The sequence below is a fragment of the Niastella sp. sgz303648 genome, assembly GCF_059587045.1.
The window spans coordinates 230,687-346,029 of record NZ_JCAPSW010000004.1; the positions used below are offsets into that span (position 1 = coordinate 230,687).

Annotated in this window: 101 protein-coding genes, 2 tRNA genes, 1 pseudogene and 1 riboswitch (2 of these 105 running past the window's edge); of the genes and pseudogenes, 52 read left to right on the forward strand and 52 right to left on the reverse strand. The window is 41.9% G+C overall.

What is annotated here, in order from left to right:
• The 4 genes from mgtE to AC59IL_RS13645 form a co-directional block, all read left to right on the forward strand.
• A protein-coding gene (mgtE, locus tag AC59IL_RS13630; protein WP_496552697.1) for a magnesium transporter crosses the window boundary here: on the forward strand, nucleotides 1-1,257 show its 3' portion. Its footprint begins 126 nt before the window's first position; 1,257 of the gene's 1,383 nt are visible here — the last part of the coding sequence; the start codon falls outside the window, past its left edge; it ends in the stop codon at nucleotides 1,255-1,257.
• Between the two features lie 41 nt (nucleotides 1,258-1,298).
• A complete protein-coding gene (locus AC59IL_RS13635) occupies nucleotides 1,299-3,725 on the forward strand; it encodes a S9 family peptidase (RefSeq protein WP_496552698.1) in 2,427 nt (808 codons plus the stop codon).
• A 366-nt stretch (nucleotides 3,726-4,091) separates the two neighbouring features.
• On the forward strand, nucleotides 4,092-5,927 hold the full coding sequence (gene glmS / locus AC59IL_RS13640) for a glutamine--fructose-6-phosphate transaminase (isomerizing) (RefSeq protein WP_496552699.1): 1,836 nt from the start codon (nucleotides 4,092-4,094) through the stop codon (nucleotides 5,925-5,927).
• 111 nt (nucleotides 5,928-6,038) lie between these two features.
• Nucleotides 6,039-8,282, forward strand: a complete 2,244-nt coding sequence (locus AC59IL_RS13645) for a DUF4954 family protein (RefSeq protein WP_496552700.1) — start codon at nucleotides 6,039-6,041, stop codon at nucleotides 8,280-8,282.
• 7 nt (nucleotides 8,283-8,289) lie between these two features.
• Here AC59IL_RS13645 and AC59IL_RS13650 read toward each other — a convergent pair whose 3' ends face one another.
• From AC59IL_RS13650 to AC59IL_RS13670, 5 genes are all read right to left on the reverse strand, one after another.
• Nucleotides 8,290-10,161 carry a hypothetical protein gene (locus AC59IL_RS13650; RefSeq protein WP_496552701.1) on the reverse strand — a complete coding sequence of 624 codons (1,872 nt, stop codon included), beginning with the start codon at nucleotides 10,159-10,161 and terminating at the stop codon, nucleotides 8,290-8,292.
• Between the two features lie 208 nt (nucleotides 10,162-10,369).
• Complete coding sequence (der, locus tag AC59IL_RS13655; RefSeq protein WP_496552702.1) at nucleotides 10,370-11,686, reverse strand: ribosome biogenesis GTPase Der; 1,317 nt, start codon at nucleotides 11,684-11,686, stop codon at nucleotides 10,370-10,372.
• A gap of 18 nt (nucleotides 11,687-11,704) precedes the next feature.
• Nucleotides 11,705-12,574: a GTPase Era gene (gene era / locus AC59IL_RS13660; protein ID WP_496552703.1), complete on the reverse strand. Its 870-nt coding sequence runs from the start codon at nucleotides 12,572-12,574 to the stop codon at nucleotides 11,705-11,707.
• Between the two features lie 196 nt (nucleotides 12,575-12,770).
• Nucleotides 12,771-12,842, reverse strand: a tRNA-Met gene (locus AC59IL_RS13665).
• A 164-nt stretch (nucleotides 12,843-13,006) separates the two neighbouring features.
• Nucleotides 13,007-13,723: a head GIN domain-containing protein gene (locus AC59IL_RS13670; protein WP_496552704.1), complete on the reverse strand. Its 717-nt coding sequence runs from the start codon at nucleotides 13,721-13,723 to the stop codon at nucleotides 13,007-13,009.
• Between the two features lie 101 nt (nucleotides 13,724-13,824).
• Nucleotides 13,825-13,929: riboswitch (TPP riboswitch) on the forward strand.
• Nucleotides 13,930-13,989: 60 nt separating this feature from the next.
• On the opposite strand from AC59IL_RS13670, the gene AC59IL_RS13675 reads away from it, so the two are divergent.
• A complete protein-coding gene (locus AC59IL_RS13675) occupies nucleotides 13,990-16,416 on the forward strand; it encodes a TonB-dependent receptor (protein ID WP_496552705.1) in 2,427 nt (808 codons plus the stop codon).
• Between the two features lie 80 nt (nucleotides 16,417-16,496).
• On the opposite strand, the gene AC59IL_RS13680 is transcribed toward AC59IL_RS13675, so the two are convergent.
• From AC59IL_RS13680 to AC59IL_RS13700, 5 genes are all read right to left on the reverse strand, one after another.
• Nucleotides 16,497-17,288: a PASTA domain-containing protein gene (locus tag AC59IL_RS13680; protein WP_496552706.1), complete on the reverse strand. Its 792-nt coding sequence runs from the start codon at nucleotides 17,286-17,288 to the stop codon at nucleotides 16,497-16,499.
• A gap of 190 nt (nucleotides 17,289-17,478) precedes the next feature.
• The gene (locus AC59IL_RS13685; protein WP_496552707.1) at nucleotides 17,479-17,787 is read right to left on the reverse strand and encodes a rhodanese-like domain-containing protein; all 309 of its coding nucleotides are present in this window, start codon (nucleotides 17,785-17,787) and stop codon (nucleotides 17,479-17,481) included.
• Between the two features lie 11 nt (nucleotides 17,788-17,798).
• On the reverse strand, nucleotides 17,799-18,587 hold the full coding sequence (locus AC59IL_RS13690; protein ID WP_496552708.1) for a PASTA domain-containing protein: 789 nt from the start codon (nucleotides 18,585-18,587) through the stop codon (nucleotides 17,799-17,801).
• A gap of 123 nt (nucleotides 18,588-18,710) precedes the next feature.
• Nucleotides 18,711-19,700: a D-alanine--D-alanine ligase gene (locus AC59IL_RS13695; protein WP_496552709.1), complete on the reverse strand. Its 990-nt coding sequence runs from the start codon at nucleotides 19,698-19,700 to the stop codon at nucleotides 18,711-18,713.
• Nucleotides 19,701-20,213: 513 nt separating this feature from the next.
• On the reverse strand, nucleotides 20,214-20,561 hold the full coding sequence (locus tag AC59IL_RS13700; protein WP_496552710.1) for a 4Fe-4S dicluster domain-containing protein: 348 nt from the start codon (nucleotides 20,559-20,561) through the stop codon (nucleotides 20,214-20,216).
• A gap of 128 nt (nucleotides 20,562-20,689) precedes the next feature.
• On the opposite strand from AC59IL_RS13700, the gene AC59IL_RS13705 reads away from it, so the two are divergent.
• Both AC59IL_RS13705 and AC59IL_RS13710 read left to right on the forward strand, forming a co-directional pair.
• The gene (locus AC59IL_RS13705) at nucleotides 20,690-21,682 is read left to right on the forward strand and encodes an acyl-CoA reductase (RefSeq protein ID WP_496552711.1); all 993 of its coding nucleotides are present in this window, start codon (nucleotides 20,690-20,692) and stop codon (nucleotides 21,680-21,682) included.
• A 269-nt stretch (nucleotides 21,683-21,951) separates the two neighbouring features.
• Complete coding sequence (locus AC59IL_RS13710) at nucleotides 21,952-23,445, forward strand: trypsin-like peptidase domain-containing protein (RefSeq protein WP_496552712.1); 1,494 nt, start codon at nucleotides 21,952-21,954, stop codon at nucleotides 23,443-23,445.
• Nucleotides 23,446-23,579: 134 nt separating this feature from the next.
• Here AC59IL_RS13710 and AC59IL_RS13715 read toward each other — a convergent pair whose 3' ends face one another.
• A complete protein-coding gene (locus AC59IL_RS13715; RefSeq protein ID WP_496552713.1) occupies nucleotides 23,580-24,854 on the reverse strand; it encodes an alpha-amylase family glycosyl hydrolase in 1,275 nt (424 codons plus the stop codon).
• Nucleotides 24,855-25,115: 261 nt separating this feature from the next.
• Between AC59IL_RS13715 and AC59IL_RS13720 the strand changes: the two genes are divergently transcribed.
• Both AC59IL_RS13720 and AC59IL_RS13725 read left to right on the forward strand, forming a co-directional pair.
• On the forward strand, nucleotides 25,116-26,345 hold the full coding sequence (locus AC59IL_RS13720; protein ID WP_496552714.1) for a 4-hydroxy-3-methylbut-2-enyl diphosphate reductase: 1,230 nt from the start codon (nucleotides 25,116-25,118) through the stop codon (nucleotides 26,343-26,345).
• A 188-nt stretch (nucleotides 26,346-26,533) separates the two neighbouring features.
• Entirely contained in the window at nucleotides 26,534-26,833 is a 300-nt protein-coding gene (locus AC59IL_RS13725) for a hypothetical protein (protein WP_496552715.1), read from the forward strand.
• A gap of 100 nt (nucleotides 26,834-26,933) precedes the next feature.
• Here the strand turns inward: AC59IL_RS13725 and accC are convergent, their stop codons facing one another.
• The 5 genes from accC to AC59IL_RS13750 all read right to left on the reverse strand — a co-directional run bounded on the left by accC (nucleotide 26,934) and on the right by AC59IL_RS13750 (nucleotide 32,253).
• On the reverse strand, nucleotides 26,934-28,271 hold the full coding sequence (accC, locus tag AC59IL_RS13730; protein WP_496552716.1) for an acetyl-CoA carboxylase biotin carboxylase subunit: 1,338 nt from the start codon (nucleotides 28,269-28,271) through the stop codon (nucleotides 26,934-26,936).
• Nucleotides 28,272-28,387: 116 nt separating this feature from the next.
• Complete coding sequence (gene accB, locus AC59IL_RS13735) at nucleotides 28,388-28,876, reverse strand: acetyl-CoA carboxylase biotin carboxyl carrier protein (RefSeq protein WP_496552717.1); 489 nt, start codon at nucleotides 28,874-28,876, stop codon at nucleotides 28,388-28,390.
• Between the two features lie 195 nt (nucleotides 28,877-29,071).
• Nucleotides 29,072-29,638 carry an elongation factor P gene (efp, locus tag AC59IL_RS13740; protein WP_496552718.1) on the reverse strand — a complete coding sequence of 189 codons (567 nt, stop codon included), beginning with the start codon at nucleotides 29,636-29,638 and terminating at the stop codon, nucleotides 29,072-29,074.
• Nucleotides 29,639-29,773: 135 nt separating this feature from the next.
• Nucleotides 29,774-31,744 (reverse strand): M56 family metallopeptidase, encoded by a 1,971-nt coding sequence (locus AC59IL_RS13745; RefSeq protein ID WP_496552719.1) that lies wholly within the window; start codon nucleotides 31,742-31,744, stop codon nucleotides 29,774-29,776.
• A gap of 143 nt (nucleotides 31,745-31,887) precedes the next feature.
• Nucleotides 31,888-32,253, reverse strand: coding sequence for a BlaI/MecI/CopY family transcriptional regulator (locus tag AC59IL_RS13750; RefSeq protein ID WP_496552720.1), 366 nt, complete (start codon nucleotides 32,251-32,253; stop codon nucleotides 31,888-31,890).
• Nucleotides 32,254-32,522: 269 nt separating this feature from the next.
• Between AC59IL_RS13750 and AC59IL_RS13755 the strand changes: the two genes are divergently transcribed.
• The 6 genes from AC59IL_RS13755 (at nucleotide 32,523) to AC59IL_RS13780 (ending at nucleotide 37,959) form a co-directional block, all read left to right on the forward strand.
• Nucleotides 32,523-33,020 carry a TlpA family protein disulfide reductase gene (locus AC59IL_RS13755; RefSeq protein WP_496552721.1) on the forward strand — a complete coding sequence of 166 codons (498 nt, stop codon included), beginning with the start codon at nucleotides 32,523-32,525 and terminating at the stop codon, nucleotides 33,018-33,020.
• A gap of 107 nt (nucleotides 33,021-33,127) precedes the next feature.
• On the forward strand, nucleotides 33,128-34,057 hold the full coding sequence (gene mdh / locus AC59IL_RS13760; protein WP_496552722.1) for a malate dehydrogenase: 930 nt from the start codon (nucleotides 33,128-33,130) through the stop codon (nucleotides 34,055-34,057).
• Between the two features lie 327 nt (nucleotides 34,058-34,384).
• Nucleotides 34,385-35,161, forward strand: coding sequence for a T9SS type A sorting domain-containing protein (locus AC59IL_RS13765; protein ID WP_496552723.1), 777 nt, complete (start codon nucleotides 34,385-34,387; stop codon nucleotides 35,159-35,161).
• A 337-nt stretch (nucleotides 35,162-35,498) separates the two neighbouring features.
• Nucleotides 35,499-35,840: a YciI family protein gene (locus tag AC59IL_RS13770; RefSeq protein ID WP_496552724.1), complete on the forward strand. Its 342-nt coding sequence runs from the start codon at nucleotides 35,499-35,501 to the stop codon at nucleotides 35,838-35,840.
• 221 nt (nucleotides 35,841-36,061) lie between these two features.
• Nucleotides 36,062-37,345 carry an RNA polymerase sigma factor gene (locus AC59IL_RS13775; protein ID WP_496552725.1) on the forward strand — a complete coding sequence of 428 codons (1,284 nt, stop codon included), beginning with the start codon at nucleotides 36,062-36,064 and terminating at the stop codon, nucleotides 37,343-37,345.
• 107 nt (nucleotides 37,346-37,452) lie between these two features.
• Nucleotides 37,453-37,959: a PEGA domain-containing protein gene (locus AC59IL_RS13780; protein WP_496552726.1), complete on the forward strand. Its 507-nt coding sequence runs from the start codon at nucleotides 37,453-37,455 to the stop codon at nucleotides 37,957-37,959.
• 181 nt (nucleotides 37,960-38,140) lie between these two features.
• Here AC59IL_RS13780 and AC59IL_RS13785 read toward each other — a convergent pair whose 3' ends face one another.
• From AC59IL_RS13785 to AC59IL_RS13800, 4 genes are all read right to left on the reverse strand, one after another.
• Nucleotides 38,141-39,145: a glycosyltransferase family 9 protein gene (locus AC59IL_RS13785; protein ID WP_496552727.1), complete on the reverse strand. Its 1,005-nt coding sequence runs from the start codon at nucleotides 39,143-39,145 to the stop codon at nucleotides 38,141-38,143.
• A gap of 38 nt (nucleotides 39,146-39,183) precedes the next feature.
• A complete protein-coding gene (locus AC59IL_RS13790) occupies nucleotides 39,184-40,413 on the reverse strand; it encodes an MFS transporter (protein WP_496552728.1) in 1,230 nt (409 codons plus the stop codon).
• A gap of 1 nt (nucleotide 40,414) precedes the next feature.
• Nucleotides 40,415-41,404: a DedA family protein gene (locus AC59IL_RS13795; RefSeq protein WP_496552729.1), complete on the reverse strand. Its 990-nt coding sequence runs from the start codon at nucleotides 41,402-41,404 to the stop codon at nucleotides 40,415-40,417.
• 85 nt (nucleotides 41,405-41,489) lie between these two features.
• Nucleotides 41,490-42,998 carry a dicarboxylate/amino acid:cation symporter gene (locus AC59IL_RS13800; RefSeq protein ID WP_496552730.1) on the reverse strand — a complete coding sequence of 503 codons (1,509 nt, stop codon included), beginning with the start codon at nucleotides 42,996-42,998 and terminating at the stop codon, nucleotides 41,490-41,492.
• A gap of 198 nt (nucleotides 42,999-43,196) precedes the next feature.
• Here AC59IL_RS13800 and AC59IL_RS13805 point away from each other — a divergent pair, with 198 nt between their 5' ends.
• Nucleotides 43,197-44,837 carry an amino acid permease gene (locus AC59IL_RS13805; RefSeq protein ID WP_496552731.1) on the forward strand — a complete coding sequence of 547 codons (1,641 nt, stop codon included), beginning with the start codon at nucleotides 43,197-43,199 and terminating at the stop codon, nucleotides 44,835-44,837.
• 199 nt (nucleotides 44,838-45,036) lie between these two features.
• Nucleotides 45,037-45,759: a YebC/PmpR family DNA-binding transcriptional regulator gene (locus AC59IL_RS13810; protein ID WP_496552732.1), complete on the forward strand. Its 723-nt coding sequence runs from the start codon at nucleotides 45,037-45,039 to the stop codon at nucleotides 45,757-45,759.
• Between the two features lie 143 nt (nucleotides 45,760-45,902).
• On the opposite strand, the gene AC59IL_RS13815 is transcribed toward AC59IL_RS13810, so the two are convergent.
• A complete protein-coding gene (locus AC59IL_RS13815; protein ID WP_496552733.1) occupies nucleotides 45,903-46,601 on the reverse strand; it encodes a hypothetical protein in 699 nt (232 codons plus the stop codon).
• Between the two features lie 132 nt (nucleotides 46,602-46,733).
• Here AC59IL_RS13815 and AC59IL_RS13820 point away from each other — a divergent pair, with 132 nt between their 5' ends.
• Nucleotides 46,734-47,144: a thiol-disulfide oxidoreductase DCC family protein gene (locus tag AC59IL_RS13820; protein WP_496552734.1), complete on the forward strand. Its 411-nt coding sequence runs from the start codon at nucleotides 46,734-46,736 to the stop codon at nucleotides 47,142-47,144.
• Nucleotides 47,145-47,203: 59 nt separating this feature from the next.
• On the opposite strand, the gene AC59IL_RS13825 is transcribed toward AC59IL_RS13820, so the two are convergent.
• The 4 genes from AC59IL_RS13825 to AC59IL_RS13840 form a co-directional block, all read right to left on the reverse strand.
• Nucleotides 47,204-47,506 (reverse strand): hypothetical protein, encoded by a 303-nt coding sequence (locus AC59IL_RS13825; RefSeq protein ID WP_496552735.1) that lies wholly within the window; start codon nucleotides 47,504-47,506, stop codon nucleotides 47,204-47,206.
• A gap of 98 nt (nucleotides 47,507-47,604) precedes the next feature.
• Nucleotides 47,605-48,396, reverse strand: a complete 792-nt coding sequence (locus AC59IL_RS13830; protein WP_496552736.1) for a PhzF family phenazine biosynthesis protein — start codon at nucleotides 48,394-48,396, stop codon at nucleotides 47,605-47,607.
• A gap of 50 nt (nucleotides 48,397-48,446) precedes the next feature.
• Nucleotides 48,447-48,812: a four helix bundle protein gene (locus AC59IL_RS13835; RefSeq protein ID WP_496552737.1), complete on the reverse strand. Its 366-nt coding sequence runs from the start codon at nucleotides 48,810-48,812 to the stop codon at nucleotides 48,447-48,449.
• A gap of 97 nt (nucleotides 48,813-48,909) precedes the next feature.
• A complete protein-coding gene (locus AC59IL_RS13840) occupies nucleotides 48,910-51,303 on the reverse strand; it encodes an alpha-ketoacid dehydrogenase subunit alpha/beta (protein WP_496552738.1) in 2,394 nt (797 codons plus the stop codon).
• Between the two features lie 207 nt (nucleotides 51,304-51,510).
• Between AC59IL_RS13840 and AC59IL_RS13845 the strand changes: the two genes are divergently transcribed.
• The 4 genes from AC59IL_RS13845 (at nucleotide 51,511) to AC59IL_RS13860 (ending at nucleotide 55,508) form a co-directional block, all read left to right on the forward strand.
• Nucleotides 51,511-51,951: a DUF1573 domain-containing protein gene (locus AC59IL_RS13845; RefSeq protein ID WP_496552739.1), complete on the forward strand. Its 441-nt coding sequence runs from the start codon at nucleotides 51,511-51,513 to the stop codon at nucleotides 51,949-51,951.
• 15 nt (nucleotides 51,952-51,966) lie between these two features.
• Nucleotides 51,967-52,443 (forward strand): DUF1573 domain-containing protein, encoded by a 477-nt coding sequence (locus tag AC59IL_RS13850; protein ID WP_496552740.1) that lies wholly within the window; start codon nucleotides 51,967-51,969, stop codon nucleotides 52,441-52,443.
• Between the two features lie 370 nt (nucleotides 52,444-52,813).
• On the forward strand, nucleotides 52,814-54,010 hold the full coding sequence (locus tag AC59IL_RS13855) for a pyridoxal phosphate-dependent aminotransferase (RefSeq protein ID WP_496552741.1): 1,197 nt from the start codon (nucleotides 52,814-52,816) through the stop codon (nucleotides 54,008-54,010).
• Between the two features lie 766 nt (nucleotides 54,011-54,776).
• Nucleotides 54,777-55,508, forward strand: a complete 732-nt coding sequence (locus AC59IL_RS13860) for a hypothetical protein (RefSeq protein WP_496552742.1) — start codon at nucleotides 54,777-54,779, stop codon at nucleotides 55,506-55,508.
• A gap of 130 nt (nucleotides 55,509-55,638) precedes the next feature.
• Here AC59IL_RS13860 and AC59IL_RS13865 read toward each other — a convergent pair whose 3' ends face one another.
• On the reverse strand, nucleotides 55,639-55,869 hold the full coding sequence (locus AC59IL_RS13865; protein ID WP_496552743.1) for a hypothetical protein: 231 nt from the start codon (nucleotides 55,867-55,869) through the stop codon (nucleotides 55,639-55,641).
• A 728-nt stretch (nucleotides 55,870-56,597) separates the two neighbouring features.
• Here AC59IL_RS13865 and AC59IL_RS13870 point away from each other — a divergent pair.
• A complete protein-coding gene (locus tag AC59IL_RS13870; RefSeq protein ID WP_496552744.1) occupies nucleotides 56,598-58,235 on the forward strand; it encodes an NADP-dependent glyceraldehyde-3-phosphate dehydrogenase in 1,638 nt (545 codons plus the stop codon).
• 79 nt (nucleotides 58,236-58,314) lie between these two features.
• Here AC59IL_RS13870 and AC59IL_RS13875 read toward each other — a convergent pair whose 3' ends face one another.
• Nucleotides 58,315-59,850: a S41 family peptidase gene (locus AC59IL_RS13875; RefSeq protein WP_496552745.1), complete on the reverse strand. Its 1,536-nt coding sequence runs from the start codon at nucleotides 59,848-59,850 to the stop codon at nucleotides 58,315-58,317.
• 133 nt (nucleotides 59,851-59,983) lie between these two features.
• On the opposite strand from AC59IL_RS13875, the gene AC59IL_RS13880 reads away from it, so the two are divergent.
• Nucleotides 59,984-60,196 (forward strand): YwbE family protein, encoded by a 213-nt coding sequence (locus AC59IL_RS13880; protein ID WP_496552746.1) that lies wholly within the window; start codon nucleotides 59,984-59,986, stop codon nucleotides 60,194-60,196.
• 277 nt (nucleotides 60,197-60,473) lie between these two features.
• Entirely contained in the window at nucleotides 60,474-62,846 is a 2,373-nt protein-coding gene (locus tag AC59IL_RS13885) for an ABC transporter permease (protein WP_496552747.1), read from the forward strand.
• A gap of 2 nt (nucleotides 62,847-62,848) precedes the next feature.
• Here AC59IL_RS13885 and AC59IL_RS13890 read toward each other — a convergent pair whose 3' ends face one another.
• A complete protein-coding gene (locus tag AC59IL_RS13890) occupies nucleotides 62,849-63,076 on the reverse strand; it encodes an SDR family NAD(P)-dependent oxidoreductase (protein WP_496552748.1) in 228 nt (75 codons plus the stop codon).
• A 145-nt stretch (nucleotides 63,077-63,221) separates the two neighbouring features.
• On the opposite strand from AC59IL_RS13890, the gene AC59IL_RS13895 reads away from it, so the two are divergent.
• Nucleotides 63,222-63,779: a hypothetical protein gene (locus AC59IL_RS13895; RefSeq protein ID WP_496552749.1), complete on the forward strand. Its 558-nt coding sequence runs from the start codon at nucleotides 63,222-63,224 to the stop codon at nucleotides 63,777-63,779.
• Nucleotides 63,780-63,836: 57 nt separating this feature from the next.
• On the opposite strand, the gene AC59IL_RS13900 is transcribed toward AC59IL_RS13895, so the two are convergent.
• The 5 genes from AC59IL_RS13900 to AC59IL_RS13920 form a co-directional block, all read right to left on the reverse strand.
• The gene (locus tag AC59IL_RS13900; RefSeq protein WP_496552750.1) at nucleotides 63,837-65,360 is read right to left on the reverse strand and encodes a hypothetical protein; all 1,524 of its coding nucleotides are present in this window, start codon (nucleotides 65,358-65,360) and stop codon (nucleotides 63,837-63,839) included.
• 207 nt (nucleotides 65,361-65,567) lie between these two features.
• On the reverse strand, nucleotides 65,568-67,415 hold the full coding sequence (locus AC59IL_RS13905; protein WP_496552751.1) for a UvrD-helicase domain-containing protein: 1,848 nt from the start codon (nucleotides 67,413-67,415) through the stop codon (nucleotides 65,568-65,570).
• Between the two features lie 82 nt (nucleotides 67,416-67,497).
• Nucleotides 67,498-68,295, reverse strand: coding sequence for a helix-turn-helix domain-containing protein (locus AC59IL_RS13910; RefSeq protein ID WP_496552752.1), 798 nt, complete (start codon nucleotides 68,293-68,295; stop codon nucleotides 67,498-67,500).
• Nucleotides 68,296-68,304: 9 nt separating this feature from the next.
• Nucleotides 68,305-69,189, reverse strand: a complete 885-nt coding sequence (locus tag AC59IL_RS13915) for an oxidoreductase (RefSeq protein WP_496552753.1) — start codon at nucleotides 69,187-69,189, stop codon at nucleotides 68,305-68,307.
• 161 nt (nucleotides 69,190-69,350) lie between these two features.
• Entirely contained in the window at nucleotides 69,351-70,172 is an 822-nt protein-coding gene (locus AC59IL_RS13920; protein WP_496552754.1) for an alpha/beta fold hydrolase, read from the reverse strand.
• Nucleotides 70,173-70,404: 232 nt separating this feature from the next.
• Between AC59IL_RS13920 and AC59IL_RS13925 the strand changes: the two genes are divergently transcribed.
• The 3 genes from AC59IL_RS13925 (at nucleotide 70,405) to AC59IL_RS13935 (ending at nucleotide 74,416) form a co-directional block, all read left to right on the forward strand.
• Nucleotides 70,405-71,064 carry a hypothetical protein gene (locus AC59IL_RS13925; RefSeq protein WP_496552755.1) on the forward strand — a complete coding sequence of 220 codons (660 nt, stop codon included), beginning with the start codon at nucleotides 70,405-70,407 and terminating at the stop codon, nucleotides 71,062-71,064.
• 276 nt (nucleotides 71,065-71,340) lie between these two features.
• Nucleotides 71,341-73,770, forward strand: coding sequence for a hypothetical protein (locus AC59IL_RS13930; RefSeq protein ID WP_496552756.1), 2,430 nt, complete (start codon nucleotides 71,341-71,343; stop codon nucleotides 73,768-73,770).
• A 406-nt stretch (nucleotides 73,771-74,176) separates the two neighbouring features.
• Entirely contained in the window at nucleotides 74,177-74,416 is a 240-nt protein-coding gene (locus AC59IL_RS13935) for a hypothetical protein (RefSeq protein ID WP_496552757.1), read from the forward strand.
• Between the two features lie 652 nt (nucleotides 74,417-75,068).
• Here AC59IL_RS13935 and AC59IL_RS13940 read toward each other — a convergent pair.
• The 7 genes from AC59IL_RS13940 to AC59IL_RS13970 form a co-directional block, all read right to left on the reverse strand.
• The gene (locus AC59IL_RS13940; protein ID WP_496552758.1) at nucleotides 75,069-76,445 is read right to left on the reverse strand and encodes a polysaccharide lyase 6 family protein; all 1,377 of its coding nucleotides are present in this window, start codon (nucleotides 76,443-76,445) and stop codon (nucleotides 75,069-75,071) included.
• A gap of 314 nt (nucleotides 76,446-76,759) precedes the next feature.
• A complete protein-coding gene (locus AC59IL_RS13945; protein ID WP_496552759.1) occupies nucleotides 76,760-77,647 on the reverse strand; it encodes a hypothetical protein in 888 nt (295 codons plus the stop codon).
• A gap of 67 nt (nucleotides 77,648-77,714) precedes the next feature.
• A complete protein-coding gene (locus AC59IL_RS13950; RefSeq protein WP_496552760.1) occupies nucleotides 77,715-77,966 on the reverse strand; it encodes a hypothetical protein in 252 nt (83 codons plus the stop codon).
• Nucleotides 77,967-78,242: 276 nt separating this feature from the next.
• Nucleotides 78,243-78,710, reverse strand: a complete 468-nt coding sequence (locus tag AC59IL_RS13955) for a hypothetical protein (RefSeq protein WP_496552761.1) — start codon at nucleotides 78,708-78,710, stop codon at nucleotides 78,243-78,245.
• A gap of 1,352 nt (nucleotides 78,711-80,062) precedes the next feature.
• Nucleotides 80,063-83,188, reverse strand: a complete 3,126-nt coding sequence (locus AC59IL_RS13960) for an SIR2 family protein (protein ID WP_496552762.1) — start codon at nucleotides 83,186-83,188, stop codon at nucleotides 80,063-80,065.
• A 209-nt stretch (nucleotides 83,189-83,397) separates the two neighbouring features.
• Nucleotides 83,398-84,063 carry a hypothetical protein gene (locus AC59IL_RS13965; protein WP_496552763.1) on the reverse strand — a complete coding sequence of 222 codons (666 nt, stop codon included), beginning with the start codon at nucleotides 84,061-84,063 and terminating at the stop codon, nucleotides 83,398-83,400.
• A 42-nt stretch (nucleotides 84,064-84,105) separates the two neighbouring features.
• Nucleotides 84,106-84,498, reverse strand: coding sequence for a hypothetical protein (locus tag AC59IL_RS13970; RefSeq protein ID WP_496552764.1), 393 nt, complete (start codon nucleotides 84,496-84,498; stop codon nucleotides 84,106-84,108).
• A gap of 146 nt (nucleotides 84,499-84,644) precedes the next feature.
• Here AC59IL_RS13970 and AC59IL_RS13975 point away from each other — a divergent pair, with 146 nt between their 5' ends.
• The gene (locus AC59IL_RS13975) at nucleotides 84,645-85,232 is read left to right on the forward strand and encodes a hypothetical protein (RefSeq protein ID WP_496552765.1); all 588 of its coding nucleotides are present in this window, start codon (nucleotides 84,645-84,647) and stop codon (nucleotides 85,230-85,232) included.
• Between the two features lie 402 nt (nucleotides 85,233-85,634).
• Here the strand turns inward: AC59IL_RS13975 and AC59IL_RS13980 are convergent, their stop codons facing one another.
• Genes AC59IL_RS13980 through AC59IL_RS13990 form a run of 3 tightly spaced genes read right to left on the reverse strand, consistent with a single transcriptional unit; the run spans nucleotide 85,635 to nucleotide 87,550 of the window.
• Entirely contained in the window at nucleotides 85,635-86,681 is a 1,047-nt protein-coding gene (locus AC59IL_RS13980) for a SymE family type I addiction module toxin (RefSeq protein WP_496552766.1), read from the reverse strand.
• Nucleotides 86,569-87,207: an RNA polymerase sigma factor gene (locus AC59IL_RS13985; RefSeq protein WP_496552767.1), complete on the reverse strand. Its 639-nt coding sequence runs from the start codon at nucleotides 87,205-87,207 to the stop codon at nucleotides 86,569-86,571. Before AC59IL_RS13985 ends, AC59IL_RS13980 begins: the two co-directional genes overlap by 113 nt.
• Complete coding sequence (locus tag AC59IL_RS13990) at nucleotides 87,185-87,550, reverse strand: hypothetical protein (protein ID WP_496552768.1); 366 nt, start codon at nucleotides 87,548-87,550, stop codon at nucleotides 87,185-87,187. Before AC59IL_RS13990 ends, AC59IL_RS13985 begins: the two co-directional genes overlap by 23 nt.
• Nucleotides 87,551-87,785: 235 nt before the next feature.
• On the opposite strand from AC59IL_RS13990, the gene AC59IL_RS13995 reads away from it, so the two are divergent.
• From AC59IL_RS13995 to AC59IL_RS14035, 9 genes and pseudogenes are all read left to right on the forward strand, one after another.
• Nucleotides 87,786-88,460, forward strand: coding sequence for a recombinase family protein (locus AC59IL_RS13995; RefSeq protein WP_496552769.1), 675 nt, complete (start codon nucleotides 87,786-87,788; stop codon nucleotides 88,458-88,460).
• A 7-nt stretch (nucleotides 88,461-88,467) separates the two neighbouring features.
• On the forward strand, nucleotides 88,468-88,902 hold the full coding sequence (locus tag AC59IL_RS14000) for a hypothetical protein (RefSeq protein WP_496552770.1): 435 nt from the start codon (nucleotides 88,468-88,470) through the stop codon (nucleotides 88,900-88,902).
• A gap of 18 nt (nucleotides 88,903-88,920) precedes the next feature.
• Nucleotides 88,921-89,571 carry a porin family protein gene (locus tag AC59IL_RS14005; protein ID WP_496552771.1) on the forward strand — a complete coding sequence of 217 codons (651 nt, stop codon included), beginning with the start codon at nucleotides 88,921-88,923 and terminating at the stop codon, nucleotides 89,569-89,571.
• A 360-nt stretch (nucleotides 89,572-89,931) separates the two neighbouring features.
• On the forward strand, nucleotides 89,932-90,942 hold the full coding sequence (locus tag AC59IL_RS14010) for an SMEK domain-containing protein (RefSeq protein ID WP_496552772.1): 1,011 nt from the start codon (nucleotides 89,932-89,934) through the stop codon (nucleotides 90,940-90,942).
• 232 nt (nucleotides 90,943-91,174) lie between these two features.
• Complete coding sequence (locus tag AC59IL_RS14015) at nucleotides 91,175-92,893, forward strand: DUF2326 domain-containing protein (RefSeq protein ID WP_496552773.1); 1,719 nt, start codon at nucleotides 91,175-91,177, stop codon at nucleotides 92,891-92,893.
• A 773-nt stretch (nucleotides 92,894-93,666) separates the two neighbouring features.
• Nucleotides 93,667-94,572, forward strand: coding sequence for a DUF8464 domain-containing protein (locus AC59IL_RS14020; RefSeq protein ID WP_496552774.1), 906 nt, complete (start codon nucleotides 93,667-93,669; stop codon nucleotides 94,570-94,572).
• 94 nt (nucleotides 94,573-94,666) lie between these two features.
• Nucleotides 94,667-95,122, forward strand: coding sequence for a DUF2958 domain-containing protein (locus tag AC59IL_RS14025; RefSeq protein ID WP_496552775.1), 456 nt, complete (start codon nucleotides 94,667-94,669; stop codon nucleotides 95,120-95,122).
• 386 nt (nucleotides 95,123-95,508) lie between these two features.
• Nucleotides 95,509-95,763, forward strand: a pseudogene (locus tag AC59IL_RS14030) (ArdC-like ssDNA-binding domain-containing protein); the annotation flags it as partial.
• A complete protein-coding gene (locus AC59IL_RS14035) occupies nucleotides 95,746-96,297 on the forward strand; it encodes an ArdC family protein (protein WP_496553088.1) in 552 nt (183 codons plus the stop codon). The pseudogene AC59IL_RS14030 and the gene AC59IL_RS14035, both read left to right, overlap by 18 nt.
• Before the next feature lie 46 nt (nucleotides 96,298-96,343).
• Here AC59IL_RS14035 and AC59IL_RS14040 read toward each other — a convergent pair whose 3' ends face one another.
• The 7 genes from AC59IL_RS14040 to AC59IL_RS14070 all read right to left on the reverse strand — a co-directional run bounded on the left by AC59IL_RS14040 (nucleotide 96,344) and on the right by AC59IL_RS14070 (nucleotide 103,610).
• Nucleotides 96,344-96,727 carry a hypothetical protein gene (locus tag AC59IL_RS14040; RefSeq protein ID WP_496552776.1) on the reverse strand — a complete coding sequence of 128 codons (384 nt, stop codon included), beginning with the start codon at nucleotides 96,725-96,727 and terminating at the stop codon, nucleotides 96,344-96,346.
• Nucleotides 96,705-99,431 carry a MobF family relaxase gene (gene mobF / locus AC59IL_RS14045; protein WP_496552777.1) on the reverse strand — a complete coding sequence of 909 codons (2,727 nt, stop codon included), beginning with the start codon at nucleotides 99,429-99,431 and terminating at the stop codon, nucleotides 96,705-96,707. The genes AC59IL_RS14040 and mobF overlap by 23 nt, the downstream gene beginning before the upstream one ends.
• Before the next feature lie 5 nt (nucleotides 99,432-99,436).
• A complete protein-coding gene (locus AC59IL_RS14050) occupies nucleotides 99,437-100,741 on the reverse strand; it encodes a DUF6538 domain-containing protein (protein ID WP_496552778.1) in 1,305 nt (434 codons plus the stop codon).
• Nucleotides 100,742-101,018: 277 nt separating this feature from the next.
• The gene (locus AC59IL_RS14055; RefSeq protein ID WP_496552779.1) at nucleotides 101,019-101,219 is read right to left on the reverse strand and encodes a hypothetical protein; all 201 of its coding nucleotides are present in this window, start codon (nucleotides 101,217-101,219) and stop codon (nucleotides 101,019-101,021) included.
• Nucleotides 101,220-101,429: 210 nt separating this feature from the next.
• Nucleotides 101,430-102,077, reverse strand: a complete 648-nt coding sequence (locus AC59IL_RS14060) for a SprT-like domain-containing protein (protein WP_496552780.1) — start codon at nucleotides 102,075-102,077, stop codon at nucleotides 101,430-101,432.
• 122 nt (nucleotides 102,078-102,199) lie between these two features.
• Entirely contained in the window at nucleotides 102,200-103,156 is a 957-nt protein-coding gene (locus AC59IL_RS14065; protein ID WP_496552781.1) for a hypothetical protein, read from the reverse strand.
• A gap of 157 nt (nucleotides 103,157-103,313) precedes the next feature.
• A complete protein-coding gene (locus AC59IL_RS14070) occupies nucleotides 103,314-103,610 on the reverse strand; it encodes a hypothetical protein (RefSeq protein WP_496552782.1) in 297 nt (98 codons plus the stop codon).
• A 151-nt stretch (nucleotides 103,611-103,761) separates the two neighbouring features.
• Here AC59IL_RS14070 and AC59IL_RS14075 point away from each other — a divergent pair, with 151 nt between their 5' ends.
• The 11 genes from AC59IL_RS14075 (at nucleotide 103,762) to AC59IL_RS14125 (ending at nucleotide 111,338) form a co-directional block, all read left to right on the forward strand.
• Complete coding sequence (locus AC59IL_RS14075) at nucleotides 103,762-104,202, forward strand: hypothetical protein (protein ID WP_496552783.1); 441 nt, start codon at nucleotides 103,762-103,764, stop codon at nucleotides 104,200-104,202.
• A 277-nt stretch (nucleotides 104,203-104,479) separates the two neighbouring features.
• Nucleotides 104,480-104,674 (forward strand): hypothetical protein, encoded by a 195-nt coding sequence (locus AC59IL_RS14080; RefSeq protein ID WP_496552784.1) that lies wholly within the window; start codon nucleotides 104,480-104,482, stop codon nucleotides 104,672-104,674.
• A gap of 115 nt (nucleotides 104,675-104,789) precedes the next feature.
• Nucleotides 104,790-106,577 (forward strand): type IV secretory system conjugative DNA transfer family protein, encoded by a 1,788-nt coding sequence (locus tag AC59IL_RS14085; protein ID WP_496552785.1) that lies wholly within the window; start codon nucleotides 104,790-104,792, stop codon nucleotides 106,575-106,577.
• 168 nt (nucleotides 106,578-106,745) lie between these two features.
• Nucleotides 106,746-107,126 carry a plasmid mobilization protein gene (locus AC59IL_RS14090; RefSeq protein WP_496552786.1) on the forward strand — a complete coding sequence of 127 codons (381 nt, stop codon included), beginning with the start codon at nucleotides 106,746-106,748 and terminating at the stop codon, nucleotides 107,124-107,126.
• On the forward strand, nucleotides 107,110-107,967 hold the full coding sequence (locus AC59IL_RS14095; protein WP_496552787.1) for a relaxase/mobilization nuclease domain-containing protein: 858 nt from the start codon (nucleotides 107,110-107,112) through the stop codon (nucleotides 107,965-107,967). The genes AC59IL_RS14090 and AC59IL_RS14095 overlap by 17 nt, the downstream gene beginning before the upstream one ends.
• Nucleotides 107,957-108,241: a hypothetical protein gene (locus tag AC59IL_RS14100; RefSeq protein WP_496552788.1), complete on the forward strand. Its 285-nt coding sequence runs from the start codon at nucleotides 107,957-107,959 to the stop codon at nucleotides 108,239-108,241. The genes AC59IL_RS14095 and AC59IL_RS14100 overlap by 11 nt, the downstream gene beginning before the upstream one ends.
• Nucleotides 108,207-108,551: a hypothetical protein gene (locus AC59IL_RS14105; RefSeq protein ID WP_496552789.1), complete on the forward strand. Its 345-nt coding sequence runs from the start codon at nucleotides 108,207-108,209 to the stop codon at nucleotides 108,549-108,551. Before AC59IL_RS14100 ends, AC59IL_RS14105 begins: the two co-directional genes overlap by 35 nt.
• Before the next feature lie 29 nt (nucleotides 108,552-108,580).
• The gene (locus AC59IL_RS14110) at nucleotides 108,581-108,850 is read left to right on the forward strand and encodes a hypothetical protein (protein WP_496552790.1); all 270 of its coding nucleotides are present in this window, start codon (nucleotides 108,581-108,583) and stop codon (nucleotides 108,848-108,850) included.
• A 14-nt stretch (nucleotides 108,851-108,864) separates the two neighbouring features.
• Nucleotides 108,865-109,200: a hypothetical protein gene (locus AC59IL_RS14115; protein ID WP_496552791.1), complete on the forward strand. Its 336-nt coding sequence runs from the start codon at nucleotides 108,865-108,867 to the stop codon at nucleotides 109,198-109,200.
• A 24-nt stretch (nucleotides 109,201-109,224) separates the two neighbouring features.
• Nucleotides 109,225-109,554: a hypothetical protein gene (locus AC59IL_RS14120; protein WP_496552792.1), complete on the forward strand. Its 330-nt coding sequence runs from the start codon at nucleotides 109,225-109,227 to the stop codon at nucleotides 109,552-109,554.
• A 134-nt stretch (nucleotides 109,555-109,688) separates the two neighbouring features.
• Nucleotides 109,689-111,338, forward strand: coding sequence for a recombinase family protein (locus AC59IL_RS14125; protein ID WP_496553089.1), 1,650 nt, complete (start codon nucleotides 109,689-109,691; stop codon nucleotides 111,336-111,338).
• Here the strand turns inward: AC59IL_RS14125 and AC59IL_RS14130 are convergent.
• Both AC59IL_RS14130 and AC59IL_RS14135 read right to left on the reverse strand, forming a co-directional pair.
• Nucleotides 111,298-111,371: transfer RNA gene (locus AC59IL_RS14130), tRNA-Met, on the reverse strand. The genes AC59IL_RS14125 and AC59IL_RS14130 overlap by 41 nt on opposite strands.
• Nucleotides 111,372-112,460: 1,089 nt before the next feature.
• Nucleotides 112,461-113,789 carry a vanadium-dependent haloperoxidase gene (locus AC59IL_RS14135; RefSeq protein ID WP_496552793.1) on the reverse strand — a complete coding sequence of 443 codons (1,329 nt, stop codon included), beginning with the start codon at nucleotides 113,787-113,789 and terminating at the stop codon, nucleotides 112,461-112,463.
• A 330-nt stretch (nucleotides 113,790-114,119) separates the two neighbouring features.
• On the opposite strand from AC59IL_RS14135, the gene AC59IL_RS14140 reads away from it, so the two are divergent.
• Together AC59IL_RS14140 and AC59IL_RS14145 are read left to right on the forward strand one after the other, a co-directional pair.
• On the forward strand, nucleotides 114,120-115,163 hold the full coding sequence (locus AC59IL_RS14140; protein WP_496552794.1) for a sensor histidine kinase: 1,044 nt from the start codon (nucleotides 114,120-114,122) through the stop codon (nucleotides 115,161-115,163).
• Nucleotides 115,156-115,343, forward strand: the beginning of a protein-coding gene (locus AC59IL_RS14145) for a LytR/AlgR family response regulator transcription factor (protein WP_496552795.1). 499 nt of this gene lie beyond the right edge of the window; the window shows 188 of its 687 coding nt (coding positions 1-188); its start codon is at nucleotides 115,156-115,158; the stop codon falls past the right edge of the window. The genes AC59IL_RS14140 and AC59IL_RS14145 overlap by 8 nt, the downstream gene beginning before the upstream one ends.

Below are 115,343 nucleotides of genomic sequence, written 5' to 3' on the forward strand. Positions count from 1 at the left end.
TTTCCCGAATATTCAAGCCAGATCATAGGCAATATGAGCATTCACCGGGCATCCAGTGTATTTAAAATACTCGACCTGGCGGCCCAGAAAGCCATTATACAGGAATTGCCGCCCTTTAAAACGGCCGAATTGCTGAACGAACTGCCGGCCGATGACCGTACCTCCTTTCTCGAAGAACTACACAGCGAAGTAGTAAAAGAGCTCATTAAATTACTCGATCCCGAAGAACGGAAAGTTACCCTTACGATGCTGGGCTACCCCGAAAGCAGCGTGGGCCGCCTGATGACCCCCGACTATATTGCCGTGCAGCTCGACTGGACGGTACAGGAAGTGCTTGACCATATACGGGAAGTGGGTAAAGACAGCGAAACCATTGACGTGATTTATGTAGTGAACGATCGCGGTGAATTTGTCGACGACGTTCGTATCAGGGAAATTATCCTGGCCAATCCGCAAAAAATGATCGAAGACATTATTGATAACCGTTATATAACCCTGCACGTTAACGACGATCAGGAAGTAGCCAACCAAACCTTTAAAATGAACAACCGCGTGGCCCTGCCGGTGGTTGATGATAAAAACATACTGCTCGGTATTGTAACCATCGACGACGTGTTGTGGGTAGCCAACGAAGAGTTCAGCGAAGACATTCAAAAAATCGGTGGTACCGAAGCGCTTGATGAACCCTACCTTGAAATGCCCATCATAAAATTGTTCAAAAAAAGGGTGGTATGGCTCATCGTATTGTTCCTGGGCGAAATGCTTACCGCAACAGCCATGGGTTATTTTGAAGATGAAATTGCCAAAGCAGTGGTGCTGGCCCTGTTTGTTCCCCTTATCATTTCAAGTGGTGGTAACAGTGGATCACAGGCTTCTACCCTTATTATTCAGGCCATGGCGGTGGGCGAAATTACCATCGCCGACTGGTGGCGGGTGATGCGGCGCGAAATCACCAGCGGTTTATTGCTGGGCACTATATTAGGGCTTATTGGCTTTATACGGGTGGTGCTCTGGAATAGTATATTTCACACTTATGGCGCTCATACCTTGCTTATTGGCAGTACCGTGGGTTTTTCATTGCTGGGCGTAGTACTATGGGGAACAGTTTCGGGATCTATGTTGCCTATCTTATTAAAAAAACTGGGCGCCGACCCGGCCACTTCTTCTGCCCCCTTTGTAGCCACGCTGGTAGACGTAACCGGGCTGGTGATTTACTTTTCAATGGCATACCTGTTTTTAAGTGGTATTTTGTTATAGCCGGGCGGCATATTTTCACCGTTTTCGCCTAATTTCCACCTATGAAAAAATTGCTATTCCCGGCTCTGTTTTTCCAGACCTTTCTATCCTACAGCCAGCTGAATTCTTTAACCGTAGAAAAGATCATGCGCGACCCGAAGTGGATCGGCACCTCGCCTTCGAATCCTTTCTGGTCGGCCGATGGCAAATACCTGCTGTTTAACTGGAACCCCGATAATGCAACTTCCGATTCGGTATACTATATTTCTGCCGTAACAACTACTCCCCAAAAAACAACCTGGCAATTTCGGCAGGCAGCCATTGCCGATAACCTGATACGTTACAACGCCCAACATAGCGCGTATGTGTATGCCTACGAGGGTGATATTTACCTGGTGAATGTAAAAACAGGCATCCCTAAACGGATAACACAAACCAACGAAACCGAAAGCGCACCCGCCTTTTCATTCAACGATAACAAAATAGTTTACATACGCGATCAAAATGCCTATGCCTGGGATATTACAACAGGCGCCACTACGCAGCTAACCGGTTTTCAAACAATAGCCGCACCGGCAGCCACTACAACAGCTGCCACCCAGCGAGGTAACCAACCGCCTGCAGTAAAAAACAACCGTAATGCAATAACCGGCAACACGCAGGAAAAATGGTTGCAGCAGGAAGCGCTTGAAAACTCCGCCGTTTTATTACGGCGGAAACAAAAAAAAGACCTGGCCGATTCAATGCTGAAGCAATTCATAAAAGAAAAAACGCTTCGTACCATTAACGTAGAGGGTAAAAATGTATCGGCGCTCAATGTCAGTTATGATGGCCGTTTTGTTTTGTATAGATTAACAACAACAACATCACCCAAAACCACCATCGTACCCAATTATGTAACCGAAAGCGGATTTACCGAAGATATTGCCGGGCGCACCAAAGTTGGCGTAACGCAAAGCAAACAGGAGCTGTATGTTTTCGACAGGGAAAAAGATACCGTGCTGCTGGTTAAAACCGATTCTGTTCCCGGCATCCACGATCTGCCTGATTATGTTAAAGATTATCCGGCAGTATATGCTGAAGCAGGCAAACACCCGCCGCTTCGCCCGGTAAACATCATAAATACCAAATGGGCGCCGGGTAAAAATTATGCAGTGGTTGAATTGCGGGCACAGGATAATAAAGACCGCTGGCTGTTATTGCTCGACGGCGAAACAACCCATTTAACATTGCTCGACCGCCAGCGCGACGAAGCCTGGATAGGCGGTCCGGGAACCTTTAACTTTTCAGGCAACAGTACCGGCTGGGTTAATGATCAAACTTTCTGGTTTCAGTCAGAAGCCACCGGTTATTCGCATATGTACACCATCAATGTAGTAACAAAAGAAAAGAAAGCGCTCACCGCTGGCAATTACGAAGTGATGAGCGCGCAGTTATCGAACAGCAAAAAGTATTTTTATATTACCACCAATGAAGTGCATCCCGGCGAACAGCAGTTTTATCGGTTGCCCGTAACAGGTGGCAAGGCCGAACGCATTACCACATTAACCGGCGCCAACACAGTAAGCATTTCACCCGATGAAAAGTGGATTGCCATTCTATATTCCTACAGCAATAAACCCTGGGAATTGTACCTGCAGGAAAACAAACCCGGCGGAAAATTAAAACAAATAACCACTCTTGCGCAAAGCAATGATTTCAGGTCATATGCATGGAAAGACCCTGAAGTAATTACGTTTACTGCACGTGATGGTGCACAGGTATATGCAAGAGTATTTCGCCCTGCAAAGGAGCATGCCGCCAAACCGGCGGTAATATTTGTACATGGCGCCGGCTATTTGCAAAACGCCCACAAATGGTGGAGCACTTATTTCAGGGAATATATGTTCAATAACCTGCTTGCCGATAATGGCTATACCGTGCTCGATATCGATTACCGGGGAAGTGCCGGTTATGGTAAAAACTGGCGTACCGGCATTTACCGTTATATGGGAGGTAAAGACCTGGACGATATTGAAGACGGCGCCCGTTATCTGGTGCAAAAATTGGGGGCAAACCCGCACCATATCGGCCTCTATGGCGGTTCATATGGTGGTTTTATAACTTTAATGGCATTATTCACAAAACCTCGTATATTTGAGGCTGGAGCCGCGTTAAGGCCCGTTACAGACTGGGCACACTACAATCATGGCTACACCTCCAATATTTTAAATGAACCTTTTAATGACAGCATTGCGTATCGTCGCAGTTCGCCCATTAACTTTGCAGCCGGTTTAGAAGATCATTTGCTCATATGCCACGGAATGGTTGATGTAAATGTTCATTTTCAGGATGTTGTTCGTCTCACGCAACGCCTTATTGAACTGGGCAAAGACAATTGGGAACTCTCCGTTTATCCGTTGGAAGATCATGGCTTTGTTGAGCCTGAAAGTTGGACAGACGAATACAAAAGAATCTTCCGGCTATTTGAAACCTGGCTGAAAAAATAATCCATTTTTCCTCAATTAAAACGCTGAACGCTCAAAGCAAAACGCTAAATGCGAAATGCGGAACGCAAAACGCTGAACGCGAAATGCGGAACGCGAAATGCAAAACGCTGAACGCGTAACGCAAAAAGCGGAAACGCAGAACGTCTGAAAGCCAAACGAGAAAGCAAGAGCCCAAAATGGCTGTCTTTCGCGTTAAGCCTTAAGCATTGGGCGTTAAGCATTAAGCGTACCACTTAAATGGTATGTTAACCTTGTAAGATTTACTTACAACATGGCCCTTTTTTTAATAATATTGCGCAACCGTTTGCGCGACTTTTTTATATTACCTGACACTTAGAAAATTTGTAAACTTAAACCCTTGTAAATATGTGCGGAATCGTTGCATATATAGGAAGCAAAGAAGCTTACCCGATTATTTTAAAAGGATTAAAACGGCTTGAATATCGCGGATACGACAGCGCCGGTGTTGCCTTACTGAATTCCGGTTTGAATGTGTATAAGAAAAAAGGCAAAGTAGCCGACCTCGAAGATTCACTGGTTGGTAAAGACCTGCATGCGAATATCGGAATCGGCCATACACGTTGGGCAACCCATGGCGAACCCTGCGACCGCAATGCCCACCCTCACCGATCCGAAAACGGCAAGCTGGCCATGATTCATAATGGCATTATAGAAAATTACAACCAGCTAAAAAGCGAATTACAGAAAAAAGGGTATTCATTTATAAGCGATACCGACACCGAAGTTTTGCTGAAGTTTATTGAAGATATTCAGCAAAACAATAAATGCGGTCTTGAAGAAGCCGTACGTATTGCACTCAAACGCGTAGTAGGCGCTTATGTAATTATTTTGATCGACCAGGATAATCCCGATACGCTCATTGCAGCACGCAAGGGAAGTCCGCTGGTAATTGGTATTGGTAAAGACGAACATTTTCTGGCCTCCGATGCATCTCCCATTATCGAATACACCAAAAAAGTAGTGTATGTAAACGATTATGAGCTCGCCATCATAAAGCCCAATGAACTGATATTAAAAAACCTCGGTAACGAAAAGATCACGCCGTTTGTTCAACAGCTCGATCTTGAACTGGCAGCCATTGAAAAAGGTGGTTATGATCATTTCATGCTGAAGGAAATTTTTGAACAGCCACATACTGTTTTTGATTGTTTACGCGGTCGCGTTGATGCTGCTAACGGCACCATTACCATGGCTGGTGTTGAAAATAATCTTGAACAGCTTAAAACGGCACAACGCATTATCATTATTGCCTGCGGCACCAGCTGGCATGCAGGATTACTGGCTGAATATATTTTTGAAGAATTATGCCGCATTCCTGTTGAAGTAGAATATGCATCGGAGTTCCGCTACCGCAACCCGGTAGTCAACAAAGGCGATGTGATCATTGCCATATCGCAAAGCGGCGAAACCGCCGATACGCTGGTGGCCATTGAAAAAGCCAAAGAACAGGGAGCCCTGATATTCGGTATTGTGAATGTTGTAGGTTCATCAATTGCGCGTGTATCGCAGGCGGGCGCTTATACCCATGCAGGTCCCGAAATTGGCGTGGCCAGTACCAAGGCCTTTACAGCCCAACTGGCAGTATTAACCATTATTGCGTTGAAACTGGCTCACGAAAAAGGAACCATCGATAACAAACGCTTCCTGCACCTGTTAAACGAGCTGCAGGATATACCCGAAAAAATTCCGGCAGCATTAAAACAAACAGAAGCAATTAAAGCACTGGCTGAAAAATATAAAGATGCCCGCGACTTCCTTTACCTTGGTCGTGGTTATAACTTCCCTATAGCCCTCGAAGGCGCCTTAAAGCTGAAAGAAATTTCTTATATACATGCAGAGGGGTATCCCGCTGCAGAGATGAAACACGGACCTATAGCCCTGGTAGATGAAAGCCTGCCTGTAGTATTCATAGCCACCAAAGATTCTTACCATGAAAAGATCATCAGCAATATTCAGGAAATAAAAGCCCGGAAAGGAAAAGTAATTGCTGTTATCACAGAAGGCGATGATACTATCACCAAAATGGCAGATGATGTAATTGTTGTTCCCCAGGCCGATGAACTGGTAGCCCCGATGTTGAGCGTAGTTCCTTTACAGTTACTGGCTTATTATATCGGCGTTGCCAAAGGATTGGATGTTGACAAACCAAGAAACCTGGCTAAATCAGTTACTGTGGAGTAAGAAAAACGATCGGCAATAGACAATACCCAATCAGCAATTGTAATTATCGATCGCCAATTGCCGATTGCAAATTGCCAATTGACTATTGACCATTCACCAACGAACACACCCATGAACGAAATCAATCGCAAACCGCTTAATAGTTTAGGCTATAATTTTATTCCATCGCTGTATCTTCCCAAGGGAAAAGATGAATATTACCTGCGCAATAAACAGGTAAAAAATGGCATTCATTACCGGCACCTCACCGCTTATGAAATTGAAGTGCTGGTACGCAACCGCAATACATCCGACGACTGGAATAAACTATTGGTATCTGATGCGTTTAATCCCGAACTGGTTCAAAACTGCAAGTTCTTCGGACTTGTACGCATTGGTAAACTGGAACCTTATTATCTCGAATACCATAACCTGCGCAGGCCTGTTGGATTTTACAACAGCACGGTGATCAGCTGCGATTTTGGCGACAACGTGGTAGTAGATAATGTGAACTATATTTCGCATTACATTATCGGTAATGATGTAATGCTGGTAAACTGTAACGAAATCGCAACCACCGATCATTCCAAATTCGGCAATGGCATCTTAAAAGAAGGCGAGCCTGAAAATATTCGCATATGGATGGAAATATGTAATGAAAACGCAGGTCGCAGTATTCTTGCTTTCGACGGTATATTGCCCGGCGATGCATTTTTGTGGACCTATTTCCGCGACGACGATCAGCTGCTCAACCGCTTTAAAGATTTTACCGAGAAAAAATTTGACGCACTGAGAGGTTATTACGGTACCATCGGCGACAGAACCGTTATAAAAAATTGCCGCATCCTGAAAGATGTAAAGATCGGCAGCGATGCATATCTGAAAGGCGCCAATAAAATAAAAAACGTAACCATTAATTCTTCCGCCGAAGCCAATACCCAGGTGGGTGAAGGATGTGAGCTGGTAAATGGTATTATTGGTTATGGATGCCGGTTGTTCTATGGCGTAAAGGCAGTACGTTTTGTACTGGCTTCGCACTCGCAGTTAAAATACGGCGCCCGGCTTATCAACTCATACCTGGGCGATAACTCAACCATATCATGCTGCGAAGTATTGAACTCGCTCATCTTCCCTTCGCACGAACAGCACCATAACAACTCGTTTTTGTGTGCTGCCCTTGTTCAGGGTTTAAGTAACATGGCAGCCGGCGCAACTGTTGGGTCGAACCACAATTCGCGCAGTCCGGATGGAGAAATAATTGCCGGCCGTGGCTTTTGGCCTGGCCTGTGTGTGAGCCTCAAACATAATTCAAAGTTTGCGTGCTTTACCATTATGGCCAAGGGCGATTATCCGGCCGAGTTAAATATTCCGATTCCGTTTTCGCTCGTAAGCAACGACGTAACCAATAATCAACTGGTGGTAATGCCCGGTTACTGGTTCTTATATAACATGTATGCGCTGGCCCGCAACTCATGGAAGTATACCGACCGCGATAAACGCATCGACAAAACACAAGCACTGGAGTTTGATTTTCTGGCGCCCGATTCGGTTAATGAACTGGTTCAGTCGATAACCTTATTGCAAAAGTTCACCGGCAAAGCCTGGCTGAAAAGAGAAGGCAACCATAAAAAGGTTTCTGAAGAAGAAGTGATTGCCATTGGCAAAGTGCTGCTCGATACCCAGGATCCCGTAGTGAACGAACTGGTTATACTGGCCGACAATTTCGAAAACAGTCGCCGCCCGGTTAAGATCATTAAAGTATTGCGTTCGTACAACCTGTTTAAAGAACTGGTGAATTATTACCTGGTTCAGCAGCTGTTACAACATATACGCAATAACAATATTAAAACGGCAGAACAACTGATCGAAAGCCTGCCTTCAAAAACGGCCTTATCGCCCTGGATGAACGTTGGCGGACAACTGATACTTCGTTCAGAGATCGACAAACTGATAAAGCAGATCAACGGCGGCAAGGTGAAAGACTGGGAAGCAGTGCACAATTTTTATATACAGCAGGGCAAAAATTATCAGAACGAAAAGCTGGCGCACGCTATGGCGGCCCTGAAAGAAGTGTTTGATATTAATATAAAGAAGGCAAGTCCTGCGATCATTAAAAGCCTGTTGCATCAAAGCATCGCTACCCGCGAGTGGATGGTAAAGGAAATTTATGAATCACGTGCGAAAGATTACCGCAATCCTTTCCGCAAAATGGTTTATGAAAACCAGGAGGCCATGAACAAAGTAGTAGGCAAGCTCGAAGACAACAGCTTTATTAAACAGGAACAGAAAGGGCTTGAAGAATACAAGAAGGAGATTCAGCAGTTGGTTACCAAATTAAAGTTAGAGAGTGCTAACAGAAAACTTAAAACAACCTGATATATCCCTAATTTATTCCTTTTACAAAACGTAACATATTCGAAGGCTGTCCTTTATCGGTAAAAGCCCGGATGCAATACACACCGGCAGGTAACGACAGCAGTGGCACCGGTAAACTGTTTATACCCCGCTCCATAGTGGCGGTTATTGTTTTCACAACCTGCCCGGTAATAGAAGTAATATAAAAAGTTACCCGGGCTTTTTCCATTGCCTGGCAGGCAAGCACAGGCAATGGCGCAGAGGTGATATACAACAATTGCAAATAAGACAACCGGCGATTGCCGCTTACATTTCGGTTAATTGGCACCGTATCATTTATCAATGCAAGCGGACTATTGGCTGCAACACTGCTGCCCAGCGTAAAAAATTCCGGTGCAGCGATCAGGTCGGTTATATTGTTGCTTACTACAGAACCACGGCTACCGGCCGTTCCGGTAACTGCCGTATTGCCTGCATTCACCCATTCATTGTTGGTCAAACGGGTTACTCTATAGGTTGAAAGATCAGTTCCAACTCCATTGTTGGGATCATTAAACGATAATTCGATGGCTGTTGAGGGTGAAGGGCTAACATCTGCCTGAACCGTCCAATATTCAATATTCGAAATATGATGGATACCCGAACCATACACAGCACTAATCTGTTGCGGATTGCTTTTAAAAAACTCGACTGTAAAATGGCCGGTGGCATTTTTCAATGCCAGCCAACCCATGGTGTTTTCTTTTCCAACCGGAAATAAAAAATGTGGGGCACCGGAAATATTTTCTTTACGTAATGGCCCGTTAACAAAACTGTTGTTCGACAAGCTGTCGGCCGTAATACTACATCCTGAAAGCAAGGTCAGCATATTAGCAGAAGAAGTAGTTATTGCTCCACGCACCAGGTTTAATGAATATGGTAACGACAAAGGCGATAATAGGGTAGCGCCAGCGGCATTATTCATTTTGATAGCAACCTTGTCTTTGATTATGCCTTTACAATCTATCTGCTGATTGATGGTTCCGTTAAAAATAATTTCAGAAGAAGCCGTGCCTGTTTCACCAATAATGCCGGCAGACGATTGCAGCATATGACGGTTAACAGCAGTTACCAATGAACGGGTAGAGTTGGCAAGATTAATGATTCCGCCCTGTTGAATTAAATCACGCCCAATAAAAAGAGTGTCGGATAAATTCAAACTAAGCGATACACCGGCCCCTGTTTCAAGATCGGTTCTAACGGTAACCGTGTTGGTACCGGAGGCGGTATAAGTTACTGTGCCATTCATGGCATTGGAAGAAAGCACCAGTTTTCCATATGTTCGACCGCTTAATGAAATGGTACTTGAGGCAGTTGGTATATCAAATTCAAATATTCCTTCTTCAGTTCCCGGTGATTTTGATAAAACTGTTATAATAGCAGCATGGCTGCGCTGGCTGTTTTGAACAAACCGGCCTCCATTATTGATCTTCAATGAATCAGAAATTTCAACCGGTTCGCCACCTGCAGCCCCGGATGAATTTTTAAAAACGCCCCCATTACCGATCACCATTCCATAAACACTACCGGCAACTTTAAAAGCAGGGATGGCTGTATTGGTAACGGGTAAAATCAATTGAATGCTATTGCCTGTAAGCGCCGCAATATTTATTGACTTTATCTGAACACCCACATTACCCGGGGGCAACGTTACCGTGTAAGATGCATTGATAAATGTATTGTCTAAAACTACCTCGTCAGTAACTGCAGGAAGTACATCGCCGGTCCAGTTTTGGGCTGTCATCCATTGGCCATCACCTGCATCACCGTCCCACCTGATTTGACTATAAGCGGAGAAATTAATGAAAAGGACAAAAAATAGCAGCGGCTGCAAAGTTCGCAACAGTTTTCTATTACGCATAACAGTTAAGTTTATGCCACTTTGAGAGCCTTTGTAAAACCGAAGTTAAAAAAATAATTATTTACACCAAATAAAAAATTAACTTTTTCGCATATATATTATGTGCAGACGTCAGAAAAAACCTGATTATTCCCATCGATATGGAATTCCAGGTTACTTAGTTTATTCAGAAACCTATAGCTATACAAAATACAGAAAGCGTTTCACATCACTTCTTTCTAAAGAAAAGGCGTACAGGCACACCGGTAAATTTAAAATGCTGACGCAATTGATTCTCGAGATAATTTTTATAAGGTTGTTTTACGTCGTCGGGGTAATTACAGAAAAACGCAAACGACGGAACATGCGTTGGTAACTGGGTTACATATTTAATACGTATGGGATTGCCACGAACCACCGGAGGCTGATAGGCAGCAATGGCCTTCAACATTACTTCGTTTAATTCTGAAGTGGGTATTTTACGTTGTTTGCTTTCGTATACATCAAGCGCCACTTCTATGGCCTTATGAATACGCAGCTTTTCAAGCGCAGAAATAAATAAGATAGGTACATCACTAAAAGGCGCAATTCTTTTCTTCAATTCATTTTCATAATCACGCGCAGTATTGGTTGCTTTTTCCATTGTATCCCATTTATTCACCAAAAGCACAATGCCCTTCCCTTTTTTCACAGCCAAACTAAATATGCTCAGGTCCTGGGCCGTAATGTTTTTTTCAGCATCCAGCACCAGCAAACATACATCGGCTTCATCCATGGCTTTAATGGCCCTGATCACCGAATAAAACTCCAGGTCTTCGTGCACTTTTGTTTTACGGCGAATACCGGCCGTATCAATAAGTACAAATTCTTTTTGAAAAAGATTATAGTGGGTATGAATGGTATCGCGGGTTGTACCGGCAATTTCACTAACAATAGTACGCTCCTGCCCTATTAATGCATTTAATAAAGATGACTTCCCTACATTCGGCTGACCAATAATGGAAAATTTAGGGAGTGCGCCTTCTGCCAGCACTTCGGCCGCCTGTTCATCGCTAATTAAAGCAGCCACGGCATCGAGCAGTTCACCTGTACCGCTGCCACTCATCGATGAAAGGAAAAAGATATTATCAAATCCGAGTCCGTAAAATTCAGTTGCTTCGAGCAGGCGTTCGTGATTATCTACTTTATTCACCACCAGAAACACCGGTTTGGCAGCACGGCGTAACACATCGGCCATCGACTCATCGAGGTTGGTAATACCGGTAGCGGCATCTACCATAAACAATAAGGCATTCGCTTCTTCAACGGCAATCATTACCTGTTTACCGATCTCTTTTTCAAAAATATCTTCGCTCTGCGGTACAAAACCACCTGTATCGATAATATTAAACGATTTACCATTCCAATCGGCTACACCATACTGGCGATCGCGGGTAACACCGCTGACATCATCCACTATTGCTTTGCGTTGCTCAAGCAAACGATTAAAAAAAGTACTTTTCCCTACATTGGGTCGTCCAACAATTGCTACTGTATAACCTGCCATAACGTTGCTCAAAAATTATTAGTGATAGCCGTATTCTTTTAACATGAACTCATTATCGCGCCACTTAGGCCGCACTTTAACAAACAGTTCCAGAAATACCTTTTGTTCGAGAAACTGTTCAATATCCTTTCTGGCATCTGTACCCAGTTGCCGGATCATTTTACCACCTTCACCCAGTAAAATCCCTTTCTGCGACTCGCGGTTTACTATAATGTCAGCAGCAATTTTAACCAGGGTCGATTTCTCTTTAAATTCATTAACTATAACCGTTGTATGATAGGGTATTTCTTCCTGGTACAAATAAAATATTTTCTCACGTATCATTTCTGCACAAAAAAAGCGGGTAGGCAGGTCGGTCATTTCATCTCCTTCAAAAAAAGGAGGATTCTCGGGTAAAAATTTCAGAATTGTATTGAGAAGATCGTTAATGCCCGATTTTTTCAGGGCCGAAATACCCACCAATTCTTTGCAATATGGCTTTGAACCGAAAAATGCAAATACCTCTTCTTTTTTCGCCGCCTTCGCTTCATCAAGCTTATTAATAACAATAACAGCGGGCACTTTCAAATGAAGCGATTCAAATATAGCGTTTACCTCCTCGTGGTTTTCATTAATATCAACCAATAGCAGGGCTACATCAGTATCTTCAAGGGCCTGCTTTACGGCCATCATCATTTTTTCCTGCAGTTTATATTTGGGCTCAATGATGCCGGGAGTGTCGGAAAAAATGATCTGATAATCAGGTTCTGTTACAATTCCCTTAATGCGATGCCGGGTTGTTTGCACTTTAGGCGACACAATAGCCAGCTTTTCGCCCATCAGGGCATTCAGCAAAGTGCTTTTACCCGCATTGGGCCTGCCAAATATGCTAACAAAACCTGCTTTCATAACTGTTTAAAAACTTTGCAAAGGTATAAAATTAAACAGCCCCGCCGTTGGCGAGGCCATACTGGTTGACGTAAAAAAAGGATTAACCTTTCATTCAGGTTTGGTGCCGGATAAAATCCTTAACCACCACTGCTTTACATCACAAATAAATAACATATTGAAAATGAAAAAAGGCTCCTAAGAGCCCTTTTGTCTGTTGCGAAGGGAGGGATCGAACCTCCGACCTTCGGGTTATGAGCCCGACGAGCTACCGCTGCTCTACTTCGCGATATAATATTTTTTAGTTTACTCTTTCTTATTTTCCACATCCATCTTCCAATCCTAATCCTCTGTTTCTGATGTGGGGTGCAAAGTTAAGGGTTTATATATTTCCACCCAAATACAATTGATCTTTTTGAAAATTATATTTTAATCCGTTATAACTTTTAAGTCCTATCCCCTCTTCGCCACACTTCCTCCCCCGCTTGCCGAACTATATTTAATTACAGGATTTCCTTTGTAGCGCACATCACTGCCGCCGCTTGCTTCTGCGGCTATTTCTTTGGTTACCGTTAACTCGGCATCGCTGCCGCCACTGGCCTGCAAAATGGCATAATCAGCCGTTAAATCGTATCCTTTAAAATCACTGCCGCCACTGGCCTGTACTTTTACATTTACCGCACTGCCTTTGATACGAACATCTGAACCGCCACTTTGATCTATTGTTAAATCAGTTACTTTAACATTACCATTAAAATCGCTGCCGCCCGAAAAATGCATCGATAACTGGGCACTGCTTAATACGCCCTGCACAATTACATCGGCCCCACCCGATGCCTTTATGCCTTTAAGCGATTTGATGGCAATATAGGCTTTTAATTTCCGGTTTTTCCAGTTCCAGCCCATCCAGCTTTGGTCAAAATATATCTTTAACTCACCATTTTCTACAACGGTTTTGATCTTATCGCGATGCGCGATTTCTGTTGCACTAACAACTACACCCTCGTCGTTTGACTGAACGATATATAAATCAATTCCATCAGACACTTTCACACTTTGAAATCCACCCACATTCCGCTTTTCGGCATTTGCGTCGTATATAACCTTCTCCTGGGTAACAGCGAGGTAACTGATTAAGAGCAGTATAGGCGTTATTAGGGTTTTACGCATACATCATTTTTGGGTGTGACGAATAAGAAGGCCTATATGTTACAATATTCTTAAAACTTTTTTGTACGTAACTTTGCGCTCTCTTTCTGAAAAAGAGAATTTCAGATTCCCCGGGGTGCTCTTCCGCCGATGGCGGGATGGCTGAGATAATACCCGTAGAACCTGATCAGGGTAATGCCTGCGCAGGGAAGGTAGTAACATATTGCCTACACTTCGCCATCGCGGCATTTCTCTCAAATCATTTTTTCAAAGAAAACAACATACAAATGAAAAAAGTGTTTTTGGGGATTTGCTTACTGTTACTTACTCAATGGCTGGCTGCTCAGATTAATGGCAAAGTAACAGATGCGTCTACCGCTGCCCCTGTTGCCTCGGCCACTGTTGAGTTAAGTAACGGACAAACTTCCCTTACCAATGAAGCAGGATTATTTGAATTTAAAAAAGTTAAACCGGGCAGCTATAAACTTCTCATTACATCTGTAGGTTATCAATCTGCCAGCCAAACGGTTTCACCGGGCAGCAATATCGATATCAAACTCACGCAATTGAATTTGTTTTTACAACCGGTTGAAATAAAAGCTACCCGCGCCGGTGAAAAAGCGCCTTTCACCAAAACCAATCTCAATAAAAAAGATATTGAAAAACAAAATCTGGGGCAGGATCTGCCATTTTTATTAAACCAAACGCCTTCGGTTGTGGTAAATTCCGATGCCGGGAACGGCGTTGGTTACACGGGTATCCGTATTCGCGGCAGCGATGCTACCCGCATAAACGTAACGCTTAACGGCATTCCCTATAATGATGCTGAATCGCAGGGCACTTATTTTGTTGATCTGCCCGATTTCAGTTCTTCGGTAAACAGCATTCAGGTACAGCGCGGCGTTGGCACTTCAACCAACGGGGCCGGTGCATTTGGCGCCACCATTAATTTAAGCACCAATGAAACGAATACCAATCCTTATGCAGAAGTGAATAATACCTACGGTTCTTTCAATACCTGGAAACACACCGTTAAAGCCGGCAGCGGTTTGATCAACGATCATTTTACCATCGATGCACGTCTTTCAAAAATATCAAGCGATGGATTTATTGATCGGGACCCTTGTAAACTGAAATCATTTTTTTTATCAGGCGCCTGGTTAAATAAAAACACGTCTGTTCGCGTAAATGTGTTTTCGGGCAATGAAAAAACCTATCAGGCATGGAATGGAATACCCGAGGCAAAATTGCGCAACGATAAAACAGCGCTGTTAAACCATTATTATAACAACCTGGGTACATTATATTTTACTCAGCAAGACAGTGTAAACCTCTTCAATTCAGATCCCAGGAAGTATAATTATTTTACTTATCCCAATCAAACCGATAACTACCAGCAGGACCACTACCAGCTATTCATCAACCACGATTTCAACGGAAAGTTCGCTGTTAACACAGCCTTCTTTTTAACGCGCGGCAGAGGATATTACGAAGAGTATAAACCGGTAAGATCATATAGCGAATACGGCCTGAATGATTTTGTTACCGGTTCAGATACGATCCATGCAACAGACCTGGTGCAGCAGCAATGGCTCGACAATTATTTTTACGGACAGATCTTTTCTCTTCACTATAACAATGATGGTCACCAACTGATCGTTGGCGGCGGATGGAATCGTTATGATGGCAAACATTATGGCAATGTGATATGGTCGGCCATGGGAGGAATACCCAACAATTACCAGTGGTATAATACCGACGCTTTTAAAACAGATGTGAATGCCTATGCCAAATACCAGGTGCAGCTTGTTGAAAATCTGCAGGGCTTTGCCGATCTGCAATTCAGGCGCGTGTTATATTATATAGGCGGCTTTAAAAATAACCCATCATTGCTGCTGCGTAATACATGGAACTTTTTTAATCCGAAAGTAGGTTTTGCCTATACAAAGAATGGCTACCAGGTATATGTATCTTATGCACAGGGTAAAAAAGAACCCAACCGCGACGATTTTGAAGCAGGCATCAGCCAGCAACCCAAACCTGAAAAACTGCACGATTTTGAACTGGGTGTAGAAGAGAAAACCAGGTATTACAATTGGGGAGTTACCGCTTATTACATGTTGTATAAAGATCAGCTGGTACTTACCGGTAAAATAAATGATGTAGGCAATTATACCCGCACAAACGTACCCGGCAGCTATCGCATGGGTATCGAGTTGCAGGGTGGTATACGGTTTGAACCCTGGGTAAGCGTATCGGCCAATGCAACCTTTAGCCGTAACCGCATTAAAAACTTTACCGAATACTATGATGATTACGACAACGGCGGTCAGAAAGCAGTGCCTCATGGCACAACAAGCATTGCACTATCGCCCGACGTAGTGGCATCAGGCAATGCAACAATCACCCCATTCTCTAATTTCGACATCAGCCTGTTAGCAAAATATGTAAGTCGTCAGTACCTCGATAACACATCCAACAGGCAGCGCAGTCTTGACCCATATTATGTACAGGATGCACGCATCAGTTATACACTTCGTAATACCGGTTTTAAAGAAACAGCGTTTATTGTGCAGGTAAACAACGTATTCAACAAAAAATATCAACCTAACGGGTACACTTACAGTTATCAATATGGCTCACTGATCACTGAAAATTTTTATTACCCAATGGCAGGAACAAATTTTATGGTGGCGTTGAATGTGAAATTGTGAGGTGAATGATCTATTTATTAAATGAAGAGAGGCCACGTTTATATTTGAACGTGGCCTCTTTATTATTTCTTTTTTATCGTTTAGTATCCCCTCGCACTACTATCAGCCTGTTGCCGAACCGGCTTTTGCGCCTGCACCCACAGATCCACAATCTGGCCCTGGCGTACTTTGTTTACTTTACCGGTTGGAGTAAAAGGCTCAGGAGATTGCCGGTATACATATGCATTGGGGTCGCCGTCACGGGGTTCGCCCAACGCTAATCCGTTTGATTCAAGAATTTGTTTTGCCTCACTTAACGTTTGACCAAATAAATCAGGTACATCAAATTCGTCTTTGCCCGAACCTCTTCCAAGCACCAGCACAATTTTGCTACCCATGGGCACTTTGGTGCCGGCATTAATGGGTTTGCCATTCATTTGCTGATCCAGCACCATGTCCTTCCATCCCTGTACATAAACAGTATCTTCCAGTTTCAACCCACGTTGTTCCAATGTAACTACAGCACTTCTAAAACTTAAATCTATCAGCTTAGGCATTTCAATATCAGGAGGTGCATTGCGGTTGATGGTAAGAAAAACCGTACGGTTCATCTTCACTTTTGATTCGGCATTGGGAAATTGCCTTACAACCGATAAAAGCGCTGCAGTATCGTTAAAGACTGTATCCTGTATCTCTACTTCAAATCCCTGCGCCTCTAAAATTTTCTTTGCTTCATCGAACGATTTGCCGGTTACAGAAGGAACAGCCAGCGTTTTATCGTGCCGGGTAATCCAGGATAATGATTGAAAGAAAATAAAAAACAATACAAGCAGAACGCCAATACCCAGCAGGATATTCGCCCAAAGTGGTCTTCCGGTAATGAATTTAAACACAGGTGATATTGATTAAATTTAAAAAATCAGGTACAGATCTCACTTGTGCAACGTGAATCGGCAATCGTGAAACGGCAAAGGCCCTGGTTTCTGTCAACCCGTTTACTATTTAACCTATTAATTTGCCAACTTCATACTTCCCTGCTTCCCACCTACTTCTTACTAATGCCTATTGCCCATTGCCACTCGCCTACTTTCCAAACTTCGATTGCCAGGCCAGCATGCCGCCCGCCAGGTTTTTGGTATTGCTAAAACCCATTGTTTCAAGGATCATCGCTGCCTGTCCGCTGCGGTTGCCGCTACGACAATATACAATCACTTCTTCATTTTTCAGATTTTCCAGCTCATCTACCTGCATCATTTGCACTTTGCCCAGGGGAACCAGGGTTCCGCCGATATTAAATTCGGCCCGCTCATGCGGTTCACGTACATCTACCAGGTTTAGTTGTTCGCCTTTATCAAGACGTTCTTTTACTTCTTCGGGAGTTATATTTTGCATAAAAAACTTATTTAATTGTTTTCATTTTGCCCTTCGCCGGTTTCGGGTTTAACCGGTTTATCGGGCTGTAGCCAAAGATCAACCGATTGCCCCTGACGAATGCGGTTCATACGTCCGTCGGGTGTTGTATGTTCGGGCCTTTGCCTTCCAACATATGCATTCGGATCAATATTAGGTATTACTGTTCCTACATTCAATCCGTTCGATTCTAACAAAACCTTTGCATCGTTATAAGTTAACCCAACCAGGTCGGGTACACTAAAATCTTCCATTCCCAATCCGCTGCCCAGTATCAATGAAATTTCGCTTCCCTGCGGAATTTTTGTACCGGCTTTTATACGCGTTCCATTGAATTGTTGCTCAAGCACCGAGTTCTTGGCAAAATCGGTACGGTACGAAGTGTCGCCTAATTTCAAACTGTATTGTGTTAATGCAATGGCAGCGCTTCTGAAACTAAGGCCTTCGAGGTTCGGCATTTCAATAACAGGTGCTATAGCTTTATTGATGGTAAGATATACTGTGCGGTTCACTTTCACCACAGCTTCAGCATCGGGAAACTGCCGTAATACCGACAAAGGCTTCGCAGTATCGTTATAAATCGAATCCTGAATTTCTACCTCAAACCCTCTGCTTTCGAGCAGTTGCTTTGCATCTGCATACGTTTTGCCGGTTACAGCAGGAATAATAAGGGTTTTGTCGTGCCTCGTAATCCAGTGAAGTGATTGTAAAAACAATACTATCACTAATAATACAATGCCAATTCCTGTTAGTATGTGTACCCAAAGGGGTTTCCCTGTCATGAATTTAAACACAGGTAATATCGGTTTGTTTTCGTGAATCGTCTTTGATCAATTTGCAACTGGCAATCAGCAATTGGCAATGTTGCCGCGTTGGTGTTTTGCTTATTGCCTGTTGTCTATTGCCTATTGTTTCCTTGATAAAGCATCTTCAATCAGTGCCGAATAAAATTCCTTTAACGTCCAACCCATAGCGCGTACCTGTTGCGGAACAATGCTTGCTTCACTTTGGCCAGGCACCGTATTTATTTCAAGCATATAGGGAGCCTGCAGTGCCTCATTATAAATGAAATCAATACGCACAACACCGCGACAGTTGAACAGTTCATATATCTTTTTAGCCGCGTTTCTAACCTTTTCTGCAATGGCCTCATCAACCTGCGCCGGTGTAATTTCTTCACTCATTCCCTGGTATTTCGCTTCGTAATCAAAGAAATCTTTTTTCGATTTCACCTCGGTTATCGGCAAGGCTATGATACCTTTTGTTGATTTAAAAACACCAATGGTAAATTCACGGCCCGAAATATATTCTTCTACCAGTATCTGGTCGTCTTCTTTAAATGCCTTTTCCAGAGCGCCGGGTAATTCTGCCGCCGCATTTACCTTGCTCATACCAATACTTGAACCACCATTATTGGGTTTAACAAATACAGGCAGGTTTAACTGGCTAAGGATTGCCTCGGGGCTAACCGGACTGTGTTTAAAAACATGTACTGATTTGGCAACATTTATGCCAGCAAAGGCCGCTACGGCCACGGTATATCTTTTATTAAATGTGAGCGCCGAAGTAGCTGAATCACAGGAGGTATAGGGCAAACCGGTAAGGTCAAAATACCCCTGCAGCTTACCATCTTCACCAGGTGTACCATGAATGCCAATCAAAACCGCATCAAATTTGATTTTTTTGCCATCTATAGTCAGTGAAAAATCTTCCCGGTCAACTGTTATTTTTTTACCATCGGCTGTATCGTAAAACCAGCCCTTGGGCGAAATATCTATTTTATAAACACTGTATTTGTCGGTATCAATATTCTTTTCGATCGTAATAGCACTTTTATAGGAGATAACGGCTTCTGTAGAGTACCCTCCGGTAACAAAGGCAATATTGGGCTTCATTAATGGTTGGAAAATTTTAGCAAATAAACGAATTTAACCGGGAAAGTGCGAATGCCTGGTACCTTTTCCCCTATTTTGAACGCAGGAAAGATTGTTAAATTATTTCGGCACTGTGTTTCAGCCTTTTAAAATAAGAAAGGTGAAGGCCGTTCTCCCTTCACCTTTTTACGGCGGGAAATATCACCCACCAGATTTAAGTAGTACAAAGACTACATTCACTATTATGCTATTCAAGGTAAGAAAACTATCGACCCAACGCATCATTTTAACTGATAATTTATGCACAGGTGGCTTTTACAGATGCAATACCCTACGCCTGTAAACAATAAAAAAGGTGAAGGTCGTTAACCCTTCACCTCGTTACGGCAGGAAATATCACCCGCCACTTACAAGTAGCACGGAGGCTACATTACAATTCTTGTATTAAGGTACACAATCTTTAAGCCAATTACAAATTTTCTTTAGGTCAGAAAGTCTTTCCGACTTCCGGTCTTTCCAGACTTTCCGACTATCTTAAATATGCAGCTTTTCTTTTTTAGCCAGCAGTTCTTCTACTGTTTCCTTATACATTTCATCGGGAACACAGCAGTCGACCGGGCAAACAGCTGCACATTGAGGCTCTTCGTGAAAACCCTGGCATTCGGTACACTTATTAGGAACAATATAGTATGTATCTACACTTACCGGCGCATGCGCTGTATCGGCATCCGTAATCGTTCCATCTATCAATACATAGGAACCTTTTACAGTAGTACCATCAGCAATCTTCCATTCTACCCCACCCTCGTAAATTGCATTATTGGGGCATTCGGGTTCACATGCTCCGCAGTTGATACATTCTTCAGTGATTTTTATTGCCATAACTTACTGAGTTTTTAAATGGGTTTGAATACAACTAAATTTGCACGCAAATATAAGGTGGATTAAATCGCAACTCACTGCACCTGACCACAATCAGGGCTATTTTTGCACAACAAATATAAGATGGAATGAATTTACAACAACGAATCGTTTTATTAAACCGGTTAGGCGAATATATTTTACAAAACAACGAACAATGGCAGGCAGCCAAAGACAAGGCCAATTTACAAAACAGCTGGTTCACGCCGGAGTTTATCGATATAGCGACTAATAATATAGCCCGGGTTTTTTTACAAAAAGAGGCACTCACGGCCTGGGCACAGCAGTACGGGATACCCGATCAAAATACCGATCCTAAAAATATTGGAGTTATAATGGCCGGAAATATACCGCTCGTTGGTTTTCACGACTTTTTATGCGTTTTTATAACCGGGCACCGGCAAACCATTAAACCCTCATCAAAAGATGAAGTGCTTATTAAACACCTGGTGCAGCAGTTAAATGAATGGGACGAAGCTACCCGGCCGCTGATCGCATTTGCCGATATGCTTAAAAACTGCGACGGCTATATCGCCACCGGCAGCAATAATTCGGCAAGGTATTTTGAATATTATTTCAGCAAATACCCCCATATTATCCGCCGCAACCGTACTTCTGTGGCCATTTTAACCGGCACCGAAACCACCCCAGAACTCGAAAAACTGGCAGATGACGTTTATCAGTATTTTGGCCTTGGCTGCCGTAATGTAACCAAGCTGTACGTTCCTGAAAACTATGATTTTCTGCCCCTGCTCAATGCCTTTAAAAAATACGATTACCTGATCGACCTGCACAAATACAAAAACAACTACGATTATATACTGACCGTGCTGATACTGAATAAACAGTATTACATGAGCAACGAAACCATCATTTTGCACGAAAACAAATCACTGTTTTCACCTATCGGGCAACTGAACTTTGAATATTTTAACCAGGACCCCTCAGCCTTGCTAAAAGACAACAATGATGTTCAATGTATCGTAGGAAAGAACCACCTGCCTTTTGGAAAAGCGCAGCAACCGTCGCTTACCGACTATGCCGATGGCGTTGATACCATGAAATTTTTGCTGGAAATATGAAAAACTGGCAATCAGCTCCCTGCAATTTTTTCATTTTAAAAGCCAATTGATTAAATATACTTTTTTTTAACTTTTGGCTTTATATACGTGCATATTTACCGAATCCTGTTTACTTTTAGTAAATTTGAGTAGCGAAGTACGAAGACTTTAGTAAATTAAATGTTAAAGCGGAAAAGCGGCACTGGTTTAGTATATTTCCTGACGTTAAATTTGTTGTTGTCAGGCATATATTTTGAAACAGTATTAATCTCAATAAAAATTTAATAACGATGAAGTGGAAACAAATACTGGCTATTGTTCTCATCAGTGCTTCTACCAGCGGACTCACTATGTGGGGATATAACCACCTGGGCCATGAAACGTATGTATATCAAAAAGAAGGTGATTCAGGTAAAATCCCGGCCAATTATGCTGGCTTTAATGGTGTGGAGGGAAGCGGCCCTGTTGATTTTTCACCAGCTGCCGAAGCAGCCATTCCTGCTACCGTACATATTAAAACAAAAGCAAGCCGAACAGTAAGTAACAACCTGCCAAGAAACAATCCGTTTGGCGATTTATTCCCCGATCTCGATGATTTCTTTGGCGACAGATATCGCTCTATTCCTCAAATGGCATCCGGTTCAGGAGCCATTATCAGTGAAGATGGATACATTGTTACCAATAATCACGTAATTGACGGAGCCGATGACATTACAGTTACCTTAACCAATAAAAAATCTTTTAAAGCTAAAATAGTTGCGGCTGACCCCAGCAGCGACCTGGCTGTTATTAAGATCGAAGCAAAAGGATTGCCCTTCCTTTTATATGGCAATTCTGATGACGTTAAAGTTGGTCAGTGGGTGCTCGCTGTAGGATATCCGTTAACGCTCGAAACCACCGTTACGGCTGGTATCGTAAGTGCTAAAGGCAGAACGCTTGAAATCAACCGCCGTCAAAGCACTACACCGGTTGAATCATTTATTCAAACCGATGCTGCCGTTAACCCCGGCAATAGTGGCGGCCCGCTAATTAATACCGAAGGCAAATTAATTGGTATTAACTCAGCCATCGCTTCTCCTACCGGCGCTTATGCAGGTTACTCATTTACGATTCCTGTAAATATTGTAAAGAAAATAGTTTCTGACCTCATGAAGTTCGGTACTGTTCAAAGAGCTTACCTCGGTATCGAATATCCGCGCGATAATTTAAGCGAAGAAGAAAAGAAACAAAACGGTATTAAAGACGATGGCGGTGTGTATGTAATGACCGTTCGCGAAGGTGGTGCAGCTTCAGCCGCAGGTGTTAAAAAAGGCGATGTAATTACAAAAATCAATGGAGTACCGGTTGCCAGCGGCGCCGATCTTATCGGACAAATTGCAACTTACCGTCCCGGCGATAAAATCAGTATTACTTATCAGCGTACCGGCAAAGAATATACTTCCAACATTACTTTAAAGAATGTTACAGGCACTACCGATGTGGTAAAGAATTCGGTGCTTGATAAATTAGGCGCCGACCTCGATAACCTGGGCAAGGATGATGCAAAAGAACTGAATGTTAAAGGGGGTGTGATTGTTAAATCGATCGGAACCCGCGGCTTACTGAGCAAAGTAAGAATACAGGAAGGTTATGTGATCATCAAAGCCAATAACAAAGAGGTTACCAGTGTAGATGAATTAAGAAAGATTCTTGAAAGTGCAACAGGCAGTGTAAAGCTCGAAGGTATTTATCCCGGTTACGAAGGTGTATATCCGATCATAATTAATCTCGATAGCGCCCAATAATTTAAGCGTTAAAAATTTAAAGAGCAAAGGAGAATATCTCTTTTGCTCTTTTTTTATGTTCTTTAACTCATTATGCGTTCTGCATTAAGCGTTCAGCGTTCAGCGTTCTGCGTTCAGCGTTCAGCGTTCTGCGTTCAGCCTTTAACCAGCACCAGATACTCCCATCCTTTAAGTTGGGGAGCAAAAGAGGCACCTACAGTTACCGGTTGCCTGGTAAACACATCGGTGAATTTTCCATGAACATGACTGCCTGTTAACTGAACGGTAAGTTCATTGGGTGAGAAATTCAATATTACCAGTAATTCCCTGCCATCGTGTTTGCGTTCAAAACCAAGTACATGCTCGCTTTCGGTGGTGGTAATGATCTGCGGTTTGGCTGTTTCGCCGGCCATAAGGGCAGGATGTAATTTGCGCAGCTGCAATAATGTTTTATAAAAATCGTGCAGTTCGGGCGTGCCGTTCCAGCTTATTTCATCTTTATCAAAAAACGGTAACCGTTTGTGCAGAGGCAGTTCCTGGCCGGTATAAATCAGGGGAACGGCATTCCAGGTACTGTTGAATACGGCTAAGGGTTTAGCCATATCGCCATACTTTTCGTATTCGGTGCCGTTCCAGGTGTTTTCGTCGTGATTACTGGTAAACAACATGGGAAAAGTACCCAACGGCAGGTCGAACTGGTAATGGTTCAACGTGTCGAGCAACTGCGACATAGTGATTTCCTTGCGATAATATTTTTGGGTAGCCGACATCCAGCGCCAGCCATATAAGCAGTCGAATACATTTAAATAGGGAACATCAAGGGTTTCGCCCAGCCAGAAAAGCGGTTTAACGGCATCCAGTTCAATACGCGCTTTGCACCAGAAGTCGAGCGGTACCAGGTGGCACATATCGCAGCGGAACCCATCGATATTGCATTGTTTTACCCAAAATTTCATAGCGTCGATCATGTCGGTGCACATGTTGTGATCGTAGTAATTCAGGTCAATTACGTCGTGCCAGTTATGGGTATCGTAAAATTTTCCTTCGGCGTCTCTTTTAAAATATTCGGGATGGGTATTGGTCCAAACATGGTCCCAGCCGGTATGGTTAGCCACCCAGTCGATGATTACTTTTAATCCCAGCGAATGGGCCTGCTTTACCAGCACCACAAAATCGGCCAGGGTACCAAATTCAGGATTTATCGCTTTGTAATCTGAACAGGCATAATAGCTGCCCAATGTTCCCTGCCGTTTTTCTTTACTGATAGGGGTAATGGGCATAAACCATAAAATGTCAACACCCATATCTTTCAACCGGGGCAAATGTTTGGCAAAGGCATTAAACGTGCCTTCGGGGGTATACTGCCGAACATTAACCTCATAAATATTGCTGTTTAAACTCCACGCTACCGGTGAAAATCGTCGCTCCATTATCATCTGACTCTTGATTGTTGAGACCAAAATTAAGGGTAAAATGAATGATGGCTCGATGGTTTTATGGTTTGATGGCTTGTACCAACGGTTCCAAATGGCCTTCTGATTGTTAACTACCTTAATTTCAGTCGCTTTTATGACTAAAAAAACGGGTCGCCGCCACAAAATATGCCTGTATATTATTCAACTGCCCAGCCATCAAACAATCAAACCATCTAACAATCAACTTCCTTAACTTCGCAGCTGTTATTTCATGGCATGAAAACATTTAATGTTCCTGTTACGTATCGCAGTCCGCTGATAACCGCTATTAAAAACAGCCGTAAACAGCAGGACAAAATGAAAAAAGATTTTACCCCTACCCTGCTGGCGCTGGACCCTCTGCATATTTATCTGGCCCGCCATTTTGGCTTTTGTTACGGGGTCGAAAATGCCATTGAGATTTCTTTCCGCACTATTGACTCAAATCCCGGCAAGCGTATTTTTTTATTGAGCGAAATGATACACAACCCGCAGGTAAATGCCGACCTGCAAAGCCGTGGCGTGCAATTTTTGCAGGATAATTACGGTCATCAGCTGATCCCATTCGAAAACATTACACCCGATGATGTGGTGATCATTCCTGCCTTTGGCACTACGCTCGAAATTGAAGCCCGGCTGAAAAAACTTGGTATACCGGTAGAAAAATATAATACCACCTGCCCTTTTGTAGAAAAAGTATGGAACCGCAGTGAGCAGATTGCCCAAAAAGGGTATACCATTGTTATTCACGGCAAACCGAAACATGAAGAAACAAGGGCTACTTTTTCGCATGCCGCCAGCAATGCCCCCTCAGTTATTGTGAACGACATGCACGAAGCAGAAAACCTTGCGAAATATATCACCGGCGAAAAACCCGCCGATGCCTTTTATACAGAGTTTGCAGGAAGATTTTCTGCCGGCTTTGACGTCACGCAACACCTGCAACGCATTGGTGTAGTAAATCAAACCACACAGCTGGCCACCGATACACAGGCTATTGCCGAGTTTCTGAAACAAACCATACAAAAGCATTTTGACCTAACGGCTTCAACTATTGAAGAACGTTTTGCCGATACACGCGATACGCTGTGTTATGCCACCAATGATAACCAAACTGCCGTTACCGGTATGCTGCAAACGCCGGCCGATATTGCCATTGTGGTAGGCGGTTATAATTCTTCCAACACAACACATCTGGCAGAGTTGTGCGAACAGCAATTGCCCACCTATTTTATTAATTCAGAAGAAAAACTGTTGTCTTCGAAAAATATCCTTCATTATAATTATCACACCAAAGAAGAGCTGGTTGCGGTTGATTATCTGCCTACAGGTAATCCGGCCCGCATTTTAATTACCAGCGGCGCCTCGTGCCCCGATGCCCTGGTTGAAGGCGTAATACGAAAAATAAGTTCGTTTTACGGAGTTGAACAGCAGCTCGATGCATTAACAAATCAATTGGCCGGTTAATCATTGTTATCGCTTCGTTTATCCTACCTGAATAGCAATACATAGAATTTAATAGCTATGAATTATGCTCATAGTTAAACTCCCCATAACCTGGCAGGTCAAATTCGTAATAGCAAGCCTGCAGGTTTTTATTCAGGCATTTTTAAATGCACTGGTACCAACAGGTTTAAATGAGATAATTAATAGTTATGAAACCGCTTCAAATTTTATTGCTGGTGATGCTTACAGGTATGGGGGTATCGGTTATGGGCCAGCCACGGTTAATTAACAACAATGTGCAGGAGTTGCGGCAACGGTTCAATGTGTTGCAATTAACCGAAGAACAAAAACAAAAACTCGCAAATTTGATCCGCCGGGAAAGAATGCAGTTTTATCTGAATCAGAAAGAACTGAACGACTTACTCACCGAAAAGCAAAAGGCACAGTTGTTAGCCTGGAGAAAGCAGCGCGATGGAATTAAAGCTGATAGTACGGGGCACAGGAATTAGTTAAGCAGTTGATCAGTTACAGGTTAAAAAGCAAACAGGCTGATACGAATGTACCAACCTGTTAAAACTTATAACTTATTACTTAAAACTTATTACTTAACTACACCATCTTAAACGTTTCGAGGAACTTGGTATTAAAATTACCCTTGATAAAATCTTCATTCTTCATCAGTTGCTGATGAAAAGGAATGGTAGTTTTAATGCCTTCAATTACATACTCACTTAATGCACGGCTCATGGTATTGATGGCTTCTTCGCGTGTGCGGGCCACGGCAATGATCTTGGCGATCATTGAATCGTAATATGGCGGAATAACATATCCTGCATATACATGCGAATCGATACGAATGCCATGACCGCCCGGCTGATGCAACGTAGTGATTTTTCCGGGGCTCGGACGAAAATCGTTATAAGGATCTTCGGCATTGATACGGCATTCTATCGCATGCAGCTGCGGTTCGTAGTTCAATCCGCTGATGGCTTCGCCGCCGGCTATTTTTATCTGTTCCTTAATTAAATCAAAGTTGGTAACTTCTTCGGTTACGCAATGTTCAACCTGAATACGGGTATTCATTTCCATGAAGTAGAAATTGCGATGCTTATCTACAAGGAACTCGATGGTACCAACGCTTTCATACCCGATGGCCGAAGCGGCTTTTATTGCGGCATCACCCATACGCTTGCGCAATTCGGGTGTCATAAAAGGCGATGGTGATTCTTCAACCAGCTTCTGGTGACGGCGTTGTATGCTGCAATCTCTTTCACTGAGGTGACAAACTTTTCCGTAGCGGTCGCCTGCTACCTGTATTTCGATGTGGCGCGGTTCTTCCACAAACTTTTCCATGTAAATACCGTCGTTCTTAAACGAAGCGCCGGCTTCGGCTTTGGCGGTATTGTAGGCGCGTTCCATTTCTTCTTCGTTCCAAACCACGCGCATCCCTTTACCACCACCACCGGCTGTTGCTTTTAAGATAACCGGGTACCCCACTTCTTTAGCAAGGCTTTTGGATTCTTCCAGACTTTCGAGTAACCCTTCGCCACCGGGTACAACGGGTACGCCGGCTTTGATCATAGTTTCCTTGGCAGTCATTTTATCGCCCATTGAACGGATCTGATCGGGTGTGGGTCCGATAAATTTTATATTGTGCTCGCCACATATTTCGGCAAAGCGTGCATTTTCGGCCAAAAATCCATAACCCGGGTGAATGCCATCGGCATTGGTAATTTCTGCCGCAGCCATTATATGAGGTATGTTCAGGTACGAATCAGAACTGGCAGCCTTTCCAATACAAACAGCTTCATCGGCAAAGCGAACATGCAAACTGTCTTTATCGGCTGTTGAATAAACAGCAATCGTTTTGATGCCCATTTCCTTACAGGTACGAATTACCCGAAGGGCAATTTCTCCACGATTGGCGATTAATATTTTTTTGAACATTGAATTTAATTTGATAATGCGCTGATGTGCTAATATGCTAATGCGCTAATAATTAAAATGTGCATCTCGAATTGAGCACATTAGCAAATTAGCTAATTATCACATTAGCTAATTAGTTAAGCCGGTTCTACCAGGAACAAGGGCTGGTCATATTCTACCGGCGAAGCATCTTCTACCAGCACTTTTACAATACGTCCCTTTACTTCGCTTTCAATTTCATTAAAGAGTTTCATGGCTTCGATAATGCAAACCACTTTACCGGTAGTAACATCGTCGCCGATCTCTACAAACGCCGGTTTACCGGGAGAAGAACTGCGGTAAAAAGTACCGATCATGGGGCTTTTAATAGTCAGTAAGTTGTCAGTAGCTTCAACAGCTTTCGGTTTGTCGGCAGCGGGGGCTGTTGCACCATGTGCAGGTTGTGCCATGGTCTGTGGCATAGCGGTCATCATAGGAGCGGTATGTACAGGAGCAGCAATGACATTTTGAACAGGTTCTTCTTTTTGCCTGATGGTTAATTTAAATCCCTTTTCTTCGATCGTCACTTCCCCAATATTTGATTTGTTGATCATTTTGATCAACTCCTGAATTTGTTTAAAATCCATCTGTTAAAATTTTAGGTTGTCGATTAAGTCCTGTAGAACAGGCGGCTAAGATAAGGATTAGCCACTAAATATATCCAAAACCGTTTTTAAAAAACGAAGGGATGCACCTGATGCGTATACCTGTGATGCCCTCCATATAAAAAATGGACAATGGAAGTAAATTCCATTGTCCATGATCAGACGTCGTTAAATATTTTATTCTTTTACTCTTTCAACATATTCTCCGGTCTTCGTATTTATACGAATCAACTCGCCTTCATTTACAAACAACGGCACGTTTACATTGGCGCCGGTTTCAACGGTGGCGGGTTTTAAAGTACGGGTAGCCGTATCGCCTCTTACGCCGGGCTCGGAGTAAGTAACTTTCAATACAATTTTATCGGGAAGCTCAACGCTCATCGGTTGATCGGTATCGGTGTTAATTAAAACCGATACTTCCTGACCTTCTTTTAAGAACTGGGGAGCATCTACGAGATTTTCGGCAAGAGCAAGCTGTTCAAAAGTTTCATTATCCATGAAATTGTAACCGGTATCGTCTTTGTACAAAAACTGGTAATATTTACGTTCAACACGAACCGGGTAAATGGTATCGCCGCTGTTCCAGGTTTTTTCAATACTCCGGTTATTATCAACGCCTTTGAGTTTAGCCCAAACTTTGGCGGCTGCCCTTGCGGTTTTATTTTCACCAAATTCAACCACAGTGTATAAACTACCATCGAGTTTAATGATCATGCCGCGGCTGATATCTGCTGTATTTGCCATAAATGATAAAAATTTCAAAAGTCAAAAAACAAAATTCAAATCAGTTGAAAACTAATTACTAATGTAAAAAGAGGGGGCAAAATTACAGCAAATTCGTCAGGTCACAAAAGTATGGTCAAATTGTTTGATCTTTCCCTACAGAACCAGTTGATACCTTTCGCTACGGATGTGAAAATTAGTAGTATTGTCTTCATACCGGGTAATAGTTACCATGGCCCTTACTTTGGTAAGGTCTTTGCCGATCAATTTGGCGGAAGTTCCGTCGGGTTCGGTGAATTTTAATTCTATTGATTTCAGTACCTCATCTGCATAGTCAGTACTCCCGATCACCATGTCGTACCCCTGCGATGCCAGGGTTTTTCGTATTTCTTCCAGCTGGTTTGTGGTCGTATTTTTATTGATCTCAAAATTCAGCTCCTGTTTTATTGCCGGTTGAACCGAAACCGCCGATTTTATAGAATAATTCGGACGTGAAACGACTGAATAAACATTGGCTTCCCGGATGGCTAATGCTACTTTGGGTAATATTTTCGGATTGGCAAAAGCAGTGGGCCCTCCGGTTTTCGCAGGTATTTCGCCATATTTCGCTTCGTACTGAGGGTCTTTGTTCCAGTCGTTTAAAGTGACGGCTTCTACTATTTTATTTTGTTTGTCTTTTACGATTACCACATACTCGCCATTATTATTGGCAATGGTAACGCAATAGCCTTTTGGTGTAAAACAATCATCCTGTACGGGCCGTCCTACGCGCATAGGAACTCCGGGAATAATTACTTCCTCTACGCTCTTTGCAGGCCGTGGAGGCGTAGGTACCCCGGTCACAACTACGGCCTTTAACTCTTTAGCAGGTGGCGCCGGCGGCACAGGTACTCCGGTCACAACTACGGCCTCTAATTCCCTGGAAGGTGGCGGGGGAGCAGGTGCTCCGATCACAGTAACCGCCTCTAATTCCTTTGCAGGCTGTGGTGCCGGCGGTGTTACAATTTTGTGTGTTGGGGGTGCTGGCGGAGCGGGCGGTTTGGGCAAAGGGCCATATTTACTTTCGAAAGCTTTTTTCTCTTTCGCAATATCCAGGTTGTACTTTTCAAGCTGACCATTTTTTAATCTTATGGTTGCCTGACCATTGTTAACGTCAATAGTAACTACATCATCAGGCAACTTCGGCGCAATTTGTGCCGTCGGTATAGTATCAGTTACCAGACGCAGCGGTCGTTGTTGCCGTTGTTGTTGTACTGAGTTGCGAAAGGCCAATAAAATTACCATTAGCAACGGCAGCATAAATAAAAACCTGATAAGGTGCACCCTGGCTGATTTTGTTTTGTTCATCATGGCTATTCTTTTTTTTAAGGATGAGAAATTAAAATTGGTGGCTATACTAAATGAATGAACGCCTATTACTTTCAATAATAAATACTGGTACTGTTTACGATCGAGCCCTGTTTGCAGCACCTGTTCATCGGCAATAAACTCAAGGTTTTGCCGCATGGCTTTCCGAAGCAACCAGGCAAAAGGGTTATACCAGTTTATAACGCACAATAATTCGCTCCATAGAATATCGGCCGAATGCCGTTGTTTTACATGAATAAATTCGTGGCGAATGATATCCTTCAGTTCATCTTCATTATGCTGTTGCTGGTTTATATAAATTGATTTACCAAATGAAAACGGCACTATGGGTTTATCGATATGATACAATTTAACACTGTCGTTATACAACAACACCGCCTTTGACCTCATTTTAAATAATGAATAATATTGAACAAGCAAACGAAGTATCATAAACACCATACCGGCACCAATAACCGCTATAACCAGTTGCATGAAATTAAAACCGGCATCAACAGCAGCCGCAGGCTCACCAACTTCATAAGTTGTTGTCATTTGCTCAATAGCCGGAATATAACGAACGATAGCCGATTGCTGCAGCTGCGGCCTGGTAACAATGGTAAATACATTTACAAAAGGAATAACCAGGCACAACATTGAATAAATCAACAGGTACCAGCGGTTCCAGTTATAAAAGGTAAGCCGTCGTAAAAGCAACTGATAAAAAAGGTATACCACTGATATGCTGATGGATAATTTGAGGATGTATTGTAGTAGCATTTTTTTTGGTTTTTGGTTGGTATCTGAAGAACGAAGTCGGAAGTCTGAGGTCAGAAGAGTACCCAATTCAGTCTTCTTTTCTGTATCACACTTCTTGCTTCAGAAATCAGTCATCGGACTTCCGGCCTCCGCCGTCAGACTTCTTACTTCCGACTTCCGTTTTCAATCATATCAATGATCTCCTTCAGCTCAGAAGGACTTAGCTTTTTTTGTTCCACAAAAAAGTTCACCAGTTCTTTATAAGAGTTGTCGAAGTAATCTTTTACCACGCCGCTCATAAAGTTCTTTTTATAATCCTCCTCTGTTATAGCCGGTTCATATAAATAGGTATTACCTACCAGCCGGCTTTTAAGCAAACCCTTTTTTTCAAGATTTTTTACAGTAGAAGCAAGTGTGGTATAAGGAGGCTGGGGGCTTTCCATGTTTTCAAGGAACATTTTTATGTTCCCTTCACCGGTTTTCCAAATAGCCTGCATAGCCTGTTCTTCCTGTATGGTTAACTTTTCCATTATTTACGATCTTTTCGTAAATCTACGAATAATTCGTAGACATTTCAAAAAGTTTTTTGTTAAATGAAGGCAGTCCTTGTACAGCATATTCATTTACTGTTATTTTTGAAAAAAATTTTATAGAAACCGGGGGCGGTCAAACAGTTGAGGCATTCGAATAAAATTCATCAGTATTTATCCAAAAAAAACTGAGAATTTTGGCCAGAGACATTATTATTGATACTTAAGTTGCCCCCGAATTGGTTACCAGGGCTTAAAAACTTTATTGAATGAAAAACCGCCTATTACTTATTCTATTGGCATTTACCGTTAAAATGGCCTCTGCACAAACACTGCCGCCCGATAGTCCGGCATACAAACGTTTTCCTATTGTTCCGCCATTTACCATTTTACAGGTCGATAGTACCAATCTTACCAAAGATCAGCTGAAACATCAGCCTACTATAATAATGTATTTCAGTCCCGATTGCGAACATTGCAAACACCAGTGGGCCGATATGGAAAAGCGTATGAAGGATTTGAAGAAATATCAGATCGTTATGATCACTCACCAGCCTTTTGAAACAATGGTGGCTTTTTATAAAGACCATAAAATCGAGGAATACAACAACATCAAAATGGGGCAGGATACCAAATTCTTTTTACCCCCTTTCTTTCGCATGCAAAGTTTGCCCTACCTGGCATTATACGATAAACACGGTAACCTGATCACTACTTTTGAGGGGAATGTAAAAATTGATAAGATGCTGGCTGCCTTTGCAAAATAGCATCTTTGCCGCCATCAAATAACACAGAACTAACAAAAATCATTATTATTCTTAGGTTCTCCACCTATTTTTGCGCATAAATTGATAACATTTTAAAATATTTTCAGATGAAAGTAACTGTTGTAGGTGCTGGAGCTGTAGGCGCCACCTGCGCCGATAATATTGCCCGGGCCGAATTAGCTGAAGAACTGGTACTGCTTGATATTAAAGAAGGACTGGCTGAAGGCAAGGCTCAGGATATGATGCAAACCGCCGCATTGCTTGGCTTTGATACAAGAATTACAGGCAGCACGAACGATTATTCAAAAACTGCCGGCAGTGATGTAGTTGTAATTACCTCGGGCCTTCCGCGTAAACCTGGTATGACCCGCGAAGAACTGATTGGCACCAATGCCGGTATTGTAAGAGGCGTTGCCGAAAATATTCTGAAACACTCTCCCAACGCCATTATTATCGTTATCAGCAACCCGATGGATACCATGACCTATCTGGCCTTAACCGCAACCGGTTTGCCCAAGAACAGGATCATTGGTATGGGTGGCACCCTCGACAGCGCCCGCTTTAAATATCAGTTGAGCCAGCACCTCGGCTGCAGCCCTGCCGACCTGAATGCAGTGGTTGTAGGTGGTCACGGCGATACTACCATGATACCCCTCATTCGTTATGCTACCTGGAACAGTGCACCTGTTACCAAATTCCTGAGCGAAGAAAAACAAAAACAAATTGTTGCCGATACCATGGTGGGCGGCGCTACACTGACCAAACTGATCGGTACCAGCGCCTGGTATGCACCCGGAGCAGCCGGAGCAGCCCTGGTAGAAAGCATTGTTCGCGATCAGAAAAAATTATTCACTTGCTGCGTATCGTTGAACGGTGAATACGGACAGAAAGATATCTGTTTGGGTGTTCCTGTTATCATCGGAAAGAGCGGCTGGGAAAAAATCATCGACTTTGGTCTGAATGCCGAAGAGCAAGCCCTCTTTAACAAAAGTGCCGATGCAGTTAGAAGCATGAACGATGTGCTGAAAACGCTGTAATACGCGAAGCCGGAAAACTGAAGTCAGAAGTCGGAAGTCTGAAATGAAGAAGAGATTGAAAGCTCAGCCTCTTTACTAAATCGGATTTCAAATTTCTGACTTCTTTATTTATTTCCATCTTCCTGCCATATATATCTTATCCCCAACCTCCTACCTCCAACATCAGACCTCTGACTTCCGACCTCAGACTTCCGACATCAGACTTCCGACCTCCAACTCCCTGCTTCATGGATTAAACCCGGGCATTGAATTTGAATCAAACTATATAGCCCCACTCCCCGACCCAGCAGTTACTAAGCCCAAATTATTGATCGTAATAAGTGTAGTATGAAAAAATTTTACTGTCGTTGTTGGAAAACAGCCTGTATCACATCGATTCTATTAACAGGCAATATAACGGGAATGAATGTGGTTACCGCACAAACACCTCCTGATCCCGCACAGGCAAATTATACCCCTGTTTATGTGGGGAAGATAATTCCCAATAACAATACATACACCGATAATCGTCAAAAAATCCGGTTTGTAAATGATGCAGCCGACAACTACATGAAACTGCCTGAACCGGTAGCTATGAGCGACTTTTCTGCAGCACCAGGCAATGGTGGTGTTGAATTAAGATGGCGAACCACCTGGGAACCCGGTAATCTTAAGCTATATGAAATAGAATACAGCAAAGACGGCATCAATTTTCAACAGGCGGGCGTGCTTACGGCAGGGAATTATCTGAATGGAAAAGCCTACGCATTCAGGCATTTTCCGGTAAATGTGCATGACCGTTTATTTTATCGCATACGAATGGTAGATATAAACGGCCGCTATGATTTTACCCGCATTATTACCGTAGCAACCACCGGCACTACCGAAAACTACGTTTTCCCAACCATTGTAAATACCGGTAGCGTGAGTCTTTATTTAAACGATTCGTTCAGGATTGTACAAATTGTAAATATGCAGGGTAGGCTTTTACAAACCCAGCCGCTCGACGGCCGAACCGGCCGTATTGATATTTCCCTGTCACCATTGGCCGAAGGCATTTGCATTGTTCGGGTGGTGGGCAGCGACCCGCAAAGAAATATCGTGCAAAAAATCTTTGTTCGTTAGTTAGTCCATACCATTAATCATCGCTACTGCGGTCTGGCTGTTTTGGCCGGGCCGCTTTTTTATGCAGAATGCCAAACGCTTAACGCACAATGCGTAACCCTTTGCGCCCATGGTGTAACGGAACGCAAAACATTTAAGCCAAAGATGTGCTAAATGCTGAATACTAATTGCGTTAAGCGTTCAGCTTTTTGCATTAAGCTTTTCGCATTTGGCGTTTTGCATTACGCGTTCAGCATTTCCAACTTCATAATTATTTTTTCCGGTTTTGTCCTGCTGCCTTCTTTTCGTTCGTCATTTAACCGGTAACTTAATCTGGTAATCTTTAAAATTTTACATTATGAAAGATTTTATGTTCATTTTCAAAGGCGGCGGCATTCAATACGATTTCTCTCCCGAAGAAATGCAGCAGCATATGCAAAAATGGTTTTCATGGATCGAAGAGCTGAAAGCCAAACAAATATATGTGGCCGGAGAAGCATTGATGCCTTCGGGCAAAACTGTAAAAGGCGCCAAAACGCTGGTGACCGACGGGCCTTTTGCCGAAAGCAAAGAGCTGGTGGGCGGATTTTTTATCATCAAAGCCGCTACTATTGAAGATGCAACGGAAATTGCCAAAGGCTGCCCAGATTTACCAATCGAAGGAGCCGTTGAAGTAAGAGAAGTGATGAAATTTGAATAAGTTAAGGCCGCCAGCGGCCCAAATGCAGTAGCGCTAAGAGCATAAAAGAGTAAAAAGAGATGAAGGAGAGATTGATATTAATTGAATTGTCGACTGCGTGAATAAATAATGAGCTTTTAAAAATATATATATCTTTTTTACTTTTTTTTCTCTTATAACCTATTAGCTAAAAAGAGTAGGGTCACGCAAGGCGCGACTTAAAACAGTTCATACTCAAAAATATGAGCGAAGCGGAACATGCAGCAAAGAAATTAGCCGATCATCTTTTCCGGCACCAGTCGGGAAAGATGATCGCTGTGTTAACCCGCATCTTTGGTATGCATAACATTGAGATGGTTGAAGATGTGGTACAGGAAGCCTTTTTGCGCGCCATGCAAACCTGGTCATTCAACCCCATGCCCGATAACCCGGCAGGCTGGCTGATGCAGGTAGCCCGCAACCGGGCCATTGACATTATTCGCCGTCAGCAACGCTTTGAACAATATTCACGTGAGCTGGCCCATGAACTGCAGCACGAAACAGAACAAACCGTAAAACAATTTTTTTCCGATTCAGAAATAGCCGACAGCCAGTTGCGGATGATCTTTGCCTGCTGCCATCCCTCCCTGAATGAAGAAGACCAGGTGGCGCTTACATTAAAAACAGTATCGGGTTTTAGTATTTCCGAAATTGCCCATGCCCTTGTTACTAACGAAGCGGTTATCCAAAAACGATTGTACAGGGCAAAACAGTTTTTAAAAGATAATCAGATTGCTCTTGAAATACCTGCAGGCCGCGAATTAACCAGCCGGCTCGATATCGTGTATACAGTATTATATCTTCTTTTTAATGAAGGCTATAATTCGGTAAAGGCCGATGAACTGATACGCAGAGATCTGTGTGCCGAAGCCATGCGTTTATGCCTGTTATTGAGCGAACATAAAAATGGCAGGCAACCTGCTACCTGGGCTTTACTGGCATTGATGTGTTTTCAGGCATCGCGTTTTGATAGCCGGATCGACGAAAACAACTCTATTATTCTGTTGCAGCACCAAAACCGAAGCACCTGGAATAATGCGCTTATTCAAAAAGGTTACCAGTTTTTGGGCATGTCGTCGCATGGCGACGAATTAACGGTATACCATCTTGAATCGGCCATTGCGGCCGAACATTGCCTGGCAGCTTCTTTTGAAGCCACCAACTGGCAACGCATGTTACAATTGTACGATATGTTGCTGCAACAAAAACGAACTGCTTTGGTAATGCTTAACCGCGCTATTGTGCTGTCGCAACTAAACCAAACAGCCACAGCCATTAGTGACATATGGCAAATAAACGACATTGATAAATTAATAAACACGCACTATATATTCAGTGCAGTTTTGGGCGATCTGTACTGGCAATTGAGCGATGAACACAATGCCCGGAAGTTTTTGCAACAGGCGTACGCACTCACCACTTCAATAGCCGAAAAAAAACTGATAGCAGGCAAGCTGCAAACGCTTGAAAAAACGAAGTTGAATTAAACTTTATTCTTACGTGATAAAAATTCCCCGCTATTTGTTGCAAATACTTAATCGTAATTATACTTTTACGCTTATTTAACCAAAAACACCTTAAAAATTAACCACCTATGTTTTCGTTAACCAAAGCCCTGGTTATCGCAGGCCTGATTGTATTTTCCACTTCCTGCGCATCAATCGTTAGTAAAACCAAATATCCAGTTTCCATCGACAGTACGCCCCGCGATGCCTCAGTAACCATTAAGAACCGCCGCGGCGAACAGGTTTTTACCGGCAAAACACCTGCTCTGGTAAAATTGAAATCGGGCGCCGGATTTTTTTCCAATGCCAAATATTCGGTTACTATCAGTAAACCCGGTTTTGCTGATAAAACAGTTGAGTTAACCGCTACCATTAATGGCTGGTATTTTGGCAACCTGCTATTCGGAGGATTACTCGGTTTGCTTATTATTGATCCTGCTACCGGTGCTATGTACAAATTAAAACAAACTGATATTAATGAAACGCTGGTAAGCCAAAACAGCACTACTTCTACCTCTAATGAGCACAAATTGCGCATTATGGATATAAACGAAGTTCCTGAATCAATGAAGAGCAAGCTGGAAGAAGTGAAGTAGCAGGTATAAGGTTTAAGGTATAAGGTTGTTGAAATTCATAATTTATAATTAATAGCTGGCAACCTGTTATTAAAAAGTAAAGGTGAGTCGATTGGCTCACCTTTATTATTATTTGGCTGTCTTATTTATGTCGGCGTGTTCAAAATCGCGGCAACCACCTTATACTTAATATCTTAAACTGCTAAATTCGCTGATGCACCTTATCAATCATATCCTGTACCGGGATCTTTTCCATGCACTTAAAATGCCCGAGCGGACATTTATTATACCCTATCTTGGAGCAAGGGCGACAGTATAATTTACGCACTTCCATGATATCATAAGGCAATTTATTATTGGATGTTGGCATTTGCACATTACCGTAATAAGGATACATGCCAAACTGGGGTACCGTATTACCCCAAACAGATATCACCTGTTTTTTAAATGCCGCAGCTATATGCATCAAACCTGTATCGTGGGTAATGATCAGCTTTGCCCTTCGAACCAGATCGGCCGATTCGTTGATATTGAATTTTCCGCAGGCATTATAAATTTTATGACAGTCAACTGCGGCAATCTCTTCTCCATTTTCACGATCTTCCTTTCCACCCAATAAAATAACCGGATGCTCAATGGTTGCACAAAATTCTTTCAGTTTATGCAATGGTAATTTTTTGGTGTTATGGGCAGCACCAATTACCACACCAATATAACCTGCCAGATGCGCCACCGGTATATCGCTTTCTTTTACCTTATCTTTTTCAGGAATAAAATAATCAAGCCCCCGGCCATCGTTTTTAACACCCAGCGGCTGCACAGCGTCCATATAACGGTCTACAATATGTACAGGTGGTAATACATTTATCTTAAGCGCCGTGTAAATCCATTTCTGAACATTGAGCTTATTAAAAGAGAATACTTTTTTACCCAATGCTTTTTTAACCCGCATGGTGCGCAGGTTATGATGCAAATCAATCACATAATCGAAATTTTCCTGCTGCAGCTCAGCAATAACGGCCTGCAGATCATCTTGCAGGTAATGCAGTTTATCGATATAAGGATTGGCTTCAAGCACCGCACGAAACGATGCTTTGGTAAGATAATGCACTTCTGCCTCCGGCAACTGTTTTTTCAGGCAACGGACAACAGGAGTTGTTAAAACAATATCCCCGATAGAACTGAATCTGATAATAAGAAGTTTCATATTCTTTCCGACTTCCGGACTTGCGGGCTTCCGGACTTCTATTCTACATAATTAAGATCTTTATGAAATGTTTCTTCGGTAAAATAAGCAGCTATAAGCGTTATGACCATAACAATTATACCGGTAACAATGCCACTTTTTACAAGGCCCCACTTCATGTCTTCAATAAATAAATCTTTAAACAACAGGTTAATCAGCGGCAACGATCCACGCACCATGTTCGGTATAGTAGTAGCCGCCGTTGCACGCATATTGGTACCAAATTGTTCGGCGCCAATGGTTACAAATATGGCCCAGAAACCGGTGCTGAACCCAAGCAAAGCACAAATCACGTACATCGACGTGTCGTTATTATTAAAAGCACTGAAAAATAATATACCCGACAATATGGTTAAACCATAAAACAGGTACAAGGCTTTTTTGCGGCTTTTAAAATACTGGCTTACGAGACCGATTGTAATATCCCCAATAGCAATGGCAGCGTAGGCATACATAATTGCTTTTCCACTGTTTATTTTATTATCGCCATATAAGGCCGTTGCAAACCGGTTGCTGAGATTAACCAAAACACCAATTACAAACCAGGTAGGCAAACCGATTAAAATCGCCATTATATATTTTCTGAACCGGGTTGCATTGGTAAAAAACTTCAGAAAGTTACCACGTTGTACATTCTGAGCCTTTACCTGGTTAAACATGCCGCTTTCGGCAACACTTATACGCAACACTAACAATACTACACCCAGGCACCCGCCGATTTTATAACACAAACGCCAGTCCTGACTAAAGTCGAACGTATAATAGGCAAATACAGCCCCAAACAAGCCAATGCCTGCTACCAGCGAAGTGCCGATGCCTCTTTTTTCTTTTGGCAACAGCTCACTTACCAGGGTAATACCGGCTCCCAGTTCACCAGCCAGTCCAACACCTGCCATAAACCGGGCCCAGGCATATTGATTTATATCTGTTACATAGGCTGTTAAAAAATTGGCTACCGAGTATAATAAAATAGAACCGAATAATACACTGAGCCGTCCACGTTTATCGCCCATAACACCCCAGATAACGCCGCCCAAAAACAAGCCGATCATTTGCCAGTTTATGATATGGGTACTGGTGGCCACCATGTCTTTATCTATTATCCCCAATGACCTTAAACTTGGTTCCCGAACAATATTAAACAGCAACAGATCGTAGATGTCTACAAAATATCCAAGGGCCGCTACAATTACAGCGAGGTTAAAAATTGAAGCTGATTTCGATTGCATTCTATTTATGAGTTGGTGGTGGGGTAACTGTTTCTTTTCCTTTCTTTTTACCGGAAAATAATTTGATGAGCACCGGAGCTGTGGTTACAATTACAATTCCCAATACAATTATTTCAAGATGTTTTTTAAGATCAAAATCAAACTGGGTGAATATCCATTTCTGCAAAAAATGGCCCGCTATGATCATACTGAATACCCAGGAAACACAACCTATCATATTAAAGAAAGAAAATTTCTTTTTATCCATATCAACAATGCCCGCAACGATCGGTGCAAATGTTCGTACAATTGGTAAAAAACGAGCAAATATAATAGCGCCGCCGCCATGCTTTTCGTAAAAATCGTGTGCTTCGTACAAATATCTTTTCTTAAATAAAAACCGGTCGCGCCAATGGAACATGGTAGGACCAATCTTTCGGCCAAACCAATAACCCACAGCATTGCCTAAAATACCTGCCAGTGAAATAAGGGAAATCAGTACAAACAGGTCTAACCACTCAAAACGTACGCTGGCCAAACCTAATGTTTTAAGCAGCTCAGTCGCCAGGTTACTACTGTAAATACCGGCAACAAATAACAGGCTGTCGCCGGGTAAAAAGAACCCTACAAATAAACCCGTTTCGGCAAACACAATGAACAACAACAGCCAAAGCCCGCCATATACAATGTAGAACATCGGGTTCAGCAGGTCTTTCCAGGTAAATGATTTGTGCAGCGTAATTAATTGGTTTTCGTGTAATGAAGCAGTAGCAATTGTTAGCGGAGCATGTTGCGCACTGATGAACGTTATTGAATCAGATGGAGTGATTGTTATAGTTACAAAACCCATTTTATCGGCATTGTAATCAGAAGTTTGACCACCATTAGCAATCGTTATATGACCAACCGGCATTTCGTACTGGTTGGTGAGTTGAACCCTGATCTGCTGCTGTGCCATAGCCACTGAAAAAGCAAACACATTCAACAAAAAAAATATCAGTCGTTTAACCATAAAAATCTATATGAATAGGTTTATTTGTTTTGTTTTCTGTTACCGGATACCGGCTACCAGTTGCCAGTTACCGGATATCCGGTATCTAATCACTCACCAATACCGGCTCCTGCTGTTTTAGTTCAGGCTTCAGTTCACCTTCCCATTTGCTTACCACGCTGGTAGCCAGCGCATTTCCTACCACATTCGTCATGGTACGGAACATATCGCAAAAATGATCTATAGGCAATATCAGGGCAACACCTTCGGGCGGAATTTTAAACATGGCGCAGGTTGCGGTTACTACAACCAGTGAGGCGCGGGGCACCCCGGCAATGCCTTTACTGGTTAACATCAGCACCAGCAACATGGTTAACTGGGTACCCAAATCGAGATGAATGCCTGAAGCCTGGGCAATAGCCAAACTGGCAAAGGTCATATACATCATGCTACCATCGAGATTAAAACTATATCCCAATGGTAAAATAAATGATACGATTTTGTCGCGGCATCCAAAACGCTCCAGTTCTTCGGTGAGCTTGGGAAAAACTGCTTCACTGCTGGTGGTGCTAAAAGCAACCAGCATTGGCGAAGCAATTCTTTTTATTAAAGAAGCTACCCGTTTGCCTAAAATTAAAAATCCTACTGTTAATAAAACCGCCCACAACAAAACAATGCCTAATAAAAAGAACAGCAGGTACTGGCCGTAAAAATTAAATACTTCCAGCCCTCTGGTGGCTATTACCGCTGCTATGGCACCAAACACGCCTAAAGGGGCAAAGTTCATTACATAGCCCACCATTTTTAAAATTACATGCGCCACCGCATCCAACGCATTTATAACAGGTTTGGTAACACTGCCTAAAGCCGACATCGCTACACCAAAAAAAATACTGAAGATAACAATCTGCAGTATTTCATTATTGGCCATGGCCTCAATTACGCTTTTCGGAAATACGTGCTCCACAAATTTGGCCAGCGAAAACTCCTGTGTTTTACCAATCAGGTCCTGAGCGCCGACCTTATCGGCCATCCCTGTAATAGCATTTCCTGGTTTTGCAAGATTTACGATCAGCATACCAATCAACAGGCTTACCAGTGATGCGCTTATAAACCACAATAATGCTTTACCTCCTACCCTGCCTACGGTTTTCAAATCGCCCAGTTTGGCTATGCCTACCACCAGTGTACAAAATACCAGCGGCGCGATAATCATTTGAACCAGCCGCAGGAAAATAGTAGTCAATAATTTAATGTTGTCCGAAAACGACTGAATGGCTGTGATGGTGGCGCTGCCGTGTTTAGGACCGGTTTTTATTTTACTCAGCGACAGGGATGGGTCGGCATCATAGTTTTGGTTCGAATTGGCCACCACAACCCATGTTCCGGGGGCTGCTATGGTTTCGCGAAACGCCGCAGAATCTTTCACAACTTCAATTGGTTGAATAACTTCTTTTCCCGACATCACCAGGGTAATGGTATCTTTTCCGGTATAATCTTTAACAGGCGAATAGGTTATTTTGTGTCCGGTTCCTGCGGTGTGCATCAGGTAACCCACAATAATACCCGCGGCCATTGCTACCAGTATATACAGCGTGAGCCTGTTTTTTTTCATGCAATTCGGTTGAGATAATAGGGTGCAATATAATATTAAATGAAGAAAACAGCTGGTTAGGTCGGTTTATCTTTCCCGTCAATTTATTACGCTATTTAGCATATCTTTTAACCCGTAATTTTAAGAAATCCTTATCTTTCCGACCTATATACATGATTAAGTAAATACTCTTCATTTTTAAAACTTCTAACTACTCTTATGAGTTTATTTGTAAAAAAACCGCTGGATTCATTATTAAATGAAGTAAAGGATTCCAGTGGACACTCGCTTAAAAAAACCCTGGGCAAAGGATCACTTGTAGCATTGGGGATTGGCGCTATCATTGGCGCCGGTTTATTCTCCATTACCGGTGGCGCTGCCGCCAATCAGGCGGGGCCTGCCATCACCATTTCATTCATTGTTGCTGCATTGGGTTGTGCTTTTGCCGGTTTATGTTATGCTGAATTTTCTTCTATGATCCCCGTTGCGGGAAGTGCATATACCTATTCCTATGCTACCATGGGTGAATTCATTGCCTGGATCATTGGCTGGGACCTTGTTCTTGAATATGCTGTAGGCGCTGCTACAGTGAGTATCAGCTGGAGCCGTTACCTGGTAAAATTCCTTGCAGGCTTTGATATTCATTTACCGGCTTCGCTGGCAACAGGACCCTGGGATGGCGGCATAATTAATGTTCCTGCTGTATTTGTAGTAATATTAATGAGTTTACTGCTCATAAAAGGCACCAAAGAAAGCGCCTCGGTAAATGCTGTTATTGTGACCCTGAAAGTGATTGTGGTATTAATCTTTATTTTCCTTGGCTGGCAGTACATCAATAATTCGAACTACACTCCTTACATACCCGAAAATACAGGCAATTTTGGAGAGTTTGGCTTTAGCGGCATTATCCGCGCAGCGGCCATTGTGTTTTTTGCCTATATAGGATTTGATGCGGTGAGTACCGCCGCCCAGGAAGCAAAGAATCCCAAAAAAGACATGCCCTGGGGTATCCTCGGTTCCCTCGCTATTTGTACCATTCTGTATATCTTATTTGCACACGTAATGACAGGCGTAACCAGCTACACCACCTTTAGAGGTCAGGATGGTATTGCACCTGTAGCCGTTGCCATTGATCATATGGGCAAGCCCGACGCAGCCGGCGTTATTCATCCCGATTATCCATGGCTGAACCGCGCCATTGTAGTAGCTATTCTGGCTGGGTATATGTCGGTGATATTGGTGATGTTAATGGGCCAAAGCCGTGTGTTTTTCAGTATGAGTAAAGATGGTTTGTTACCAAAAGTATTTTCTGAAGTACATCCCAAATTCCGCACACCGGCTAAAAACAATGGGTTGTTCCTGCTTTTTGTGAGTCTGTTCGCCGCCTTTGTACCAGCCCGTGTGGTAGGTGAAATGACGAGTATCGGAACCCTGTTTGCTTTCATCCTCGTATGTATCGGGGTGATCATTATGCGTAAAACAATGCCGAATGCGCCCCGCGCCTTCAAAACGCCATTTGTACCTTTAGTGCCTATTTTGGGCGTGTTCACCTGTATGTTCATGATGGTGTTTCTGCCGCTCGATACCTGGATCAGGCTGATCGTATGGATGATCCTGGGTCTTGATATTTACCTGGCTTACAGTGTACGTCATAGTTTATTGTCGGCTAATAGCCCTGCCACCATACCCCAGGCCAACCGGGTTGGCGGCATATGCGGGCTGATACTTTCGGTGATACTGGCCATTGTAGCACTCGTTCATCACAGCCTTACCCCCGATGATGCCGGTATCTTTTATTTTTCATTAATATTTGCCGGTTTACACGGTATATTATTCGGTATGAAAATGGCCAAAAAATAAACCGGTTCATTTATAACTATTTTAACAGGCCCCGCCCTACGGCGGGGTTTTGTTTTTTCAAAAGCGTATGTTTGCCACGTGCCCGGGTTATTTTATTTTTGCAGCCCGAATTTCCGTCACCAGTTACCGGTTTCTGGTAACCGGTAACCGGAAACCGGTAACCACATTAAATCATAAACAACAAACCATAAACTAATATATGGGTCGCATATTTGAAGTACGTAAATCAACCATGTTTGCCCGGTGGGACCGGATGGCGAAACAATTTAGCCGGATTGGAAAAGAAATTGCTATCGCTGTAAAAGCGGGTGGCCCCGATCCCAATACCAACCCTGCCCTGCGGCGTTGTTTTCAGAATGCCAAAAGCGTGAACATGCCCAAAGACCGTGTAGAAGCGGCTGTTAAACGGGCTACTGGTAAGGAAATGGAGAATTACGAGGAGATCCTGTACGAAGGATATGGTCCGCATGGAGTAGCCATATTGGTAGAAACGGCCACCGACAATCACGTACGTACAGTAGCCAACGTAAAAGCTATTTTCAATAAGGGCAATGGCACGCTGGGCAACAGCGGAAGCGTGAGCTTTCAGTTCAAAAAAATGGGTGTGTTTAAACTGAAACCCGAAGGGCTGAGCCCGGACGATCTTGAACTGGAACTGATCGATTTCGGTTTGGAAGAAATGGGAGAAGGCACCGGCGAAAACGGTGAAAGCGTGTTGGTAATACGTGTGGCATTTAATGATTTTGGCAAAATGCAAAAAGCGCTGGAAGAAAAAAGCATCATCCCCATCACCGCTGAAGTGGAATGGATACCCACCACTACCGTTCAGTTACCCGAAGAACAGGCGAATGATTTACTGAAACTGGTTGATAAGCTGGAACAGGATGAAGATGTGCAGAAGGTGTTTCATAATCTGCAGTAACGTGGTGAATGGTCAATGGTCAATGGCCAATCCGCTCAAACTTGCCAAAGCCGACAACCGATAAAGTGTTTAAATATAGAAACCGTTCCGATAGCAATCGGGACGGTTTTTTGCGTTTCTGGTCTGATCGTGCACATGAAAAATCACTGTTTTCCCTGCTTTACCGGGGGTGTTACTCCAAAAGCATGTTTTAAAATAATATAGGCTCCTTTTAATTTTATTTTTACAGGGTTAAGCTGAATAGCTACCTGCGTATCGTCTTTCGGGTTGTCGTCGTCGCTGATATCATCGCCTCCTGTATCGCCCACAATATTCCAGCGGGCTACCAGGCCATCATCTTTAAAAGGAACATCGGCGCCCTGCGCACCGCCTATTGCCTGCACCAGTCCGGCCGGAGAAAATGCATTCACGCCCGGTCTGCTCACATAATGTACTTCAGAATACTGGCCGGTTTCGATAGATGAGATTTCCCTTCCCTGCGGAGCTGTATAAATCAGCTTCGACCAGGTGCCTTCTGTTTCGCTCCAGTCGCTGGCTGTTTCACGGGCATGCATATACACATCGGCATAGATGGTGTTTTTATTTACGATCTTAAGCCGCACCCATGCCCATATTTCAGGACCATGACCACCAAACTCGCGATCGCCGCCCAGTAATTTTTTAGGACAATAAGGGCCGATGGTAACAGGTACAAACTGAACCAACGAATCTTTTACTTCATTAAGATGTAACGGATAATCAACGGCTGCAATCAACCGTGGCGATTGGGCAAAAGCCATGGCATGAAACAGAAAAAAGAGTATGATTAAAAAGGCCCGGCAGGGCATGATACTTTTTTTCATAATAGTGTTTTAGATTCTTTATAATAGCCAAAATTAACCGGCGCCTGCCATGAACAAACTACATAATGATGTAGTTCGTTTCAGTGCTTCATGCAACGGTTTCAGTAACAGCAATTACCTTTACGAACAGAAATGACCAGTACTTCGGGAAAATATATCGTTCTTTTTGATGGGGTTTGCAATTTGTGCAACAGCACGGTTCAGTTTGTATTGAAGCGCGATAAAAAAAAGCAGTTTTTATTTGGTTCATTACAGGGAAAAACCGGGCAGGAATACCTGCGCAAATACAACCTGCCGGTGAATGCATTTAATTCTTTTATGCTGATCGAGGGCGATCAATTATATACCCGCTCAGCGGGCGTATTACGATTGCTGAAACATTTGGGTGGCGTTTGGAAGTTATTGTATGCGTTTATTATTATACCACGGTTTATACGCGATGCCGTTTACCGGCTGATTGCCGCCAACAGATATAAATGGTTCGGTAAAAAAGACCAGTGCCGGGTGCCGACTCCGCAGGAGCGGGAGCGGTTTCTCAATTGACAATTGGCAATAAGCAATTGGCAATTTCAACTCATTAATAACTTCTCATTGCCTATTGTCTATTGCTTATTGGCGTCTTGTTGCATTCCCTCCCGTATCTCCCGCTGAATAATAGCTTTAAATTTCTTTTCGTTCACGTACCAGGTAAGTACTGTAACAATTGTAATAATACTAAAACTGCCAATTACAATTAACCCCAGGTTGTCGGGGAAACCTGCGGTGAACATAGCCGATAAAAAAGAAAGCACAATTGTGCCAATAAAAGTGCCGGCCAGTATGTACAACAAAAAATACTTCGTGCGGCCACCTTGCCGCTGATCTTCCCAATATTTTATAAATCGTTTTTCGGTAGCTGTTAGCATATATTAATTAAGTCCGGAAGTCGGAAAGACCGAAAGTCGGAAAGAAGAACCTTTGACATTGCATTTCTTCCGGACTTGCGGACTTTTCCGACGTAAAATTATAAATCAATTTCGCCCTTCATATAAAACACGCATTGCCCCGAAATGGTTACCCGTTCGCCAAGATATTCGCACCATAATTCACCGCCGCGTTTTGACAACTGACGTGCGTGCAATGATTTCTTCCCCATCTTTTCGGCCCAGTAGGGAATCAGTTGTGCATGGGCTGAACCGGTTACCGGATCTTCATCAACACCGGCCGATGGGGCAAAAAACCTCGACACAAAATCGGCTTTGGTGCCCTTTGCGGTGAGTATCACTTTTTGACCGATCTTTTTCAGCAGTGTAAAATCGGGCTGGCACAACTGTACCATACTTTCATCGGCTACCTCTACCAGAAAATCGCGGTACTGGTATACACTCGTGAAAGGTATATTACCCAAAGCGACAGATAATTCGGGCGGCCAGGTAGTTAATGGGGAAGGCTTCCAGGCAGGAAAATCCATGCTGATCTTATCGAAGTTTTTGGTAACGGTAAGAATGCCGCTTTTCGATTCAAAGCGAATGGCCTGATAAGCATAGCCCATTACATGATACAGCACAAAGGCAGCCGCCAGCGTGGCATGCCCGCATAAATTGATCTCAACCAGGGGTGTAAACCAGCGAATTTCATAATCAACATCCGGTTTCGAAGATGGTACAAAGAAAACCGTTTCGCTCAGGTTATTCTCCATAGCCAGCCGTTGCATAAGGCTATCGCTGATCCATTGATCAAGGGGTATTACAGCCGCAGGGTTTCCACCAAATATGTAATTGGTGAATGCATCAATTTGATAAAGGGTTAGTTTCATAACAAATGGGCAATAGGCAATAGACAATGGGCAATATGCAAAAAATACAATTAATATTTATCGGGGTTATTTATCATATGTCCCAATAATCTGCCTGTTTCCTGATTTTTTTCTGATAAAGTTTTATATTTTTCCTGACTAATATATTTACATGCAACTGAAAAATCAAGCCAAACACCCGTTTCAGAATTTTCAGTATCTGCATCTGACGTTTTTGAAACAAAGTGCGCCGGATAAATTTTTTTTCGATATGCTTCGGCAATATTAGCGCAAACACTCCTCGAAGCTCTTCTGATTTGATTAGTCAGTGAATATGCTTCTTCCTTCGGAAATGATTTAGATATTTCAAATATTTCCATGGCCAGTTCAAAGGCCAGTTTATAAACTCTTGTTTCTTTAAAGTTTTTTACACCCATGGTTAGTTTTTTATATTTCTTAATAAACTAACCAGAGCCCGTTATATCATTACTTATTGCCAATTGTCTATTGCAAATTGCTTATTGCCTTTGTACCTTATTCCGACATCATCTCCTGTATCACATCAACAATTTCTTCAACATTTGGTTTGCTGAAATAGTCGCCGTCGCTGCCGTAGCTGGGCCGGTGTGCCTGACCGGTAATGGTACGCGGCGAAACATCGAGCCAGCGATATCCTCCCTGCTCTTCCAGCACTTTATTATACATGAATCCGCAGGCGCCGCCTGGCACATCTTCATCAACAAATACAATACGATTGGTTTTCTTGAGCGACTGCAAAATAATATGGTTCACATCGAACGGCAAAAGGGTTTGCACATCGATGATCTCGCAGCTGATATCGGCTTTTTCGAGTATCGCAACCGCTTCGCCGATCACCCGCAACACACTGCCGTACGACACAATGGTGATGTCGGTCCCTTCTTTAATAATTTCCGGCACACCCAGAGCCACTTTATAATCAATCAGGTTGGCAGGTAATTTTTCTTTCAGTCTGTATCCATTCAAGCACTCTACCACAATAGCGGGGTCGTTGCCACCCAGTAAGGTATTGTACATACCGGCAGCCTGCACCATGTTGCGCGGCACACAAATGTGCATGCCCCGAAGCGAATGCAACATCATGCCCATGGGCGAACCGCTGTGCCAGATACCTTCGAGCCGGTGACCGCGCGTGCGCACAATGAGCGGACTGCTTTGGCGGCCTTTGGTACGCCAGTATAAGCTACAGGCATCGTCGCTCAGCTCCTGCAGGCCATACAATAAATAATCTATGTATTGAATTTCGGCAATGGGGCGCAAACCGCGGAAGGCAAGGCCTACCCCCTGACCAATAATGGTTAGCTCGCGTATAGAAGTATCGAAAATGCGGTGTTCGCCATATTTATTCTGTAAACCGGCAAAGCCCTGGTTCACATCGCCTATTTTACCTAAATCTTCGCCAAATGCCAGCACTTTGGGGTTACTGTCAAACAGTTCATCGAAGTAATGATTCAGGATTTCGTACCCGTTCATCATCGGTGCATCCTGAGCAAACTGCAACGGAGTAGTGGTCACTTTCAGCGGGCTTTTCGGACTTTCGTCGTACAAATGCGATCCATAGCAGGCATAGCCTTCGGTTCGCAGCTGCTGGTATAGTGACTTTACCTCCTGAATGTAGGTCGAATCACCTTCGGCCTGTATTATTTTATGCAAAGCCTGCATAACATCTTTACGCAATGGTTCACGGTTGGCCGACAACGCATTTTTAGCGGCAGCAATAACGCCGTGGGAATCTGACCCCTGTGCAATCAGTTTTTCGAGCATTTCAATTACACCGTAAACCAGTTGTTTAGCAGGTACAATGAATTTCTCCCATGCCCTTTGCTTGCTTTCGCGCACCATTTCCTTGGCCTTCGTTTCAATATCTTCCAGCTCTTCTTCACTGGCCAGCGTATTTTCAAGAATCCATTCCCGCATTTTTTTATTGCCGTCCCATTCGCGTTCCCAAGCAAGCCGTTCGGGACTTTTATACCGTTCGTGGCTGCCCGAAGTAGAATGCCCCTGGGGTTGCGTTACTTCTTCAACATGAAAAAGTGCCGGGATATGGGTTTCGCGCATACGCGTGATAGCGGCTTCAAACACTTCGCACATGCCGGCATAATCCCATGCTTTTACTTTATATATATCAAATCCGTTGGTGTTATCTTTTTTTTGCATACCGCGCATGGCTTCTGAAATAGAACCTTTAACGGTTTGCATACGGCGCGGCACCGAAATGCCATAACCATCGTCCCACACAAAAACAGCGAGAGGTATCTGCATCACACCGGCGGCGTTCAATGCTTCCCAGAAGTGTCCTTCCGACGTAGAAGCATCACCGATAGTGCAAAAACAAATCTCATTGCCGCTATTGCTCAAATGATCTAAATGTTTGAGGGCGTCGGAATGACGGAACAGCTTCGAGGCCAGGGCCATTCCCAAAGCCCGGGGCATCTGGCCGGCAGTAGGGGCCAAACCGGCAGCAATATTTTTGCGGTTTACCAGATCGAGCCATTCGCCCTGTTCATCGACAATAGGGGTGGCAAAATGCGAATTCATCTGGCGGCCGCCGCTATGGGGGTCATTGTTGGTATCGGGGTCGGCATACAGCTGCGAAAAAAATTCTTCTAAAGTAGCCTGACCGGTGGCAAAAGCAATCGTTTGATCGCGGTAATAACCCGATAAAAAATCTCCGGGTTGGAAAAACTTGGAAGCAGCGATCTGTGCAACCTCTTTGCCATCACCAAAAATGCCAAATTTGGCCTTGCCGGTAAGCACTTCTTTACGACCCAGTAAACTGGCCTCCCGGCTTTCGCAGGCCAGGCGGTAATCTTTTAATACTTCTTCGCGAAATTTATCGAAAGACAGCTTCTCGCCGGCAAGCGATTGAATGTGAGTGCTATTTTCCATGCGACAAAAATATTGATTATACTGCCATTTTTCCGACTTGTTAAAAAAATGTCATTAGCCCGAAAATTTATTGGCAAATGGGTCGTTAAACCTGTAATTTTGAACGGCTTATCATTGTAGTTTTTTATCGACACAATTGTTATTGTGCTTTCAAAATATTATGTAGCTTAGCTTTTACCGGACGAAAACCTTAAAATTTTGTACATAATGAAGAAATTAACATTGTTGCTGTTTTGCTTTGCAGCGTTTTCGTTAACCATGCAGGCACAAACTTCGGCCGATACCAAACCAGCTGAAGTATTACAACTAAAGGAAACCACCTATAATTTTGGAAAAATACAACAGGGACGCCCTGTAACCCATAATTTTGAGATCGTGAACACGGGTAAAGATGCGCTGATGCTTGAAAATGTGCAGGCTTCCTGCGGTTGTACAACGCCGGAATGGAGCCGTGATGCTATTCAGGCCGGCGCTGCCTCGGTAATAAAAGTTGGTTATAATGCTGCTAATGAGGGTACATTTCAGAAAACCATTACTATTCAGTATAATAACCATCAAACCAAAACACTGACCATTTCAGGAACAGTTTTTAAAGGTCCTACAACCTCTGCCCCTGTTAATGCGTCTTTATCATTATTAAAAAACTAATAAATTAATAAACACATGAAAAGAATTGTATTGGCATTTGCAGCTATGGTTATATCTGCCGGAATGTACGCTCAGGCACAACCTCAAACACAAGCAACAACACAAACTGCACCTGCTGCTACCGTTAAAAAAGCCGACAACTTTGTTAAATTCAAAGATGTTGTGCACGATTTCGGCAAAATCAAACAAGGTGTACCTGTTACATATGCCTTTGCTTTTGCAAATATTTCTGACAAACCTGTTGTTATTGAATCAGCAACAGCTTCATGTGGTTGCACTACACCCGTTAAACCCGAAGCTCCTATAGCCAAAGGAAAAGAAGACAAAATCACTGCAGGTTTCAATGCCGCGGCGGCTGGCGTATTTAATAAAACCATTTATGTTAAAGTAGCCGGAGCCGATCAGCCAATGGAACTGAAAATAACCGGTGAAGTGCTGAACGCCGATGATTATGCCAAATTCGAAAAAGAAAAAGGACAGAAAAAAGGATAAATTTTTCTTTTAATAAATTGGAATCCTCACGGCAAAGGCAGTGAGGATTTTTTTTTGCGCCTGCAATGCTGTTAAGTTAAGAGTAGTTCGCGCAAAGGCGCAAAGCCGCAAAGGGCTTTTCTTAGCGTTCTTGAAAGCCGCATAGCGGCTAACTTTGCGCCTTGGCGCCTCCGCGAGAAACTAAATGCCTTAACTTAATAAAATTGCACACCCATCCCTTAAAGGGCTGTTTTTAAAGGGGCGGTTGATTTTGGGGATATATTTTGCCTTTTACACCTTACAAATTGATGTTTATCACTTAATTGAGGCCATTTGTACAGGAGTACCTGCACAATAACCCGATAATAAACTGAACAATTATCTTTGCCAAATGCTAACAATCAGTAGTCGCGGACAAATTATGCCGCCCTCACCTATTCGTAAACTGGTGCCCTATGCCGAGGCCGCCAAAAAGAAAGGTATTAAGGTTTACCACCTTAATATTGGCCAGCCTGATATCGAAACGCCCGAACCCATTTTAAATGCCGTTCGGCAAGCTGATTTTAAAGTACTTGAATACAGCCATAGTGCGGGTAATGAAAGTTACCGGCGCAAACTGGTACAATATTATAAGAAGGCCGGGATCGATGTTGATTATACACAAATAATTGTAACCACCGGCGGCTCCGAAGCCATATTGTTTGGCTTTTTGGGTTGTTTGGATGCGGGCGACGAAGTAATTATTCCCGAACCATTTTATGCCAATTATAACGGATTTGCCGTTGCGGCAGGGGTGAAAGTAATACCGGTTACCTCGTATATCGAAAACGGTTTTGCCCTGCCCCCCATTTCGGAATTTGAAAAGCTGATTACGCCCAAAACAAAGGCGATACTCATCTGCAACCCCAATAACCCTACCGGTTATTTATATAGCCGCGAAGAAATGGAAACATTAAAGCAGATCGTAATAAAACACAACCTGTATTTATTTTCCGACGAAGCCTACCGCGAATTTTGTTACGGCGGCAGGCACATTAGCGCCATGCAACTGGAAGGGCTGAACGAAAACGTGGTGTTGATGGATACTATTTCGAAAAGATACAGTGCATGCGGCGGTCGAATAGGCGCTTTGATAACCCGTAATAAGCAGGTGCTCGACACCACCATGAAATTTGCACAGGCAAGATTAAGCCCGCCTTCGTTTGCCCAGATACTGGGTGAAGCGGCTATAGATTTACCCGATAATTATTTTGATGCCACCAAAGCCGAATACCTTAAACGCCGCGACACCCTGGTAAAACGGTTAAATGCCATACAGGGCGTATGCTGCCCAACTCCCGGCGGCGCATTTTATGCCATTGCGCGGTTGCCCATCGACGATGCCGATGTGTTTTGTCAATGGCTGCTTGAATCTTTTTCGTGGAATGATCAAACCCTGATGCTCGCTCCTGCCACCGGTTTTTATGGCACCCCGGGATTAGGAAAAAATGAAGTGCGCCTGGCCTATGTGCTGAATGTGGGAGAACTGAACAATGCCATGGACTGTTTGGAAAAAGCGCTGGAAGTGTATCCGGGAAGAAAAAAATAACAGAAAATATCTATACCAATTCGAGCCCTCCCGACCAATCGGGAGGGCTTTTTTAGTTTTAACACTTTTTGTGTAAAACTAACGATGTAGCATAACAGAAAAAGTGATACCTTGCGCCCCCTTTAAAGTTATTTCATGGAAAAAAATAACTACCGTTAAATAACACACGTAAATAAATTTAATAATCCGGGGATGATAATCGGTAAAATACATAACAGTACAGGATGGATGGAACGTTTATTTGGTAACAGGTTACAGTATGCAATCGTTGCCGGAACTTTTTTTCTATCTGACTCTTTGTTTGTGAAAATTCCGTGCTATATTTGCGGCAGATTAAATGTACTTATGACATTTAACAATCACTTCCCCTCCGATTGCAGGAAAAATCCGAATTGCCACAAGGTATTTATTAAAACTCCAGATGCATACCACCGTATGCTGCGGTTATAACTTGCTGCCTTTTTATTGCTTGATCGTAACCAACCTGCGCGCTAAGCCAACAGTCGCTCAATGATACTGCATGCCATTGCCTTATGCTTGCATATATAGCTGCTGCAACGTATAGCTTGTACCAATGATTTATTGCCGGTATTGTATACCGTGAATGGTTTTCGTTATAAGCGAATCACCACTCAGCCATCGATTTTTTATTCTGAAAAAAACGACTGCCTAACTATATGCCGTTGTTGGGGCCTCTTATTGTGGCACCTTTTATAACGTATATGATTACACCGTAAATAGTTTTTAACACATAAAGAAGTAAAAAATGAATTACAAGATCCTGATCCCTCTGTTTGTATTTAGTGTATCAATTTTAGCCTGTTCTAAAACCGATACCCAAACAAGCCCCGGTAACCCTGAAACCGTTGTTTCAACCTATTATTCGGGCAAAACATTATTGATCGATGACCTGGCTATGTATACCAGCAATGGCGTCATAAAAGACCCTGAAATTATTCAGCAATACCTGAACCGAAATTTCAATGACCAGGATATTCAGAAAAAATTTTATGTCAATAAAACTTCTGTAGATAATCCCGGCATTTCAGCAACATTGAATTTCCTGTACGGAAGCAAGGTACAGTTAAACGACAAGATTATGGAAATCACAGGAACGCAGGACGGCCTGATGCTGGTTGCAGAATACGATTTAACAGATGTTCCTTCAAATTACAGCAGCTGTGATATTTTAATGGACAAAGTACCGGCTTTCACTTCTCAAACCGACTGCCCGTCGAACAATTGTACAAAATACCGCAAAACGTATCCGATCATCGTTTCGGGTGAAGATTTCTATTTGCCCATTATATACTTTGGTGTTTCTAATACCCACAAAGAGGTTATAAATGGTTCTGAAGTGGATGTGAAATGTGCCACTGTTACGCAGCAATATCCCATGATCAACGTACTGAACGAAAACCTGTCTTCGTCACTCTCAGAAGGCGATACAGTACTGGTTCAAACCGGCAGATTGCCCCTGGTAAGTAAAAAATCATAAACCGGCATGGTTGTCATGCCGAAGTAATAAAAAGCTTCTCATAGGTTGTAATTATAAGGGTTAAAGTCCTGCCGGTTGGCGGGACTTTTTTATTACAACAGTTCGTGGCTTTATTGCTTTGAAAAATAACCTACATAACCGGTTTGTTTATCTTTCTGCCAAAGAAGATGGTAATTATTTTCAGATACTGGTTATAATTTATTTCATCAAGGGTTGTATAGTCGGGCACAAAGCCGGTTCCCCTGCATATTTCGTGAATAGCTATTTTAGCCTGTATATCACTGTTTGAGGCAACCGCCATTCTTCGCCGGCGCCGGGCGCCTTCTCTTTTTTCAAAAACCACAATTGAATAATAGGGCATGGTTCAGGTTTATTGTACAGGTAGAGTAATACAATTTATTCCTTTGAGCCTGGTTAACAGGTCATCAACGTGTAGTTTCTGCAATCAATAGGTGAATTCTTTTAGACGCTGATACAGGAAAGATGTACTGTAACAATAAACGATAGTAGTAGTAGCAAAAAAGAATGGGATGAACCGGTAGTTATTACCGGTAAAAAAATTGTTTTCATTGTTGGGGTAATTCGGATTATAAATAGTACGCAGGAGCAAAGATACATTTGCGAAACCAACAATGAAAGTGATATATAAAAAAGGGGGCTGATAGAAATAACGCCCCCGGTTAAATCCAATATCCTTTGAATATCCTGCGCACTTCAATGCAAATTATATTCCAACTGTTTTACATTTCTACTCTTTATTCATAGTAATTGTGGAAACAGTTATTTCTTTTTTTACGCTGCCCGATTTTATCATCACAAAACGGTTGTTTGAATTTGTTTTATCGCATTAACAATATCATTAATAAATCAGCCACAGTAAGGCTTTCAGGAAGTTGCTGTAAAACATCTATCTTTGAAACATTAAAACAATTCATCATGGATCATGTGGATAAATGATTTTATTATCAAATATAAAATCAGCAACAATACCCACTTGCCTGATGTTGTAGTTTCAATACCAATTCATCATTAGTAACTCTTTACTTTTGCCTTTATTTCATAGTTCATTTAACAGATCAACCAAACATCATGACTACCACATTACAAAAATCCAGCGATGCACTCACCAGCCTGTTTGTTGAAGAAAGTCAGATTCCCGAAACCTACAGAGTAGAACCGATTCACCAGCGCGAGTATTTATGCAATGGAGAAATGAAAAAATGGGATGGCCCGGTAACCGAGGTATATTCATCTGTGCATGTTTCGGGCCCTGAAGGATTAAAAAGAGTGCTTATAGGCAGTTATCCGGTTATGACAGCAAAAGATGCCACGGAGTCGATGGATGCCGCCGTATCAGCCTGGAACAATGGTTTGGGCGAATGGCCTACCATGCGCGTAAGCGATCGTATTAAATGCATGGAAACATTTGTTTACAAAATGATTGCGCAACGCGAACTGGTAGTAAAGCTGCTGATGTGGGAAATTGCCAAATCATACGCAGACGCGGCGAAAGAATTCGACAGAACAGTCACTTATATAAAAGATACCATCGATGCCTTAAAAGATACCGATCGCCAATCGTCGCGGTTCGAAATAAAAGAAGGTTATGTGGCCCAGATACGCCGGTCGCCGCTTGGTGTTGTACTGTCGATGGGCCCATTTAATTATCCGCTCAATGAAACCTTTACTACCCTTATACCAGCGATCATCATGGGTAACACCGTGGTGTTTAAAACACCCAAACATGGCGTGTTACTTTTTTATCCGTTGCTGAAAGCATTCCAGGAATCATTTCCCAAAGGAGTCATCAATACCATTTATGGCCGTGGCGCCGAAATTACTCCGCCCCTGATGCAAACCGGTAAAATAAATGTGCTGGCATTTATCGGCAGCAGCAAAGTAGCCAACGAACTGAAAAAACAACACCCGCGCGTAAACCGGTTACGGGCAGTATTAAGTCTGGATGCAAAAAATGCCGGTATCGTTACCCGCAATGCCAATCTTCCCCTCGCTGTAAACGAGTGCATAAGCGGCGCCCTTTCGTACAACGGGCAACGTTGTACCGCTATTAAAATCATTTTCGTACACCGGGATATTGCCGACAAATTTTTACAACAACTGAATGCAGCTGTTGACAAACTGGTTTTGGGTATGCCATGGCAAAGTAATGTGCAAATAACACCGGTGGCCGAAGCGGGCAAACCTGCTTATCTGAAAGAAATTATAGAAGATGCGGTTGCCAAAGGGGCCAAAGTAGTAAACAAAAACGGAGGCGATATGTCGGCTTCATTTGTTCATCCGGCAGTTGTGTATCCTGTTAATTCGGGTATGCGGCTGTATCACGAAGAACAATTTGGTCCGGTTATTCCGGTAGTGCCTTTTGATACTATTCAGGAGGTGATCGATTACCAGGTAAATGCCACACATGGTTTACAGGTAAGCATATTCAGCGACAATGCCAAAGAAGTTGCTTCACTGGTTGATCCGTTTGTAAACCTCGTAGGCCGTGTAAACGTAAACAGCAGTTGCCAGCGCGGACCCGATACCTTTCCATTCACCGGCCGTAAAGACAGTGCCGAAGGCACTTTATCGGTAAGCGATGCGCTTCGCTCCTTTTCGATACGTTCATGCGTAGCTACCAAAATGAGCGACGACAACAAACAGCTCATCAATGAAATTATCATTCACCGCGATTCGAATTTTTTAAGTACGGATTATATCTTTTAAACGACGTGCATTTTATAGTTGCATAAAAGGAAAAAGTCCTGAAGATGAGCCTTCAGGACTTTTTCCTTTTAAAGTAGCATCATTTCCGCTCGCTGATCAGTTTCAATACAAACTCAAACTGCGTATCGCGGTTATTCATAAAGTCATCAAAAGATTGCCATACTTCAAAGTCGGGTATGATACCTCTACCCTCCGGCTGACCGGATTTAACAGGAGCGTCCTGCTCCACATGTACGATAGAAAATTTGGTTTTAATCTTTGAATCAGGCAGTTCATAAATAGCCGGCATATGGCCATTATGATAATAGTACCCGCCGGTAGTTTCAACGCCAACAATAGTAGTATTGCGGCCATAGGCTTTCACCAGCGAAGCCAGGTGTGAAGCTGCAGAGGCCACATTTTCATCGATCAGTAAATACAGATGTCCGGCGAATTGCGGATTTTTTGGATAGTAAACCGGATTATGTTTGGCATCCTGAATGTTTCTTCCATTCAGTAACCGGGGGAAATAATCTTTCAGCATCTGTTTGCCTTCTTCCTTTTCCTTCTCACTCATTTTAACAGCTGTAGAAATGCCCCAGAAGTATTCTTCATAAGGCATTTGATCAAAAATGATATAAGCCAATGAATTTTCTTTAAAGGGATGGTTTGTCAGATACATCATGGGTTGCTCAAAAGTAGGATCGCTTCCTCCGGGATTGCCCCGTATATCCATGATCAGATTCTGCACGCCATTTTTATGCAGCTCATTAAAAACACTATCAATAAAACGTACATATACGGCAAAAGCCGGATCATCTATATCAGATGCCATGGAGAAGATCCTAAAATTCAACACTCCTGTTGAAGGGTTTAACATCCTGAAACTATACTTTGGCTGAACGGTATAATCAATAATACTGTCTACAGGCGCACTATGCCGTAATACAAGGTTTTTTTGCCGCTGCTCAAGGTTCACACCGGGTACTGTAACAGTTTGTTTTAAGGAAGACCCAGGCGCCAAAAAGGAGATCGCAAAGCTGTCCTTTATACCATACTCAAGTATATACCGAAGCCCATAACTATTGTTTACACTGCCTGATAGCTTTTGGGTTTGGATATATCCGTCGGCCGGCATGTATTTATAAAAAGACCGCATGAGGGTTGTATCGGGTATACCATTGATACTAATAATACGTGCACCCACGGGTATTTGATCAGATATGCTATTGAAAATCATTTTACCTTCAATATACTTCAGCGCATAAGGAAAAAAACCACGTTGCCGGTTTAAGTAGCTGAGAAAATCGCCTGGCAGTTGGGTATAATTATGACAGCTTCCTTCAAAGTCGGTTAATTGTAAAATGATCCTGTAAAATTCCAGGGAACGAAGCGGCTTTTTAATTTCTTTGTACGCCCATTTGTAAATACTATCTATTTGCTTTTTTGTTCTGTAGCGGTACAATCCCGAATTTGCTTTTTCCCTGATATCTCTGAAAAGCTTCAGGTCCTGCTTCATGCCATTCGACGAAAGCAGTTTATCGTAAAGAGCAAGACTGTCAATAGGATGCGGATCGGTATTTTGCTGTGCCAACACCTGTTGAGAAAGCAATACGAAGATCAATAATTTTTTCATGAATAAGCGTTAGAGAAAGGTTTTGTATACGTTTAAGCAAACGAGTTGGGAAGATACGAAACCCGGGCATCATTGAAAACTTTCGAAATAACGCTTTACTTTAATATTTTTACGGCTGGTAAACAGCAAGCATATGAACGGCCAATACAGAAAAGAGATTTACCCCGGACTGGAGGTAGCCATTATACTTAAAAAGGATCAGCGAAGTGGAAAGCTTACATACGGCATTGTCAAAGATATACTGACCTCAGCCGCCTATCATTCAAGAGGCATAAAGGTGCGCCTCGAAGATGGGCAGGTTGGCCGGGTGGCAGAAACGGATGTGGTTGATCCGGATGGAGAATAAATGACACATTTTACCATTGCTGAATGATATTACAAATATGAGACTCATCCCTTAATGCAAATCCCTTTGCTCCCCGTAGCCGAAGTGTGACTTTCGCCTTCCTCATACCGTATTCGTACACCAGCCTGTTCGCTTTCGTACAGTTTTTGCAATTGCTATCTTCCCAAACCCTTGCCGGTAAAGGGTTTTATGAATTGGCACACCGCTTGAATGCCCATTACGGCTGAGCCGTAGGTACATCCTGACCTTACAGGCATAAACTGTAAAACTTATTATCATGATAAGAACCTATTTTAAAACCATGTGGCGCGGATTGATGAAGAATAAATTTTACAGCGCCATAAATATTTCGGGACTTACTATAGGCATGGCCAGTGCTATTCTTATCTTATTATGGATTCAAAATGAAATGAGTCATGACAGGTTTCATGCGAAAACAGATCGCCTGTATACTGTCAATAACCGCGATAAAGTAAGCGGTGAAATGATGGCATGGGCCACCACCCCAAAACCAATGGGACCTGCTATCAAAAAAGATTTTCCCGATGTGGAAGATGTAGTGAGGGTGAATGATTTTAACGCAAATTTTTTGCTTACAGCAGGCGACAAACATTTTATTCTTCATGGTGATTTTGTTGATTCCGGCTTTTTAAACATGTTTAGCTTTCCATTGCTCGAAGGCAATGCGGCCACAGCCTTAAATAATGTAAATGGTATTGTGCTTACAAAGCAACTTGCCGTTAAATTATTTGGGAACGAAGATGCAATGGGAAAAACAGTGCTTATAGACAGTGTTGATAATTTTACTGTAACCGGGGTATTGAAAGACCTTCCCAATAACACCATCTTCAAATTTGAATACCTGTTGCCCTGGACTTATTGCACAAAGAAAGGGATGGATGACAACAACTGGGGAAGCAACTCAACTTACACTTCTGTTTTACTGAAGCCGGGTGTTAAACAGTCAGCATTTAATGCTAAGATCAAAGACATAACGATAAAGCATTCAGGACCTAATGAAAAATTTACCACGCAGGTTTTTATATACCCTTTTGGCGACGTATGGTTGTATGGAAAATCGGAAAAGGGGAATTACGTTGCAGGCAGAATGGAGAGAGTGAAAATGTTTGCTATTATTGCCGTGCTGATTTTGGTAATCGCCTGTATCAACTTTATGAACCTTAGTACGGCACGCAGTGAAAAGCGTGCAAAGGAGGTTGGCATTCGAAAAGTAGCCGGAGCACAAAAGAGCTCTTTGGTTGCACAATTTATTGGGGAAAGTATAATACTTGCATTTATCGCCGGCTGCATTGCCATATTTATAGTACAACTGGTGCTGCCGTTTTACAACGAATTGATTTCAACCAGCCTGTTCATAGATTTTCATAATTTTTATTATTGGGTTTTCGCCATACTCTTTGTGTTATTTACGGGTTTATTAGCTGGTTTATATCCTGCTTTTTATCTTTCTTCATTCAAACCTGTAAAAGTTTTAAAAGGAACATTCAAGGTATCAAATTCTGTTGTAACACCGCGAAAGGTATTGGTGGTATTGCAGTTTACGTTTGCTATCATTTTAATCATTTGCACCATTATTATAAACAATCAAATCAACTATGCACAAAACAGGGATGCGGGTTATTCAAGAAATAATCTCGCCTTCATACTTTCATTTGGTGATGCCGGAAAAAATTATGAATTAATAAAAGATGAATTACTGAAAAGCGGTGCTGCAACAGCAGTGGCACAAACCAGCGCACCGATGACTGAAAGCTGGGGCGATAGCTGGGGGTTTTCCTGGGAAGGCAGTACAGAGGATGATAAAAAAATAGACTTCAGCATGTATAGTGCAGACGAAAACTTTGCCAAAACAATGGATGCAAAAATCGTACAGGGCAGGGGAATTGATATCAAGACTTACAAAACAGACAGCTCTGCCTGTTTGCTGAATGAGGCAGCGGTAAAAATAATGCGGCTGAAAGACCCGATAGGACAAACCATAAGAAATGGCAATACCACCTATCATGTTGTTGGCGTATTAAAGAACTTTATTTTAAACACACCCTATGAACCCGTTCAGCAAATGATCGTATGCGGACCGTCATTGAATTATTTTGTCATCAATTTTAAATTAAATCCCAATCCATCAATAGCCGGCAGCCTGCAAAAAGCAGAAGCGGTGTTCAAAAAATACAACCCGCAGTATCCTTTCAATGTTCGTTTTTATGATAGTGAATATGATTTAAAGTTTCACGATGAAAAACAAACGGGTACGCTTGCAGGGTTGTTTGCAGGGCTCACCATATTTATAGCGTGTTTGGGGTTGTTAGGTTTGGCTACCTATATGGCGCATGCGCGTATAAAAGAAATTGGTATTCGCAAGGTGCTTGGCGCCAGTGTGCAAAGTATTACCAGCCTGTTATCAAAAGATTTTTTAAAGCTGGTTCTTATTTCATTTGTCATCGCATCGCCGGTTGCATGGTGGGTAATGCATAACTGGCTTGCCTCTTATTCATATCACGTAAATATTTCATGGTGGGTATTTGCAACAGCAGGTTGTATGTCGGTGGTTATTGCATTTATCACGGTAAGCTTTCAGGCTATAAAATCAGCCATTGCCAACCCGGTGAAAAGTTTGAGAACGGAATAATATTATGAGGCGACTAAATGATTGTTGATTTCCTGTTCATTCAACGCATCTACCTGGTATACCTCTGCGTTTCCGCCTGCAGCAATTATATCATTTGCTACTTTTTGTACAGAGCTGTTTGTGCGGCCTGTTAAAAATACGCTGGCGCCTGAACCGGCAAGTGCTTTTGCTACCGCCCCACCCAATGAACCACCGGCGCCATAAATAACGGCATTCTTATTATTAAGCATATTATCATTTTTAATCATTGACACAATTTGATATATGTAAATCTACAGTTAAAATAAGTTTTTCAATGGGGTTAACAGCGACAATAACAAGGGGGTAATGCGACAGAGGTTATATATTTACACCACATACCAAAAACTTTTATCCATGAATCGTATTATTTACCTACTCTTTTGTATTACTATTCTTACCATTAGTTGCAGACGTAATGATTCACCTGACGATACAAGGCAGATTTATGAACGTTTACATGGAAAATATAAAGCGATAAGTTCTGTGAGCAGTGACGCGGTTGATGTAAATATGGATGGGGTTGCCACCAACGATATACTTTCAGAAATACCCGATCTGGAGCATTGCAAACTTGAAATTCGCATCGTTACAAAAAACAATTTTCTTCTGGACCAATCATGGCCCCAACAATATTTCGGCTACATAGAGCCGGCCGGTTATGACCCGTCTGCATTAGTGAGCTATGTGAGGCAGGGCGTAGTCCGCACCTTTTTGCTGAACGCGACTCAAACAATCATTCTGGTAAATCCGGATACTACGTCGGACCTGGTACGTTTTCCAATGCCAACATCCGTTACAATAGAAGGAATGGATACAGTTAAAATTGTTTTTTCTAAAAGATTATATACTTCAGCAGGCTGGAAGACCACCTCAATTACCACGGTATATAAGCGATATACGATGGAAACGTAATTACAACAAAAAGGCCCCACTCTTCGTGAAGCCTTTCTTAATTATTAAATGATTATTTTAATCAATCTTAATCCTGGCCCAGCGCACTTTATCGGATATGCCGCCTAAGCCTTTTATTTTTTGCAATGGTATAAACAATGAGTGAGCATTTTCCGATGCCAAACACTCTGTTACAGCAAGATAATTTTCTTTTTTCAGGTTGATCAAAACTCTTCTGTTCATGGTACCGTCGGCTTCAATGACCGCAGCTGCCATGATGAGGCTGTTATATACATCTGAACCAGCGGGAGGTTCTGTGATATTCTTGCTCAAATTAATCTCTACGTCGTCATAAAATACAACCACTTTGTTTTGAAACGGGAAAGCGAAAAAGGAATCTCCGATTGTAGATTCCGCACTTTTTCTGCTTTTGGGTATGCGGGTGAATACAGCCCCCTTTTCATCAAATGACACGTTTAAAATATCTCCGGAAACAGAAGCCGCTATTCTTGTGCCCCAGACTGTGCCTCTGAACTCACCTATCATGTTTAATACACCGTCTTCTTTTTCAAAAAGACGAGGAGAAATCGCACGACTTAAGCCTATATTTTTTCTGGTGTCGCCCCATCCATCCTGCTCGAATCGTTTTATAAGCGTGTCTGGAAAGGCAGTCATCTTCATACCCGCTACTTTGAAATCAGTGACGTTAATTTTTGCATGAAAAGCACCTTTCATTACAGAAAAATTCGAGTTATCCATGTAAGTGCCTGCTACATGAACTGATTTGTTGTCTTTCGAAGGAAACACCTCCAGATGTGATGCAATATTCGCACCCAGGTTAAGACCTATATCATGGGGTTTTGATGCTTCATTGATAACGGCGACTCTGTTCTCGTCTTTCGAACCGGTAGCCCTATATGCCACATAAACATTACCGCTATTGTCAACACAAGCTGATTTAAAACCATAATCATTTGAGGTAGAAATTTCCTGTAACTTACTCCATACAACGTTCATGTTTTCGTCTAATACCGATATAAAGCACTTAGTGTCGCCCTGCGTGAGCAATACAAGGTTTCGTTTGCCGTCAGGTGAACTATTGAAAATGTATTTCAGCGAACTTTGGAGCGATTCTGAAAATTTTAGTTTATAATCGGTATTGGCGATGGCCCCTATTGTTTTAGGAGTGCCCGGCTCAAGCGTTTCGGGATTTATCTCCACAGCCATTACATTACCGATTGTATTTTTTTCCTGCACCTCATGATAAACGATATAAACCTTGCCGTTTATTTTCTTAATATCTGTAAAAAAGGGGCCATATACACGTTCGCCATTCGACAGCGGTTTATTTTGCAACGTGATCATATTGCTGTCATGTTGTATCACTGTAATAGCCAATCGTACTTTGTTCCAGCCGAAACCATAGCTTAAATGATTGGTGCTTCCGAGCGGCGCATATCTTATGAAATGATTACCGGCTTTAATAGTCCAGGGACCATAACCCGCCTTATCTAATTCATCAGAAATGCTAACATTGAATTGTTGGGCAAAAGAGTAATTAATAAACGTAAGTAAGAGTAAAGGGAAAAGGGTTAACTTCATTTTATATTTTTTACGAATATATATAGTCTACCAACTCTTCCGATTTGTTTTTCTAACAAAATCTCCCCCGATCAGGCAATTCGTTTTTATGTTCAACATTTGACAATAAGGCCATCAATTCGAACACCAATATGAAAAATAGTTTTAATATAAATAATCACTATACCCCTTAAGGATAGGTTTTATACTGTGCAAAACCTATTTATGTTAGTCCTGCAGGTAATTTAATTTTTTGAGCCGCGCAACGATGGCTCCTTTTGTTCTTTTAAAATGTGTTGTAAGATCGCCAATAGACCAACCATCTTCATAAAGCTCTTTAAGCTCATTATCAAGCTCCGATGTCCAGGGTTTATAGGCATCCTTTTGCTGTTCCCGTTTTTGTAAAAGGGTATATTTCTTTTCCTGTGGGGCTTTTATGATTTGCTTTTTACCAGTTAATGCGCCTTTTGAAATAAACGTCTTACTCTGCAACAGGGAGTTCGAAGAAGTATTTGCCTTTTCCTTATTTTCAATATGTATATGGGGAGAAGAATGGAATGCTTCCGGCACCAGGTCTTCGGGGATATACAGGTCGCGCCTGGTGCGGGTGATGGCTACATATAACAGGTTGATATCCTCATTCAGTTTGTCGATATCAAAGGGAGCCGTTTTATCGCTTTTATGTTTGTCCTTTAGTTCGAGTAATTTTGATTCAGATATAAAATCGTTCACCAGGTACACGACGTCATATTCCATTCCTTTAGCACGGTGTACGGTAGAAAAGATCATTTCGGCCTTGTCTTTTTCTTCATCGCCGGTGTGCAGTTTTTTCAGAAGTTTGATAATATCATATATTTCATTGTCGTACTCCCGAACGATCTCTACCATCATCGCCAGCTGCTTGTCGTCTGTTCGTTCAATGTATTCCTCCAACTCATCCAGATCTTTCATAGCGCCAATCAATTTGTCGTTGATATTGGCATGTTTTTCATTGTACAGATTTAATACATCATATAATGAAGTGCCATCATCGGCATAGGTATAGGAGCTGATGTTTCCTTCAAAGTAAATATGTTTTATTTTGCTGTTGTCTGTAACAAAATCAATTGCCCGCAACAGCAATCCGAGGTTAGTTCGGGCAATCGTAGCTTTTACATTGCCTTTACTTTCTTTTCCTTTTCCGGTAATGGAAACAGGCCGACATGCGTATAAATGGTTCTTCAAATAAAGTATATCAGTAGCGAGGTCAGCAATATCCTGCCCAAACCGGAAACTGTGCGACAATTGCAAAATTGGAAAATCAGTTTTTTCCAAAGAATTGATGGCATGTCGCCAGGCATAAATCTGCTGATGGGTATCTCCAACAATTACTTTGATTGCTTTTTGATTAAGCAATACGGCCAGCATAGCAGCTGAAGCATCCTGTGCCTCGTCGAAAAGAATGTAGTCGAAAGGCAGCGCCGGCGTAGCCAGTTGGAATTTTTTCAGATAGAAGTCGTGGATAATTTCGATTTCGCCTTTATCCATTTTAGCCAATAACAACCGGGTACCCTCTTCAATAACATTGTAGAAAGATGTAACAAATGCTCTTGCCTTTTGATCAGTTACCTTGTCGAGATAATTGAGCTCCTGTACTTTTGCTTTATCACTGTTACAGAAGTAAGTGACGAATTTATTGATATGATTGGCAATAACAAATTCAGCATGCATTTCGCCATTTCCCTGTAGCCCCAGCAATTCTACGATTTCACTGGTTTTATATCCCTGTGTTTTGACTTTATAATTATGTTTGAATACAATATATTTATAAGCCAATGAATGAGCCGTTTCGACTTTAACGTTTGTTAATCCACGAGCCAAAAATTTACGGGCAGCTTCCAGCTTCACAGATTTATTAAACGCAAGGTATAGAATACGGGCATTGCCGGGCCGCGAAGCGGCGTATTCAATAATAGTGGTGGTTTTTCCCGAACCGGCTACTGCGTTGATCGTAATGTTCTCCCGGGAATGGATGATGGCAAGTTGCTGTTCTGTTAATGTATGATTATTTGTGGCAGTGTTTGTTGAAGCCGGCATATCCTTTTCACGCTTTGCGGGTAAAGGTAAAGAAAAAAATATTTGAGGATGGTTATGCCAGCTTTTGGTAAGCTATTCTCACTTAAATTTTTGAAGGCGCTTTTCCAAAGGCATTTTTAAAGGCAAATGAAAAATGCGACATGTCTTCAAAGCCTACATCCAGGTATACGTCTGAGGGCTTCTTTCCTTTTTCTTTAATGAGATAATGTGCTTCCTGTAATCGTTTCTGCAAAAGCCAGTTGCCAGGTGAAGTGTGAAATATTTTTTCAAAATCGCGCTTAAAGGTGGCCAGACTTCTACCCGTTAAATAAGCAAATCTTTCAAGCCCTACATTGAACTGATAATTCTTTTGCATGAACGCTTCGAGATCAATTTTAAAAGGCTCTGCAAAATCGAACAGTATATCTTTCAAATAAGGTTGGTTACGCAACAGAATCAACACTGCTTCTTTTACTTTTAATGATAACAATGCCTTATTCTGCTCCGGAGGCAAATCAGCATAAGGTATTAATGATTCCATATAACTTTTATACAGTGGTGAAGGAGCAAGCCGTATTAATGATGCGGATGCGTGATTTTTATCGACTGTATAACCAAATTCTATACTCATGCTGCGCAGTGTTTGCTGGTCGAGCAGAATGGAAACAGATTTAAATTCACCACCTTCGGGTGGTAGTTTAAGAAACTTAGCCAGTTGATTTTTTTTCATGAACCGAAAATCGCCTTCTGAAAAACGATGCTCCCCATCACCATCATTTATCACGAGCGTACCCGAAATCTGGTAACTGAAAACATGTTCTTCAACAAATTGTTCACCCCCGCGACTTAGGTTATAGTAGCAGGAGTAAACAATTTTAGGATGTGATGTGCGTTGAACCATGAGCAAAGATCATTTTTTTTCGGCAAGCCATGCTTTTCCTTGTTCCGTTTCAATAAAATTAACAGCCCCGCTATGGTCGGTAGAAAGGGTTATGGGCAGCCATTGTTCAAACTCTGCTTTTCTTGCGGCATCAGCACTTTGTAAAACACTGGCAGCATCACTACCCAATATCAGATGCATCGGTGGTTCAGAATGATCGGCCAGATTGATGATTACCTGTGCCGCTTTTTGCGGATCGCCTGACGGAACAAAATCACCACGCTGAAACAAATTAACCCTACTGTCTACCGTAGTTTCATATCCTTCAATATGCGGAGCATACGACATTGATTCACCAGCCCAATCGGTACGAAAGCCGCCCGGCTCAACTGATGTAACCTTAATGTTCAGTGGAGCTACTTCCTTACGCAGGGCTTCAGAAAAACCGCCCAATCCAAACTTAGCGGCCTGATAAACAGAAACACCTGCATTGCCCACGCGACCACCAATAGAGCTTATTTGCAAAATGCGGCCACTTCTTTGTTTGCGCATATAAGGCAATACGGCTCGTGTAATGTTGATGGGTGCATACAGGTTAGTTTGCAATTGGCTGTAAACCTGATCATCGGTAAAAGCTTCTGCAGCTCCGGTAATGCCAAAGCCGGCGTTGTTAACCAGCACATCAATACGGCCAAAATGTTTAACCGTTTGCTCAACAGCGATTTTTATTTGTTCTTTATTTGTTACATCTAACTGAAGTATCAGCATCTGATCAGGATACTTCGATACGATATCTTCTAACTGTTGTGGCTGCCGGGCCGTAGCGGCCACCTTATCGCCTTTTGCCAACACGGCTTCAGTAAGCGCTCTTCCGAGTCCACGGGAACTACCCGTAATAAACCAAACTTTTGTCATGGTAATAATTTTAATACCACAAAGTTGGGATTCGCAAGCCTGGATGCATTTGTTTAAAAGCTCAAAGATGTTTGTTTAAAAGCTCAGGAAAAAGCTGTCAACAAAATTGATGACAGCTTTTTGCTTTTAGATAATATTATATTCCTAATATTTTTTATTCATTAAGATTTAATAAAAGCTAAAAGGTCTGCATTTATTGTGGCAGCTTCAGTAGTTGGCATTCCATGCGGGAAACCTGGGTAAGAAATAAGTTTTCCATTTTTTAAAAGCTTTACAGCCTTTGCTCCGGTAAGGGCGAATGGAACTATTTGGTCATCCTCGCCATGCAAAACAAGTACAGGTACATTCACGCTTTTAAGGTCTTCGGTAAAATCTGTTTCTGAAAAAGCCTTGATACAATCATAATGCGCTTTTATTGCCCCCATCATTCCCTGGCGCCACCAATTATCTCTGATACCTTGTGACACTTTTGCGCCTTCACGATTGTATCCATAAAACGGAATCGTAAAATCCTGAAAGAATTGTGGTCGTTGCGTTGCGGTACCTACACGTATTTCATTGAATACAGATAGTGGAATACCTTCCGGATTATTTTCAGTTTGTGCCATAATAGGCGTAACCGCGCTTATAAGCACAGCTTTAGCCACACGGCCTTGTCCATGTTTTGCAACATAGCGAATCACTTCACCACCACCGGTTGAGTGCCCAACATGCACAGCATTTTTTAAATCAAGTGCTTGTGTTAGCTCAGCAACATCTGCCGCATAGGTATCCATGTCATGTCCATCGGCAGTTTGAGAAGATCTGCCATGACCTCGCCGGTCATGAGCAATAACTCTAAAGCCCTGATTTAGGAAAAACATCATTTGTGCATCCCAATCATCACCCGATAAAGGCCAACCATGATGAAAAAAAATCGGTTGCCCTGCTCCCCAATCTTTGTAATAAATTTCGGTACCATCTTTTACTGTAATCTTACTCATGTGTTTTTAGTTTAATTTACTGACAAATCATCTTTGTTGCAAATTTATTATGGGAATAGAAGCGATTGATGAAATGAGAAGACTATTCTATGCAGATATTATCGTATTATTTGGACGTTTTACTTCCGGAGCGGGAGCCACATCAATGAGCGCTACGGTATAGCATATGCTAAGGCTGTTTGAAAATTTGGAGAACCGTCGTAAATTGGAGGCTAATTAACCAAAACAGCACATGAGAAAGATCATTGCCTCACTTATTGCAGGGCTGGCTGGCCTATTTGCCACCACTGCCCGCGCACAGATTACAACCCATGCCGACAGTTTACGCGCAGCCGGTTATTTGTTCGCCGATTTTGTAGATGGAAGTGTGTTGATGAAATCCGGCAGTACGGAAAAAGCTCAGTTAAATTACAATACCAACAACCAGGAGATCGGTTTTATGAAAGACGGCCAGTACATGGAACTAACCGGCCTGGAAACCATCGATACGGTATACATTTATGAAAAGAAGTTTGTGCCCTACCATGAAAAATTTTACATGGTAATAAATACTTCCACCGACATGTCGCTGCTGGCGCTGATTTATAATAAATTGGTTCCGCAAACAACTTCAGTTGAACACGGCGGCCTCGATAAAAGGAACAGCGGAAGCGTGAGCAACAATGTGACGAATGCTTATTCGAACCGAAATTACCGGAGCAGTTTTGAGCTCACTTATCAAAAGAAATTTTTTCTGCAGAAAGGCAAGGTGCTGTTAAAAGCCAATAACCAGGAACAGATCATCGATATTTACCCGGAAAAGAAAGATCAGATCAGGAATTTTGTAAAGGAAAACAAAACCAATTTCACCCGGGAGAAAGATGTGGTGGCACTGCTGGCCGCTTTAAAATAACAGCCAACAATTGCATTGGTTTTGCCTGCCCCGGTGCAGGATTTCTGAGTATCCGGGGAACTTTAAAGCCTCCTGCTTCCATTTAAAAATCTATTTTGCCTTCCACCATATAAAACATTTCCTGCATATTTTCATGAGAATGAGGTCAAATCCGCAAGGCATGGTTTTTATATACCTGTAATAGTGGATAGATAGTTCTTCACTTCTAAACCTCCTGATCTGAAAAAGCAGCTTAGATATCTTTTTAAGACATTAAAAATATTTCTGGCGGTTATATTGGTGCTGGTTATCACAGTTATTTTATATGTTTCTATCAACAGGCAAAAGATCATCCGGCAGGTCACTACAGAAATAAGCAATCATTTAAACGGCCGGGTTAACATCGGGAATATTGAACTTAGCTTTCTCAGAAATTTCCCTCATGTATCTGTCTTACTTCATAATGTCAGCATTACAGATACGATGTTTAATACCCACCATCACACATTTTTTAAAGGAAAGGAAATATTTGTAAGCATCGATGTTTTAAAACTGATCAATCACCAACCTCCCATAAAAGGCATCAGGCTACAAACAGGAGAACTGTATTTGTACACTGATTCAACAGGATACACAAATACTTACCTGCTTCATCTTAAAAAAGATACGGCAAACAACAGTCCGCAAACCGAAGCAAAAAATGAATTAAATAACCTATTTCTCAAAGATGTTCGTTTCATTGTTGATGACAACAAAAAGGGAAAATTGCATGACTTTGTAATTAATCAGTTAAAAGTAAGCGTTTACAACAAGGAGAACCGTATGTTACTTTTTACAAAAGCCAATATCCAGGTAAAAAGTCTTGCATTTAATACAGCACGGGGAAGTTTTGTGAAAGACAAAGTTTTCAGCGGCAATTTTCATATGTCGTTTCAAAAGGAATCAAGTCTTCTTTCCTTTGATAGTATTGATATAAAATTATCCGGGCATCCTTTTAATCTTAGCGGACAATTGGAGCTGGCAGGCGACCAACCGCAATTCAGGCTGCGCATACACACGCACAAAATATCTTACGATTTTGTAAAATCTGCCCTGCCGCAAAAACTTGCCGGCGCCCTATCCATTGTTGATATCAATAACTCCTTAGATGCAAGCGCAACGATAACCGGACCTCTGAAAGGAGGCGAACCCAAAATATATGTCACCTGGCTTGCCAGAGACATCCGGTTAAGCACACTTTTCCTAAATTTTGAACATGCTACATTCAGTGGCTTTTATAATAATGAAGTGGTGGCAGGCCTTCCCCGAAAAGACCCTAATTCTATGATTGAAATGACTGATTTTACCGCCTTCTGGCATGGGTTGCCTGTTAGATCTGAAAAGATCACAATCCTTAATTTATACCGGCCTTTGCTTACCTGCGATCTCACATCTGATTTTCCCCTTACCAAATTAAATGAACTGTTAGGAAGTAAAACCTTATACTTAAACCAGGGTAAAGCAAACGTACAATTAAACTATGCAGGACCGCTGGTTAGAAACAATAACACGAACTCTTTTTTAAATGGTACCATTTCATTTAAAGATGCCGCTGTTGAATATATTCCGCGAAAAGTAGAAATGAAAAAAGTGAATGGCAAACTGGTATTCAAAAATTCGGATGTGTTTATTGAAAACCTTCAATGCGTTGTGTTAAATAATACAATTAATATGAACGGACAGGCCAGGAGCCTGCTTACCCTTATCAATACACAACCTGACAAAGCGAATATTAACTGGAACATACATATGCCCGTGATGAACCTGAGCTCGTTCTTATATCTACTCAAAGCAAAAGAGTCAGGTAGCCGGCAATTGGCAAAAAAATCCACCCTGCAGGACATGGCTAATAAAATTGATGACTTCATTGAACGTGGAAGACTACAGGTAAAATTAGATGCCGGTAAGCTTATCTATAGAAATTTTGAAGCAAGGAATGTATTGGTCGATATTACGCTCCTCAATGATCGCTATATCATCAACAACGTAAGTATGGATCATTCAGGAGGGCATATCGCATTAAAAGGCAGCCTGTTAAATCAAATAAATTTTCACCGGGCCAATCTGGAAGCAAATATGGATAATGTGAATGTTAGCAAAGTGTTTGCGGATTTCAACAACTTTGGACAGGATGGTCTTACAGCACAAAGCATTGAAGGGAAATTAAGTGCCGACATTACAGCCTCGATAGAAATGACGAATGATGGCCATGTTATTCCTTCGACAATTATGAGCCGGGTAGATTTTTCACTTAAAGACGGCGCCCTGAATAATTATGAACCCATAAAAAAATTACAACGGTTTATATTTAAAAAAAGGAATTTTGACATTATACGGTTTGCCGAATTAAAGAATCGGCTTGAAATAAGCAACCAGGAAGTCAGGATCAACCGGATGGAAATCCAATCAACTGTAATGTCAATATTCGTAGAAGGCGTATACAATCAAAAAGGCACTACTGATATTAGTATACAGGTTCCTTTGAGCAATCTTAAAAAGCGTGATGAAGACTACAATCCGGCGAATATTGGCGTTGACAAAAAAGCAGGTGGAAGTATCTTTATCCGCGGTAATCCGGGCGCAGATGGAAATATAAAATTTAAACTTGACCTGTTTAACAGGTATGATAAAGAAAAGAAAGCCGGTACCCTCTTAAACTATAAAGTGATGCGCAGCGAATGGCGGTAGGTGAGCACTCTTTGTTTATAAGCTCCATTAAGCTTATGAAAATGAGCAGCGCATCAGGCGATCATTCATTATTATATGTTTCTGTGTTAATTATTATTTTCAGCATGACCGATAACAAATACGTTTCGATTTTCTTTCACAAAATCGGCAAAAATGGGACTGATATGAACTATCTGTTTTGATAATTGTTGAGAGAAGATTTCCGCCATTTGATTATGTGTCAGGGCTTCGCTGCCTGTGATAGCATAGATTTTCTCTGTATGGCTGTTGGATTTGCTAATATAATCGCAGTGGCTTCCCCCAACATTTAAGCTTTGGCATTTAGGTGATAATCATTTGAATTTCAAAGAAGTCTGGAATTTATTATATTTGTATAGTAAAAATTCAGATAATTTATCATCCCATCATGAATGAGTTAGCCATTATATCGAATAGCTTAGGATCATTGCAGGAATTATCAAATAAAGAAACAATTTTCCTTGATGACGTACCAAGGCAGCTCAAGTGTGACCTTCAAAACTTTATTGTAGGTGAAACGCTTACAATGAGGGAGGGGAAAATTGTTATTGGAAATAATCTATATAAGAAGTGGCTTTTAAAATTGAATACTAAAGGATTTGATTATGAAATAGATTGGAAACAATGAATAATATAGATGAAAAATTTAAGCAAATTGAAACGCTTAAAAGCAAGATAGATGAATTAAAGCCCGGAAGGGATTGGAATGATGCATTCTTTAAAAATAGAAGGAATACACTCACCTATAGGCAGACGACAGGCACGCTAACTTTATGTATCAACCCAATGTTTCCCGGGAAATTGACTTGATCCGGTAAAACTCGAACAATACGAATACAAAATAATATTACTTTTCGTGTATTAAGTAAATAATCATTATAACAGATGTTAAAAATAAAACTGTTATAACAATTGTTTTCCAACCTGGATTTTTCGCCTTGATAACCACAATTCCTAAGAAAATAAAAAAGCATTCTTCTGAAGTAGATGACTTAGGTTTTCGTGTAGGACGAAAAAGCCTGCGATAAAAATTATTGACAGCAAGAGTAATTTGCTTAAACATAAATCCGCATTTAAATAATTGCGGACCGCGTAAACCCAATACAATAGTGATCTTTTTTTTCAAATGTACAACCCCTAATAAGCGGTTGTGAATATTGTGGGGATAGCCAAATAATCTAGTTGATAATAGCCTATAGCAAGCAAAAAAAGTTCCACTATAGCCGCGATTAACCCCTTCCAAACCAACGAATCGCGGCACGCCCCTCAATAGTAGCTTATTAATAACTATAGCTTCCAGGGCCGGTATCGGATGTCGTCAACGGCGTACCGGGCATACCCGGGTTGGATCCGCTGGTGCTGTTGTTGGAGAATACGGTATTGCCGGGTAGCCGCAGGTCGAGCAGCGTTGAAGCACTACCCCGGAGCGCATTGTTGGAAAACGTGCAACCGGTAGGCGGCAGCATATCATTGCTGCCATGGCCAATGATAACACCACGGTTATTCATGTTAATCCATATATTGCCGGTCACACTGGCATTGAATACCTGCGCATGGCTAAAGTCTGAACTGGCATAGCTGTCTCCTGCACCCAGCACAAACCCGTAATCCTGAGGATTGTCTACATAATTCCCGGTGACGATATGGTTCTTTTCATAAATCTTGATGCCACCGGTACCTGTTTTTCCCGCCTGTAGCATCAGGTTGCCGGAGATGGTGTTATTATTACCCGCCCGGGATGAGATGGTACCTACAGACGTGCGGAAGGTATTGGTACGAACCGTATTGTTGGAACTTTTGATAGAAATGATCTCCGCATCGCCATCGCAGTTCACAAAAAGATTGCTATCCACCACCGTAGATGTATTCTGGTAGTCGCCGGCCACGCCTATACCGCCAAGCACCATTATCTCTCCCGTACTTGCGGCCATGTCATGGAAGTAGTTATGATCAATTTGCGTATTGCGGGCCATATTGGGGTTGTTGGGCCCGTTGCCGTTGGCCCAACTGGTACGATCTGACGGGACCGTTATACCGGTACGGTTTCCACGCACAAAAATATAATGGCCCTTTACACTATTGGACCCAAACTCATTGTGATCAACACGGTTATTATTGCTGTTACCGCTCAACATTACCCATTGGGTGCCGCTGGCCTGTCCGCTTAGTTTAAGCGTGCTGCCGGCGAGGCGGCAACTGTTGCTGGCTTCAAACCATACAGCTACCGGGAAGGATTCGCCATCCACCGTTTGGGTTGAACCGGCAGTAGTGATTTTAAATCCCTGTAGGGTAACCGAAGAAACCTTGCTCAGCCGGATAATACCCGATGAAACAGTGGCGCTGCCTTTATGGGCAGCCTGGATGGTAATGCCGCTTTTGGTGACCGTAAAACCGGTGTACGTTCCATTGGCCAGCACAATCTTATCGCCCGAAACGGCAGATGACATGGCTGTATTCAATTGGGAATTGTTAGATACATTGAATGTAGTGGCAGCTGCAGTCTCGCCTTTGGCGGGATTTTTTTCTACCGGAGGGTTAGTCGCCGCTTCAGACCCGCCCGTTTTTTTGCAGGCGTCTGCAGAAACAATTGTTATAAACAGGAATAGCAGCAATCGGTTGTTCGCAACCGTGCATAGGTTGAACAATACATTTTTCATTGGCAAGGTGTTTGACTTTTTAATAAGTGATTAATGATTAACAGTTTCCGTGATTCGGATCAAAAACAATTACTGGCAGTAACCTTACGTGATAGCTTACTTGAAAATGACTAATAAGAAGGAAGACAATGTAAATTTAAAAACATAGATCACTATGCGATTGTGGCAGATTGGCCTTTTATTAATGAATATTTACAAGTACGCACAGCGGGGTCTTCAGATTTTTTGGGATCAAGTCAAAATCCTGGAGGATTGTAATCTACAGCCCACAAAAATGATGAGGTACTCTTTAAAAATTCTTTTGCCCGAAGTGTTTATGTGTCATTAAACGAAACGAGGCTGGTTGTACCGCGCGGACGCGGAAAGGCAGTTATTGTAAAGGCCATTATTGACGGTGCATACATGCGTTTATGGGTCGTGGGAATGAAATAGTATTGCCCATGGGGATGGCGTAGCGTAGCGACCTTCCTGGTAATTGTTCGTTGCGCACCAATGACAGTAACTTCTTCACATCGATCAGCAGGTAACGTTGGCAGCAATTCTGCTAAAATAGCTTCCTCGCTTATTTGATCCTTCAATAACTTCAGGGCCAACCCGGTCAAATATTGATAGTCGCAACGGCGCCTGGACTGGCGCGGCAACCGGGCATATAATTTCGAACCTATTTTTGATGCCCGGCCCATGAGGCCGGCATAATACAACGTCTGTCGCCTGCGGGCTTTTCGCCGGTTGCTCTTAATGGTTTTATTGTTCCAGTATTCGCTGTTTTGTTTGCGATACGCCCGCTTAGGTTCAGCAGGCAACAGGGCATTGATAGTATCTTCAGATTGCCTGGAGCAGTTAATGGCCGCTTCCTGTTGTTTGCCGACCACTATTGCTACATAGCGTTGCAACAATTCCTCGTGTATTTCCTGCTGTTTTTTCCCTTTTTTCAATAGGGTAAACGCCTCGCCGGTAAAAGACCGGTACATCCACGATTGCCGCCAGTAAACAGGTAACGCATTGTACACCAATGACCCGATTTTCGATGCCTGGCCCATCAGCACGGCATAGTGGCGGGTGTTTTTAAAACAAGGCGCATACAGCACTTTCCTGCGGGTCAGACTGCTTTTTTTACGCACGAAGTTCCTGCCTTCCATAACATAGAAGGTAAGGTTGTGCATGGTTCCTTTAACAATAAATGGAGCAAAAGCTTCGGCCATGTAATAAAGTTACCAACTATCTTAAAACGTCAGATGCCGGCACTATGATTTTGACTTTTTTCAATATTTAGTCGTATTGCGATAGAAAGTGTGCAACCAGTATATGACTGCCACTGAACAAACTCAATGCGTCGCTGGTACAGGAACTGATTCTGCTGGTTTCAGCATGGTTAGGAATGGGCCTTTCTACAGGCTGCTCACTACTATACATGTACCGTACATGCGCCGTTGCAGAACCGTGGCATAAGTATAGTACATCGGTAGTTGAACGCCGCCAACTCCATGGATGCGCCCACGATACAGAATACTTAAAGCGCATTTTCTAAAAAGTAGTTGTTCTGCTATTGATTAACAATGTTCAAAGAGTCATTCACGAATGGCGTATTAAAAACACAACTTATAAGCTTTATTTAGTGCGGTCAGTGTTGTGATAGATAAAAACTGGCAAGGAACGTTCAAAAAGTATGATTCTGGCTTTTTAAAACCTTCAAATTGGCCATAACTTACAATTTAAATCAATTTATGGCCAAATTGAGTTTTTGAAAATCATTGGCCGCAAGGAAAGTTGGAATTTAATGGAATGAACTAAAAGGGTCTAGATCTTATGAAATTCAACGGGGCCAGAAATAACTCTTCTATTTCTATTCCCATACCCAACAAAACATCCTTCCAAATCTGTTGAATTTGCAGACAGTTCAAGAACAAATGAGCCAAATTGCTTAATTTCTTGTTTGGCATTCATATATTCCAGTTTTAAAAAATCCAGTAAATAAAATCCTCCTCTTACATTAATGTGGTATGATTCATTATTATAGAAGAAATAAATTTCTCCATTAATTTTCCCACTGCGTGAAACTTTTAAAGTCAGATCTATCTTTACAGTTATTTGTTGGCTGTTTAAAACCTGATTGAAGGTTCCTTTCCATTTCCCATTAACGGCGTTTCTTTTTGCTCTGCTTACGTTCTCATACTTAACGGGCTTGTCAAAAACAAAATAACGATCAATGAACCATACAATAATCGCTGCTAAAATTGTGAAGATTCCTCCCACAATATTGTCCATGCCATTTATTTTTTAATTATAGAAACATTTCAGCCGATAAATTTATTCATCTTGTCTAAAACGTAATCAGGTGTTTTCACTGTTTTTTAATAACTGGAACGGGGGAGTTGAGTACTTGTCTGTGGTTTAACATATATCCAATGCGCTGACCACCTGAGGTAATGAAAAAATAAGGCATAAAAAAGAGCCCCCTATTATCAATAGACGAAATATTGGAAATTTCAGTATTGTCTGTGATCGATATGATCTTCCCTGGTTAAGGAATGATGCTACAATCCCCCGGCTTTTCAACCTGATCCCATCATATGCATGCCTGACGCACATAAAAAAAGCTTTAGGCATTCACCTAAAGCTTTCATTTTCAACTTCGTAGCGGGAGAGATAAAAATATCTAACCAATGGCTGTCCGATTTGATCGCTTTTGATGAATTCATAGTCAATGACAGCCTGGCAGAAAAGTCATTCTAAGGGTTTCTTTTCCACGTGATTCTGGATGGCAGTGGTAATCAGTTCAAGGGCGTGTAAGCTAAGTGGTTTGCCTTCGATTTGTTTCCAGTTGGGTGCACGATGTTTCAACCCTCGGGTCCGAAATAATGGGCGATTGGATTCAATGACAATGGCACCGTTACGGGCCGTCACCCTGTACCGCTCCATGCGGTCATCAATATGCAGTTGCTCCACGGAAAGCCGGATATTGCGCTTGTGGTAATCGATTGTAATCTGGAAAGTCATGGGAATCTCGGCCGCAAGTTACAAAAGAAAAGCCCCCGGCATCCGGCGTCGGCATACCGGATGCTCAGGGCATATGTATGAAGGGTAGTAAACAAGTCTATTGGTTGGCCTGCCATGAATGCGTTATAAAGGTTCCAGGTCAGGAGGCGGCTGTACAGGTACAACGAGCATCATGCCTTTAATCGTAATCACCTGCATAAAATCACCCCGCATAAAGCCTGCGTGTTCCAGCCAGAAGCCGCGTAGCCGCATTTCTGGTACTTCATAAAGTGGCTGTTACGCAAGCCATAATCGTAATGGTAATAACCTCGACGAACTTTGAGTGTTCTGATGCCCGTTTCCTTATTTTTGCAACTATATCGGGCTATCTGTGCTACATTGTCGATGGTGCTTTTTAGCATATCAAACATCCTTATTATTCGACAATACTTTAACTTAAATTCCAATGTTTCGCCTCTTCTTCCACGATTGAGTGGTAAAGGAAGTAAAATACATTTTTAGTATTTCCTGTATTCCTTTTAATTCGACCCTTTAATTGAGAGGGATCTTCCGTTATCAATTTGGCTTTGTTTGAGCATCTTTAGCTTTTGAATCCCATACCCAGAATATGGTCAATATATTTAGTTGCTGTTCAAAATTCTTAATCCAATAGCAATAGCTCCTTTATAATTAAAAGCAAGTTTGAAAGAAACATTCTGAAATGAACTCAAATCATTCCAAATATCTTCTTCTGTCCGAATGCTAAATAACACGGTATCGCCAAACTCACTCCTTCTAATAAGTCCGTAGCTTAGTTCCTTTTTTGTAATTGTTCCATAAAAAACTACTTCGATTCCGTTATTTCTGATAATGCCCCTCGGCTTATATTTTATTTCTGGCCGAATATTTACATTCCCTGTTCTTTCAAAAACTTCTTTAGCTCCATTGTAATCTCTAACCACAAAGCATGTTCGTGCATACCAAAACTGAGCGAAATATCTAGTATCACCATTAGTAAAGGATTTTCGTAAATAATGGAGAATATCGGTGTAATTTGGCGGGTCAATTTTTGATAGGATCATACCGACTTTGAAATTAACATCCTTATCCACGGCATTAATCCGCAAATTTTCTTTACAAACTAATAGCGCTTTTTCTAATTGGCCTTGCGACTCATAAAAATTCGCAAGCCTTAAGCATATATACGGATTCGTCTTATTTACTTCAAATGCTTGTTCCAAAGAAACCTGAGCTTCAGGGATTTTATCCAGTAGAATATTGTATCTTGATTCAATCTCAAGTAAAAATTGTTCATCCGGGAATATCTGCTTTGCTTCAGATAAATATTTTTCGATATCTTTTATTAGTCTTTCAAAGGAAGGCCCATCATTATTATCTGCAACATATTCTAATCGCAGTAGCTCAACTTTCAACAACGTATGATATGGATGAAGAAGTTTATCCCTATCTTTCTGGGCTTTCCTAATTAAACGAAGACATATATCTTTACTACTATCCAGGTTGCTAAATATTTCAACTTTCTGTCTACCTTTTTCAGCCTTTTTTAGTTCAAACTCTGCAAATGAATGTGCAATAAAAGGGTCATTTTCATCTTCTTTATACGCCTTGAATAAATATTCCTCTGCTAAATTAAAGTTACCATTTGGTCTTTTCATTTCAAAAATTGCCAGTTGTTGATAAAGTTTAGCTTCATCATCACTTTTCTCAAAGGCAATATCATATAGATTTCTTATTTTAACTGGATCATCAAAAAGACTTAAAAGATCGGTGGCATTAGTCATTGCAATAAATGCGCTTTTATCGCTGTTGTAATTAATATTTAGGTTTGTTAAAATTCTGACATATTCATCATATTTTTCTTGCTTCTCTTTAAGAATGGTTTCGAAAACCATTTCCGCTATTTGAGGATGTCGTGACTTATAAATATAATCATCGATCTTATTGTTGTAACTGGTAAATACAATATATTCTAGCGGGGCAAAAAGCTTTTCTTTGAACTCATTAAAATTTATTCCATGTACACGTGATATTAAACCGGCTCTTGCATACGATCCCAATTTATGTAAAATACAGACTGTTAAGTACAAAGATTGAGCAGATGCATTTTTAATACTGTTAAATTCGTCTTCAATAATTTCGTGAAAGGGCTTTCCGTGAGTGGATTCATGAAGCGCAACCAACAATTCTTTGTCAGATTTTTCCTTAAATATCTCAATTTGTTCGGCATAAGATTTGCCTTTTAAATAACCAAGTGAATCATGCCTCGTTAACAATGCAATTAATTCTCTTATTTCTTTCTCGTTTAGAAATTTTAGCTGAAAATCTTCGTCCACCAATGTTTCTAATGACGAACACTCGGTATTCCAGACATTAATCCTCTCCGCAGCAATAATTGTAATTGGTAAACGATCTTTTTGACTTCTAAGAATGATTCGCTCCATGGAATGAAAGTGTGAACTAGCCCGATCTATAAAAACAAATATTCTGGTTTTTACAAAAGAATACAATTCGTACAATGGTTCAAATTCGACTGATGAATTCGGTTTAATAAAAATACAAAATTTGTCAAAATTATTGGCAGCATCCCAGGCAATGCGTTTTAACATTACTGATTTTCCAGAACCAGCATGCCCCTTTAAAATATATAATTTTGGATTAGCTGATAAAATATTTTCTTCCTCTAAGAATACCTCAGACAGAATCCCGTCTTTTAATGATCGATCGACATCTAAGTTTCTTATAATTGGGTCCCAATTTTCAAAATATCCTTTGTAAAACGCTTTTGGATCTGTATTAGGAGAAGACATTGCTCTATGAATGTAATCGATATCTTTCTCAATAAATTGTGCTAAAGTTTCAGAAATTCTTCTTTCTTCCAATGAAACCACAAATCGGGAAAAAATTGGATGATCATATTTAGTAAACGTAGCAGATATCTTTCTTAGTTCCTGCGAGGATTTTTTATCTATTTCGTCCATGAATTCGGAAAAAGGCATTATTATAGATGTTATTTTTTTCCCTTCCCATAAACTTGCCTCTGCCGGTTTGATAAATGGACCGACCATATATGATCTTGGTTTCGTATTTAACGTTCCTAGTCTATTTAGAATTGAACGAATATCCCAATCTGCGAAACTAAATCCTATGAATAAAAAGGTATAGCTACCTGCATATTCCTTAAGTGAGTCGTAAAGAGCATCTCTATTACTTTTATGATCTATATATTGATCTACTGTTAGTATCAAAGGCAATCTTTCATCGTCAATACAATCAAAACTTCCATGCAATTTAAAGTAGGGAACATGATTTGCTTTATGAATCTCTTGTTGGCGAGAATTTTTCCAAATAGGATTTATCTGCTGAACATCTCTTTTTGTAGCCTTTGCCTTTTGATATGCCTGTTCAATTATAAAATCATAATTAACCGTAAAGATCGCTTTCCAATTAAATGTTGGGATGAGATCATGGTGAGGTGCGGGAGTGAATTTTGAAAATACATCATCTCTAATAAATTTCTGAACATCATATAGGCTTTTTTGCGATATGGCAATTTCACTCACAGTTGTTAAGTCGCCATCAAAATAGGTTTCATCAAGAAATTTTTTTGCAATTAAATTTGATAAATGTTTCCCTAAGGGTATATTACTATTATTTGGATGCAATGCACCGAAAGAAGCTCCAGCTCCTAAAAATAAAACAACATTTCCAGCCAAAATTTCGTCACTTAGAATAGTGGGGATGGGCATATTTTACTATTTAATAACAAATTAGAGATTCAAAGTAATATTTAAGTTCATTATTTAAAAGTCGAATTACAAAAGCATATCATTTTTGTAACTTTAAAGAGAAATGTCAGTCGTTTTGTAACCTTCCCAAATTCCGCAGCGTTGGTTTCTTCTTATCAAACTGTGAGTACAATACTCCCGATAACATATCCACTAAAGCTATAAATTCGTCAGCTTGCTCCAAGCGGATAACGATTAGATTTACTAAAATCTACTAAACCGGTTCCATAGAAAAGTTTTATACTCGACTCGGAGGAATTTCTAGTCAAAAATTCTTCGAATAAAGCTTTGCCTAAATTGGTCTTGTTAAAGACTGCTACTATTCCAAATAATTTATCACGACCTTGACTTCTGGTATGAACTAGAGACTGTAGCCGTTTTATTTTATTTAGGTCAGCTTGGTAGCTCTGAATATCAGCTTCCGTTATACCAATTTGTTCTCTACAAAATTTTAATTCTAATATTATTGCATCACCACCAATTTCAAAACTTTTACTCGGTAACGGTCCGTACTTGATTCCTTTATAGGTCACCCTAAATTCGACAGAATGATAGATGCTTATATTTTGAGGAGATATAACCGTTAAGTCGGGAACCAGGGTCAACTTGCCATTTTCATCAAAAAACTTTACTTCGGAGTGTAAAGCGCATCCGGAGATATCCGGATCTATAGTTTGAGAGTTATCGGGAAAGAGCAAATGAATTCTTTTAAAAACATGACATTTTAAATCATCTTCTGTTAATAGCAGAGCTTTGTGTGCTTGAAACTCCGTTTCAAGACGTTGTAGTTCTTGTATTATTCTTTCAACTAATTCTTCATTTATAATTAGGCTCATATAAGTTTACTTTTATTGAAATTTGAATGTGGAGCAATAAAGCTATTTCTTTACAAAGTATCTTTTTCTTCCATTTTCATTGTGTGAAAAAATTAGCCTATCCTTTTCAAGATTTACTAGACTTTGATCAACATTAGCCAGAATCTCACCATACGCTAAAAGCTCCATTTTTATTTCTTTAGCAGTCATTGGCTCATTTGCTTCAGATAAAATGTGCTTCAACTTGTCGCGCTTCGAAAGTATATTCTTTGGAAATTTTTTAACAATATTCGAGTAATTATTTGGAATGTTTGATGAATCGGTGTCGACATTGGGATGCGCATTCAATTGCCTATTAATCAATTCATCTATTGTGGCGAGACATTCATTTATTGATGTTTGCTGTATTACTAATTGTTTTCTGATTTGAGTTAATTCATTAAAAATATTTTCCACGGTATTCAATTTTTAACAAAATTAAGAATAGTACCGGTTTATTCCAAAATAAATTCCTAATGTTCCAAATAATTACTGTAATTTGCTGAATGAAATTTGTGGTAGATCAGAAGTGTATTTGATAATCAACTCTTAAACAATAAATTATGGAATGGCAGTTATTTATCATTCAAGTATGCATTGTGTTTGTGGTGTATATCGGCACATTGATTTTTAAAAATTATTTCCCTGCCTATTTTAACGAAAAAGGAAAAAACCTTGCTACTAAGGAGGACATCAGTGAAATAACAAAAAAGGTTGAAGAAACGAAGAAGGTATTTACGGATAAAACGGAAGAATTAAAAGCTCAATTGCTTTTTCAGAATCAGCATAATTTATATTGGAAAGCAGCAGAACGAGAGGCGCTGGTTGATTATAATAAAAAATTCTCAGCATGGATGTACTTTATCGTGCGGTTCCCTTTATCAGTATATAATCTAGAAAACTATAAAGAGTTGAAAGCTCAAGAGATTGAGCTTGATAAACGCCAGTATGAATGTGACATTGCTGAGGCCCATGTTGATTTATTTGACAATACAAAGGAGTTTTCTGAACTTATTTTGAAAAGGAATTTAGCCATACTAAAATTGGAAAGTTTATTAGAAAAAGCAATGACAAATGTTTATCATCTTTGTGCTATGTGTCAAATAAGTATTGCTAATAAACAACCTCGAGAGGTAGCTGAATTGCAGTAGAAGCTGCTAATGGATTTGCAGGCTGTATATATTGAGTTTGGTGAAAATCGTGTTGAGCAATTCGAGGAGGTTGCAGAATGCAATGCTCAAATTAGCAAAAGCATTAGAGGAAAATTACGAGAAATAAATAAACCATAATGCGTAAGCTTTATACTGTTTTGTGACTCCGTAGGCATAAATGGAAAATTATACTTGTTGAAAGCATATGCAGTTATTCTACCGAAATCCGGATATTCCGCTTGTGCTTGTGGTAATCGATTGTAACCTGGAATGTCATGGAATCTCGCCCGAAAGTTACAAAAAGAAAAGCTCCAGGCATCCGGCGTCGGCATACCGGATACTCCGGGGGCATATTTAAGGAGGGTAAGTAAACAGTCTTACGACAATCTTGCCCTGAAAACGCTATAAAGGTTCCAGATCAGGAGGCGGTGGTACGGGTACAACCAGCATCATGCCTTTAATCGTAATGACCTGCACAAAATCACCGCGCATAAAGCCTGCGTGTTCCAGCCAGAAACCACGTAGCTGCATTTCTGGTACTTCTTTATAGTGGTTGTTACGAAAGCCATAATCGTAATGATAATATCCCCGGCGAACTTTGAGTGTTCTGATACCTGTTTCCTTGTTTTTGCAACTATACCGGGTTACCTGTGCGACATCGTCGATGGTGCTTTTCAGTAGATCAAACGTCTTTCTTATCGTTTCAAAAGACCCGTATTCGGGTGGCGCTTCTTCGGGTGGAGGGCCTTCTTCAATGGGCGCAGTCGGGTTGCCCTTTCCAATGGGTTTAGGTTTACATACCTCTGCACGCACATGGTTCACAATAGGCATCGTTGCCAGTATTTCTTCAAGAGCAAGGTCATCTTCGATGGGTGCTGCTGACAGCGTTTCTCTAGCCACATGGTCATTTACACGGTAGAAAGCGGGTTGCGCTTCCTCAACTGTGGGCGCATTTTCAACTTTTGCGACTGGCGGCATAGGCGCAGCACTGGAATGACCCGCAGGCAGTACCTTTTCGATCAATCCTTCCTGTAGCATCTGCGATAAACTGCCATAAGCGGTTGAGCCTATGGCACTTTCGCTATCCATTTCTTTCTTGCCAATCAGCATTGTGGTACAGGTAAACCAGACGTTATCTTCGTATTCGGTTTCATAGACAAGGATAGTCCCTTTTTTCAGGGATATCGTCTTTGTGTTTTCGTAGTCGTCAAGTTCATAGGGCATGTGCAAAAATTGAAAAGGGTTGCCGCCCCTTCCTTTTGTCACCCTGTACACGTTGCCCTTATGGAACCAATAGCGAAGCGTGTATCCTTTTACTTTTTCCTCGCTGTATTCATCAACTTCCTCGGTTACTGTCTCGATACTGTAGAGGCCATGATTGCGAAGGATTTTGCTCACCTGGCTGAATAAGGCTTTTTTGTTCGTGTAATACTCTGTCACTATCTCCATAACACTGTGTTTTTATCAGTTCATTTCCATTGCAATTGTTCACATACTGTTGCAGTTGCAGCAACCCGGTTTGCAGCATTTCATCGATCCGGTAGATTGGCAGCTTTAAGAGCGATGCAACTTTTGCCTTGGAGTAGCCCTTGTCGTAAATAAGCCGGATCACTTCGCGCGGGCCGACATCCATTGTGTTGAGAATAGAACACATGCCGCCAGATAGTTCCTGCAATTGGCTGGCCGACGGCCATTTTTCAATTATCTGTTCGGTTTCCATGATAAGCCGCAGGGTGATATGCAGCATCCACGTATAAAGTTTTTGCCCACGCCTTTTACAATCACTGATGGTAAAATAAGCCGCCACAAACGCCTTTTGCAGTACCTGGGCGGCAATATCCTTATCTTCCACCAGGTCGATAAGATGTCCATGCAGGACAGGCGAATAGGTTTCATACAGAAAGGCGAATGCCTGCCTGTTGCTGGTATAGAGCAGATCGATTAATAACTGCTCATTGATGGGCAGTTTGCCCATGACATGCGTTTTCTTTTGCCTCATTTCCATTCCCCATTTTGCTGTTATGGATCACCTCATATCCGCCTTCCATTAATTGATTAAGGCGCTCATTTTCGGATTGCAGAATTTTGATAACTTCCCCGCGTGTGAGCAGCAATTCAAGTTGGAGTGAAGATTCAAGAAAATACTTGGCATCCATATTATACAGGCGCGACAGCCCCGCAGCCTGCTCAGGCGTCATGGCTGTGATACCCGTTTCCAATTCTGTATAGTTTTTCGAAGTGATGCCCAATTGAGAGGCGATGCGTCGCTTGCTCAGGCGGTGTGTCGTTCGACACACATGCATTAAAACGTTCTTCATGGTGAAGGTTATTTTGTGAAGTAATTACACGTTTTGAATGCCGCTAATCGTTGCCGTAAAACCGTACAGCAAATATAATTTGTTCGTTTAAATATCAACGGTAGAAAAGAACAGAAATTGCCTCGTTCGCTTCGACTAAGCGAAAACACAAAACCCGCGTAAATACTACACTCTAGCGTTTATCCCCTACTTGATTTTTTTCAAAAATTTTGTTCAAGTTAATGCTTGGGATGAAATGAACAGAATCCGTACCAAGCAGATGAAAAAGGGTGTCGCGCATTTGCGCGTATCGGCACCTGGGCAGAAACGCAGCGGATTAGGGATTGCGGCACAACTCCGTATCATAAAGCTCTTTTTCAAAACCAACAATATTCTATTGGTCAAAGTATTTGTTGAGTATGGAAGTGGCAGACCGCGCAAACGTCCAAAAGCACAAAAGATGATAGATTATTGCCGCAAGCATAATCTGACGTTGTATGTCGCAAACCAAAGCCGATTAGCGCGAAATGTTGGTTTCATCTATGACCTGATCGAAAGCAAATTCGAGTTTATCAATATTGAAAGCCCTAATGCTGATAAGTATCAGAAAATATTTCAGGCGATCATTGATGAAAAAACGGGTGACGACATCAGCCAAAACACAAAAAACGCTTTGGTGTCGGCGGCAAAGAAAGGGATAAAATTAGGCGGTAACAGTAAGAAGCGGATAAGAAGCCTGAAGCGAAAGAAACGGGCGTATCTAAAAAAAAGAAAGCATACAATACGCCGGGAGTACAAAAAATATAAAACAGTCCGCGCACTTGCCGAAAGGCTCAATCGCATAGGGCTGAAAAAGCTCAATGGTAAAAGAGGCGGCTGGCATGTTAGCGAAGTGTATAAAGTGTTATGCGATCTATCACTTAAAAAATAAACAGTCTATGAAACTGAAATCCTTAGTTATTACTGCATGTGTTATTTCAGCAGGGTTACTCTACTCTTTCTTTGTGTTGTGCATCTTATCCCTGTCAGCCTGTAAAAAGAAAGATGATGGTGGAAATTGCGGTTCTTACGGCGGCGTGGTTGCCTCCAACGTTTATATTTTCTGGATCGACCATGATTTTTCCTGCGGTAGTATCGCGGTTGAGGTAAAAGACGCTGATGGGAAAGTCATTACCCCGGTTCAGGGCAAGATTTCTTACACAGCCGCATCGGCACCCGAATGCAGTAACGTCAACTACGGCAAGTACGCCACTTTCGACTTGTATATGGGCAAAACTTACACGTACAAAGCCACCTGTACAGGAAAGACCTGGACAGGGACAATCGTTGTCCCCTGTGAGCAAAACCAGTGTAAAAACATCCAGCTTCAATAACCCGTTAAACTATCATGTATGTATTCAAAATTATTCTGCGCTTTACTTCTTATCAGTCCGTTCATTCAAAAAGCGTCGGCACAAAACAAAGTGCGCTTCGGGATTAAAACAGGACTGAACTTTTCGCATTTCACGGCATCTGTGATAGCGCCGCCTTTGCAGAGTATCAGTGACGATAATTACTTCTATGCCGGGGGTCAGGTTGAAGTTCGACTAAACAGACATTTTAGTTTACAACCTGAATTATTCTATGTGGGTAGTTCGGTTCAGGAAGTTGTTACGACGGCAGGACCGTTTGAGCGGCTGCACCAGATAGCCATTCCGGTACTGGCAAAATATCATTTAGGAAAAGTGGCATTCTATGCCGGGCCGCAACTGAATGTGTTGCTGAAAGCCGAGCAGCATTATTATGATGCAACTGAGCAAAAGCAGAAAACCGCAAACGTCACCGATAGCAGCTATAATAAGGCAGGAGTATCAGCCGTAGCGGGTCTGGAATGGACATTCAAATACCGCTTTGGCATTGATCTGCGCTACGTGTTTGGCCTCAGCAATATGTGTTCCTCGAACGGCACAACCATTCTAACAGGTATAAAGGATCAGCGCATCACTATGAACTGTATTCAGGCAGGGCTTTATTTCCGCTTTGGAAGGAAGCCAGTAAAGTAATCGACCCGGAGTACAAACCGTACCCTCTTTCTTCCGGTTTCACCGGCAGCCATCCCTGTTGTGTCAGAGCTCAGGGGTGGCTTTTTTATTGTTGTACATCAAGTGATCAGCATTAACGGGGAAAAAATTTTACCAGGCAAAAAACAAATCAAGGGTACAAACAGACCGTAGAACCCTTACTTGACGTCCGTTGCCCGTCTTATATCAATAAGAGCGTTCCTTCCGACGCCCCTTAGATTTATGATTGGGCCAGCATTTTTATGTCGTCGTCCCGATTTCGTCCACACCAGTCTCAAAATGAAGGAATTATGACATTAAATTTATTTAAGGTGTAAAACACGTTTTTATTAAAGCGTAAATATGTTATTTTTAGAAATTATTAGCTTTCAACCCCTTAGGATTGCCATGATTGTACGACAAGAACTCATTAATAATATCATTAATAAGCTATCTTTTCTAAAATCAAAAGTGGAAATTTCAAATCCGCTTAATCTTACTGACACAAATATTATTTCCGAAAATTTTTATCGTGACCTCTTAAATCTTGTATTCGGCTATAAGCTTGTAAACATAAATATTATTGAACCCAATGCTGCAACCATAGATTTGGGAGATAATGTTAGCAAAATTTGTTTTCAAGTGACCTCCACCAGCACTTTGGCTAAGGTCAAAAAAACGGTAAATAGCTTTCTCTCAAACTATCTCTATAAAAAATATAATCGACTAATCATTTTAAACATTGTATCGAAAAGTAGTCACCAAGAACCATATATTGGGGATGCCGACAAATATCAACTCGATACTAAAAAAGACATTTGGGATGTCAGCTCCTTGTTAAAAGAAATTGCTGACATTGTTGATATAGAAAAAATTAAAGAAATATCCGATTTTCTAGATGCTCAAATAAAGTTTGAAAATAATCATACTCTGGCAAAAGAGATTGTTACTTTCATGTCCCTAATTACTTATATAAGCGATGAAGCTCAACCTTTAGCAGGTCTGGGGTATATAGAGCAGCCTGATCCTGACAGTAAGTTGTATAAGAGATTTTCCAATCATGCTGGTTTTTTGACTAAAGAATATCAAGATTTATACGTCGAATTTGGACTTGTACTCACAGATGTTTTACAGCAGGCAGATATGGGACAAGCCAGAATAAGAAGACTAGGCTTACACCTTAAAAATGAAAGCGACAAAATTTTAACTGAAACAAGCGACGACCCGAAGGCGGCACTTGAATTGCTTACAACTAAATACGAAGACTTACTAAAGAAAAAAGCATCCCTCTTTGACAGAAGTGCTATAAGATTTTTCTTATTAGATCAGTTAATAAAATGTAATGTTTTCCCAAACAAGGTAATTACACAATGACCAGTTTAATACTTAAAGATGAGCAATTAATGACCTCACCTCCGATCGTGGGTTATAAGGTGCTTTTTTTAATGACATCAAAGAAATTAGATAAGATTAGTGTTTTTGACTTAGCAGATCATTTCAAAAACGAGAAATGGTTCAGTCCAAAAACGTTATATTTTGCAATGTTTTTTCTTTTTACCTTGGATATAATTGATTTCAGCAACTCATATATCGTGAGGAAATAAAAATGTTAACAATTAATCGATTATATACTGAACCGCAATTAATCGATCCGATAATATTTACGGAAGGATTGAATATTATTTTAGGAGAAAAAGACGAGACAAGTGACAAAAGAAATGGCGTAGGTAAATCTTTATGCATTGAATTCATAAATTATGCATTCTTCAAAAGAAAAGCAAGCAGTAGGGTATCACAAATCCCTAAAGAGATTTTTCCGCCTGAAACATTAATATGCCTGGATTTTCACCTTCATGGAAAGCCTTATACAATACAACGCTCTATAAAGGATGCGGAAAATCCGATAATTATTGAAGATCAAAATAAAACAATATTTGCAAAGGTTGAAGACGCCAATAAATTTTTGACCGACAAGCTTTTTTTTGATGCTGAGGGATCATACCCATCTTTTAGGACAATGTTAGGTCCACTTATGAGAGATGAGCGCTCAGAATTTAAATCTCTAATAAACTGCCACGATACCAAACTTAGAATTCCGGATGACTATTCACCACATCTATATCTATTTGGAATTGATATAAGTATTTATGATCTGGTAAAATTTCATATCCTTGCAATAGATGAGATACAAAAAGACATTTCAAGGATTAAAGAAAACGTTTTACTAATTCGGCAAAAAGAAATCGATGATGCGAGGTCAGATCTGAATGAGTTGGACAATGAGGTGAGATCAATTGAAGAAAGCATAGATAAACTTGAAAATGTCACTGGATATGAAGCAGTAAAATCAGAACTATTAAATCTGGAAGAAGAAATAGAAAAACGAAGAAGACAAAAGGGAATCTTAAAGCAACAGTTATCTAAACTAAAAACTGTTTCCCAAAAAGTTGATATTGACCCGTCTGAAATATCCGAGTTTTACGAAACTTTAAAACAAGGGTTAGGTGATTTAATTAAGAAAAGCCTTGATGAAGCAATACAATTTAAGGAAAAGATTGATGAATTTCAAAATCGTCTGATATCAGAAAGAAGAGCTACTTTATCAGAGGATGTCTTTAAGCTTGATAAAGAGCTGAATTCTTTAGACCAACAATATTCAAAAGCTTTATCCGTACTCAATCAAAAGGGTGATTTGCGTAATTTAAAACAAACTTACGCCGCATATAAAGAAAAGGCAGATCAACTTTCCCAGTTAAGAAGTTTTGTGGATCGATATGATCAACTCGAAATTGATAAGCAAAAAGCTAAAACGGAAAAAGAAAAGGAATTACTTAAGCTTCAATCTCTAATACAAGCACAGAAAAAAGTTATAGATGACTTTGAAAAAACCATCTTACAAATCCATGAATATATCCAAGGTAATAAACAAGCATCATTTCAGCTTAAGCATACAAATAACAAGCAAGTTGTAGATATAATAATGCGAATAGCTGATGACGGTAGCCATAGTGTGGACAGAGAAAAAGTTTTTATCTACGATATTGCTTTACTGTTAAACGATTACACCCGGAAAAAACATCCTGGGTTTCTAATACATGACAACATTTTTGAAGTTGATCAGGACACCTTAGTAAAAAGTATAAACTTTTTAACTGACAAAGCTCATTTCGGTAACGCTCAGTATATTTTGACCATAAATTCTGATCGTCTTATCCCTGACGCTAATGGTAATAATGTGTCAGTCCACAGCCATATTAGAGCAAGATTTACAAAGCAAAATCGCTTCTTAAAAAAGAAGTACCAAGAAACAAAAGCCACTTCATAAACTATAAGTTTATCCTTTCATCGTTTAACTGAATTTTTTACCCACTCTAACTTATGGCAAGGTTGCTCCATCTCATAGGCCGGACGATTAAATTTATGACCATCAATCATCCTGAATACGATCCAGTGCTTTCCGAGGCGAGTTCTTTGTCTGTGCCGGCATTATTGCCTTGATGAAGCGTCCCTTGCGACGCTCCTTTCAGCATTTTGGCAATAATGATCTTGCTGGTGAGAAAAGAAAAATTATTTTACTTCGCTGCATAGTCATATAGCGTAATAAAAAAATAAACTTCAAATAACACCACTTTTCATTTGTACAAATAATTAGCAGATCGCTTTGCTGCCCTTTTGTTTCTTACACATACTCCCTTACATAAACCATTGTAAAAAACGGATTTTATTTGACTACATACAATATTATCCGTTATCAAACCGCCCACGGTTGTAAAAGCGATTCCTTCGCACGACAGTATCAAAATAAATCATTTATCATTCGGAGTTCTTCATGACATGCAAATGTTCAAAGACGTATTGGCTGCCACGCCGGGAGGCCGCAGAGTTTATTGGTGAGAGTGAAACATATCTCGACAATCTTGCCAGAAAGAAAAACAAAAGAAGAAACGAACTGCCATACCACATGCGCGGTAATAAATCTTGTTACTACGTTGCGGACTTGATTGAGTATGAAAAAGGCAAACAGACCTTTTAAAAGCCGGAAACAAATCGTACGTAACGACTTGCACCCTAAAAATCATCACTTTCTTTGGAGATCGCATGAATATTGAACAGGCGAAAAACATACCGCTACGTGAAATTTTAGACAAAATCAATTGTAATCCTGCAAGAACATCGGGGCATGACCTGTATTACCTTTCCCCATTAAGGCAGGAAAAAACGGCCAGCTTTCATGTTAACACGAATAAAAATCTATGGTACGACCATGGCACGGGCGAGGGTGGTAGCGTCATTCAATTTGTCTGCAAATATTTGGAGAGCTGCGGTGTGGATCATACCATAGCCGATGCCCTTCGCTGGCTTAAAAATATATTTGAAGGTATAGTATTTATTGCGCCTGTTAAAACACCGGATTGTCCCAAAGATGATAAAAAACTGATCGTTACGCATGTGCAGGAAATCGAACGGCCTGCCCTCATTCAATACCTTGAATTACGTGGTATTCCATTAAGTATAGCGCAACAATATTTAAAGCAGGTCAATGTTTTTAACAAAGAAACTAAGAAAACCATTTTTGCCCTAGGCTTTAAGAATGACAAGGGGGGCTATGAAATCCGTAATATATTTTTCAAAGGAAGCACCAAGCCCAAATACATCACTTTCATTCGGGGTGAAACACCCAAGCCTGATGGTATTCATATTTTTGAAGGCTGGCCGGATTACCTGACCGCGATCATTCACAAACGGGATGGGCAGAAATTCAAAGACGATACGATTGTTTTAAATTCCCTGTCTAACCTCAAAAAAGCTACGCCATATATTAAAGGCTATGGCTATCGTATCGCTTATACGTGGATGCACAATGACGAACCTGGGAAAGCAGCAACCATTTCCTTGGATAACTTTTTCAAGACCGAGGAAAACCTTGTGCATAAGCCTATGAACAAAGAATATGCGCCTTACAAGGATATGAACGCATATCACATGGTCAAGCTCGGCTTATAGCTGAATTACATTTCTCATCTAAAAATCACACTGCTTTAAACGTGTGATTTACCGGGCTCCGCGCATCCCCCCGCTTAACCAACATCTTTGCCGGATGGCCACCTGGCTTCCGGCATTGCTTTTCCTGTATCAACCCCAACGACAAGGATTATGCATGAAGCTATTGACAGCCGCACAACGCGAACAACTGATTAAAAACGGCTCCCCAGATCAAAGAGGGAAAGACCACCTCCCCGTTGTCAAATTATTTTTGCCGGGTTCAGCTTTCACATGGTTGCTTACAGAACTTGATCCAGAAGAAACAACATTAGCCTTCGGGTTGTGTGATTTGGGCATGGGCTTTCCTGAATTGGGTTATGTCGATCTCAATGAGATTACCAGCGTTAGAGGCAAGTCTGGGCTGTTCGTTGAGCGTGACCTGTACTTTAACGCCAGATATCCCATCAGTGTTTATACTAAGGCGGCACGTGATCATGATCGCATCATTGAAAATGAAACCATCCTTTCCCGGTACATAGCAAAAGGCAACGGCCCCAAATACACCCCTTGATGATCAGAAACAGGCAGCGCCCTTCATGCGTTGCTACCTCATTTTATGCATGATCCGGTACAACCGCACGTTTTTCTTTCAAGACGAGGCTTGATGAATTGAAACGGCGGAGTTTGCCAAAAACGCTCCTTTTTCCAACAAAATTTTTCCCCGTCTTACGGACTCCACGCCTGACCAAAATTTTTGCCGGAACGTCGCTTTCTTTTCGGCGCAGGTCTCCTTGTTTCCATCTACCCCTCTCGAAAGGAAAAATCGTGAATTCAATTACTGCAGTAAACGAACCACAACAGAAAACATCTCCCCGCCGCGACATTCATCAACAAGTCACCGATACAATTATTCAGCAATTGGAAAAAGGTACTGTGCCCTGACACAAACCATGGAACGGTGGCCCTGATCGGCTTTTATCCATTCCACAAAACTATACCACCAGCAAGCGATACCGTGGCATTAACATTCTGCTGCTTTGGACATCTGCTATTAATCAGCAATTCGCATCGGACGAATGGGCCAGCTTGAAGCAATGGAATGAAAAGAAAGAACTCATTCGCAAGGGCGAAAAGGGCAGTTTGATTGTTTATTACGACACCATCGAAAAAGAAGTTGACGATGAAATAAAAAAGATCCCTTTCCTTAAAATGTCTCATGTGTTCAATCGCTGCCAACTGGTGAGTTATGAAGCCGTGCAAAAGCAGGCGCTATCCAATGCTGAAAATCTGGTTGAACGCATTGAGCAAGTTGAAAAATTTGTCGGCAATACACACGTAGAAATCGAGAACACAGGCTATAGTGCTTATTACAGGCCATCCCTTGATAAAATCGTTATGCCTTGGCAAGAGACATTTATAAATACCGAAACCTGTACTGCTACAGAAGGTTACTATTCCACTCTGTTACACGAATTGACTCACTGGACAGGAAGCCCCAAAAGGCTCAATCGGCAAGGCGGTAAAAAGTTCGGAGATAAAGGTTATGCCACCGAAGAACTGATTGCTGAATTAGGCGCAGCGTTTTTATGTACCGAATTCGGCATTGCAATAGCAGACAAGGGCGATCATGCCAGCTATATTAATCATTGGTTGCAGGTGCTAAAGGAAAACAAGCATTGTATTATTACCGCCGCCAGTGAGGCATCAAAAGCGGTGGATTTCCTGCAAGGGTTACAGCCTAACTAACAAAGGCATTTACCCTAAAAAGAACAGCGCCCAGTCGGGCGCTGTTTTATTTTCCAATGATTGCTTCAATCACAAAGGGCTGACCCGGCGCTCTCATTCCTGCATATCGTTCAGAGTTTACAGCAATAATATAGGGCTTATCGTGCTGGAAGTTGTCAAACAGCACATCCAAACAATACCCCTTTAATATCACACATCGCGTCATAAATTCCAGCGTCATGCAATTGAGGTCAGGGCCGGGTTCAAAATCGCACGTCATAAAATGTGCATAATGGAAAAACATTTTACGACCAGTATCCCAAGCTATACATAGCTTCTTAGCTATGATGTTACCATCATGAAAGCTGTTTTGCTGGATTTCTTTTTGAACCGTTGGGTTGCTTTCCTTTAATAGCTGTATGCGGGCATCAAATGTGAGGCTTTGGTGCATGTAACCTTACAGGTTGTTGCGGGGATGGTTTGACTGTGGCTGTTTTCGTTGTGGTATAATCCTGCCTTCTGCGTATGATCAACGATTGGGTCAGCGGCTTTTTGATTGTGTTAATGAGTTCCGTGGCGCTCTGCCGGTCACCAATTGCCGAGGCGTGTTCCAGTAAAGCCGCTTTGTCATCTGTATAGATATGCACATTGTCTCTTGCCCGTGATACCGATACATAAAATTGCTTCGTATTGGTTGCCGGGAAGGTAGATGCAGGCTGTGAAATAAATACTTCATCTACAGTTTTGCCTTGCGAGGAATGCGATGTCGTTACATATCCGTAATTAATATGGCCGAACTTTTCCCCTAAGCAGTATGTAACCTTGCTTGCTGCATTCATGAACAGGATGTTATCGGCATCATCAATGGAAAGAACTGTCATCGCTTGCCCGTTATTCAGCCGCTTGCCTTTGCGATCTAAACCATTGCGGGTGATAACAATGGTATCCCCGACGCCAAGTTGAAGGGTGGTTTTCCGGTACAGATTAAAGTCGCTTGCTTTGTCTAAGGGCAGGGACAGCGTTTTACCGTTGATCCCGGTTACCGTCACATCATTGTCCGACACTTCTTGAACCTGGGCGGTACTGCCGCGCGGAAAACCGGTAAGGTTCTGATTGAACTGCACGACAAGGCCCGGCTCGTATATTCGCACATCGGCCTTCTCAGCATCGGTGAAATTCATATTGATGTACCGGGTAACGCTTATTTCGTCAGCGCCGATAAGGCCATCATCCCGTAGGACTTTTCTTATTTCAGTCGTCACAACTTCGGCCTGCCGATGGGTGGGCGATACAACAAGGGCCGTTTTGCCTTTGCTGATCGCCGCCCTGTAATCTTCGACCAGTTGCTTATTCGGGTTATCGGGGTCAATTTCTTTAATCGCGTTAAAGGATTCCAGCCGGTCAAAAGCATCCTTTACATTGCCAGCCGCCAATTCTTCCACTGCCTTGCGATAGCATTCATGCCGCTGTCGGTAAATTTTGTTCACCTCAGCCACTTTGATACCGGCAACGGTGTTCAGGATGCGCAGGGCATCCCCCCGGATGACCGAGGCATGTTGTCTTGTGTCACCGCACAAGATCAATCGAGTGTTTTTATCAGTCGCCAGTTGCAGGAGTGCCGACATATCTTTGACGCCGAGCAACCCGGCTTCGTCTACGATCAAGACCCCATCTTGTAATGTCTTTTGCAGGTCAGGATCAATCAGCAACTTAGCCACGGTATCAGCCTGGCTAAACCCTTCCTGCCGCAAAACCCCGCGTGAGGCATTGGCCGTAGGAGCAACAATCGTCACCTTTTTGCCAGCCCGTTCGATAAGGCTTACAGCCTCTTGCATCATGGTGGTCTTACCAGTACCCGCACCACCACGGGCAATGGCCACTCTGTCTGTACAGGTCAGAATATGGGCCACAGCCTCGGCCTGATCCCCTGTAAGTGTCAGGGACGGTGCAGTGGCATATAACGGCACAAGTTGGCCTTTCCCGGCATTGGCAAGGTCAACCATACGCTTTTCTTCCGCCAGCACCTCATGGGTGGTACAGAGCAGGCGGGAGCCATCCTTGACAGAGATGATCCGCTTGTCGCGTTCAAAGCAGTCCGTTATTTGCTCGATTGTGGCGCCGGAATAACCGATGCTATGCCGATAAGCCTTTTCCAGAATACGTCTATCATGCATCACCGACGCTCTTTCAAAGCTATGGAGCAGGGCATGATCAATGCAGGTGGCAGCCTCGATGGCATCCGGCTTGACTCCAGGTGCATAGCGTATCGGATCGCCCGCTTTGCTGTCAGTCATGCCCAGTGCATGAATTTGTTGCCGCCATTCTTTTTTTAGGTCAGCCATCGACAAACCTTTTTTCTTTTTTGCACGGGTTCGTGCGCCGACCTTATCTTTCTCTTTGGAATCGGTGATATTATTATCCCGGATGAATTGCCCGATTTCATTGGTGCGCTTCGAAAACAGGGATATGACGTTTTCGGGAACACCAACCACTTCAAAGGCTGTTCGGGTACAGCGCATTTGATAGCCTAATACCATGAGATGATCGGCTAGCCGCTTATGAAAGCGGGCCTGATAGTAAGGCATATCCCGCTTTATATCGCGGAACTGCCCGGCCTTGAACGTTTGTTCAAAATTATCCCACGTCACATTGAAGGTGAAGCAATGACAATGCAAATGTGGATCGGGTTCATCGTCTTCTGTCGGGCGTGCAGTTTGGTGGATAAATTCAGCCCATACTAATTCCCCCGTTTCCCGGTCTTCATCCTTACCATTTTTCCGGACACGGGCTTTGCTGTCCGCCTCAATGTCAAGCATCGTGTCGTGAACGCTTTGCCGGAACGCCTCTAAAATATGATCGTCTTTTGAGAGAACATGCAAAACCGATACGGACTTTGGAACGTGAAATGAAATATCATATCCGACCGTCCTTTGATCGACGGTGCGAGGGGTCAAGTTTTTCAATGTGGTAGGATTCAGGTTTTCGCACAGAGCATCGTAGTCCTGCTTGTTGGCTTCACCTTCAATGCCAAGTCGCTTTGCAATCTTGCCCCGAAACAAACCCGGCAATTCCTGATCGTTGATATAGTAATCAGCAGGAGCGAGTGCATCATTGTGATAGTCTTTGGCCTGTTCTGCCGACTGGATTTGGATCATGCGGATCATGAAGTTTCGAACTCTTTAGTTTCCCTTTTTAATTGTATTCGTTTCATCCACTCTAATTTGTGCGCCAAAGTTGGGCCATCACCATATTTAGGACGATCAAACTTATGCCCGATCAGTTCACACTGAACCCGATCAGGGGCATCTACAGCCAGTATTCGATCTTGAAAACTATGTCGCAAGGAATATAGAGAATGCATTTCAGTAGGAAAAAGATTTTTACCACGCAAAAACTTATTGATACTAGTTGAAAATTCATCCGCTTTTTTATAGTAACTAATGAACCCTTTGGGTCTGGCTTTAAATGCATCTAAAGCATACCCAACTAAAGGTATTTTTCGTGTACTATATGCAGTTTTTGACTTCTCAATTGAGATATGCGGCGTATCATGATCCAAAATAATAGTTTTATCATTTAAACAAACCAACTCACAATCCCGTACGCCAGTTTCTGCCATCGCAAATATGGCCCATCTTTCGTCTTCCGTTAATTCCTTCAAACAATCATGAACTAATAATGTATTGATGATATAGCCCTTTTCAAAGGGTAACCGTTTTTGACTATCATCTTCATCAAGAGTAAGTTTCTTGAAAATATGTTCCGTATCGAGTCCGATTTTTAAATTATCACAGACTGTTTCAACAATATTTTTTACATGGATTAAATCTTTGTTTGCAGTTGCAGCTACATAGCCATCGTCTTCAATCCTTGTAATCCACCAATCACGAAATTGAATTGCATCGTCACGCGTTAAGTTCATAATGCTTTTATTGCCCACGACTGCAATAAAGTTATTAATTGCTTTTTTTCTTGGATTTTCCCATTTACGAATTTGCTTTTTATCCTTCTTTAGAATTCGGTCTTTCGTATATGACCAAAATTGTTCAAGGGCTTCACTTACATTAATTTCAGGACGATCTACCCCGCCCCAAAGCGCCTCAACATGACGTTCATTAAATGCGGCCTTTTCGATTTTAGAAAGACGTTCGGTAAGTTCAGCTATAGGTTTATCTTGAATAAGTTGATTATGCGGCAAATAAGTGAACCCAAGTTGACGAGCAAATACTATTGTCTGTTTGAATTTTGCACCTGTATGTGTTTCACCAAGTTCAAGGAGTTTCCGCCAATAACTCTCAATTTCGGCATTCATCATTCTGGCTTTTGTGGAAGCTATTTCCCTACTATCAGTATTGAGCGCAACTTTGATAAAAGTCCGCTTGTCAAATTCCCGCATGAGCTTTGGAACCCGACGAAAATAATAAAAACGATTGTTTCGTTCGATGAGATAGGTTTTTGAGGTCATCCCTCAGTATACCATTTTGTATACCGTCTTGTATACCAAAATCTATTGGCAATGGAAAGGCCAGGCTATGGTGACCCAATTTTAATCCAATGATTTCAATAGTTTGTTTGGAAGCCGGTTTCGATAATCTGGCTATATAGTGGCGTCCCCACGGGAATTCGATCAATTTTTTGGAACATTTTAAACTATTAATAATATTATACAATTTGCCCACCATATTTGAGTGTATACTATTTTGTATACCAGAATGTATACCACCCTCAGAAGTTTTTAGCCCTTATATGTTATTTGCAGCAACCGTTAATGCAATGGCCTTTATGTTTGTCATTCGAGAACGTTTTTCAAACTCATCATGAAACCTTTGAAAACCCGGCAGGTATTTATCGCCATATAAAGCGACAATGCGAGCAGCTATTTGATATGCATGGCGTAATTCTTCAATTGTGCAGGTTTCTGGCTCGACAAATCTGGTTCGCATGAATTCCTAACTGCTATGTGGATTGGTCAGGTCATTCTATTTTCCAAAAGGAAGATAGAAACGTGGTTTGATATTCAGGAAGTGGTCTAATATTATTTTTTAGTACTGTCGGCAAGCGAAATCATAAAAATACAACGAAATACAACGATTGGCGTCAGACATCTTCCCTTTCAGTGCTAAATGCACAATCTTTACTTGAATGATATACCGTTATTGCTGAGGGGCTACAGGGACAAACAGCTTGCCGCATTCGACACATTTTATACGTAAGCCATATTTTCCCCAAACACGATTGTGACAGGAACAGGTATATTTTACTTTTCGACCAGATCGTCCTGTAAGGTTTGCTTGTTTAGTGTTACCAAATAACAAGGTGTTTGGGATATAGGGAAGTTTAACCGCTATAAGGCTTTCCTGCTTTATGCTCTTAAATGCTAAATCAAAGAGACCGTTTTTGATGATATAGTGAGATACACTTTGGCCGGTCCTGGCACCACCTGGCCTACCGGTATTAGAGGGCATTAATCCTAATTCTTCCATCTTGTTTGCCCAAATTCTATTATGATAGCATTGTCGGGAAGCCGTTCCGTTAACTTCCTCCCAATGATGCACCATTTCGTGAACAAGAGTGGAATGCCATTCTTTATCCGTTTGATTTAGGAAATTCGGATTTAAAGAAATTTCATGTACTATTTTCTTTTTGCGATCCTTCCACCGTTCTGGCGCGAAAAAACCTTCAGCGCCTCTACGTCGGGAAAGGTTAATAAGGCAAGGCGGAAGCTGGCCTTGAAACAGAGTACTATTGTAGTAATCAAAAAGATCTTCGAGGGTGTTGAACTGTTGTCTAGTTATGGCCATTTGATATAATTGTAATGTACCTTACAAAGGTAAGAAATGGAAGACATCTATATTCCCAATTGATCAAACAGACTTAATCGAAGTAATTTGAAAATTAATTATCGAAAACAAAATCTGTTATCCTATAGCTTGGGTATGCCATAGCCGCTACGAATTTCATCAATCATTATAGAGAACATCCTATCTATTTGATGTGCCGAAGGATGGTGAATGCTCCATCGCAATAGAGCCCCAAGTACATTGTCTGGAGTAGAATCATCTAAAAAACCTATCTCAGAATAATCTGAGGTTACGCCACTCGATTCTTTTAAAGTACTCAATACAGCGAAAGAAAGTTTAAATTCATACAAGTTATAATTATATGTCAGTTTGTAGCCGAAATAAAAATCTACAGACTTATCTAATGAATAGGGGAAATAGAAATATTCATAGACACGATCTACAGCGACCTCCCGAAGACTATTTTTTATAACAACTGAATTTCTTATTGACAGAAAATCAGCCATATCTAGCTCGTCTGATATAGCTCGATAATCTATTCCATTCTTTCGCCCATAATTTACTGAACAAGTAAGCGTACTTGCAAATTTTTCACTTCTTAATTCTTTGTCTAAAAAATTTATTTTCCTTGTTATAAAATCGTCATTAATGATTTCATAAATCACCCATTCTTTGCCAATGAACCAATTAGAAATTTCGGATGGAGAATACTGTATTTTAGTTTGATCGATTTTAATTTCGCTTTTATCCCAACCCAGGCTCTTGTAAATATCATTTCTCCATGCAACAAAAAAATCAAACTGGTTTTTATATAAATTTATTCGATCATCCCCATGATAGAAAGATTGAACTCTGTCAAAAATATTTTTGAAGTATTTTATTTTAACTAAAAAAATTTTGTCTGAAAATTTATTTTCGATTGTCTTTGGTTTATAACCGGTGAGCTCTGCAATCTCCTCATAGAAAACATTAAAACCAATTTCATTGATGTTTTTAATTTTATGTTTTTCGCAAAACATAAACTCCATAATCTTATAAAAGTCATCAATTTGTTTTTGACTGAGTTTGATGGTGCTCATTTAGAAGAATTTATATTACTTAAATAATATCGAATGATTCAGGGAAACTACCGTTTTTTTGAAATCGGGAGAAAAATTATTTCTAAAATTATCATTTCGGGATTTTTAGTGATAAACCCCCACCCTAACTTAGCTCCAGAATAAACGAGCAATCAAGTTAGCGACGATATGAAGGATGATGAGGGAGTGGAGGAAGATTATATTTTTCAGGCTCATCCCCCAACCACTTTTCATTGAAATCTTTAACAAGGTCGTCACTATTTTTAATGAAAGCAAGGATTTCTGATTTTAATTCATCATAGGTCTTGGCTTTTTCAAGGATTTTGGTTAGTGCGCCAGCGGCTTGTTCGTTACCCTCAATATTTCCCAAAAGCCGGGGGAATTGAAAATCGTACTCCTCATCATAATAATGATGCCATGTATCGACGGTAAGGGGTGGATCTTTTTCTGCCATTGGTTCTCTCCTGGACTTAACATATAACAAAGCCTTTTCCTAAAATCAACAAGTATTTCTGTGGCCTTTGGCCAGCATGGAACGCTCTGCTCTAAGCAAGGCGCAGGAATTCTTTTGTCTAAAATTAAACCATTGATATTAAACATAAATTATGCGACACACTAACCAACTGAAAAAACAGCAGAATGAAATCAGCGTCTTGCTGAATGAGTTCTATAGCTGCATGAGCTCGAACCATATTGACAGTGTTTTCGGCATGCTGTCACCCAACTTAAAACAGCTCACCCTGGTAGAGAAGCACAAGGCACAATTTCAAAAGGCTTTTCTTTTTGGGCGTGAAATACTCACGTTTCAATTTCATGAAATGTCGGCTATCAAATCGGGGCTTATTGAAGCAATCGTCATTGTCGGTTTAATGCCGGAGGATGATCAGAAAAACCATCCGGCAATTGAGAGGAATGATATTACACCAGAAGAATTAAAGTACAGAATTTATGCGATGCGCTTCATTGAGATAGGCAATTATTGGTATGTTGACGATATCTATTTGAACAACGACTATCTATCTACAGCACGTGCAAGCCTAAATTAAACGCAGCCATCCTTTTGGCGATAACTTATCTATCCTAACACCTCTTTCAAGTCATCCTGATTACAGATTGTAAAACGGACGGCTTGCCTTCGGGCAGGCATGGCTACGCCTTGCCCGTGTGTGAGGTGCGGAATATTAAACAATCTATCGGCCAAACGAAACACCTGGGCTATGCCCATCACCGAAATGGTTTCGCCGGGTCACCATCATAAAGCATCCGGCATATGTTCTGGCCAGAATTACAGCAAACAGTTTTTTGAATTTAAAACGAAACAAAATGACAGACAAAGAACGGAATGACCTGAAAAACTTTGGGTCTTCCAAAGGTCTAAAGACCTCCGCTTATGATCCCAATGTGCAAATCGGTAATGGCCATCGTGTCAAACACATTGATGATAACCGCACATTGATTGATGGCAAACTGGTGTATGGTTCCAGCAATGCGAAGGAAGCATTGAAAAACCTGAAATGATCCCATCGCCGGGTGACCGATCATCACCCGGCATCTTCAACCTTTGGGCGCCCAAACTTTATAATCCGTTTCCCTGTGATTACTTAAAAAACATCATTATTAAAATCATTTTTATATGGAGCAGAACACATCCAAAGGTTTGTTCGGTGTATCCTTAGCTGAGCTTAAAGAATTGTTCACGGTTAAGGGGAACCCGGAGGGAAAAACGAAAACCCTTCTAACATTTGTAGGATTAATTTTCAGTCCAATTACTTTATTGGGAAGTCTTATTTTTTACAAAAGATCATTCCGAATATTCATGGAGCCGAATAACGAACTGCCTCGTTTGTCAAACCTGCCGCCTATTATACGGGTTGGGATGATCCTGGGTGCAATACTGATATGGGGCTTTATATATCTCATTGCTCAGATCATGGTGCGCGTCATTATCTGGGTCGGTGGCGATACGCTGACATACCATCCAGATTTTATCCCGGTATTTCTTGGCGTGAATGTTCTCTTTACACTTCTTGTATGGTTGTGGTTCAGCCGTTGGCGTGGTGGTATTTATAAATATATCTCCGAAAAGCAGCGACATGGCAGCGCCCGTTTTGCAACACAAAAAGAACTATTACCATACCGTAAGGCGGAAGGGTTCTATATCGGCTTTGATACATTTTACAGGAAAGCAGGTCATCTACTATCTGTTGCAGGTACTAGGGCCGGGAAATCGGTCAATTTAATTCTGCAAAATCTTTTACTGCCTGGCCTGTTTAGAAATATGTCGTTTGTGATTATTGATCCGAAAGGTGAACTGGCTGCTATATCCGCGAATATTCACAGAAAAGCCGGAAGGAAAGTTATCATTTTAAATCCGTGGAACTTATTGTCGCTTGTGAACATAAGATATAACCCACTGGACATTTTAAAAAGCGATCCGCTTCACGTTGCCGATGACGTTCAAATGATCGCTGAATCAATCGTACCGGCCAGCAATGGAGGCGAAGATCAGCACTTTCAGGATAGGGCAAGAACATTTATTTCAACGCTGTTGCTTCACCTTGTTACGGCAGCACCTAAAGAAGACCGCCATTTGGCAACGCTTTGGCAATGGCTGCGGTTAGATCAAACGGAATGGTCGTTGTTATTAGCTGATATGATGCTGAACGATGATCCGCATGTTGGTGATATTGTAAAAGCTGGTGCAAATGAAATCGCCGGCTTGATGAAAACTTCTGACCGCGAATACGGCTCAGTGATGTCCTCAGCACAAAAATGCACCGACTTTATCAAGTCTCCTGCCTTGCGTGATTCGATGAAGGGAACAGACGGGTTTACATCCGCTGATCTGGCATCGGGTAATGTGACTGTTTATCTCTGTATTCCGTTTGATCGGCTGAAAAGCCATAGTGCATGGTTACGACTGGTTGTAACCTCCCTGATGCGTTCGGTTGTGCGTAATCCGAAAGAACAAGTTTGTTTTTTGTTAGACGAAGCCTATGCTTTTGGATATCACAGCGAAATTGATATGGCGCTGGGAGCCTATGCAGGATTTGGCGTGCATGTATGGTCAATCTTTCAAAATCTTGTGCAGATCAAAAATCTCTATGGCGATAACTGGGAGAATTTTGTATCAAACTGTTCCGTTCGTCACTTCTTCAATGTCTCGGATAATTTTAGTGCCGATTATATTTCACATCTTTTGGGAACGACCTCGGTGCCAACCTATAATGAAAAAGGAGAAATCAGCGGTGCATCGCCAAGGCCGCTGGTAACACCTGATGAATTGAGACGTGCATCAGGTGACACCATATATGCCGTGATTGATCAGCTTGCTCCGGCGCAGATTCCGAAAGTGCCTTACTACGAAATGGGATTGGAGTGTGACCCTAACCCATATTACAAACCGGAATTCAATAATTAAAATGGCGCTGCAAGTGCAGCGCAGGAAATAGAAATGAACTGGAACGGTGGGTCAGCGCTGCTTCCCGCAAGATGTGGGCTGGGTGCACAAATGTTTCCCAGCCCCAATCTTGCAAGGAGGTTTTGCGACCTCCCTTGACCCTCCCGCAAAGAAAAAAATGCAACAACTATGGAGCGGAAGACAGGCAAGGAGAAGCCTTGCAGAACGAAACGCCTGCATATTCGGTTGAATGCAGAAGAAAAGAACCAGCTATCAGCGATGGCAAAAGAGCACGGCTTATCAATCAGTGATTTTGTTCGTGTAACGATTATCCGGTCACAGCCGATCATGCCGAAAGCAAAACCGGATCGTGCCCTATTCATTCGCACGCTCGGTGAGTTGGGCAAGATCGGGAGCAATGTCAACCAAATTGCGCATGAGCTGCACAGGGAACGAATTGTCGGCAACGGTCATCATGTACCGGATCGGATTATCGAAGATGCATTGTCGTGTGTAAAAACGCTTTCTAATCACCTCATTGCTCTACTGACTGATGGTGCTCAGGGGTAGCATACGAGGGAACGGTGCGCAGCTTGCCAACTACCTGTTGACCAAGGGCGACAACGAATTCGTTCAGGTCTTCGATATCAGGGGAACATCACAGCCAGATAATTTGAGAAAATCCCTGATCGAAATGAGCCTGACATCGGAGCTGTTAGGGCGAACGAGTAAAGGATTGTACCATGTCGTGGTCTCCCCTCGACATGGAGAAGATCGAACAATGACGAAAGAACAATGGTATCGCGCGGCTGAGATCATCGAACAAGAACGCGGCTTTACGGGGCAAAAACGGATCATGGTCATGCACACGAAAAATGGCAGGCAGCATCTACATGTGGTTTGGGAGAGATATAACCATGAAACCGGCAAGATCATTTGCAACAAGCATTCACACCGGCAGGAGATGAAAGCCAGGGGGATAATGGAACGCGAGTTCGGCCATCAACTTACCGATGAGAAAAACAAAGAACGTCCTGCCTTGCGGTTGTTGCTTGCTGATTTATGGCAGCAACATCCAAACGGCAAAGCATTCCAAAAAGCAGTTGAAAAATCCGGTTATACCATCACCACGCAAAAGGGCCGCCGTCCATATGCAATCATCAATACCAAAGGCCGCTCCTTTGAACTGGTAAAAGAAATCCCCGGTGTAAAAACCCGCCAGGTGCGTGAACGATTGAAAGGCTTATCCCTGCCGGATAAAAATCATGTCATTGATGCTATCCGACTGCAACAGAAATCCCGCTCTAAAGAAACAGATCGGGAAAGAAAAAAGCGTGAAATATTAAACAGACTTTATGAAGAAGCGAAAACCCATAGAGCAAACGAAAAGAACAGAGGACATGCAAGATAAATTATTCCGACGCGCTCAAGGTTTAATGCGTCCGGGTGATTTCCCAAGTTCCAAGGCTTATGTTGATCTTTTGCTTTATGAGATGCATCAGGCGATCAAACTAGATATTTTCCGTTATGAAGAAATGAATCGCCTATCTATTCCATTTCCGTACGATCCGATTGACAGTGAAAACTATAAATTCCATGACCCAGAAAATTTTGATCCTCCGAAATTATTAAAACCTAAAATTAATTTTTATGAATTGGGAAGAAATCGTCGAAAGACAAGCTAATGATTACAGTGATCACATACAGTCTGTTAAAGATAGCCGCGAACAATTAATGGCTGATAAACAGGCTATCCTGGCAACTGCAAAATGCAGCGAAGCCGACCTTCCTGCTACTTTAAAAGACATGCTCCAACGGAACGAACAAAACTGGGAAAAAGAGTATGGTATGTATGGTACACGTTTCAAAGAAATGCGTATTGCCCATCAAAAGGAACTAAAAAAGTTCTTTGAACGTGAAACCTTGGCGCAGGATATAACCAAAGATCAGTCTGCTGCAAAAGAAAAAAGCAAGGACAAATCCGCCGGTCGTTAATCAATTTCATCACTTCAAATTTTTCCTATATGAAATGGGAGCAACTTATCAAAAGTCAAGCGAAGGATTATAAAATGTATTTAATAGGCTATAAACAAAGCCTTGATCAACTCAACGCTGATATAACCTTATTGTTGGGTCAGTACACAGAGAAGACAGCGCCGCAAAACGTCAGGGATAAAATAGGGCGTGACCGTAACACATGGCAAACCCTGTGGGGCATCGACGGCCAGAAGATTGTCGCCATGCGTGCCATCCACCAAAAGGAGCTTTTTGCGTTTTTCAGTGCACCTGAATAATCTAAAAAATTCTTATGAAACTGGAAAATCTGTTGGAACAACACAAACAAGAAGCAAACGACTATCGGCAAGAACGTGCAAAGCGATTGTTCGAGTTGCAAAAGAGCCAGAATCAAATTCTGGTCAATTATACTGTCTTGGATAAGAAGACACGTAAAGCCGTGGATAACCTTTTAACGAAACAACGCGAAACATGGGAGAAAATGGAAAAGGACGAGCTTGATTTATTGCAGCATATACAAACAATGGAAAAAGAAAATGTGATAGAGGAAGAAGCAAAACGGGCACGTCTTATTGCTTTGCTTACTCCCGATCCAGACAAGGGCAAGGATAAAGACCGTGGCCGATAGTTTAACACCATTCAAAAATAATTTATGAATCACGATACACGGTTCAGTGACCTGTATACAAAACAGGAAAACCAGATCAAAGCCTTCGAGCACCATCGTGCCGAAATGTTGGCCGCCGTTCAGTCAACCGAGAAAGAGATTTTACAACACCATGGCTGCACCCTGTCGGATGCGCCACCACCAGTTCTCAATATCATTACCAAATTACGTGATGATTATAATAGGTATTGGGGAAGTGACGGAATCTTGATAACCGCACTCATACGCCGACAAGCCGAAGCCCGGCAAAGAATACTGGTGACGATGAAACCAGGCTATCGCATGAACAATAATGATCCTGTTTATGGCGACTGAACATTTAAAACTCACGGAGGAAGAAATAAATTCCGAAGAATGGGTGAAGCATTTATCCCCGGCACAAAAGTTGGAGTTGATGGATTTCATTTACCAACTTTCGTTATTTTTATATAACTCATATTTTGACGGTGATGAATAATCTTGACTACTTTAAACGCTTTGTGCCGAAGAAAGACGATGCTGCAAACGCCAATACAATTGTTTGGTCTTACACCCGTGTTTCCTCGAAAGAACAATTTGAACGCTTTAACAGTGTTGAATCACAGAAAGAAGCGAACCGACAATACGCAGCCAAACATAATTACACTATATCGGATGAATTCGGTGGGACGTATGAAAGCGCCAAGTCGGATTTTACCCGGAAAGAGTTCAAGCGCCTTATTGATAAAGTAACGGAAAGCCGGAAAAAGCCTTACGCCATATTAGTTTATAAAATGAGCCGCTTTTCCCGCTCCGGCGGAGGTGCCATTGGCCTTGTTAATACACTGGTCGAAGATCTAGGTGTGAATTTGATTGAAGTGTGTAGCGGCCTGTCAACAACCACGGAACGGGGAAAGGCGGCCATCTATGAAAGCCTGTTTCATGCCTTCAAAGAAAACCTTGAACGGAAGGAACTGACATTGCCTGGAATGAAAAATTTTCTGAAAAAGGGTAATTACTTGGGCCAATGTCCAACCGGCTATGATCATTACGGCCCGCGCGTACGTGATGAAAAGTTTTTCTCCTATCGCCAGCGTATTGAACTCAACAAAGAGGGCGAGCTTTTGCGTGAAGCATGGCAATGGAAAGCATCGGGTCTTTATACCGATGCCCAAATATTGGCAAAGCTGGCCGCGCATGGCTTAAAGCTGCGCTATCAGAAGCTAGGTAAGATATGGCGTAACCCGTTCTATGCTGGCGTGTCATGTTCAAAATTGCTGGACGAGCCGGTAAAGGGCAACTGGGTGCCTATTGTTTCAGAGAAAGACTTTATGAAGGTGCAGGCCATCCTTGAAGGTAGTACGTCAGGGTATCAGCATAATAATGATCATGACCTAAGACCACTGGCCCACTTGATGAAATGCAGCCAGTGTAATTCGTTTATGGTAGGTTATATGGTGCGTAAAAAGGGCCTCCATTATTATAAATGCAACAAATGTCGCGGCGTCTCTGTAAATGCGCTGACAACGTTAAAAGCGAAACGTAAAGGTGCAAATGATTTATTTGTTGAATTTCTGGATAAGCATAAGCCACATGAGGCAATATTCTCTTTGGTCAAAAAGCAATTGATCAAGATATTCAATCATCTTAATGACAACCTTTCAGAGCAGGATGAAGCACTCAAAATGCAGGCAGACAAGTTGGACAAGCAGTTAAAAAACCTGAAAATTCGTCATGCTTTGGGACAGGTGGATGATGAGGCTTACTTTCTTGCCTTGACCCATCTGGCCCCGCAAATCGAGGCAGTAAACAAGGAATTGAATAACTATGCGCCTAAAATATCTAACCTCGAAAAATTGGTGTCGCGTTCATTGGAAAAACTGCGCAAACTCAGTGCTGAATGGGTTTCCAGCGCTTTGGAAAAAAAGCGCATCATTCAAAAGATTCTATTTCCGGACGGAATACTATACGACGCAAAAAATCATCATTATCTAACCAGTAAAACGAATTTCTTCGTAGCATTAACGCGCTTAATATCAGAGTTTTATAGCGAAAATAAAAACGGGCATTCTCAATTTTGTCTTGAAAATGCCCGAACAGTAGCGGGATCGGGAGTTGAACCCGAGACCTTTGGGTTATGAATCCAACGCTCTAACCACCTGAGCTATCCCGCCGGTTTTCCAACCGGTTTTAACACCGGCGGAAATAATGGGGTGCAAAAATAGAGAAATTTAGGCTTAGTAAAAATTTTATTGAAAAGAATTTGTTGGGGCTGAACTGATACATTTTCAAAGAGTAGGAACATTTATTCAGATCCGGACCGGCGATTTTTAGTAAACCTTGCCCCTTCACGGAAATCGCCGGCTGCTTACCTGAAAACCAAATTCAAAACCTCGTCCCACTCTACCCCTCCCAACATTAACCCTTCGCCATTTTACATTTATCACCCCTCAACTCATTTTCTACCCCTTGCAGCCCGATTTTCCCCCTTGCCTGGGCGATTTCGACTAACGACATTCCGGAATGCCACTCTCTCCAACCCTATTTCACGTTCCCCCTTTTTTATACACCCGTCGCCCTATCAATCTTCTCACCCCACAACTCATTTTCTACCCCTCACAACCCGCGTTTTCACCCTGGCAAGACGATTTGAGCTAACGACAACTCAGTTTTATCATACGATCGGGCGCACCGAAGCTATGCCCTGCCTTGCATGAAACTAACATTCAGACAACATTAGCCTACAATCCGATCACCAATAGCTACAACCCGACCGACCGGCATGCCAAAATGAATGGTGATCGCTTCAATCGAAATGATGTGGTCCTCAATTCAACCTGCTGTACCTTAAAATCGAAATGCGAACACCATAAATCAAATTGCAGTCATCTTTACTCAAATTGCTACCATGCAAACCCGGCTTGTTACCATACTAACCCGCATTGCACACTATTATATTCGCATAGCCGGCATGCCAACCTAAATGGATGACCGCAACCACATTTTGTCGCACTACCGGTACATCAATTTGAATAGTCGGTTCGCACACACACGCTGCCGGCATTAGAAAACGCATAGGTGTGGATATTATTTGTAACGTCGCCGCTTCAAAACGCATTACCGGCTCATATAAAAGTGTTACCAGCTTCTGAAATCGCGTTGCATTCACTAATAAACGCGTGCTCACTACCTCAAAACGCGTACTGTCCAATTCTTGCGTGCAGCCTCCTTCAATTTGCACTACCGGTACATACCCGCACCCCTCACTCCTTCACCACCCCCATCCCCTCGCCTGCCCCATCTGCCTTTGCTTTTTGTATAATTGCTCCCGCAACTTTTCGGCCAAGATCCAGCGCCACTTCATTATCGGTACGAAAATGGATGCCGGCCTGAAAACGTGATTCGGCGGCATCTTTGGCTCTCTCGCGAAAGTATGCCTGCTCCGCAGGAAAGAAATACGACATCAGCTCACTCATTACACCACTGATGGCCGCATGCCCCGATGGATAACCGGGAAACGGTGGCGTTGGTATCAGCGAGTGCCAGGTGGTATCGTACTGGTTCGGACGAATACCCCAGTATGCATACTTGGCATCCCAGCAGGCTACAAATCCATCATAGCTGCCAATGGCGGTGAGTGCATACAGGCGCGCTGCCCGCGGCGGGTTCAGGTGCAGGTTGTATTCAAATATTTTTTTGTTCAGCTCATCGGCCCAAAAATTTTGACTGGCCCAGAAAAATGCATTCGACCTTGAGCTGAATGTTTGCTTATAATTCTTCATCTCTTCCATGTCTTTTGCAAAGTCGGGCGGCGGCGCGGGTCTGAACTGACTGCTGCTATCAAGCACAACGGTTTTGTCTTTGCCTGCCAGCGGATACATCGGATGTTTTCCTGTCCACACACCGGGGCCCTGCGGCATCTTTCCATCCCAGGGCGTTTTTGGGATATAGTTGGCGGTAAGGGCAATTTCTTTTTCGGCAATTGTTTTGCCCAATTCAAAGCCGGCCCGGGTATCGGAAGGGAAAGCCACACCTGCTGCTACTCGCGATGTCATTAGCTGCTGCGCCATGCGATTTACCGAATCTTTCATGGCCGGAAAAAAATGTGATATAATGGTGACTGCAACTCCCGCCGCTACCGAGTATTCGCAGGGATAAGATGGACTCTCGGGTTTTGGTACCAGCGCTTTTATCCGGCTATCTGCCGCAAATGGCCGTGGCCGGTTGTATGCATATTTGGTATCCCAGGCGGCTATGGTGGCATCGTAAATGGTAACGCCCATCAGCATGTTGGCCAATGCTCCGTTGTAACCGGTGTCGGTCATCCACAATCCAAATGCCATATCGGTCCAGCGATAACCGGGCGCACCGGTATTCCAATACAAAATAGCCTGTCGGCCGGCAGCATCTGGTTGATGCTGCGCTGTAAGCACCTGCGCTATTTCATTTTTGTAGGAAGATGGTGCAGGTAATCGAAAATCCCTGCCCGATGTAATGAACCAGGTTTTCCATTTGCCGGCATCCGGTTCAACCTGTGCCTGTATATTGACTGTCATTATCAATACAGCTATAAAGCATAAAATCTTTCTCATAAAAAATAAGTATTTTATACAACGTTAGCTGATTACAGCAAGAGCAGAATTGTGTCGTCAATAAAAACAGGGTTATCGTATACAAACAGCGTGAATGGTGAATGGTCAATGGTGAATGGTGAATGGTGAATAGGACAATGCTAAAAATAGACTGTATAAAATTTATTGGCAACTTACAACCGGGCATTGCAGCCCATTGCCTGGTCACTATTGCCTACTGCCCATTCACCATTGACCATTTCCGTTCATTCGTTTACCATAAACCTTATTCCATAGACAAAAACAATAAACGGCTACTTTTTACCGAAATTTATCGCACAAACAGCGGGCATGAAAACTGGCATCAATCAAAAACGGTTTATATTTTATATATGGCTTGCGCTTGCCTGGTTATTCATACGCGTGTTGGTTAACCTGTCGCATGAATCTGACCCATTTTGGGCAAGAATGATGAATGATCTTTGGCGAACTCTATATGTTACGGTTCTCAACTACTTTCTTTTCGAATATACTATCCCTTTTATAAAGTTTCGCTGGAAAAGAATACTGGCCGGATTGTTCCTGATATGGCTGCACATTATGATGTATTCTTTTGGTTTGTACGCCTGGCGGTTAATAGGCATCGGATTTCATCTATATACTCCTATACCAGCTGTTGCTCCTATAGGAGACGTGCTCGAAACACAAATGGGTTTCAGCGTTGGGTCTGTTTTCTTTTTCGGCATCATAAGGCATATCTATGGTTATATAAAACTAAAACAGGCAGCACAACAACTGCGTATCGAAAAACAACAGGCCGAACTGAACTATCTTAAGTCGCAAACGAATCCGCATTTTTTGTTCAATACATTAAATAATATCTATTCACTGGCAAGAGATAAAAGCGACCTGGCGCCTGAATCTATTTTACGGCTGTCGAAAATTTTGCGTTTTATGTTGTACGAAGCCGGCGGGGAGTATATCGCTATCGAAAATGAACTGAAGATCATCAGCGATTATATTGCCCTTGAAAAACTTCGGTACGATGAATCGTTGCACATCAATTTTAACCACGATATCGAAGATATGAAACAGGCCCTGCCTCCCCTGCTGCTGATTCCGCTGGTTGAAAATGCATTTAAACATGGCGCCTCCGAAACAACTGATCGTCCTTTTGTTGATATTCATCTTTCGGTAAAAAAGCGGCAGCTTACTTTTATTGTAAGAAATTCAACCGGAACTTTTAACGAACAGCCGGATGTAAAAGAAAACATTGGGATTTCCAATCTCAGGCGGCAGTTGCAGTTATTGTACAGTGATTATGATCTTTCGCTTCAACGCAACGAACAGACTTTTACCGCAACTTTACATATAAATCTGGCAAGCCATGTCTAAAATAAAATGCATTATAATAGAAGATGAGCCACTGGCTGTAAAAGTGCTTACAGACTATATTGCCCAGGTGCCCTTCCTTGAACTGCAGGCATCGTTTAAAGATGCTATTCTGGCAACCGATTTTCTGCGGCATAATACAACCGACCTTATTTTTTTAGATATACATCTGCCGAAATTAAA

What these genes read in the sequence shown, in the direction of transcription:
- AC59IL_RS14040 (WP_496552776.1), bottom strand. Translation starts at nt 96,727, where the DNA reads ATGCACCAAAGCCTCACATTTGATGCCCGCATACAGCTATTAAAGGAA.
- AC59IL_RS13940 (WP_496552758.1), bottom strand. Translation starts at nt 76,445, where the DNA reads ATGAAAAATGTATTGTTCAACCTATGCACGGTTGCGAACAACCGATTG.
- AC59IL_RS14055 (WP_496552779.1), bottom strand. Translation starts at nt 101,219, where the DNA reads ATGCGAACCAGATTTGTCGAGCCAGAAACCTGCACAATTGAAGAATTA.
- AC59IL_RS13850 (WP_496552740.1), top strand. Translation starts at nt 51,967, where the DNA reads ATGAAAAGAATTGTATTGGCATTTGCAGCTATGGTTATATCTGCCGGA.
- AC59IL_RS13865 (WP_496552743.1), bottom strand. Translation starts at nt 55,869, where the DNA reads ATGCCCTATTATTCAATTGTGGTTTTTGAAAAAAGAGAAGGCGCCCGG.
- AC59IL_RS13670 (WP_496552704.1), bottom strand. Translation starts at nt 13,723, where the DNA reads ATGCGTAAAACCCTAATAACGCCTATACTGCTCTTAATCAGTTACCTC.
- AC59IL_RS14100 (WP_496552788.1), top strand. Translation starts at nt 107,957, where the DNA reads ATGCAAGATAAATTATTCCGACGCGCTCAAGGTTTAATGCGTCCGGGT.
- AC59IL_RS13890 (WP_496552748.1), bottom strand. Translation starts at nt 63,076, where the DNA reads ATGCTTAATAATAAGAATGCCGTTATTTATGGCGCCGGTGGTTCATTG.
- AC59IL_RS13725 (WP_496552715.1), top strand. Translation starts at nt 26,534, where the DNA reads ATGAAACCGCTTCAAATTTTATTGCTGGTGATGCTTACAGGTATGGGG.
- AC59IL_RS13745 (WP_496552719.1), bottom strand. Translation starts at nt 31,744, where the DNA reads ATGCTACTACAATACATCCTCAAATTATCCATCAGCATATCAGTGGTA.
- AC59IL_RS13875 (WP_496552745.1), bottom strand. Translation starts at nt 59,850, where the DNA reads ATGAAAAAATTATTGATCTTCGTATTGCTTTCTCAACAGGTGTTGGCA.
- AC59IL_RS13800 (WP_496552730.1), bottom strand. Translation starts at nt 42,998, where the DNA reads ATGAAAAAAAACAGGCTCACGCTGTATATACTGGTAGCAATGGCCGCG.
- accB (WP_496552717.1), bottom strand. Translation starts at nt 28,876, where the DNA reads ATGGATTTTAAACAAATTCAGGAGTTGATCAAAATGATCAACAAATCA.
- AC59IL_RS13915 (WP_496552753.1), bottom strand. Translation starts at nt 69,189, where the DNA reads ATGACAAAAGTTTGGTTTATTACGGGTAGTTCCCGTGGACTCGGAAGA.
- AC59IL_RS14115 (WP_496552791.1), top strand. Translation starts at nt 108,865, where the DNA reads ATGAAACTGGAAAATCTGTTGGAACAACACAAACAAGAAGCAAACGAC.
- AC59IL_RS13990 (WP_496552768.1), bottom strand. Translation starts at nt 87,550, where the DNA reads ATGAAGAACGTTTTAATGCATGTGTGTCGAACGACACACCGCCTGAGC.
- AC59IL_RS13945 (WP_496552759.1), bottom strand. Translation starts at nt 77,647, where the DNA reads ATGGCCGAAGCTTTTGCTCCATTTATTGTTAAAGGAACCATGCACAAC.
- AC59IL_RS13635 (WP_496552698.1), top strand. Translation starts at nt 1,299, where the DNA reads ATGAAAAAATTGCTATTCCCGGCTCTGTTTTTCCAGACCTTTCTATCC.
- AC59IL_RS13645 (WP_496552700.1), top strand. Translation starts at nt 6,039, where the DNA reads ATGAACGAAATCAATCGCAAACCGCTTAATAGTTTAGGCTATAATTTT.
- AC59IL_RS14140 (WP_496552794.1), top strand. Translation starts at nt 114,120, where the DNA reads ATGAAAACTGGCATCAATCAAAAACGGTTTATATTTTATATATGGCTT.
- AC59IL_RS13895 (WP_496552749.1), top strand. Translation starts at nt 63,222, where the DNA reads ATGAATCGTATTATTTACCTACTCTTTTGTATTACTATTCTTACCATT.
- AC59IL_RS13840 (WP_496552738.1), bottom strand. Translation starts at nt 51,303, where the DNA reads ATGGAAAATAGCACTCACATTCAATCGCTTGCCGGCGAGAAGCTGTCT.
- AC59IL_RS13805 (WP_496552731.1), top strand. Translation starts at nt 43,197, where the DNA reads ATGAGTTTATTTGTAAAAAAACCGCTGGATTCATTATTAAATGAAGTA.
- AC59IL_RS13715 (WP_496552713.1), bottom strand. Translation starts at nt 24,854, where the DNA reads ATGGAGCGACGATTTTCACCGGTAGCGTGGAGTTTAAACAGCAATATT.
- AC59IL_RS13965 (WP_496552763.1), bottom strand. Translation starts at nt 84,063, where the DNA reads ATGAGCCTAATTATAAATGAAGAATTAGTTGAAAGAATAATACAAGAA.
- AC59IL_RS13900 (WP_496552750.1), bottom strand. Translation starts at nt 65,360, where the DNA reads ATGAAGTTAACCCTTTTCCCTTTACTCTTACTTACGTTTATTAATTAC.
- AC59IL_RS13825 (WP_496552735.1), bottom strand. Translation starts at nt 47,506, where the DNA reads ATGCTAACAGCTACCGAAAAACGATTTATAAAATATTGGGAAGATCAG.
- AC59IL_RS13885 (WP_496552747.1), top strand. Translation starts at nt 60,474, where the DNA reads ATGATAAGAACCTATTTTAAAACCATGTGGCGCGGATTGATGAAGAAT.
- AC59IL_RS13920 (WP_496552754.1), bottom strand. Translation starts at nt 70,172, where the DNA reads ATGAGTAAGATTACAGTAAAAGATGGTACCGAAATTTATTACAAAGAT.
- AC59IL_RS13780 (WP_496552726.1), top strand. Translation starts at nt 37,453, where the DNA reads ATGTTTTCGTTAACCAAAGCCCTGGTTATCGCAGGCCTGATTGTATTT.
- AC59IL_RS13700 (WP_496552710.1), bottom strand. Translation starts at nt 20,561, where the DNA reads ATGGCAATAAAAATCACTGAAGAATGTATCAACTGCGGAGCATGTGAA.
- AC59IL_RS13925 (WP_496552755.1), top strand. Translation starts at nt 70,405, where the DNA reads ATGAGAAAGATCATTGCCTCACTTATTGCAGGGCTGGCTGGCCTATTT.
- AC59IL_RS13955 (WP_496552761.1), bottom strand. Translation starts at nt 78,710, where the DNA reads ATGGACAATATTGTGGGAGGAATCTTCACAATTTTAGCAGCGATTATT.
- AC59IL_RS13690 (WP_496552708.1), bottom strand. Translation starts at nt 18,587, where the DNA reads ATGACAGGGAAACCCCTTTGGGTACACATACTAACAGGAATTGGCATT.
- AC59IL_RS13785 (WP_496552727.1), bottom strand. Translation starts at nt 39,145, where the DNA reads ATGAAACTTCTTATTATCAGATTCAGTTCTATCGGGGATATTGTTTTA.
- AC59IL_RS13815 (WP_496552733.1), bottom strand. Translation starts at nt 46,601, where the DNA reads ATGAAAAAAAGTATCATGCCCTGCCGGGCCTTTTTAATCATACTCTTT.
- AC59IL_RS13755 (WP_496552721.1), top strand. Translation starts at nt 32,523, where the DNA reads ATGAAAAACCGCCTATTACTTATTCTATTGGCATTTACCGTTAAAATG.
- AC59IL_RS13705 (WP_496552711.1), top strand. Translation starts at nt 20,690, where the DNA reads ATGAATTTACAACAACGAATCGTTTTATTAAACCGGTTAGGCGAATAT.
- AC59IL_RS14080 (WP_496552784.1), top strand. Translation starts at nt 104,480, where the DNA reads ATGACAGACAAAGAACGGAATGACCTGAAAAACTTTGGGTCTTCCAAA.
- AC59IL_RS13695 (WP_496552709.1), bottom strand. Translation starts at nt 19,700, where the DNA reads ATGAAGCCCAATATTGCCTTTGTTACCGGAGGGTACTCTACAGAAGCC.
- AC59IL_RS13870 (WP_496552744.1), top strand. Translation starts at nt 56,598, where the DNA reads ATGACTACCACATTACAAAAATCCAGCGATGCACTCACCAGCCTGTTT.
- AC59IL_RS14010 (WP_496552772.1), top strand. Translation starts at nt 89,932, where the DNA reads ATGTTATTTTTAGAAATTATTAGCTTTCAACCCCTTAGGATTGCCATG.
- glmS (WP_496552699.1), top strand. Translation starts at nt 4,092, where the DNA reads ATGTGCGGAATCGTTGCATATATAGGAAGCAAAGAAGCTTACCCGATT.
- AC59IL_RS14105 (WP_496552789.1), top strand. Translation starts at nt 108,207, where the DNA reads ATGAATTGGGAAGAAATCGTCGAAAGACAAGCTAATGATTACAGTGAT.
- AC59IL_RS14065 (WP_496552781.1), bottom strand. Translation starts at nt 103,156, where the DNA reads ATGAGCACCATCAAACTCAGTCAAAAACAAATTGATGACTTTTATAAG.
- AC59IL_RS13845 (WP_496552739.1), top strand. Translation starts at nt 51,511, where the DNA reads ATGAAGAAATTAACATTGTTGCTGTTTTGCTTTGCAGCGTTTTCGTTA.
- AC59IL_RS13910 (WP_496552752.1), bottom strand. Translation starts at nt 68,295, where the DNA reads ATGGTTCAACGCACATCACATCCTAAAATTGTTTACTCCTGCTACTAT.
- AC59IL_RS13975 (WP_496552765.1), top strand. Translation starts at nt 84,645, where the DNA reads ATGGAATGGCAGTTATTTATCATTCAAGTATGCATTGTGTTTGTGGTG.
- AC59IL_RS14090 (WP_496552786.1), top strand. Translation starts at nt 106,746, where the DNA reads ATGGAGCGGAAGACAGGCAAGGAGAAGCCTTGCAGAACGAAACGCCTG.
- AC59IL_RS14025 (WP_496552775.1), top strand. Translation starts at nt 94,667, where the DNA reads ATGGCCACCTGGCTTCCGGCATTGCTTTTCCTGTATCAACCCCAACGA.
- accC (WP_496552716.1), bottom strand. Translation starts at nt 28,271, where the DNA reads ATGTTCAAAAAAATATTAATCGCCAATCGTGGAGAAATTGCCCTTCGG.
- mobF (WP_496552777.1), bottom strand. Translation starts at nt 99,431, where the DNA reads ATGATCCAAATCCAGTCGGCAGAACAGGCCAAAGACTATCACAATGAT.
- AC59IL_RS13985 (WP_496552767.1), bottom strand. Translation starts at nt 87,207, where the DNA reads ATGGGCAAACTGCCCATCAATGAGCAGTTATTAATCGATCTGCTCTAT.
- AC59IL_RS13860 (WP_496552742.1), top strand. Translation starts at nt 54,777, where the DNA reads ATGAATTACAAGATCCTGATCCCTCTGTTTGTATTTAGTGTATCAATT.
- AC59IL_RS14005 (WP_496552771.1), top strand. Translation starts at nt 88,921, where the DNA reads ATGTATTCAAAATTATTCTGCGCTTTACTTCTTATCAGTCCGTTCATT.
- AC59IL_RS14110 (WP_496552790.1), top strand. Translation starts at nt 108,581, where the DNA reads ATGAAATGGGAGCAACTTATCAAAAGTCAAGCGAAGGATTATAAAATG.
- efp (WP_496552718.1), bottom strand. Translation starts at nt 29,638, where the DNA reads ATGGCAAATACAGCAGATATCAGCCGCGGCATGATCATTAAACTCGAT.
- AC59IL_RS14085 (WP_496552785.1), top strand. Translation starts at nt 104,790, where the DNA reads ATGGAGCAGAACACATCCAAAGGTTTGTTCGGTGTATCCTTAGCTGAG.
- AC59IL_RS13835 (WP_496552737.1), bottom strand. Translation starts at nt 48,812, where the DNA reads ATGGGTGTAAAAAACTTTAAAGAAACAAGAGTTTATAAACTGGCCTTT.
- AC59IL_RS13675 (WP_496552705.1), top strand. Translation starts at nt 13,990, where the DNA reads ATGAAAAAAGTGTTTTTGGGGATTTGCTTACTGTTACTTACTCAATGG.
- AC59IL_RS14075 (WP_496552783.1), top strand. Translation starts at nt 103,762, where the DNA reads ATGCGACACACTAACCAACTGAAAAAACAGCAGAATGAAATCAGCGTC.
- AC59IL_RS13820 (WP_496552734.1), top strand. Translation starts at nt 46,734, where the DNA reads ATGACCAGTACTTCGGGAAAATATATCGTTCTTTTTGATGGGGTTTGC.
- AC59IL_RS13810 (WP_496552732.1), top strand. Translation starts at nt 45,037, where the DNA reads ATGGGTCGCATATTTGAAGTACGTAAATCAACCATGTTTGCCCGGTGG.
- era (WP_496552703.1), bottom strand. Translation starts at nt 12,574, where the DNA reads ATGAAAGCAGGTTTTGTTAGCATATTTGGCAGGCCCAATGCGGGTAAA.
- AC59IL_RS14000 (WP_496552770.1), top strand. Translation starts at nt 88,468, where the DNA reads ATGAAACTGAAATCCTTAGTTATTACTGCATGTGTTATTTCAGCAGGG.
- AC59IL_RS13935 (WP_496552757.1), top strand. Translation starts at nt 74,177, where the DNA reads ATGAATGAGTTAGCCATTATATCGAATAGCTTAGGATCATTGCAGGAA.
- AC59IL_RS13950 (WP_496552760.1), bottom strand. Translation starts at nt 77,966, where the DNA reads ATGCGCTTTAAGTATTCTGTATCGTGGGCGCATCCATGGAGTTGGCGG.
- AC59IL_RS13905 (WP_496552751.1), bottom strand. Translation starts at nt 67,415, where the DNA reads ATGCCGGCTTCAACAAACACTGCCACAAATAATCATACATTAACAGAA.
- AC59IL_RS13880 (WP_496552746.1), top strand. Translation starts at nt 59,984, where the DNA reads ATGAACGGCCAATACAGAAAAGAGATTTACCCCGGACTGGAGGTAGCC.
- AC59IL_RS14015 (WP_496552773.1), top strand. Translation starts at nt 91,175, where the DNA reads ATGTTAACAATTAATCGATTATATACTGAACCGCAATTAATCGATCCG.
- AC59IL_RS14050 (WP_496552778.1), bottom strand. Translation starts at nt 100,741, where the DNA reads ATGACCTCAAAAACCTATCTCATCGAACGAAACAATCGTTTTTATTAT.
- AC59IL_RS13765 (WP_496552723.1), top strand. Translation starts at nt 34,385, where the DNA reads ATGAAAAAATTTTACTGTCGTTGTTGGAAAACAGCCTGTATCACATCG.
- mdh (WP_496552722.1), top strand. Translation starts at nt 33,128, where the DNA reads ATGAAAGTAACTGTTGTAGGTGCTGGAGCTGTAGGCGCCACCTGCGCC.
- AC59IL_RS13685 (WP_496552707.1), bottom strand. Translation starts at nt 17,787, where the DNA reads ATGCAAAATATAACTCCCGAAGAAGTAAAAGAACGTCTTGATAAAGGC.
- AC59IL_RS14020 (WP_496552774.1), top strand. Translation starts at nt 93,667, where the DNA reads ATGAATATTGAACAGGCGAAAAACATACCGCTACGTGAAATTTTAGAC.
- AC59IL_RS13790 (WP_496552728.1), bottom strand. Translation starts at nt 40,413, where the DNA reads ATGCAATCGAAATCAGCTTCAATTTTTAACCTCGCTGTAATTGTAGCG.
- AC59IL_RS13980 (WP_496552766.1), bottom strand. Translation starts at nt 86,681, where the DNA reads ATGGAGATAGTGACAGAGTATTACACGAACAAAAAAGCCTTATTCAGC.
- der (WP_496552702.1), bottom strand. Translation starts at nt 11,686, where the DNA reads ATGGCAGGTTATACAGTAGCAATTGTTGGACGACCCAATGTAGGGAAA.
- AC59IL_RS13650 (WP_496552701.1), bottom strand. Translation starts at nt 10,161, where the DNA reads ATGCGTAATAGAAAACTGTTGCGAACTTTGCAGCCGCTGCTATTTTTT.
- AC59IL_RS13830 (WP_496552736.1), bottom strand. Translation starts at nt 48,396, where the DNA reads ATGAAACTAACCCTTTATCAAATTGATGCATTCACCAATTACATATTT.
- AC59IL_RS13775 (WP_496552725.1), top strand. Translation starts at nt 36,062, where the DNA reads ATGAGCGAAGCGGAACATGCAGCAAAGAAATTAGCCGATCATCTTTTC.
- AC59IL_RS13960 (WP_496552762.1), bottom strand. Translation starts at nt 83,188, where the DNA reads ATGCCCATCCCCACTATTCTAAGTGACGAAATTTTGGCTGGAAATGTT.
- AC59IL_RS14070 (WP_496552782.1), bottom strand. Translation starts at nt 103,610, where the DNA reads ATGGCAGAAAAAGATCCACCCCTTACCGTCGATACATGGCATCATTAT.
- AC59IL_RS14120 (WP_496552792.1), top strand. Translation starts at nt 109,225, where the DNA reads ATGAATCACGATACACGGTTCAGTGACCTGTATACAAAACAGGAAAAC.
- AC59IL_RS13855 (WP_496552741.1), top strand. Translation starts at nt 52,814, where the DNA reads ATGCTAACAATCAGTAGTCGCGGACAAATTATGCCGCCCTCACCTATT.
- AC59IL_RS14060 (WP_496552780.1), bottom strand. Translation starts at nt 102,077, where the DNA reads ATGGCCATAACTAGACAACAGTTCAACACCCTCGAAGATCTTTTTGAT.
- AC59IL_RS13720 (WP_496552714.1), top strand. Translation starts at nt 25,116, where the DNA reads ATGAAAACATTTAATGTTCCTGTTACGTATCGCAGTCCGCTGATAACC.
- AC59IL_RS13770 (WP_496552724.1), top strand. Translation starts at nt 35,499, where the DNA reads ATGAAAGATTTTATGTTCATTTTCAAAGGCGGCGGCATTCAATACGAT.
- AC59IL_RS13995 (WP_496552769.1), top strand. Translation starts at nt 87,786, where the DNA reads ATGAACAGAATCCGTACCAAGCAGATGAAAAAGGGTGTCGCGCATTTG.
- AC59IL_RS13750 (WP_496552720.1), bottom strand. Translation starts at nt 32,253, where the DNA reads ATGGAAAAGTTAACCATACAGGAAGAACAGGCTATGCAGGCTATTTGG.
- AC59IL_RS14095 (WP_496552787.1), top strand. Translation starts at nt 107,110, where the DNA reads ATGGTGCTCAGGGGTAGCATACGAGGGAACGGTGCGCAGCTTGCCAAC.
- AC59IL_RS13795 (WP_496552729.1), bottom strand. Translation starts at nt 41,404, where the DNA reads ATGGTTAAACGACTGATATTTTTTTTGTTGAATGTGTTTGCTTTTTCA.
- AC59IL_RS14135 (WP_496552793.1), bottom strand. Translation starts at nt 113,789, where the DNA reads ATGAGAAAGATTTTATGCTTTATAGCTGTATTGATAATGACAGTCAAT.
- AC59IL_RS14125 (WP_496553089.1), top strand. Translation starts at nt 109,689, where the DNA reads ATGAATAATCTTGACTACTTTAAACGCTTTGTGCCGAAGAAAGACGAT.
- AC59IL_RS13710 (WP_496552712.1), top strand. Translation starts at nt 21,952, where the DNA reads ATGAAGTGGAAACAAATACTGGCTATTGTTCTCATCAGTGCTTCTACC.